Origin of the sequence: Streptomyces pseudovenezuelae (assembly GCF_029892565.1) — a bacterium.
GTDB classification, from domain to species: Bacteria; Actinomycetota; Actinomycetes; order Streptomycetales; family Streptomycetaceae; genus Streptomyces; species Streptomyces pseudovenezuelae_A.
In genome coordinates this window covers 509,915-625,257 of record NZ_JARXVH010000003.1, presented here as the reverse complement: position 1 = coordinate 625,257, position 115,343 = coordinate 509,915, and the positions used below count along the sequence as shown (strand labels likewise).

Sequence of the window (115,343 nt, the reverse complement as noted above, 5' to 3'; positions counted from 1 at the left end):
GGCTCGCTCCCGGTCACCGCGTGGGTCGACAACGACCACGAGGCCGCCGTCCTCGGCATCCTCGACCACCTCGCCGCCGCCGGCGCCCGCCGCATCGGCCTGCTGACCGGCACGACCACGGACACGTACACCCGCCTGTCGACCACGGCGTACCTGCGCTGGTGCGAACGCGTCGGCCAGGACCCGGTGTACGAGGAGTACCCGGCGCACGACCCGTGCGCGGGCGCCGTCGCCGCCGACCGGCTGCTCGCCCGCCCGGACCGTCCCGACGCCGTCTACGGCCTGTTCGACCCCAACGGCACCGATCTGCTCGCCGCGGCCCGCCGCTACGGCCTGCGCGTACCGGACGACCTGCTTCTGGTCTGCTGCAGCGAGTCCACCGTGTACGCCAACACCGAGCCACCCGTCACCACGCTCTCGCTGAAGCCGCGTCGCATCGGCACCGCCGTGGTGCAGCTGCTCATCGACGCGATCGAGGGGGTCGATTCGGACCAACCGGTCGAGCAGGTGATACCGACGGAGCTGATCGTGCGCACCTCGTCCCAACGCCGTCCGCCGCGCACGACGGTCAGCCCGCCGAGGTCACCCGAGAAGGGGTAGGCCGACCATCACCCTGGGTGGTCCAAGCCCTGCCCAATCGGGGCGAAAGCCGCGGTGAACTGGACTCTTGCTCCGATTCACCACCCCTGGGTCATCACATGGCGCGATCGGCATTCCTATGATGGGCCCACGACACCGCGGGCCGCTGCGACCAGGCAGTCCGAAGCGGTTCAGATGCGGCGTGATGGTGGAGGGGTCTGATGACTCAGGGGGCCGGTCAGGGACCCGAGGCGGAGCGGGCGGCGACGCTGCGCGACTTCCGGGTGCCGGCGTACGTCCACGAGACCGGTCCGTACGGCGACACCACGCACCCGGGTGACGTCGCCGTACCCGTCGAGGAGGCGGCCGACCACCCCGAGGGGTACACGCCGACCCGGCGGGACCTGCCCGTCATCAACCGCGGTGACACGCTTCAAGTGCCCGCCGACCCCGCCTCCCTGGCCGCCCCGGACCGGGAGGAAGGCGCCGCCGGTCCGCTCTTCGTCGTCGGTGACGTGCACGGCTACCTCGACGAACTGCTGGCCGCACTCCAGGAGCGAGGTCTGATCGATTCCGCGGGCAACTGGAGCGCCGGCACCGCCCGGTTGTGGTTCCTCGGCGACTTCACCGACCGCGGGCCCGACGGCATCGGTGTCATCGACCTCGTGATGCGGCTGTCCGCCGAGGCGGCCGCGGCCGGCGGCTACTGCAAGGCCCTCATGGGCAACCACGAGTTGCTGCTGCTCGGCGCCAAGCGGTTCTCCGACACCCCCGTCAACTCCGGTGCGGGCACCGCCACCTTCCAGGCGGCCTGGCTGCTCAACGGCGGCCAGAAGACCGACATGGACCGCCTCCAGGACCACCACTTGCAGTGGATGGCCCGCCTCGACGCCGTCGAGGAGGTGGACGGCTATCTGCTCGTCCACTCCGACACCACCGCCTACCTCGACTACGGCGACTCGATCGAGGCGGTCAACGACACCGTCCGCGAGACCCTCACCCGCAACGACGCGGACGAATGCTGGGACCTGTTCCGCAAGTTCACCAAGCGCTTCTCCTTCCGCGACGAGGGCGGCGCGGACGCCGTGCGCTCCCTGCTGGACATGTACGGCGGCACCCGCATCGTGCACGGGCACAGCCCCATTCCCTATCTGCTGGGCGAAGTGGGCTCCGAGGAGAGCGAAGAGGATCCCCGTCCGCTGGTCGAGGGACCGCACATCTACGCCGACGGCCTGGCCATCGCGATGGACGGCGGGGTGACCATGGCCGGAAAACTGCTGGTCCAGCAACTGCCGCTGGAAAACTAGACGTTCACAGGGCAGGTATCCCCCCGCGCGGCGACCGCGATTAACAGCGCAGGCCAGGGCCCAATTTCTGGAAACCCCCTGTCACCCTGTGCCGTCACCGCTCTACCATCGGCTTATCCGTAGCAGGCTCCCCTCCGTTTCTGCCCGACGGCTCGTTGGCATGCGAGCCCCAAGCCCTACGGAGCATCGGGGGATGCACATGAACAGCGTTCCGCAGCACCTGCACAGCGAGGACCGCCAGGAGTACGAGCGGATCCTCGACGAGGCGCTGCGCTCCGCCCCTACCCGCCCGGAACTGGCCGCTGTCGGACAGCGGCTGAACCCCGAACAGCTGCGCACCATGGCGCTGAACGCCACCGCCCTCATCACGGTGGCCGCCGCGACCGAGTACCAGCACTACGTGAAGGTCCGCGAGGAACTGCGCCAGCCGGCGTCGTCCACCCCGTCGTCCGTCCGCGAGACCGGCTCGGCCGAGTCGGGCGTGGGCGCGATGGGGCTCGCCACCACCCTGGGAGAGGCAGCCGAAGGGGCGGGCGCCGTCGCCGTCGCCGCGGTCCTCACTCCCGTCCTCGCCGGCACGGCCGCGGCGATCTTCCTGCTCGTGGGCTACATCCTCAAGATGCTCGACCCCGAGCCGGCCTTCGCCCAGACCATGATCACCGCCGGATGGGTGTTCGGCGCCATGACCGCGGCCGCGATCCTCGTCGCCGCCGTCGGGCTGCTGCTCACCGCACTGCGCAACAGGCCCTCGCTCGAGACCGGCCTCTACGGAGAACTCGGCGAGGAGGTGGCCCGAGCCAGGGAAGCCTGGCGCGAGGCACTCCTGGAGCGCGGCATCCTGCCCTTCCTGCGAGACGCGCTGGCCGACCCCGGCTCCGCCGTGGCCCTGCACCCCACGGCACCGTCGGCGCCGACCAACCGCATCCCGCACCTCGGCTACAACAGCCCGGGCTTCAGCAGCCCGGACGACGGTCCGGCCGCCGGCCCACGCCCGAGCTTCACGAGCCCGGACTACACCAGCCCGGACTTCGGAGGCCCGGAACACCAGCCGGAGTAACCCTCGGCTTGCGCCCTCCGCCTCGGACGACCCCCTCGGGGGAGCGCAAGCCGAACACCCGGCCTGTCGGCCGAATGACCGACAGCCGCGCGGGAGAACCACAGGCACGGTCGACGCGACCGTCGCTCACGCCGTGGTAGGAACAGGCGGTGGCCGATACACGGATCACTGTGGTGATCGCCGACGACCAGCAGCTGGTGCGCACCGGATTCAGTCTGATCCTGGGGGCGCAGCCGGGCATCGACGTCGTCGGGGAAGCCGCCGACGGTGTCGAGTGCGTCGAACTGGCACGCCGGCTGCGCCCGGACGTCGTGCTGACCGACATTCGCATGCCCCGCCTGGACGGCCTGGACGTGGTCCGGCAGTTGGCGGGGCCGGGAGTGGTCGATCCGATGAACGTCGTACTGATCACCACCTTCGACCAGGACGACTACGTACGGACCGGCCTGCGGAACGGGGCGTGCGGGTTTCTGCTCAAGGACGCCTCGCCGGGGCTGTTGGTGGAGGCGGTGCAGGCGGCGGCCCGGGGGACGCGCTGGTGTCGCCCGCGGTGACGGTGCGGCTGCTGCGCCGGCTGGAGGAGACCGAGCGGGGTTCGGCGTCGGGGGACGCGGGGGTCGGTGGGCTCAGTGAGCGTGAGCTGGACATCGTGCGGCTGGTGGCGGTGGGGCGGACCAATCAGGAGATCGGCGACGCGCTGTTTCTGTCGCTGTCGACGGTGAAGACGTATCTGGCGCGGATCCAGGCCAAGCTCGACGCCCGCAACCGGGTGGAGGTCGCCGCGTGGGCGTGGGAGCACGGCGCGGTGCACCGGCCCCGGTGACGCCCGCCCGTCAACGCCCGGGCCGGTCGGCCTGGAGGGTGGTGTCGGCTGGCACGGCCAGGGGGAAGGCGGCCTGGACCTGCCAGCCGCCGTGGGGGAGCGCGCCGGTGCCGAGGGTGCCGTCGAGGGCCTCGACGCGTTCGCGCAGGCCCAGCAGGCCGAAGCCGCCGCGACCGCCGGCGGGTACGGCGGCCTTGTGGCGGGGCGCGGTGTTGGTGACCGTCACCTCAAGCCAGGCACGGTCGACGTCCAGGTGGACGGTGGTGCGGGCGCCGGAGGCGTGGCGGCGGACGTTGGTGAGGGCCTCCTGGACCAGCCGCTGCACGGAGAGTTCGACCTCGGGGCTGAGGCGGGCGGTGCGGGCCGCCGCCGTGACCTCCAGTTGGGCGGGTGTGGCGTCGCCGGAGGCGGTGGAGTGGGCGGAGACCAGGTCGGCCAGCTCGGTGAGCAGGTCGCCGGGGCGCAGGGCGGTGTGGTTGTCCTCGCGCAGGACGCGTACCAGGCGGCGCATCGACTCCAGGGTCTCCGTGCCGGACCGGGCGATCTCGCGCAGGATGGGCTCCACCTTGTCGGGGGCGGTGGCCTTGATGGTCAGCGCGGCGTTGGCCTGCACGATGATGCCGGTCATGTGATGGGCGATCAGGTCGTGCAGATCACGGGCGAGGGCCAGGCGTTCGGCCTGGCGCACGTCGTGCACGGCGCGTTCCCTGCGGACCTCCAGGGAGCGGACGGCACAGCCGATGACGACGCAGATCGCCACGGCGATGGTCAGGACGTAGCCGCCGGCGGCGAACGCCCCTCGTGATCCGCTGCGCAGCGGCACCGCGAGGATCACGGCGATCACCGCGAGGGTGTACGCGGTCGCGAGACCCGGCCGCCAGGCGTACCCGGTGGTGTGCACGACGAGGACGAGCAGCCCGGCCGTCTCCAGCGCCCCCCACCACCCCAGGTCGGAGGGTTCGAACATGGTCCAGACGGTCATCGCGACGGAGATCGTCACCGCGCCGACGACCCGCTTGACCAGTCCGGCCGAGCGCGGCCGGCCGAGGGCGAGCAGCCCGACCAGCGGGCCGGTGACGAACACGGGCAGCCAGGTCGTGGGCGATCCGTACGGATCGGGGCTCCTGCTGAGCAGGGCGAGGTCCGCGGCCCAGGTGAGGATGAACGCGATCAGGCTGCTGATCTTGAGCAGCCGACCGGCGGCCGGGTTGAGCAGGAGTTTCCAGTCCACGCGGTTCAGCGTAGGAGCGCAGGCCTGAATCGGTGTCGGCCGAATGACCGACAGGCCGGTGCGCGTCACGACCGAACGGTCGACACGCCACGGCCCGACCCGGCGGAAACCTGGTGACCACGGCGGCCGGTGACCCGTCCCCCGAGGCCCGGCCGCCGGCCAACGCGCCGACAGCCGCCGACAGATGGCTGCCGGACCGCCGCCAGACCCTCGTCAGACGGAGAGTTCACACCCTCATGGCCACCTTCCTGCACCGGATCGGCCGGGCCGCCTTCGAGCGGCGCCGGCTGGTCGTCCTTCTGTGGGCGCTCGTCCTGGGCGTCATGGGCGCCGCCGCCGCCAACAGCTCGGGCCCGCAGAGCTCCAGCTTCACCCTGCCCGGTACGGAGGCCCAGCGGGCGTACGACCTGCTGGCGGAGAAGTTCCCGGCCTCCAACGCGCAAGGCGCCTCCGCCCGTGTCGTCATGCGGGCCCCCGACGGCGAGAAGATCGGCGCCGCCGAGAACAGGAAGGACCTCGAAGCGACCCTGGCCGAGGTGAAGGACTCTTCCGGGCACATAGACCAGGTCACCGACCCCTTCACGGCGAAGACGGTCAGCGCGGACGGCACCACCGCGTATGCGCAGGTCACCTACTCCGTCAAGGACACGGGTCTGACCGACCACGACCACACCGGCCTGGACAAGGCACTGGACTTCGGCCGTGATCACGGGCTGACGGTAGAGGCGTCCGGAAACGCGCTGACGGCCCCCGAGGCCGGCATGGCGGCCGAGGTCATCGGCTTCGCGTTGGCCGCCGTCATCCTCTTCCTCACCTTCGGCTCGCTGGTCACCGCCGGCCTCCCCCTGGTCACCGCGGTGGTCGGGGTCGGGGTGACCATGACGGCCGTCACGGCGCTCAGCGGACCGCTCAACCTCAACAGCAGCTCCCCGGCTCTGGCCACGATGCTGGGCATCGCCGTCGGCATCGACTACGCCCTGTTCATCGTCTCCCGCTACCGCGCCGAGCGAGCGGCCGGCCATGATGCGAAGGAAGCCGCCGCCCGCGCCAACGGCACCGCCGGATCGGCCGTCGTCTTCGCCGGTCTGACCGTGGTGATCGCCCTGGGGGGCCTGGCCGTGGTGAACCTGCCCGTCCTGACCACGATGGGTCTGTGCGCCGCCGGTGCCGTGGTCGTCGCCGTCCTCGTCGCCATCACCCTGATCCCGGCGCTGCTGGGCTTCGCCGGCGAACGGGTCACCGACAAGGCGCGCAAGCGATTCCCCTTCCGATTCCGAGCGGCCAAGGCGCGATCCGAGGCTCGATCCGTCTCGGGCCGTCCGGGACTGGCACAGCGGTGGATCACCTGCGTACTGCGCAGGCCGGCGCGCATCCTGGTCCTGGCGGTGATCGCCCTCGGTGTGGTCGCCCTGCCCGCCACGAAGCTCGAACTCGGGCTGCCGGACGACGGTTCCAAGGCCGCCTCCTCCACCCAGCGCAAGGCCTACGACATGCTGTCGCAGTCCTTCGGGCCCGGCTTCAACGGCCCGCTCACGGTGACCGTCGACAACAGCGACCCCGCCGTCGCGCACACCGGTTCCGAGGAGATGGGCAAGTCCCTCGCCGGACTGCGTGACGTTGCCGCGGTGTCCCCGGCCGCCTTCAACCCGGCGGGCGACGCCGCCATCATCTCGGTCGTCCCCAAGAGCGCGCCGAGCAGCGACGCCACCAAGGAACTCGTCGGCGACATCCGCTCCCTGGCCGACAAGGTCGGAGCGGAGACGGACGCCCGCTCCCTGGTGACCGGGACGACGGCCCTCAACATCGACGTCTCCGACAAGTTCAGCGCCGCGATCGTGCCGTACCTGGCGCTCGTCGTCGGCCTGGCGATCCTGGTGCTGATCCTGGTCTTCCGGTCGATCCTGGTGCCGGTCAAGGCCGCCCTCGGCTTCCTCCTCTCCGTCCTGGCCTCCCTCGGTGCCATCGTCGCGGTCTTCCAGTGGGGCTGGCTGAAGGACCTGATCGGTCTGCAGCAGACCGGCCCGATCATGAGCCTGATGCCCATCCTGCTGGTCGGCATCGTCTTCGGTCTGGCCATGGACTACCAGGTCTTCCTCGTCACCCGGATCCGCGAGGCATACGTCCATGGCGCCGACGCCCGCACAGCGGTCGAGGCCGGCTTCAAGCACAGCGCCGGCGTCGTCACCGTCGCGGCGATCATCATGGTCACCGTCTTCTCCGGCTTCGTCGGCGGCGACGACGCCATGATCAAGTCACTCGGCCTCGGACTCGCGATCGCCGTCGTCTTCGACGCCTTCATCGTCCGCATGACGATCGTCCCCGCCGCCCTCGCCCTCCTCGGCGAACGCGCCTGGTCCCTGCCCACCTGGATCGACCGCGTCCTGCCCAACGTGGACATCGAAGGGGAGAAGCTGACGCAGACCGGTCCTGCGGTGCCCTCCGGGGAGCGACCGAAGGACAGCCCGGCGCACGACTTCAGCGGGCAGCGCTGAGGTAGGTAGCGCTGAGGCAGGTAGGCGAGGTCGGGCAACGCTGAAGCAGGTACCGAGGGGGCAGGCCGGGCGGTCCGCCCCCTCGTCACCCTTTGGCCGTCAGGACTCAGCCCTGAGCCCTCAGCCCTGACTCCCCAACTCTCAGCCTCAGTCGGCGATCGGCAGGTACACCCGGTTACCCGCCGCCGCGAACTCCTTCGACTTCTGGGCCATGCCCTCCTCGACCTCGGCCCTGGTGCCGCCGTGTTCGCGGCGGATGTCGTGGGAGATCTTCATCGAGCAGAACTTCGGCCCGCACATCGAGCAGAAGTGGGCCGTCTTGGCCGGCTCCGCCGGGAGCGTCTCGTCGTGGAACTCCCGTGCGGTGACCGGGTCCAGGGCGAGGTTGAACTGGTCCTCCCACCGGAACTCGAAGCGGGCGTCGGACAGCGCGTCGTCCCAGTCCTGCGCGCCGGTGTGTCCCTTGGCGACGTCGGCGGCATGGGCGGCGATCTTGTAGGTGATGACGCCGGTCTTGACGTCGTCACGGTTGGGCAGGCCCAGATGCTCCTTGGGCGTTACGTAGCAGAGCATGGCCGTACCCCACCAAGCGATCATCGCGGCACCGATGCCGGAGGTGATGTGGTCGTACGCGGGCGCGACGTCCGTCGTCAGCGGGCCGAGCGTATAGAACGGAGCTTCATCGCAGATCTCCTGCTGAAGTTCGATGTTCTCCTTGATCTTGTGCATCGGGACGTGTCCCGGGCCCTCGATCATGGTCTGTACGTTGAAACGCTTCGCGATCGTGTTGAGTTCCCCGAGCGTGCGCAACTCCGCGAACTGCGCTTCGTCGTTGGCGTCCGCGATCGAGCCGGGCCGCAGGCCGTCGCCCAGCGAGTACGTGACGTCGTAGGCGGCGAGGATCTCGCACAGCTCCTCGAAGTTCTCGTACAGGAAGGACTCCTTGTGGTGCGCGAGGCACCACGCGGCCATGATCGAGCCGCCGCGCGAGACGATGCCGGTCTTGCGGTTGGCGGTGAGCGGGACGAACGGCAGCCGCACGCCCGCGTGGACCGTCATGTAGTCCACGCCCTGCTCGGCCTGCTCGACGACCGTGTCCTTGTAGATCTCCCAGGTCAGCTCCTCGGCCCGGCCGTCGACCTTCTCCAGCGCCTGGTAGAGCGGCACCGTGCCGATGGGGACGGGGGAGTTGCGCAGCACCCACTCGCGGGTGGTGTGGATGTTGCGGCCGGTGGACAGGTCCATGACCGTGTCGGCGCCCCAGCGGGTCGCCCAGGTCATCTTCTCGACCTCCTCCTCGATGGAGGAAGTGACCGCGGAGTTGCCGATGTTGGCGTTGACCTTCACCAGGAACCGTTTGCCGATGATCATCGGCTCGATCTCCGGGTGGTTGACGTTGGCCGGCAGCACCGCGCGGCCCGCCGCGATCTCCTCGCGGACCACCTCGGGCTCGACCTTCTCCCGGATGGCCACGTACTCCATCTCGGGTGTGATCTCGCCCCGTCGCGCGTAGGCGAGTTGTGTGACCGCGCTGCCGTCCCGGCTGCGGCGCGGCTGGCGCGGTCGCCCGGGGAAGACCGCGTCGAGGTTGCGCAGACCGCCCCGTGGCGAGGTGTGCTTGATCCCGTCGTCCTCGGGACGGACGGGACGACCCGCGTACTCCTCGGTGTCGCCGCGGGCGATGACCCAGTTCTCCCGCAGCGGCGCCAGGCCTCGGCGGACGTCGGTGTCGACGAACGGATCGGTGTACGGGCCGGAGGTGTCGTACAGGGTGACCGACTGCCCGTTGGTGAGGTGCACCTGACGGACCGGCACGCGCAGATCGGGGCGCGAGCCCTCGACGTACCCCTTGTGCCAGCCGATGGACTTCCCGGCCTCCGCGGACTTCTGGCCCTCGACGGGCGGTTCGTCCTGGCTGGAGACAGGCGTACGTGCGTCCTTGATGGTCATGAGACCTACTCCCTACGCCGGCATTACCCGGTAACAGGTTCAGCGGTCGACGCAGCGGCTTCCGTCTGTCGACGCTTCGTGTGAAACATCACTCGACTCGAATGACGTTCCACGTGAAACATCGCTGGGACGAAGGTCAGCGCCCTCTCAGCCCGGTGCTCCGAGCTCCCGCGTGTGCAAAGGTGCCTCCACGCTAGCGTCAATTCGGGCGCGGTGAACAGAGGGCCTCTGTCGTTCTTGCGATGATCGGGCGGTGACCACCACGAATCAGCCTCCGTACCCGCCCCCGGACCCGCGCCGCGGCCCGGGCCCCGGTCATGGCCCCGGCGGTGGCCGTGGATACGGCGATGGCAACGGCCGTGGATACGGCGGTGGTTTCGACGCCAATTCCGGTGACGACTTCAGTGAAGGTGCTGGTGGCGGCTTCGGCGGGGGGCACGGCCACGGGCCCAACTCGGGCGATGGGCGCGGTGAGCGGCCCCACCTGGACGGCGGGCGCGGTCAGCAACCCCACTTGGACGGCGGGCACGAGCCCGGGCGCGGGCATGGCTCGGGGGACGGCCACGGTCACGATCCCGGTGACGGACACGGACACGGACATGGGCCTGATCCCGGTGACGGACACGGACATGGGCCTGCTCCCGGCGATGGACACGGGCACGGATCCGGCTCCGGCGGTGGTCACGGACACAGTCACAGTCACGGCCCCGCGGCCCCCGTCTCCAAGCACCTGCGCAAGGTCATCGCCGCGATCCTGATCCCGTTCACCGCGGCCGTGGTGGTCGGGCTGGTCGTGCTGTGGCCCGGCGGAGCCCCGGCGCACGAGCGCACCGGCGTGGGCTTCGACCGGCAGACCCAGCAGGCGACGGTCACCAAGGTCCAGAGCGTGAGCTGCAAGTCGGTGAACGCCTCGGCCGGGTCGTCGACCGGGGACACCTCCACCGCCGAGGGCAGCTCCGCCCAGCAGGAGGAGAACGGCACCTGCAAGAAGGCGACCATCCGCGTCGACACCGGCAACGACAAGGGCCGTACGTTCACCGAGATCGTGCAGCCGGACCAGTCGCGGCAGTTGCACGAGGCCGAGAAGGTCGTCGTCGCCTACGAGCCCTCGGCGCCCAAGGACCTGCAGTACTCGGTCACCGACGTGAACCGCCGGATCCCGATGGGCGTGCTCGCCGGCATCTTCGCGCTCGCCGTCGTGGTGGTGGGCCGACTGCGGGGCGTCATGGCCCTGGTCGCGCTGGCGATCAGCTTCATGATCCTCAACTTCTTCATCCTGCCCGCGATCCTGCAGGGCTCGAACCCGCTGCTCGTGGCGGTGATCGGGGCCAGCGCCATCATGCTGATCGCCCTGTACATGTGTCACGGTCTGTCCGCCCGAACATCCGTGGCGGTACTGGGCACGCTGATCTCACTGGTGCTGATCGGCGTCCTCGGCTCGCAGTTCATCGGCTGGGCCGCGCTCACCGGCAACACCGACGACAACACCGGGCTGATCCATGGCCTGTATCCGTCGATCGACATGAGCGGTCTGCTGCTCGCCGGCGTCATCATCGGCTCGCTCGGTGTCCTCGACGACGTGACGGTCACCCAGACCTCGGCGGTCTGGGAGCTGCACGAGGCCAACCCCTCGATGGGCTGGCGCGGGCTGTACCGGGCCGGCATCCGCATCGGCCGCGACCACATCGCGTCCGTGGTCAACACGCTCGTCCTCGCCTACGCGGGCGCCGCACTGCCGCTGTTGCTGCTCTTCTCCATCGCGCAGAGCAGCGTCGGGTCGGTCGCCAACAGCGAGTTGGTGGCGGAGGAGATCGTCCGCACCCTGGTCGGCTCGATCGGCCTGGTCGCCTCGGTGCCGGTCACCACGCTCCTCGCGGCTCTGGTGGTCTCGGCGGACCGCCCGACGCAGGAGACGGCCGCAGCGACGGCTACCGCGGCGCCCACGGGTCCGTCCTCGGCCTCGAGTTCGACGATCACCGACACCGCACCCATCCAGACCCGCACAGGACACGGTCGGCGCCGTAAGCGCTGAGCGGCGGACGGCTGGTGCTGGGGCCCGGCAGTGCGGTAGTGCGGCAGTAGGGCAGCGCGGGAGCACGTCAGAGAAGAAGCGTTACTGCACAACCCCGCAACGCCTGCTCAAGCATCCCGCCTGCCGCCCGGACCCACACCGAATTCCGACCTACCCCGACCCCCCGACCCCGTCAGCCCGCGCTCTGCTCCTCCGCCAGGATCCGGTCCAGCGCCTCGTCGAGATGGGCGTCGAAGTCGGCGAGCGAACCCTCCTGGCCGAGCGGCACCAGCTTGTCGGTGCGGTCGAGGAAGGCGATGACCGGCGCCGTCGACGACCGGAACAGTGCGTGGTCGCCGCCGACCTGAAGCCGGATCAGCAGCTCGCCCAGGGAGTCGGGGTCGGCGGGCGCGACCCGTACGTCCCCCTCGCCGGTCGGCCGGCCCACCCCGTCGATCAGCAGCTCGCGGCCGAAAGCCCACGTCACCGGGGCGTCGCCCGGCAAATGGAAGGTCAGCCGCACGGCATAGGGATCACAGGACTCGTAACTCAGCTCCACCGGGATACGGAAGGAGAGCTCCTCGGAGACGAGGAAGCTCATCATGACCTCTGCCTGTACGGACTCGCGCATCGCCTACCCCGTCATATGCAACCGATTGGCCAGTAATGATCGCTCTGACACTGCTGGCATCTTGCTTAAAGTAGGCGACAGATCACAAGGAGTGAGTTTTCAGATACTGATAGAGATCGCGAGCGACCCCAGCATCCGCCCGACTTCGCTCTGCAGTTGCCGGGCCGCGGCCGCCAGCCGATCGGCCTGATGCGAGGGCAGGGAAATGGCCATCGTGGCCGCCGTCGCACCCACGGTGATCGGGATCGCCGCGCAGACTGTCCCCAGCGCGTACTCCTGCCGCTCGACGACCGGTTCCATCCTCCGCGTCCGTTCGAGCCGCCTCAGCAGGGTGTGGTCGTCACGCACCGTGTACGGGGTGATCGACTGGACGGGGTAGCGCCCGAGGTGGTCGCGGCGGGCGTCCTCGTCCAGTTGGGACAGCAGGCACTGCCCGATCGCGTGCGCGTGCGCGGTCTCGCGGAAGTCGGCCCACTCCTCGACCGCCGGGTTGCCCGGGGTGTCGGACACGCACACGACCTCGATCTCGCCGTCCCGGTACACGGCGTAGTACACGGGCACGCCGATCGCGTCCCGCCAGTGGGCCAGCGCGTCGACGATCGTGCTGCGACGTTTCTGCTGGGCCGCGCTGCTGCTCAGCCGCTCGGCGGCGTCGCCGAGGAAGAACAGCCCCTTGTCGCGACGCAGATAGCCCTCATGCACGAGGGTGCGCAGCAGGTGATACGCCGTCGGGAGAGCCAGACCCGTCTCACGGGCCAGTTGCTTGGCGGGGGCTCCGTGCGGGTGCTCTGCGACGCATTCCAGGAGCCGCATCGCCCGCTGGACGGACCCGATGAGGGTGGCGGCGGACTGGGGGTGTGCGTGCGGGTGCGCTGCCTCGGGGGCCGGGGGCGATTGAGGCGGGCGGTGGGTCGTCGGCCGGGGCGGTGTAGTGGGTTGCGTCGGGCGGGGCGGCACTGTCGCTCGGGTCGGGCCCGGCCGTACCGGAGGCTGCGTCGCGGGCACCGGTGCCCGCTCATCAGTCACGCGCTCGGGCGCCAGAGGCGTCGTGGCGGGCGGTGGAGGTGCCGACGTACGCCCAGCCGCCGGAGGACTCGTCGTACCGTCGGCCGGCGTCGGCGTCGCCGCACGTTCCTGTGTCGACGGGCCCGGCTGCTCAGGTGGTCGGATGGGGATCGGGCGTCCCGGCGGCGGGGCCGCCGGTGCGGGTGTGGCTGAGGGTGTGTGGGGGGCTGTGGTTGCGGTGCCGGTGCCTACCGTGGCCAAGGATCACTCCCGGAGCGCGAGGGGGCAGCCCGTGCGGGGGAACACGGGTGGGGGTGTACGCCGCTCGCGGGGTCGTCCCCGCGTCGAATTCCGGACTCTAACCGTCCGTCACCGCGCGCGGACGGCCCGCCGGAAAACTTCCCTCGCGCGAGGGAACCGGTGATTCCTGTTACCGATCACCGGCGTCCCACGGGCCTCACCAGTCGCTGCGCGACGACGAGCTCGACGTGAACTTCCGTACGACGTAGATCAGTCCGCCGACCAGTGCCACGAAGACCAGCGCCTTGAAGAGCAGCCCGATGACGAAGCCGACGACGCTCGCTATCAGCCCGCCGAACACGACCAGGGCGATGACCGGCACCGCGATCCACTTCACCCACCAGGGCAGTCCCGAGAAGATCTCTCCCATAGCTGTCGTCCTTACCTCTCCGCCCGTCGCTGGTGCCGGGTCCTGTCGATGACCCGGGCTTGTGACGCCGGATCCTTCTGTTGTCCTGCCTGTTGTCCTGCATTCGATGCTAGGGCCGACAGGGGGCCTGGCGGGGGCCCCGCATCCCTTGTCCTCCCCTGATCGATCCCCTAGGGAACCCCGAGGTCGGGCCTCAGCTCTCGGGCGGAGAGAACACCACGAGGACCCGCAGATCCTCACTGATGTGGTGGAACTTGTGGGCCACGCCCGCGGGCACGTAGACCACGCTGCCGCGCGCCACCTGGGTCGTCTCCATGCCGACCGTGATCGCGGCCCGGCCGCTGACCACGAAGTACACCTCGTCCTGCTGGTGCGGCCGCTGCGGGTCCTGGTCGCCCGCGTCGAGCGCGTAGAGGCCGACCGACATGTTCCGTTCGCGCAGAAACTGGAGGTAGGCGCCGTCGTTGGCGGCGCGTTCCGCCTCCAGTTCGTCCAACCGGAATGCCTTCATCGCCCTTGTCGCCCTCGTCCCACTGCTCGTTTTCGATCTCGTCTGCCACGATCAGACACATGAAGAATTTCGTAGTCAAGACGATCGCCAACGCGGGCGCCCTGGCGGTCGCCGTCTGGCTGCTCGACAAGATCACCCTGACCGGTGACAGCACGGGCAAGAAGGTCTGGACCCTGCTCCTCGTCGCCCTGGTCTTCGGGGTGGTGAACTTCCTGGTCAAGCCGATCCTTCAGGTGCTGACCTTCCCGCTGTTCATCCTGACGCTGGGCCTGTTCACCCTGGTCATCAACGCGCTGATGCTGCTGCTCACCTCGTGGCTGGCCGACAAGCTGGACCTGAGCTTCCATGTCGACGGCTTCTGGACCGCGGTCCTGGGCGGCCTGATCATCTCCGTCGTCTCCTGGGCGCTCAACGTCGTCCTGCCCGACGGGGACTGAGCACGCGATGACGTATCGCGTCTGTTTCGTCTGTACCGGCAACATCTGCCGGTCCCCGATGGCCGAGTCCGTCTTCCGCGCCCGCACAGCGGAGGCCGGTCTCGAGGACCTGGTCGAGGTCGACAGCGCCGGCACCGGCGGCTGGCACGAGGGCGACGGCGCCGACCCGCGCACAGTCTCCGTCCTGGCGGAGCACGGCTACGAGGGCGGGCACACGGCCCGGCAGTTCCAGACGTCCTGGTTCGCCCGCCTCGACCTGGTCGTCGCCCTCGACGCCGGCCATCTCAGGTCCCTGCGCCGCCTCGCGCCGACTCCGGAGGACGCAGCGAAAGTGCGCCTGCTGCGCTCCTACGACCCCGCCGCGGGCGACGACCTCGACGTACCGGACCCGTACTACGGGGGCCTGGACGGCTTCGAGGAGTGCCTTGAGATGGTGGAGACGGCGAGCGAGGGCCTGCTCGCCGCGGTGCGCGAACAGGTGGAGGGACGGGCGGCATGAGTGATTCCGCTACGCCGGTGAACGGCGACGGTGACGGCACGCGCGCGGTGCGGGCGGGGCTGCCCGAACCGGTCAAGCACGAACCGACCCTGCCCGGGCCGGTGTTCGCCGCCCACTTCCATCTGCCGGGCGAGCCGACCGGGCCGTACACCTACGGCCGCGACGAGAACCCCACCTGGACGCTGCTGGAGCGGGCCATCGAGGAGCTGGAGGCGCCTGGGCAGGACGACGTCGAGACGCTCGTCTTCGCCTCCGGGATGGCCGCCATCTCGTCGGTGCTCTTCTCCCAGCTGAGCGCCGGCGACACGGCCGTCCTGCCGAACGACGGCTACCAGGCACTGCCTTTGGTGCGCGCGCAGTTGGAGGCGTACGGCATCGAGGTGCGCACGGCGCCGACCGGGGGCGACGCCCAACTGGACCTGCTGGACGGCGCCAAGCTGCTGTGGATCGAGACGCCGTCGAACCCGGGGCTGGACGTGTGCGACATCCGGCGGCTCGTCGAGGCGGCACACGCGCGTGGCGCCCTGGTCGCCGTCGACAACACCCTCGCCACGCCGCTGGGACAGCGCCCGCTGGAGCTCGGCGCCGACTTCTCCGTGGCCAGCGGCACCAAGCAGCTCAGCGGGCACGGTGACGTGCTTCTCGGGTACGTCGTCGGGCGCAACGCCGAGGCGATTACCGCCGTACGCCGTTGGCGGAAGATCGTCGGCGCGATTCCGGGCCCCATGGAAGCCTGGCTCGCACACCGTTCGATCGCCACCCTCCAGCTGCGCGTCGACCGGCAGTGCGCGACGGCCCTCATGGTCGCCCAGGCGCTGCGGGAGCGGCCCGAGGTGACCGGGCTGCGCTATCCGGGGCTGCCCGACGATCCCGCGCACGAGATCGCCGCGCGGCAGATGCGTCGCTACGGGTGCGTGGTCTCCTTCACGCTGCCCACGCGCACGCGTGCCGACCGTTTTCTCGACGCGCTGCGGCTCGTGGACGACGCGACGAGCTTCGGCGGGGTGCGGTCGACGGCCGAGCGGCGCGGACGCTGGGGCGGGGACGCGGTGCCGGAGGGCTTCATCCGGTTGTCGGTCGGTGCCGAGGATCCCGAGGATCTGGTGGCGGACGTGCTCCGTGCGCTGGAGGAGTCGGCGAGGTGACCGGTTTACGGTCGTCCGGTCGGCGGCCGCCTACGCACAACGGACGGTCCGAGCCTCCCCCCTCGTGGCTCGGACCGTCCCCGGTTCCGCGCGCGAAGAACCGCGCGACCAAGGCTAGTTGACTCTGTGTCAGTGTCCAATCACAGTAGCGACAGAGACCTATCGACTTATTTATAGTTGGGCCCTGCCGGGGCCGGGAGTGGGGCAGGGAAAGGGGGGTGCGTGCCATGGATCTGGCCTTGCTGCGCACTTTTGTGACCGTGCACCGGGCCGGCTCCTTCACTCGGGCCGCCGCGCTGCTCGGTCTGTCGCAGCCGGCCGTGACGTCCCAGATCCGCACGCTGGAGCGGCAGTTGGGCCGACCCCTGTTCCTGCGGCAGGCCCGTGGGGTGACGCCGACGAGCATCGGCGACGAACTCGCGCACAAGGCCGCCCCGCACCTCGACGCCCTCGTGGAGATCACCGAGACCGGCCTCGACGAAGACTCCTCCCTGCGCACCCTGCACCTCGCCGGTCCCCCGGAGTTCACCGCCGAGCGCGCGCTGCCCGCCCTCACCGAGCTGACCGGCGAGGACAGCCAGGGCTTCGCGCTGCGCACCTCGTTCGGGAATGCCGAGGAGACCCTGGAAGGTCTCGCAGCCGGGCATCATGATCTGGCCATCAGTACGGCCCGTCCCCGGGGTGCGCTGCTCACGGCGACTCCGCTCTGCGACGAGGAGCACGTCCTGGTCGCCGCCCCGCGCCGGGCCGAGCGGATACCCGGCAAGCCGCGCCGAAAGGGGGCGCCGGCGCTGGAGAACGTCCCCGTGATCGAGGTGCACGAGTCGCTTCCCTTCGTCTCCCGTTACTGGGCCGCCGTCTTCGACTCCCGTCCGGTCACTCCGGGCACGGTCATCGTGCCCGATCTGCGGGCGGTCCTCGCCTGTGCCGTCGCGGGCGCGGGACTCGCGGTGCTGCCCCGCTATCTGTGCGCCGCCGCCCTGGAGCGCGGTGACGTCCTGGCCCTGCACGATCCCGCGGTGCCGCCCCTGCGGACGTACTTCTTGGTGGTCCGCACCGGCACGTTGGCCATGCCACATATCGCGCGGGCACACGACTGGTTGCTGCGGTCCGCGGCCGACTGGTGCTGACCAGGCCTTTTGTCGCGACCACGCGGCGAACTCGGCCGGTGACGTCCCGCGATGTTTCACGTGGAACCAGTCGGGCCACATTTCTCCCATGACCGTCCGACCCGTGGTCAAGCGCACCGCCCGTGCCGTTCTGCTCGACGGTGACTACCTGATCCTCATCAAGCGCACCAAGCCAGGCGTCGATCCCTACTGGGTCACCCCCGGTGGCGGAGTCGAGTCCGAGGACTCGACCGTCGTCGACGCCCTCCATCGCGAAGTGGACGAGGAACTCGGCGCCAAGATCACCGATGTGGTGCCCTGCTTCGTGGACACCGTCGAACACATCGGCAAGGACGCCGCCACGACCGGCGTGAAGGTGCAGCACTTCTTCGTCTGCCGCCTGGAGTCCATGGACACGTCTCTGCGCCATGGCCCCGAAGTCGACGAGCCCGCCGGGGAGTACGAGATCGTCCGGGTGCCGTTCACCCGGGTCGGCATCGCCTCCGTCCATCTCGTACCGCTGTCGCTACGGCACTACCTGGACGGGAACATCGAGGGCGTACGCGCGATGCACGCGCCCGACCTCGGCTGATCCCGGCGTCGCGTCAGTCTCCGGCGCCGACGAGTTCCTCCACCGAGTCGTGCCGTATGCGCTCCGACGGGATGCCGACATTCCTGAGGGCGTCGACACCGTTGCGGATCATGCCGGGCGGCCCGGAGAGATAGGCGTCGTACCCGCTCCACGGCCCGTACTGGCGGATGGCGTCGGGCAGTTGGAGGTGCGCGTGCTGGTCGATGATCGCGCGGACCGAGAGCCACGGGTGGGTCTGCTGGAGCCTGAGCATCGTGTCGATGTCGTACAGGTCGTGGTCGGTGCGGGCGCCGTAGAACACCTCGACGGGACGCCGCTCGCCGTGTTCGGCGACGTCCTCGACCAGCGCCCTGATGGGCGCGATGCCGGTGCCGCCGCCGAGGCAGAGCAGGCCGCTGTCGGTCGTGTGGTCGACGGTCATCGAGCCGGCCGGCGGGCCGAGACGGAGGATGTCGCCGGGCCGGGAGCGGTGCACGAGCGCGTTGGAGACCCAGCCCGCCGGGACGGCCTTCACGTGGAACGTCAGCAGACCGTCGTGGCGGGGCGCCGAGGCGAAGGAGTAGTGCCGCCAGATCCGCGGCCACCACGGTGTCTCCACACTCGCGTACTGGCCGGCGAGAAAGGGATAGGGCTGGTTCGGGCGGACCGTGAGGACGGCGACGTCCCGGGTTCTCAGGTCGTGCGCCACGATCTCGGCGTACCACCAGGCCGGGGCGCGCAGTTCGTCCGCGGCGGCGGCGTCGATCATGACCTGCGAGATCGTCGTGTACGTCCGGACCCAGGCCGCCTCCATCTCCGGGTGCCAGACGCCCGACGCGTACTTGCTCAGCGCGCCGATGAGGCACTCGCCGACGGCCGCGTAGTGCTCGGGGCGCGTGCCGTACTTGCGGTGGCCGCGGCCCAGGTTCTGCAGATAGTCGACGAGGACGGGGGTGTTGTCGACGTGCTCGGCCGCGGTGAGCAGCGCCTTGAGCAGCCGGTCCCGCTGGGTGTCCATCGCCGCCGGGAACAGCGACCGAAGGTCGGGGTGGCGGACGAAGAGCAGCGCGTAGAAGTACGAGGTGACCTTGTCGGCGACCGGCGCGACCTCCGCCATCGTCCGGCGGATGAGGACGGCGTCCGGCGAGGCCTGCTCGGCGCGGGCCGGGACGGCCGTCTGCGGGGCGGCGGGGGCGGGCGGCGGGGCGGAGGAGGTGGAGCGCTGGGCAGGGACGTACGGGTCGGTTGCGGGGGCCGTCACGACCGGTTGCCCGGCGTTCTCCCTCTGCTGATCCGTCTCCGTGTCCGCGGTGGTCCTGCCCACCGGCCGCATCCCGGCGAGGCGGTTGCCCTCGGAGGCCTCGCGCTCACTGCCCGGGGTTGTCTCCGGCTGCGTGTGCGGCGTGAACCAGCCGGCCCCGCCGCCGGACGTGCCGTTGTCGGCCGACGTGGTGGTCGGAGCGTCCATGGTGTGCCTCGCCTCGAACATCTTTCGGTCGGTCTGCGCACCTCCTCGTTCGGAAGATGCCTGCTTCCCCCGCAGACGGCTTGCTTTCCCCGTTTCGCCCAGCGGCCAATACAGCCACATTCAAACCGTATTCACGTTCCGTACGGACAAGTAAGCCGAGAGTGTGACATTGGCCGCAGTGTCCTCTCCAGCCCCCGGCTCTCCGACCTCGCACAGGGCGTGTGCGCCTCGCCCCGGAAAGCGAACCGGAGTCGACCATACCGGCCGCCGCGTCGATCACAAGTCCCGCCTTCCACCACCACGAATGGAGCGGGGCGAACCATCAATTCCTTCAATTACCGGGCGTGCCGCACCAATTCATAGGCTTCCCACAGATCCAGGCCCATGTACGAGTGTGTCGCGAGACCGACCAGGTGAAGGTCCGCATTGACCGCCACGGAAGTCGGCACCGCGCCGAAGAGGTCCTTGTCCGAGAACGAGTCGCCATACGCGACACAGTCGGCGGACGTCACTCCGAACTCCTCACACAGTCGCCTGGCGATCTCCACTTTGGCCGCGGCATTGAGCACCCCGGCAGGGTCCACGGGCTCAGTGAACGGCACGGCGGGAAACAGGGATCCATGGGCCGCATGTGCACCCCAGCCGGTGAGCCGCTCCACGAAGAAGGAAGGGGAGAGCGAGACGACGGCGCAGTAGTCGCCTTCCTGCCGGATCGCCGCCCAGACCTCCCGAATGCGGCCCAGCCACGGTGCTCCCTCGAAGGCCGACGCCACATGGGCCTCGGTGAGATCCGCCCAGAGCTCACGTACTCGCGCCGCGTACTCCGGCGGACCGATCAGTCCCGCCGAGATCGCCTTGTCCAGAGCCACGGTCTCGGCTTCCAGCCCCAACTGCCGTGAGATCTCCACGGGCGCCGAGGTGTCGTACAGCAACGTGCCGTCGAGATCGAAGAGATGAAGTCTCGCCATGGTCATCGAGACTAGTGCGGCCACTGGACGGCTCGTCGTCGGCGGTGTTTCACGTGAAACACCGGCCGCTGTCGGCTCTGTGTACGGCTGCCCACGACATGGCCAAAAGCTCGTGTGTCCGCCTGCGAAGAGCCGGAAAGCGGTGGACGGCGAGGCCACCCGTCAGACAGCCTGACCTGCGTGCCGACTCCTTCTCTCGCCGCTCTTCCGATCCGCCGTCTGACGCTTCGCGATCTCACCGCCTGCGCCGACTTGTCCGAGGACCGGGGGTGGCAGCGCGAAGAACACAAGTGGGGCCTCCTCCTCGCATCCGGGAAGGGCTACGGGATCGACGACCCCGACGGCGGTCTCGTCAGCGCCTGTGTCGTCAGCGAGTACGGACCGCAGGACCGCCCCGGCCTGGGAGCCATCGGCATGGTGCTGGTCGCCGAACGGCATGCCCGTCGGGGCGTGGGACGCCGGCTTATGCGACACGTCGTCTCGGCAATGGGCACCACTCCACTGACCCTGCACGCGACCCCGTACGGCCGCCCGCTCTACGAGGAACTCGGCTTCAAGGTCATCGGCCGGGCGGAGATGCTGCTCGGGCACTTCACGCCCGGCGGTCCGGAACCGAAGGTCGCCACACGCGCGGCCACCGCGGAAGACCTCACCTCGATCCTCCGGCTCGACGAGGAGGTGTTCGGCCTGGACCGCACGCACATCATCACCCGCCTCCCCGCCTTCGCCGACCAGTTGCGGGTCGCCGAGCGGGACGGCCGGCTCATCGGCTACGCGGCGGCCTGGCCCAACATGGAGACCCATGTCGTCGGCCCGCTGATCGCCCAGGACACCGAGACCGCCCAGGCGCTGCTCACCTCTCTCGCCGTCCGCACCGGCCGACCCCTGCGCACCGACATCGACGTACGCCACGAGGAGTTGCTGGCGTGGGCGAAGGAACGCGGTCTGGTCTCCGTCGCCGAGAACGCGGTCATGACCTACGGCGTCCCGGAACTCCCCGGGGACTGGACCAGGCGCTTCGCCCCGCTGACGGTGGCCGCCGGCTGAGGCACGTCGGTCACCGCCGTGCGTAGGCTGCGGGCATGGGAGATCTTGAAATACGGCCCGCCACGGCGGACGACGTGCCCGTGATCGTCGCGATGCTCGCCGACGACCCGCTCGGCGCCCAGCGCGAGTCTCCGGACGATCTGGCCCCTTACCTGGCCGCTCGGGAACGCCTCGCGGCCGACCCGAACCAGCATCTGGTCGTCGCCGTTCGCGAGGACCGGGTCGTCGGCACGCTGCAGCTCACGGTCATCCCCGGTCTGTCCCGGCGCGGTGCCACCAGGTCCATCATCGAAGGTGTCCGCATCCATGCCGATGAGCGCGGCAGCGGCCTGGGCACGCAGCTCATCGAGTGGGCGGTCGACGAATCCCGGCGCCAGAACTGCCAGTTGGTCCAGCTGACCTCCGACGTCACACGCACCGACGCCCACCGCTTCTACGAGCGGCTCGGATTCACGGCCTCACACGTGGGCTTCAAGCTTCAGCTGTGAACCCCCGTGGGCGTCTTGTTTCACGTGAAACAAGACGCCCATCGCGCCACGCCCGGCTATCCGATGCCTCGCCATCCGTCCGGGTCGACTCCACCCGGCACAGAAGCCCCCTCGTCGTACGGCTGACGCGTGAACACGAAGGACCCGAGGTCCAGATGGCTCACGGTCCCGTCGGGCCGTCGTACGGCCTTCAGGAGCTCTCCGGCGTAGTAGCCCTCCCGTCCGGTCCAGGTGCCGTCGGCGTTGGCCCGGAAGCGAGACCGGCGGCCACTGCCGGCCAGGGGCTCCAGCGAGACCCCTCCGTCGGCCGTCAGCCGGAGGGCGTACGCGTGAGTCCCCCAGTACCACGGCCCCGCCAACTCCAGTACGGACGCGTCCACTTCGGGCAGCGGCCGCCACGGGGCGGGGATGCGGGGCTCGGACTCGGCGACGATGCGCACGAGGTCGGCACCGACGGAGGACACGAGGGGACCGGAGGTGCAGTTGGTCAGCACCACCGCCGCGACGTCGTCCTCGACACTGATGCTGAGGTTCGCCAGAAAGCCCGGCAGCGAACCGGAATGGCCCACCAGCAGCCGACCGTGACGCTGCTGGATCTGCAGCCCGAGTCCGTACGAGACGCCGTCCGCGACGTCCGCGGCCTCGCCCGGCGCCGCCGGCACGCGCATCTCCCGTACGCTCTCGGCGCTCAAGACACGGTCGTCCCCTTGCGCCAGGAAGGTCGCGAACCGCGCCAAGTCACCGGTGGTGGACCAGAGTTGACCGGCGGGAGCCATGCGTCCGAGGTCCTCGGAGGGCTCCGGCAGCATGACATCGGCCCAGGGATGCACGGCCCAGCCACCCGCGTGGGGCGCCTTCGGACGGCCGCTCGTGCGGTCCAGGCCCAGGGGTTCGAGCACTTCCCGCCGAAGCACCTCCTCCCACGGAGCCCCGCGCAGCTTCTCGACGAGCGCGCCCAGCACGGTGTAGCCCGGGTTGGAGTAGTGGAAGCGGCGGCCCACCGGGTGCAGGAGTGGCTGTTCGCCCAGGACGTCGGCGAGTTCGGGGCGCAGCGAGCCCGGAGTGCGCTCCCACCAGGGAGCGGGCGACTCGGCGGCCAACCCGCCCGTGTGGGCGAGGAGGTCAGCGACGGTGGCCTCCCCCACGCCCGTGCCCGGCAGATGCCTCTCCACCGGGTCACCGAGGTCGAGCGCGCCCTCGTCCCGCAGCCGCAGTACCAGAACGGCGGTGAAGGTCTTGGTGATCGACCCGATCCGGTACTGCACGTTCTCGTCCGGCCCGTGCCCGTCCACCGAGGTCCGCGCCCCGTGCCACACGGCCCGCCCGTCCCGTACCACCGCCGCGACCAGCGACGGCGCACGCCCTTCGGCCTGGGCCACGGCGATCCGATGCAGCAGCGCCCGCCGCGTACCGGGGAGCAGCTCTTCCTGAGGTGTCGTCATTCCCCCAGTCCACCCCGCGAGCTGCCCGGGCGTCGAACGCATTTGTCCTGGGGTCGCGGGAACGTACGGGGTTCCATGATCTACCCGATTCCCCGCCTCAACCTGTCGGGTAGGACATCTGAAAGGCGAGGCGCTCATCGGCCTGGTCGCCGATGCGAGTGAGCACACTGTCCAGGTCGAGGAACTCCTCCCAGACCGGTCTTCCGCTCGCCGCTGCGAGTCGGGCGACGACAAGGTCTTCGAGTTCGGGGACCCGCTTGTTCTTCCAGATCTTGTCGGCCAGGCTGACCAGGAGGTCTTCCGTCCCAGCCGCTTCGCTGGTCCAGGCGGCGTGTGTCGCGGCGAAGCGTGCCATGCCGGAATCGACGCCCTGGGCCATGAGCAGCTCTCGGCCGGCTTCTTCGTGCTGCCCACCGGGAGCGGACAACTCGGCGGGGTGCAGAGTCTTGCCGATGTCGTGGGTGGCGGCTCCGAAGAGAACGGCCTCCGGGCTGATGCCCAGATCGAGGTTGCGTGCGGCGATCCAGTCGAGGAGTTGCCCCGCAACGTCGTGGACTGCTCGCAGATGGGCGACCAGGCGCGGCGGAGCGCCGGCACGGTGGAGCAGTTCGGCTGCTTCGATCGGCAGGGGACGAAGCGAGGTCCTGCCGGTGTCCTGGAGGGCGATCGCCAGTACGCGCGAGGTCGTCACCGCGACAGGGTAGTCGTCGCAGTCGTTGTCGAGATCAGGTCTGCGCCATGTCCACGAACCGCGAGTAGTGGCCCTGGAAGGCGACGGTGATCGTCGCCGTGGGGCCGTTACGGTGCTTGCCCACGATGATGTCCGCCTCGCCAGCGCGCGGTGACTCCTTCTCATAGGCGTCCTCGCGGTGCAGCAGGATCACCATGTCGGCGTCCTGCTCGATGGAGCCGGACTCACGCAGGTCGGACACCATCGGCTTCTTGTCCGTGCGCTGCTCGGGACCACGGTTCAGCTGCGAGAGCGCGATCACCGGAACTTCGAGCTCCTTGGCCAGGAGCTTGAGGTTACGGGACATGTCCGAAACCTCCTGCTGACGGCTCTCGGAGCGCTTGGAGCCACCGGCCTGCATCAGCTGCAGATAGTCGATGATCACCAGCTTGATGTCGTTGCGCTGCTTGAGCCGACGGCACTTCGCGCGGATCTCCATCATCGACAGGTTCGGGGAGTCGTCGATGAAGAGCGGTGCCGACGACACTTCGGGCATCCGACGCGCCAGCCGGGTCCAGTCCTCGTCGGTCATGGTGCCGGAGCGCATGTGGTGAAGGGCGACGCGGGCCTCCGCGGAGAGCAGACGCATCGCGATCTCGTTGCGCCCCATTTCCAGGGAGAAGATGACGCTCGGCAGGTTGTGCTTGATCGACGCCGCCCGCGCGAAGTCCAGCGCGAGCGTGGACTTACCCATGGCGGGTCGGGCCGCGATGACGATCATCTGGCCCGGGTGCAGACCGTTGGTGAGCGAGTCGAGGTCCGTGAAGCCGGTCGGCACGCCGGTCATCTCGCCGCTGCGCGAGCCGATCGCCTCGATCTCGTCGAGCGCGCCCTCCATGATGTCGCCGAGCGGGAGGTAGTCCTCGCTGGTCCGCTGCTCGGTGACCGCGTAGATCTCGGCCTGCGCACGGTTGACGATCTCGTCGACGTCGTCGTCGGCCGCGTAACCCATCTGAGTGATACGGGTTCCGGCCTCGACCAGGCGGCGCAGCACCGCCCGCTCGTGGACGATCTCCGCGTAGTACTCCGCGTTGGCCGCCGTCGGCACCGTCTGGACGAGCGTGTGCAGATAAGAGGCGCCGCCGACCTTGTTGATCTCGCCGCGCTTGGTCAGCTCGGCGGCGATCGTGATGGGGTCGGCCGGCTCGCCCTTCGCGTAGACGTCCAGGATCGCCTGGAAGATCGTCTCGTGTGCGGGCTTGTAGAAGTCGTGGCCTTTGAGCACCTCGACTACGTCGGCGATGGCGTCCTTGGACAGGAGCATGCCACCGAGCACCGACTGCTCGGCGTCGAGATCCTGCGGTGGCACGCGTTCGAAGGACGTCCCGCCGCTCTCCCACTGGCCGTTCTCCCGGCCGCGGTCGTGCTGCTCGTCGCGCCCGCGGCCGCCTTCGCCGCGCCGGCGGGCAGGCAGACGATCACTCGGACCGCTGTCGGCCCACGGATCGTCCAAGGGCTCGGAAATGCTCACCGAGACACCTCCTCCCGTCCGCCGAGAGCGGACCTAGCCGTGCCTCTCTTTTCTACGGCACGGCACTGACAAACAAGACGCCCAACTCCGGTTCTGGCGCGTCGGTTTTGTGATGGTTTCCCAGCCGACGAACGGAGCGGGCGCCGCACCACCGTAGGCCTGTGGGCACCGTCAGCCAATCTGGTTATCCACAGGCCATGTGGACGACGGCCCGGATGCTGTGGAGAACTCCACGAAACCTGTGCACGACCCGGTGGACAGCCCTGTGAACAAGCTCCCGCCCCCGTACAGACACCTGCCCTGAACTGCGACTTTCCCGTCCACCGGCTGTGCAGAAGAAAAACTTTTCCAGTTGGACCAAGATCGCTTCGAACGGTGCACGAAAGAGCACGGGCCGCGAAGGGTAGTAAGGGTCTCAGATACATTGCATCTCTTACCTGTGGACGATTACATTAGTGCTCATGACACAGGCTCCCGCGACCTCCAAGGCCGACCGGCGACAGCACGATCGAGAGATCGTCGCACTGGCCGTCCCGGCCTTCGGCGCACTCGTCGCCGAGCCCCTCTTCGTCATGGCCGACAGCGCGATCGTGGGCCATCTCGGCACAGCCCAACTCGCGGGACTCGGCGTCGCCTCGGCCCTCCTCATGACAGCGGTCAGCGTCTTCGTCTTCCTCGCCTACGCCACCACGGCGGCCGTCGCCCGACGCGTCGGCGCCGGCGACCTCCAGGCCGCCATCCGTCAGGGCATGGACGGAATCTGGCTGGCGCTCCTTCTCGGAGCCGCCGTCATCGCCGTCGCCCTTCCCACCGCACCGGCCCTCATCGAACTCTTCGGCGCCTCGGACACCGCCGCCCCCTACGCGACCACCTACCTCCGCATCTCCGCCCTGGGCATCCCCGCGATGCTCGTCGTCCTCGCCGCGACCGGCGTACTGCGCGGCCTCCAGGACACGAAGACACCGCTCTACGTCGCCGTCGCCGGCTTCGTCGCCAACGCCGCCCTCAACGTCGGCCTCGTCTACGGTGCCGACCTCGGCATCGCGGGCTCCGCCTGGGGCACCGTCATCGCCCAGTGGGGTATGGCCGCCGTCTACCTGATCGTGGTCGTCCGCGGGGCGCGTCGACACGGCGCCTCGCTGCGTCCCGACACCGCCGGAATCAGAGCCTCGGCCCAGGCCGGTGCACCCCTGCTCGTGCGCACGCTGTCGCTGCGGGCAATCCTGATGATCGCCACCGCCATCGCCGCCCGGCTCGGTGATGCCGACATCGCGGCCCACCAGATCATCCTGTCGCTGTGGAGCCTGCTCGCCTTCGCTCTCGACGCCATCGCCATCGCCGGTCAGGCCATCATCGGGCGCTATCTCGGAGCCGGAGACACGGAGGGCGCCCGCGCCGCCTGCCGCCGCATGGTCCAGTGGGGCATCGCCACCGGGGTCGTACTCGGCCTGCTGGTGTTGGTCACCCGACCGGTGTTCCTGTCCCTGTTCACCGGCGACTCCTCGGTCAAGGACACCGCACTGCCCGCCCTGCTGATCGTGGCCGCCTCACAACCGATCAGCGGCATCGTCTTCGTCCTCGACGGAGTCCTGATGGGCGCGGGCGACGGACCCTACCTGGCGTGGGCGATGCTGATCACCCTGGCGGTCTTCACACCGGTCGCCCTGCTCGTTCCGGTGCTCGGCGGCGGGCTCACCGCTCTCTGGGCGGCCATGACGCTGATGATGACGGTGCGGATGCTGACCCTGTGGCTGCGCACCCGCTCCGGTCGTTGGCTCGTCACTGGCGCGACGCGCTGACCGTTTCACGTGAAACCGTGGGTTCGAGGCCGACAGTTTCACGTGAAACACGTTGTTTCACGTGAAACACAGGCACGAAGAAGGGGCCGCACCCGGCAGGTGCGGCCCCTTCTCTCAGCTGTTCAGGCCGAGTGCGGCGATCAGGCCGCGATGACCTCGATGTTGACCTTGGCGGCAACCTCGGGGTGCAGACGAACGGTCGTCTCGTGGGCGCCCAGCGTCTTGATGGGCGAACCCAGCTCGACACGACGCTTGTCGACCTTCGGGCCACCGGCAGCCTCGATCGCCGAAGCGACGTCAGCCGGGGTGACGGAACCGAAGAGACGACCGGCGTCGCCGGAGCGCACGGCCAGACGGACCTTCACACCCTCGAGCTGGGCCTTGACGCTGTTGGCCTGCTCGATGGTCTGGATCTCGTGGATCTTGCGAGCGCGACGGATCTGCTCGACGTCCTTCTCGCCACCCTTGGTCCAGCGGATAGCGAACTTCCGCGGGATCAGGTAGTTGCGAGCGTAACCGTCCTTGACGTCGACGACGTCGCCCGCGGCACCGAGGCCGGAGACCTCGTGGGTGAGGATGATCTTCATTTGTCGGTCACCCTTCCCTTAGCGCGCGGTGGAGGTGTAGGGCAGCAGCGCCATCTCACGGCTGTTCTTGACAGCCGTGGCGACGTCACGCTGGTGCTGCGTGCAGTTGCCGGTCACGCGGCGGGCACGGATCTTGCCGCGGTCGGAAATGAACTTCCGCAGCATGTTCGTGTCCTTGTAGTCCACGTACGTGACCTTGTCCTTGCAGAAAGCGCAGACCTTCTTCTTAGGCTTGCGCACAGGCGGCTTCGCCATGGTGTTTCTCCTGTGTGATCAAGAAGTTTGGGTACGACCCGCCCCTCGGCCCAAGGGCCTAGAAGGGGGGCTCGTCCGAGTAGCCGCCGCCACCGCTGCTGCTGCCGCCGCCGCCGGAGTTTCCACCCCAGCCGCCGCCACCGCCGCTGCCCGCGCCGCCGCCCTGGTTGCCACCGGCGGGAGCGCCGGTTGCCCACGGGTCGTCGGCAGGAGCGCCGCCGGCCGGCTGACCGCCGCCGGAGTTTCCACCCCAGCCGCCGCCACCCTGGCCGCCACCGCCACCGCCGCCGAACCCGCCGCCCTGGCCACTGCGAGCGCCACCGGCGGTCTTGGTGACCTTGGCCGTGGCACTGCGCAGGCTGGCGCCGACTTCCTCGACGTCCAGCTCGTAGACCGTGCGCTTGACGCCCTCACGGTCCTCGTAGGACCGCTGCTTCAGCCGGCCCTGCACGATGACGCGCATGCCTCGCTGGAGCGACTCCGCGACGTTCTCCGCCGCCTGACGCCAGACCGAGCAGGTCAGGAACAGGCTCTCGCCGTCCTTCCACTCGTTCGTCTGACGGTCGAAGGTGCGGGGAGTGGACGCGACACGGAACTTCGCGACCGCCGCACCGGACGGGGTGAAACGCAGCTCGGGGTCATCGACAAGATTGCCGACGACCGTGATGACGGTCTCGCCTGCCATGGGGGAACCTCTCGGCGGGTTTGCTGCTGGCTGCTTGGTGCTGCTACTCGAATCCCGAGATCAGCTGAGCAGGATGCTCAGTGGGTCTCGGGGCGGAGGACCTTGGTCCGGAGGACCGACTCGTTCAGGTTCATCTGGCGGTCGAGCTCCTTGACGACCGCAGGCTCGGCCTGCAGGTCGATGACCGAGTAGATGCCCTCGGGCTTCTTCTTGATCTCGTACGAGAGACGACGACGGCCCCAGGTGTCGACCTTCTCGACCTTGCCGTTGCCCTCACGGACGACGGAGAGGAAGTTCTCGATCAGGGGGGCGACAGCGCGCTCCTCCAGATCGGGGTCGAGGATGACCATCACCTCGTAGTGACGCATGTGGAACCCACCTCCTTCGGACTCAGCGGCCACGGTCGTTCCGTGGCAGGAGGGTTGTGATGCGTACGCAACGGTATCGGCCACCACTGACAATCGGGGGCTCCTTGTCGGAGACACCGCCGCGACAAGGGCAGACACCGTGCAGACGGTACAGAGTACCCGCACACCGGCTTCCGGTTGAAATCCGGCCCGGGGGACCGTCAGTCTGTACACATCGGGTGTGTATGGCGCTACGGTGCGCCGTCTTCCGCAGGAGGTGCCCTATGGCACAGGCATTGCGACCCAACACCGTCGGCGGTCTTTTCGCCACGGACGGCAAGCCCCACCCGCTCCAGGACACCTTGCTCGCGGTGACCCTGGTGCTCGGCATCACGGCTTTCGTCTCGTCGATGTTCCACAATCTGCACCTGCTCAGCTCCTGGGCCGGCCTGATCGGCCTCGCCACCGGGGCGTACGGCCAGTGGATCTCGGAGACGACACGCGAACGCTTCGGACTCATCCTGGGTCTCGGCGCCGCGGGGGTCGGCTTCTTCCTCGGCATGGCGCACGGCGGCCTCTTCGGCGGGGTCATCGGCGGCTGACGCCAAGGGGACCGGTTCCTCAACACCGTACAAAGCACCGCGGAACGCGTCGGCGGCCCACAGGCCGGGGCGCAGGTTCCGTACGCCCAGTCGGGGCGCTCGAAAGGCGCAGTAGGCTTCGGCGCGAGAGCCGGAGCCCCTGTACCCATGGGGACACACCAGCCCGAGGAGCGCCCCGAATGAGCCTGACCCTGAGGACGATCAGCCGCGAGCAGCATCTGGCGTACATCCAGACTCTGCCGTCGGCAAGCCACATGCAGGTCCCTGCATGGGCTGACGTCAAGGCGGAGTGGCGCTCCGAGAGCCTCGGTTGGTTCGACGACCGCACCGGCGAGCTGGTGGGCGCGGGTCTCGTCCTCTACCGGCAGTTGCCCAAGATCAAGCGCTACCTCGCGTATCTTCCCGAGGGCCCGGTCATCAACTGGTTCACGCCGAATCTCACCGAGTGGCTCGAACCGATGCTCGCGCACCTCAAGCAACAGGGCGCCTTCTCCGTGAAGATGGGCCCGCCGGTCATCATCCGGCGCTGGGAGGCCACCTCCATCAAGGCGGGCATCCAGAACCCGGACGTGAAGCGGCTGCGCGACATCGAGGCCGACTTCATCGAACCGCGCGCCTTCGAAGTGGCCGACAAGCTGCGCCGCATGGGCTGGCAGCAGGGCGAGGATGGCGGCGCCGGCTTCGGCGACGTCCAGCCTCGCTACGTCTACCAGGTGCCGCTGGCGAACCGCTCCCTCGAAGAGGTCCACAAGAACTTCAACCAGTTGTGGCGCCGCAACATCAAGAAGGCCGAGAAGGCGGGTGTCGAGGTCGTCCAGGGCGGCTACCACGACCTTGAGGAATGGCAGCGGCTGTACGAGATCACGGCCGTGCGCGACCACTTCAGGCCCCGCCCGCTCTCCTACTTCCAGCGCATGTGGACGGCTCTCAACTCCGAGGACCCCAACCGCATGCGGCTGTACTTCGCCCGGCACGACGGCGTGAACCTGTCGGCGGCGACGATGCTGATCGTCGGCGGGCACGTCTGGTACTCCTACGGCGCCTCCGACAACATCGGCCGTGAGGTCCGGCCCTCGAACGCGATGCAGTGGCGGATGCTGCGCGACGCCTACGCGCTCGGCGCGACCGTCTACGACCTGCGCGGCATCTCCGACTCGCTGGACGAGACCGACCACCTCTTCGGCCTGATCCAGTTCAAGGTGGGCACGGGCGGACAGGCCGCCGAATACCTGGGCGAGTGGGACTTCCCGCTGAACAAACTGCTCCACAAGGCCCTCGACATCTACATGTCGCGCCGCTGACGTCACGTTCAGTGATTCCATACCTCTGATACACCGCAGACACCAGAAAGGTTCCAGGTCCGGCCATGGCGCTCACCCTCTACGTCGACACCGCGCGCTGGCGGGCGCATCACAAGCACGTGCAGGAGCAGTTCCCAGGGCTCGTCCCGGTCTGCAAGGGCAACGGCTACGGCTTCGGGCACGAGCGACTGGCGGAGGAGGCCACGCGTCTGGGCTCGGACGTCCTCGCCGTCGGGACGACGTACGAGGCCGCGCGGATCAAGGACTGGTTCGGCGGTGACCTGCTGGTGCTGACGCCGTACCGGCGGGGCGAGGAGCCCGTTCCGCTGCCTGACCGGGTGATCCGCTCGGTGTCGTCGGTGGACGGCGTGTACGGCCTGGTGGGGGCCCGTGTGGTCATCGAGGTGATGTCCTCGATGAAGCGGCACGGCATCAGTGAGCAGGACCTGCCGATGCTGCACTCCGCCATAGAGAACGTCCGCCTGGAGGGCTTCGCCATCCACCTGCCGCTGGACCGTACCGACGGCTCGGACGCCGTCGAGGAGGTCATCGGCTGGATGGACCGGCTGCGTGCGGCCCGGCTGCCGCTGCACACGATGTTCGTCAGCCACCTCAAGGCCGAGGATCTCGCCCGGCTGCAGCAGCAGTTCCCGCAGACCCGCTTCCGCGCGCGTATCGGCACGCGGCTGTGGCTGGGGGACCACGAGGCCACCGAGTACCGCGGGGCGGTCCTGGACGTCACCCGCGTCACCAAGGGCGACCGGTTCGGCTACCGGCAGCAGAAGGCGGCCTCGGACGGCTTCCTGGTGGTCGTGGCGGGCGGTACGTCGCACGGGGTGGGTCTGGAGGCCCCGAAGGCGCTGCACGGCGTCATGCCGCGCGCCAAGGGCGTCGCCCGGGCCGGCCTGGCGACGGTCAACCGGAACCTTTCTCCGTTCGTCTGGGACGCCAAGCAGCGCTGGTTCGCCGAGCCTCCGCACATGCAGGTCTCGATTTTGTTCGTGCCGTCAGAAGCTGCCGAGCCGACGGTCGGCGACGAACTCGTGGCCCATCTGCGGCACACCACCACGCAGTTCGACCGGATCGTCGACCGCTGAGCCAGGCCGTCTCCGCCGCACACATGGGCTAGGCCCTCCGGCACACGAAAGGCCGGGTACGGAACCTCCGTACCCGGCCTTCTGCTTGCTCGCCCAGACTGTTTGTTCGCTCAGAGCGAACGGTCCGTGGAAGACTCCGTTCCGCCGCTGCCCCACTCCACCTGCGGACCCTCGAAGTAGGCGGCGTGCCGCGGCGGATGGGCCGCCGGACCGAGGACGAAGACGTCCTCCGCGCCGTCGAGCACACCCCCCGAGGGATCGTCGTCGCCCGACCTGCGCACGGGGTCCCGCTCGGGCATGAGGATGTCGCGCACCACCATGCCGCAGAAGTACAGCGTCCCCAGCAGGTGCACGGCGATGGCCCAGTGGTAGCCGTCCTGCGGCAGACCCTTGTGGGCGTCCCCGCTGGTCGTATAGGCGAGGTACATCCAGATGCCCAGGAAGTACGCGACCTCGCAGGCCTGCCAGATCAGGAAGTCCCGCCACTTCGGGCGCGCCAGGACGGCCAACGGCACCAGCCACAGCACGTACTGCGGCGAGTAGACCTTGTTGGTGAGGATGAACGCCGCGACGATCAGGAAGGCCAGCTGGGCGAAGCGCGGTCGGCGGGGTGCGGTCAGGGTGAGGGCCGCGATGCCCACGCAGGACAGCAACACCAGCAGCGTGGCGAGGGTGTTGACGGTGTCGGTGCTGAGCGGGTCGGACGAGTTCTGGGCCATGATCAGCCAGAAGGACCCGAAGTCCACGCCCCGTTCCTGGCTGAACCTGTAGAACTGCGCCCAGCCGTCCCAGGCGAAGTACATCACCGGCAGGTTCACGACGAGCCAGGCGACGGCCGCTCCGCCCAGCGCCTTGCCGAAGTCCCGCCACTTGCCGGCGCGCCAGCACAGCAGGAACAGCGGGCCCAGGAGAAAGACGGGATACAGCTTGGCGGCCGTGGCGAGCCCCAGGAGGACTCCGAAAGCGAGCGAGCGGCCACGGGACCACATCAGCATCGCCGCGGCCGTCAGAGCGACCGCCAGCAGGTCCCAGTTGATAGTGGCGGTCAGCGCGAAGGCCGGCGCCAGAGCGATCAGCAGACCGTCCCAGGGTCGCCGCCGGTGCGTACGGGCCACGCAGACGGCGATGACGGCCGCGCACACCATCAGCATCCCGGCGTTGACCATCCAGTACCACTGTTCCTGGTCCTGGATGGTGCCGCTGCCCGGCGTGAGCCAGGAGGCCACCTCCATGAACACGCCGGTCAGCACCGGGTATTCGAGGTACGGCATGTCGCCGGAGAGCTTGTCGAAGTACGGCACGAGCCCGTCGGCGAAACCGCGTCCCTGGTACAGGTGCGGGATGTCCGAGTAGCACGCCTTCGTGTACTGGGAGCTGGCGCCGAAGAACCAGGCGCCGTTGTAGCAGGGGGCCTTCTGGATCAGGCCGAGGGCGAACATGCCGATCGCCACGAGCGCGACGACCCGGACGGGAGTCCACCAGGACGTCCCGAGCAGGGCACGCCGCCCGAGGGGACCGCCGATCAACTCACTGCCGGACCGGGCGACCTCGTCCTCCGTGGTGGGCCGCACCGTGTCTGACTCGTGCTCGCTCGCTTGCGTCGATTCTGCGCTGGGCATGGCGCACATCCTGCCGTACGTGCCTGGCAATAAGCCGAGGGCCGCCACATCCAGTGGATGTGACGGCCCCTGTTTCACGTGAAACATGTACATGTTTCACGTGAAACACCCGTGCTGGGCGTTTTGGCGGCTAGCCGTTCGGGCCTCCGAAGATGCCTCCGTTGTCCGCGCCTCTACTGGTACCGGTCCCTGTCGACTCCGAGGGCGATGGTGACAAGGACTCGCCCCCGTCCGTGCCACCGTCGTCGGTGCCACCGTCGTCCGAGCACTGCCAACTGAACTGACAGGACTCGCTGACCGTGGGCGTCGGACTCGTCACCGTCTCACTCGGTGTCGGTGTCGGCGTCGGACTTTCTTCCTCGGTCTCGGTGGGCGTCGGAGTGGGCGTCGGGCTCGGCTCCTCGTTGACGATCTCACCGATGGGCTCGGGCGTCGGGAAGTCCTCCGCCTTCTCGCCCTTCAGCGCCTCTTCCATGTAGTCGTGCCAGATCTCGGACGGGAACGAGGCACCGTGGATCTTCTTCTGGCCACCCGTTCCGTACATCTCCAGGAAGGTGCGGTTCTTCTTGGACTCGTCGTCGTCGTACCGGAACATCGTGATCGACGTGGACAGCTGCGGCGTGTAGCCCACGAACCAGGCGGACTTGTTGCCGTCGGTGGTACCGGTCTTGCCGGCCACCTCCCGGTCCGACAGTTGGGCGTTGGTGCCCGTGCCCTTGTCGACCACGGTCTTCAGCACGTCGGTGACGTTGTCGGCGACCGCCCGAGTGAACACCTGCTTGGGCTTGTCCTTGTGGGTGTAGACCAGGCCGTCCTTGCTGGTGACCTTCTGGACCGAGAACGGGTCACGCTGCTCACCACTGGCGGCGAAGGTCCCGTACGCGCCCGCCATGCGGATCGCGCTCGGGTCGGAGATGCCGATGGAGAAGGACGGGAAGCTGGTGCCGGCGAGGCTGTCCGACTTCAGACCGGCGTCCACGGCCGCTTCCTTCACCTTGTCCAGACCGACATCCATGCCGAGCTGTACGAAGGCGGAGTTCACCGACTCGCGCATCGCCTCGCGGAGGTCGATGTCGTAGTCGGGCGCACTGCCGTACGACTCGTTGCCGTCATTGGTCTGCAGCCACTCCTGGCCCTTCTCGTTCTTCCAGACCGTGCCGTCGTAGTCCTTGATCTTGAGCTTGTTCTTACCGCTGAACAGGCTCTTCGGGGACACCTGGGTGCGTTCGTCCTGTGCCTGCTCCGCACCGAGGCTCTTATCGCGAACGCCCCACTTCATCGCCGCCGCGAGGACGAACGGCTTGAAGGTCGAACCGACCTGGGCACCGGTCACATCCGCGTTGTTGGTGAAGTGCTTGGTCGCGTCCTCACCGCCGTAGATGGCCCTGATGGCCCCGGTGTTCGGGTCCACGGAAGCGCCGCCGAACTGGACGTGCGTGTCCGTGTCCGGGCGTTCCTTGGGCTTGATGTTGGTCTTCTGGACGTTCTTGACGGAGGTCTCGAGCTCCTTGACCTTCTTCTTGTCGAAGGTCGTGTAGATCGAGTAACCGCCCTTCTGCAGGTCGTCGGCGCTGATGGTCGTGTTGTTGATCAGGTACGCCTTGGAGAGGTCGACGAGGTAGCCGACCTGACCACTGAGCGCGGCGTTCGACCGCGGGTTCTGCACCTTGGGCAGCGTGGTGTATTTCGCCCGCTCCGTGGCGGCCAGATGGCCGTATTCGACCATCTTGTCCAGGGTGTCCTGCATCTGGACCAGGGCACGCTTGCTGTTGGCCTGGGGAGTGGCACCCACCGGGTCGATGGACGTCGAGCCGGCCGGGTCGTAGTACGTGGCGCCCTTCAGCATCGCCGACAGGAAGGCGCACTCGCCCGGGTTGAGATCGACGGCGTCCTTGTTGAAGTACGCGCGGGCTGCCGCCTGGATTCCGTAGGCACTACGCCCGTAGTACGCGGAGTTCAGGTAGCCGGCCATGATCTGGTCCTTCTTGACCGTGGTGCCCACCTTGATCGAGACGAAGATCTCCTTGAACTTCCGGGAGACGGTCTGCGACTGGTCGTCCAGCATCGCGTTCTTCACGTACTGCTGGGTGATGGTGGAGCCACCCTGCGTCTCACCGCCCCTGGCCATGTTGAACACGGCGCGGGCGATGCCCTTGGGGTCGATGCCGCTGTCGGTGTAGAAGGTCTTGTTCTCCTGCGAGATGACGGCGTACCGCATCGCTTCGGGGATCTGCGAGAGGTTGACGATCTGACGGTTGGTCTCACCACCCGTCGCGACCATCTCGCTGCCGTCGGCCCAGTAGTAGACGTTGTTCTGTGCCTCGGCTGTCTTGGCGATGTCCGGGACGCCCACAAGGGCGTAGGCGACGCCCGCGACCGCGACCAGGCTGCCGAAGAAGCCGATGAACATGCCGGCCACGAGCTTCCACGACGGCACCCAGCGTGCGGCACCGTACTTGCCCGCGCGTGGATAGTCGATCAGCCTCTTCTTGGCGGGTACGGCGCGGCCCCTGCCGCGCCCGGGTCCGTTCGGGCCACCGGGGCCTCGGCCGGGTTCGGGCGCCCTGCGACGACCGCCCCCACTTCTCTGTGCCGCGCGGCGGGCCTCGGCTCGGCCGCCGTAGGACGGCTCCTCGCCTCCCGAACCGTATGAATCAGACCCGTACGCGTCGGCAGGAGATCCGGTGGCGCCTCGCGGTGCCGCACGGCGGCCGGAGGACGAGCCGGACTGGCCGCGTCGGGATTCGGCACGTCCGCCTCCCTGCGGCTGCGGCGGTTTGCGACGGTGCTCGCTCATCGAACGACTACTCCTCGGGCAGGCGCACCCGTGCGCGCCTGGAAACGGCGGCTGGTTTCCGGTCCCCCCGAAGTACGGATGTGGTCGATCCCCCATTCACCCGTACTGCACCGAGCACGATGACGCCCCCTCGCGTCACTCGGTTCCCGGTGGTGTCCATGGCGCACAGACTACGCACCGTCAAAACCCACCTAGCCCCGAAGTTCACCCCAAATCAGGCAACTTGCCTCGGATGAATAAGTGATGTGATCCCGTTCACCGTCTCCCCACTTGTCGCATCCGGAAGGCCGTTCTATCGTCATGATGTATCGAGTCGATACATCGGAGCGACATAAGACGAGGAGGCGAGCGGATGAGCCGGCGTGCCGGGATCCTTGAGTTCGCCGTCCTCGGCCTGCTCCGCGAGTCGCCGATGCACGGCTATGAGCTGCGCAAACGACTCAACACATCGCTGGGCGTCTTCCGGGCGTTCAGCTACGGGACGCTCTATCCCTGCCTCAAGACGCTGGTCGCGAGCGGCTGGTTGATCGAGGAACCGGGGAACGCCCCCGACGACGCTCTCGCAGCTCCACTCACAGGGCGTCGCGCCAAGATCGTCTATCGGTTGACGGCGGAAGGTAAGGAGCACTTCGAGGAGCTGCTCTCGCAGACCGGCCCCGACGCGTACGAGGACGAGACCTTCGCCGCCCGATTCGCTTTCTTCGGGCAGACGTCCCGCGACGTACGCATGCGCGTGCTGGAGGGCCGCCGCAGTCGGCTGGAGGAACGCCTCGAGAAGATGAGCGCCTCCCTGGCACGCACGCGAGAGCGCCTCGACGACTACACGCTTGAGCTCCAGCGCCACGGGATGGAGTCCGTGGAGCGCGAAGTGCGCTGGCTGAACGAGCTCATCGAAAGTGAGCGGGCAGGCCGGGCCCTGAAGGGCCCCGGCCATGGAGAACCCGCTCACGACACCACAGAGGGAGCGCCGGGCGTCCTGCCCCGGACCGGGGACACCCCCGGTCCGGATACGCCCGGCGACACCACCACGTGAGGCCCCTGCCAGGGCCTCACTCGTACACACAGGGAGCAACCGGAATGGGTTCGGTTCGCGTAGCCATCGTCGGCGTGGGCAACTGCGCCGCGTCGCTGGTACAGGGAGTCGAGTACTACAAGGACGCCGACCCGGCGTCCAAGGTGCCCGGCCTGATGCATGTCCAGTTCGGCGAGTACCACGTCGGTGACGTCGAGTTCGTCGCCGCCTTCGACGTCGACGCGAAGAAGGTCGGCCTCGACCTCTCGGACGCCATCGGTGCCAGCGAGAACAACACCATCAAGATCTGCGACGTCCCGAACAAGGGCATCACGGTCCAGCGCGGCCACACCTTCGACGGTCTCGGCAAGTACTACCGAGAGACCATCGAGGAGTCCGCCGAGGCGCCGGTCGATGTCGTCCAGATCCTCAGGGACAAGCAGGTCGACGTCCTGATCTGCTACCTGCCCGTCGGCTCCGAGGACGCGGCGAAGTTCTACGCCCAGTGCGCCATCGACGCCAAGGTCGCCTTCGTCAACGCCCTTCCTGTCTTCATCGCCGGCACCAAGGAGTGGGCGGACAAGTTCACCGAGGCGGGCGTCCCGATCGTCGGTGACGACATCAAGTCCCAGGTGGGCGCGACCATCACGCACCGTGTGATGGCGAAGCTGTTCGAGGACCGCGGTGTCCGCCTTGAGCGCACGATGCAGCTCAACGTCGGCGGCAACATGGACTTCAAGAACATGCTGGAGCGCGACCGCCTCGAGTCCAAGAAGATCTCGAAGACGCAGGCCGTCACCTCGCAGATCCCCGACCGCGACATGGGCGCGAAGAACGTCCACATCGGTCCCTCGGACTACGTGGCCTGGCTCGACGACCGCAAGTGGGCGTACGTCCGCCTCGAGGGCCGTGCCTTCGGTGACGTCCCGCTGAACCTGGAGTACAAGCTCGAGGTCTGGGACTCCCCGAACTCCGCGGGTGTCATCATCGACGCCCTGCGCGCCGCGAAGATCGCCAAAGACCGCGGCATCGGCGGCCCGATCCTGTCGGCGTCGAGCTACTTCATGAAGTCCCCGCCGGTGCAGTACTTCGACGACGAGGCCTACGACAACGTCGAGAAGTTCATCAAGGGCGAGGTCGAGCGCTGAGCACCACCGGCGCGCAGCACTGAGAACGCTCCTGCCAGGGCTGAGAGGGTCCCCGGGTCATCGACCCGGGGACCCTCCCCGTATGTGAGGCTGTGCCCATGGCTGTCGTCCGTGACCTGCGCGCTCTCCTGCGCCTCGGGAACTTCCGGCGCCTGCTCGCCGTACGCCTCCTCTCCCAAGGCGCCGACGGCGTCTACCAGGTGGCGCTCGCCGCCTACGTCGTCTTCTCCCCGGAGAAACAGACCTCGGCCACCGCGATCGCCTCCGCCATGGCGGTCCTGCTGCTCCCGTACTCCGTCGTGGGCCCCTTCGCCGGCGTCCTGCTGGACCGCTGGCGCCGCCGCCAGGTTTTTCTGTACGGCAATCTCCTGCGCGCCCTGATGGCGACGGCGACGGCCGTCCTGATCCTGGGCCATGTCCCGGACTGGCTCTTCTACGTCTCCGCCCTGTGTGTCACCGCCGTCAACCGCTTCGTGCTCGCGGGCCTGTCCGCGGCGCTGCCGCGCGTGGTGGACACCGAGTGTCTCGTGATGGCCAACTCCCTTTCCCCGACCGCCGGCACGCTCGCCGCGACCGCCGGCGGCGGTCTCGCCTTCGTCGTACGGCTGGTGGTCGCGGACTCCGACGCGGCGGTGGTGTTGCTGGGCGCCGCCCTGTACCTGTGCGCGGCTCTCGCGTCGCTGCGCCTCGCGCCCGAACTGCTGGGACCGGACCGCGAGTTGGTGCAGCCCCGGCTGACGACGGCCCTCTCGGGCACCGCTCGCGACCTGGCGGCAGCCGTACGGCATCTCGCCGCACCACCGCGCCGGGAGGCCGCTTGGGCGCTCATCACGATGACGCTGATGCGCTTCTGCTACGGCGCCCTGCTCGTCATGGTCCTGATGCTCTGCCGCTACGCCTTCTCCTCGAACGCGGACGACGGACTCGCCCTGCTGGGGCTGGCGTTGGGGATCTCCGGGGCAGGATTCTTCGTCGCGGCCGTGGTGACTCCCTGGGCGGCGGGACGCCTCGGCCCCGGCCCCTGGATCGCCGTCTGCGCCGCGGCCGCCGCGGTCCTGGAGCCCGCCCTGGGCCTCCCGTTCGCCACCGCCCCCATGCTGGTCGCGGCGTTCGTCCTGGGCCTCACCACCCAGGGCGCGAAGATCGCGACGGACACGATCGTGCAGTCCTCGGTGGAGGACGGATTCCGCGGGCGCGTCTTCTCCGTCTACGACGTGCTGTTCAACATCGCCTTCGTCGGGGCGGCGGCAGTGGCCGCTCTGATGCTGCCGCCTGACGGCCGCTCGGTGACGCTGGTGCTCACAATCGCCCTTGCCTACGGGGTAATTGCTGGGGCTATGGCCCGCTTTGAGCGCCAGTAAGTGTCACATCAAAGAAACAGAGTCCCACTGGGCTACAGACATGTCAGCGGCGGCCGGTAATTTACGTCCGTCTTACTCGCGTCTTACACGCGACACGCATCCATGTTTGAGGGGGACCCCAAGTGACAACTCCGCCGCCCCAGGGCCAGAACCCGTTCGCACAGGCACAGCAGCCTGCCGGCCAGCCCCAGGGCCAGGCTCCTTACCCGCCGCAGCCCGGTTACCCGCAGCAGCCTGGCCAGCCCGGGTTCCCCCCGCAGGGAGCCACCCCGTTCGCCCCGGCCCCGCCGCAGCAGGGTCGCAAGCTCAGCTTCAAGACGATCAAGAACATCGTCATCGTCCTCATCGTGGCGGGCGTCGCCATCGGCGGCTACATAACCAGCCGCGACGACGCCGACACGGCGAAGGTCGGTGACTGCATGCACCGCGGCAGCACGAACGACAGCGACCCGGACCTCGAGGTCGTCGGCTGCAGCGATGCGAAGGCCCAGTACGTGGTACTGGCCAAGATCAAGGGCGACTACTCGGCCGCGACGGCGGAGAGCAAGTGTGAGGAGCAGGCCAAGGACTTCCAGTACTCGTACACGGAGTCCGGCGACGGCACCAACTTCCTGCTCTGCCTGAAGGACAAGTAAGGCCGGAAGTGAAGACCGGACAGTAGGCGCTACGTCTGAGAGGCAGAGGCCACGCGGACGTAGCGGAGATGCCGAAGGGGCGATGTTTCACGTGAAACATCGCCCCTTGGCGCGTCCGTCTCGATGCGTCCGTCATCCGGGGTCATGTTTCACGTGAAACATGACCCCGCTTCACAACCTCAGTCCTGCTCCGCCCACCACTCCTTGAGCGCGGCCACCGCGGCATCGTGTCCCATCGGCCCGTTCTCCAGCCGGAGCTCCAGCATCTGCTTGTAGGCACGACCGACAGCTGGGCCGGGGCCGACCCCGAGGATCTCCATGATCTGGTTGCCGTCGAGGTCCGGACGGATCGAGTCGAGCTCCTCCTGCTCCTGCAACTGGGCGATCCGTTCCTCCAGACCGTCGTACGCCCGTGAGAGCGCCGCGGCCTTCCGCTTGTTCCGCGTCGTGCAGTCCGAGCGGGTCAGCTTGTGGAGTCGGTCGAGGAGCGGGCCCGCGTCGCGGACGTAGCGGCGGACCGCCGAGTCCGTCCACTCGCCGGTGCCGTATCCGTGGAAGCGCAGGTGGAGTTCGACCAGATGTGAGACGTCCTTCACCAGTTCGTTCGAGTACTTGAGCGCCGTCATGCGCTTCTTCGTCATCTTCGCGCCGACCACCTCGTGGTGGTGGAACGAGACCCGGCCGTCCTCCTCGAAGCGGCGCGTGCGCGGCTTGCCGATGTCGTGGAGGAGTGCGGCCAGCCGGAGGGTGAGGTCGGGACCGTCCTCCTCCAGCTCGATCGCCTGCTCCAGGACGATCAGGGTGTGGTCGTAGACGTCCTTGTGCCGGTGGTGCTCGTCGCGCTCCAGGCGCAGGGCCGGCAGCTCCGGCAGGACGTGGTCGGCGATGCCGGAGTCGACGAGCAGGGTCAGCCCCTTGCGTGGGTGCGCCGACAGGATGAGCTTGTTCAGCTCGTCCCGCACCCGCTCCGCCGAGACGATCTCGATCCGCCCGGCCATGTCCTTCATGGCCGCGACGACCTCAGGAGCCACCTCGAAGTCGAGCTGGGCGGCGAAGCGCGCCGCGCGCATCATCCGCAACGGATCGTCGGAGAAGGACGCCTCGGGAGTGCCCGGGGTCCGCAGAACCCGTGCCGCGAGGTCGTCGAGCCCACCGTGCGGATCGATGAACTTCCTCTCCGGGAGCGCGACGGCCATCGCGTTGACGGTGAAGTCCCGCCGGACGAGGTCCTCCTCGATGGAGTCGCCGTAGGACACCTCGGGCTTGCGGGAGGTTCGGTCGTAGGCCTCCGACCGGTAGGTGGTCACCTCGATCTGGTAGCCGTCCTTCTGCGCACCGACCGTGCCGAAGGCGATACCGACCTCCCACACCGCGTCCGCCCATGGCCGGACGATCTTGAGGACGTCCTCGGGGCGGGCGTCGGTCGTGAAGTCGAGGTCGTTGCCGAGCCGGCCGAGCAACGCGTCCCGGACCGAGCCGCCTACCAGGGCGAGTGAGAACCCGGCCTCCTGGAAACGGCGGGCGAGGTCTTCGGCGACAGGGGCGACCCGGAGCGATTCACTCGCCGCGCGGTGCGGCACCTGACTGAGGGCGCTGGGGGTGTCTTCGTTGGCGTTCGGCACAACAGAAGAGGGTACGTGGCCCGGACGGCCCCAGGCGTCTCCATTAAATGTCCACAAAGAGCTCCGCCGGACGTGCGCGGTCGCAGGTATTCCATACCTGCATATACAGGACACCTGGCCCGGTCCCCCGATCTTGTGGACCAGTCCGCGGCACTTCCCCTCCGCGCGCATCGTTACCATGCGTGGACGCACATTCCGACGACCACTGACGACGACGAGGGACGGGCGAACGCGTGGCCGAGGCGGCAGACTTCCCGGGGACGAGTCCCTCACCTGCCCGCCGGTGGCTGCGGCGCACCGGAGCACTGCTCGCCGGTGCGCCTCTGCTGGCCGGTCTGTTCCAGCTGCCCGCCGCCGCGCCTGCCCAGGCGGCCGACTCGGGTTCGGTGTCCGTGGCCCTGGACTCGCTCAGCCCCAGCGCCCCGACGGACGGCGACACGGTGACCGTGACGGGCACGGTGACCAACAACGGCAAGCAGGCGGTCACCGACGCGCACGTGGGCCTGCGCCTGGGATCGCCGCTGAACACACGGTCGGCCATCGAGAGCGCCGCCAACGACAGCGACGACGTCCAGGGGGCGAACGGCTCGGAGGTCGGCGGCAAGTACGTCGAGGAGTTCTCGAAGCTCACTCCCGGCGTCGCCGAACACTTCAGCATCTCCGTGCCGGTCGACAAGCTGGACCTCGGCGACGACGGCGTCTACCCGCTCGCCGTTGCGCTGTCCGGCCAGACGTCCGCGCAGCCCTGGGACCAGGTCCTCGGCATCCAGCGGACCTTCCTGCCGTGGCAGCCCGAAGAGGCCGGCACGACGACGAAGACCACGTTCCTGTGGCCGCTGATCTCCACCGTGCACATGACTGCGGAGACGGGATCGAACGAGCAGCAGACCCCGGTCTTCCTCAACGACGACCTCGCCAAGGAGATCTCCGCCGGCGGGCGCCTGGAGCAGATGCTGTCCCTGGGCAAGAACCTCGACGTCACCTGGGTGATCGATCCGGACCTGCTGGCCTCGATCGACGCCATGACGGGCAGCTACCGGATCCGGTCCGACGACGGCACCACCACCACGGCCGGCATCCACCAGGCGGTCGCCAAGGCGTTTCTCGACGAGCTGCAGAACGCGGTGGCGGAGAAGGACGTCGTCGCGCTGCCCTTCGCCGACCCCGACCTGGCCTCCCTCGCCCACAACGGCACGAGCGTCACCGGTTCGCTGAACCACCTCAACGAGGCAACCGATGTCGCCGCCACCACGGTGGACACGGTGCTGCACGTGACGCCGAGCACCGACTTCGCGTGGCCCGTGGACGGTGCGGTCGACCCGTCGATCGTCAAGGTCGCCACCTCTGCGGGGGCCGACAAGGTGATCGCGCGCAGCGACAGCCTCCAGGAGACCGGCGGCCTGTCCTACACGCCCTCCGCGGCCCGCCCGATCGGCGGCGGCACCACGGCGGTCGTCGCGGACGCCCGGTTGTCGACGGCGTTCCAGGGCGACCTGACGAAGGCCTCCGGCGCCACGCTCGCCGTACAGGAGTTCCTCGCGCAGAGCCTGTCGCTCAACCTCCAGACGGACCAGCAGCGCAGCATCGTCGTCGCCCCGCAGCGCATGCCGACGGCCCGCCAGGCCCAGGCGATGGCCGCCGCGCTGACGGCCCTCCAGGGCGGGAACTGGTCCGAGTCCCAGGAGCTCACGGCGGCCGCGAAGGCCAAGCCCGACTCCGGCGCCACGACAAGGGTTCCGGCGGCCTCCGCATACCCCTCCGCACTGCGCAAGCAGGAACTGCCGCGGTCGGCCTTCGAGCAGATCGCGAGGACGCAGAGCAGCCTCGACAGCTTCAAGGTGGTCCTCACCGACCAGTCCCGTGTGGTGACCCCCTTCGGGCGGGCCATGAACCGCGAGATGGCCACGTCGTGGCGTGGCCGGGCGAACGCCGCCGCGAGCTTCCGCACCGGTGTGGAGGCGTATCTCGACGACATCACCGGCCAGGTCAGACTGATCGACAAGTCCGACACCAAGCTGTCCGGGCGCAGCGCCACGATCCCCGTGACCGTGCAGAACAACCTGGTGCAGGGCGTGGACCACCTGGTGCTGCGCCTGACATCGAAGAACCCGACGCGTCTGCAGATCGGCGGGCACGACTACTTCGAGCAGCGCGTCGCGGTCTCCGGCGGTCACAGCCAGACGGTGAAGTTCACCACCTCGGCCAAGGCCAACGGCCAGGCCACGGTAACCGCCCAGCTGTACACGGAGGACGGCCAGCCGTACGGCGCCCCGGTCAACTTCGACGTCAAGGTCACCGAGTTCACGGCCACCGTGATGCTGGTCATCGGCGGCGGCTTCCTCCTGCTCGTCCTCGCCGGTTTCCGGATGTACACCCAGCGCAAGCGGGCGGCCGCCCGCGAGGCCGAGGACGACGGTCCCGACGAGGCGGGGGATCCCACCGACGGCCCGGAGAACCCCGAGGGCCCTTCGGACCGTCTCACGGAAGAGTCCGGCACCGGACCCCGGGCAGACGACCCGGAGCAGCCGAGTGACCCGACACCGGACACCACAGCGGAAAGCGCGGACCCGTCCAGCACTGGTGAGAGAGTGGACCGTTGAGGATGTCGTGGCCATGGGCCCGGGACAATGAGGTGGGGTAACCATGAACGCGCCGTACGACGGTGACCGCGGCCAGGGCGCGGGCAGCTCGGGCCACCCCGAGGACCCTCCGCCCGAGCCCGGCCAGGTACCGCCGCAGCCCCCCGCCGACATGTACCTCCAGGACGCCTACGACCAGGACCCCTACCGGGCCCAGGACCTCACCGCCCAGGACCCGGTGGCCGAGGCGCTCTACGACCGCGCCGCGCACCCCCCGCCGCCCCCGGGCACGTACCAGCCTCAGCAGCCTCTGTACGCCCAGCCGCCCCAGTCCCCGTACGCCCCCGACCCCCGCATGTGGGCCCAGCCGCCGGTGCCCGAGCCGGACGGAGCGACCCAGTACCTGCCGTACGGCGACGATCCCCGGACCACCCAGTACGTCGGTGTCGACGACCTGGTGACCCAGGCCGGTGAGGAGCGCCACGAACCGGACGCCTTCGCGCACCTCTTCCGGGACCAGGAGCAGGGAGGCGGTTTCCCCGCGTCGGGTCCCCCGTCGGTTCCCGGTCCGGCGGCGGCCCCTGGCGGGACCGAACCGGTGCCCGCGTACGAAGCTCCGCCGCTCGTGGACGACCGGACCATGAACCTCGCCGCCGCGTCCGTCGCGACCGCGCCTCCGGCCGCGAAGAAGGGCGGCGGCGGCCGGGCCACGGGCCTGCTGAAGTCCAGCGCCGTCATGGCCGCGGGCACGATGGTCTCCCGCCTCACCGGCTTCGTCCGCTCCGCGCTGATCGTCTCCGCGCTGGGCGTCGGCCTGCTCGGCGATACCTTCCAGGTCGCCTACCAGCTGCCGACGATGATCTACATCCTGACCGTCGGCGGCGGCCTCAACTCCGTCTTCGTGCCCCAGCTCGTCCGGGCCATGAAGGAGGACGAGGACGGCGGTGAGGCGTTCGCCAACCGGCTGCTGACCCTCGTCATGGTGGCGCTGGGCGCGCTCACCGCGCTCGCGATCCTCGCCGCGCCGTACCTGATCCGTCTGCTGTCCGACTCCGTCGCCAGCGACCCGGCGGCCAACGAGGTCGGCGTCACCTTCGTCCGCTACTTCCTGCCCTCGATCTTCTTCATGGGCATCCACGTCGTGATGGGCCAGATCCTCAACGCACGCGGCAAGTTCGGCGCGATGATGTGGACCCCGGTCCTGAACAACATCGTCATCATCGTGACGCTCGGCATGTTCATCTGGGTGTACGGCACCTCCGCGAACTCCGGCATGAAGGTCACGAACATCCCACCGGAGGCCCAGCGGCTCCTCGGCGTCGGTGTGCTGCTCGGCCTCGTCGTCCAGGCGCTCGCGATGATCCCGTATCTGCGGGAGACCGGGTTCCGGATGCGGCTGCGGTTCGACTGGAAGGGCCACGGGCTCGGCAAGGCCGCGACGCTCGCCAAGTGGACCGTCCTCTTCGTCCTCGCCAACCAGGCCGGCGCGCTCGTCGTCACCCAGCTGTCCACCTCGGCCGGCAAGGCCTCGCCCGTCGACGGCACCGGCTTCGCCGCCTACGCCAACGCCCAGTTGATCTGGGGCCTGCCGCAGGCGATCATCACCGTCTCCTTGATGGCCGCGCTGCTGCCGCGCATCTCGCGCTCGGCCGCCGAGGGCGACGGCGGCGCCGTCCGCGACGACATCTCCCAGGGGTTGCGCACCACCGCCGTGGCGATCGTGCCCATCGCCTTCGGTCTCCTCGCTCTCGGCATCCCGATGTGCACGCTGATCTTCGGCTCCTCGGGCACCAGCGAGGCCACGAACATGGGCTTCATGCTGATGGCCTTCGCCCTCGGTCTGATCCCGTACTCGGTGCAGTACGTCGTCCTGCGCGCCTTCTACGCCTACGAGGACACCCGGACGCCCTTCTACAACACGGTCATCGTGGCGGCGGTCAACGCCGGGGCCTCGGTGGCCTGTTACTTCGTCCTGCCGGCCCGCTGGGCCGTGGTGGGCATGGCCGCCTCGTACGGTCTCGCCTACGCCATCGGCGTCGGTGTCGCCTGGAACCGGCTGCGCAAGCGGCTCGACGGCGACCTGGACGGCACCCGCGTCCTGCGGACGTACGCGCGGCTCTGCATCGCCTCGTTGCCCGCGGCGCTGCTCAGCGGCGCGGCCTGCTACGGGATCGGTCATACGCTCGGCCAGGGCGTCGTCGGGTCCTTCGCGGCGCTGTTGGCCGGTGGGGCGGTCCTGCTCGGGATCTTCTTCGTCGCGGCCCGGCGCATGCGAATCGAGGAGTTGAACTCGCTGGTAGGCATGGTCCGTGGACGTCTGGGTCGCTGAGGCGGGGGTACGCGCACAACCATCGTCCGCCACCGTGTGTCGTGCATAGCGGCGGACTGTGGGCACAATTGGGTTCGGCGTCGGACAGCGCGCACGGAAGTGGGTCGGCGCGCGATGAGTGGGGAGGCAGGGACGACGGTGGCGGAACGGAGCACGGCTGCCGTCGACGTGGCAGACAACAGTGGCGACGAGCCGCTGACCGCCGAGGCGGACCAGTCCACGGCCGACGGCGTGGCCCAGAACCGGGAGCGGGACACGGAGAACGACGAGGCACAGGGGAGTGGCGGGACCGAGAGTCCCGAGAAGGCCTCACCGCCCGAGCTGCACAGCGGCCACAAGCTCGCCAAGCGGTATCGGCTCGAGGAATGCGTCACCCGTCTGGACGGATTCAGCAGTTGGCGCGCCGTGGACGAGAAACTGCGCCGCGCCGTAGGCGTCCACCTCCTGCCCGCGGACCATGCGCGGGCACGTTCGGTCCTGGCAGCGGCCCGCTCCTCGGCACTGCTCGGCGACCCGCGCTTCGTCCAGGTCCTCGACGCCGTCGAGGAGGACGACCTCGTCTACGTCGTCCACGAGTGGCTGCCCGACGCGGTCGAGCTGACCTCGTTGCTCGCCCCGGGTCCACTGGAGCCGCACGACGCGTACCAGATGGTCAGTCAGATCGCCTCGGCGATGGCCGCCGCGCACCGCGAGGGCCTGGCGCATCTGCGGCTCAACCCGAACGCCGTGCTGCGCACCTCCAGCGGTCAGTGGCGTATCCGCGGCCTCGCCGTGAACGCCGCGCTGCGCGGCATCACTTCCGAGACCCCGCAGCGCACCGACACGGAGTCCGTCGGCGCCCTCCTGTACGCGGCGCTCACCCAGCGCTGGCCGTACGAGGACGACGCGTACGGTCTGGCCGGGTTGCCCAAGGACGTCGGCCTTATCGCGCCCGACCAGGTGCGTGCCCACGTCCACCGGGGCCTGTCCGAGCTCTCCATGCGGGCGCTCGCCAACGACGGGGCGACGGCGTCCCGTCACGAGGCGCCGTGCACGACGCCGGAGGAACTGGTCAAGGCGGTCGGCGAGATGCCGCGCATCAGGCCGCCGGAGCCCGCGTTCACGGCTCCGCCGGAGTATCAGCGCACGACGTACCAGCAGGGCTCGTACGGCCGCCCCGCACCGCACCCCGGCTCCACCCAGCAGATGCCCTCGCCGCCGGCCCCGCTGCAGAGCCGCACCGGCAAGGCCCTCAAGTGGGCCGTCTCGGCCCTCCTGATCGCCGCCCTGGGCCTCGGCAGCTGGCAGCTCGCGGACGCCCTCATGGACAAGGGCAACAAGTCCGACGACACGAACCAGACGCAGACGACGGACGGCAACGACAAGAACTCGCAGAAGACGATCAGCAAGCCGATCGCCATCAGCGGCGCTCAGGACTTCGACCCGTTCGGCGACGGGTCCGAGAAGCCGGCCGACATAGGCAAGACCTACGACAACAGCCCGTCGACCTACTGGGAGACGAACTTCTACAAGGGCGCCACCTTCGGCAACCTCAAGTCGGGCCTCGGTGTCATCCTTGATCTCGGCAAGGTCCAGCAGGTCGGCAAGGTGACCGTTACCTTCATGGGGGACACGTCCGTCGAACTGCGCGCCGCATCCGGTGACGCAGGCTCGGAGCCGACGTCCTTCGACTCCTACAAGAAGGTCGCCGGCGGTTCGGGTACGAGCGTCACCCTCAAGCCCGACGAGACCCTCAAGTCCCGCTACCTGCTGGTCTGGTTGACCAAGCTGCCGCTGACGGAAGACGGCACCTACCGCGGTCGGGTGGCGGACATCAAGGTCACCAGCTGAGGCTGACGGCAAGGCGGAGGGGGTCAGATGGCGGAAGGCGCCGGATACGCGGGAGCGAGTGACCAGGAGTTGCTCGCCCGCCACGTGGAGGGCGACCCCGACGCCTTCGGTGAGCTCGTACGGCGGCATCGTGATCGGCTCTGGGCCGTCGCCCTGCGGACGCTGGGCGACCGCGAGGAGGCCGCTGACGCCGTGCAGGACGCCCTCGTCTCCGCCTACCGGGCCGCCCACACCTTCCGCGGCCAGTCGGCCGTCACGACGTGGCTGCACCGGATCACGGTGAACGCCTGTCTCGACCGGGCCCGCAAGGCGGCCTCACGGAAAACCTCTCCGGTCGACGACAACGAGCGGCTCGAGCAGCTCCTGGAACCGCACGAGTCGGCGGAGGCGCCGGCCGAGCGCAACGACCTGCACCGCCAGCTCCTGCAAGCCCTCGGCACGCTGCCGCCCGATCAGCGCGCGGCCCTCGTCCTGGTGGACATGCAGGGATACCCCGTCGCCGAAGCCGCCCGCATGCTCGACGTCCCCACCGGGACCGTGAAGAGCCGCTGTGCGCGCGGCAGAGCCAGACTGCTCCCCCTCCTCACCCACCTGCGGCCGGAAAACGCAGGTGAAGGAAAGGAAGGAGGCCGGGGGCGGAACCGGACGCAGGGGACATCCGTCCCACCGGCAGCGGGACCGCCAAGCACCGGTCCACGCGACACAGGACCAAGCGATCCAGCTGCAGTGAAGGGCGGAGGTGGGCGAGCGTGACATCCACGACGGACATGGCCGGACACCCGGACGTCGCCGAGATCTCCGACCTCACCGAGGGCCTGCTCCTACCGTCCCGGTCCGCCGAGGTACGACGGCATCTGGACGAGTGCGAGCTCTGCGCGGACGTGTACGTATCCCTGGAGGAGATCCGGGGTCTGCTCGGCGCGGTGCCGGGCGCGCAGCGGATGCCCGACGATGTCGCGGGACGGATCGACGCGGCCCTCGCCGCCGAGGCGCTGCTGGACGCGACGACGTCTGACCACGCAGACACTCCTGTGCTCGTGAGTGCGTCTTCGTCTCTGTCCGCCCGGGGCGACAACGACAGCGCGCATGTTTCACGTGAAACATCGGCAACGGCAGACCGGCCGTCCGGCCATGCGCGGGTCACGACGACCGGGCCGGGCCGCAAGGACCGGAAGCCCGGCGGGCGTCGTAGGGTCGCCGTCCTCGGAAGCGTCTTCGCGGTTGCCGCTCTCGGGTTCGGTGGCGTCATGGTCGCCACGCACAACGACGGCAAGCCCTCCGACGCGGAGGCGAACGGCCGGCAGTCCACTGTGGCAGACACCTTCTCCGAGGGCGGGCTTCAGAAGCAGGTGGCCGATCTCCTCGGAAAGAAGGACCGCTCGGGGAGCAGCTCCGGCGCTTCGCACAGCTTCGGGATCCAGGGAGATCCTGGCACCGACACCGTCTCGCCCAAGATCTTCAATGCACCCAACGTGCCCGACTGCATCCAGAAGGGCATCGGCCGGACCGACCCGGCCCTCGCCACGCAGAAAGGCACCTACAAGGGGACACCCGTCCTCTTGGTGGTCCTGACCGACGCCTCCGACAGCGCCAAGGTGACCGCGTACATCATGGACGCGACCTGCGCGACCAAGGCGCCGTCCACCGAGGCGAAGGTCCTGCTGACGAAGTCCTACGCCCAGCCCTGAGCGCCCGCGCTTCGTCCTCGTGCCGCGTGATACTCCGTACCGTGTCCCCGCCCACTGTGACTGCTCCCGTGTGCCCGGACACAGTGGGAATGCGCGCCCCTTAGGATCCGTTGGGTGGGGTGAGAGTTCTGAAAGGAGCTCCCACCGGTCTGACGATGCAGTCCAGAGACGAGGAATCCAGTCGTGAGCGACGTCCGTAACGTGATCATCATCGGCTCCGGGCCCGCCGGCTACACGGCGGCGCTCTACACCGCGCGCGCGTCGTTGAAGCCGCTGGTCTTCGAGGGCGCCGTCACCGCCGGCGGCGCGCTGATGAACACCACCGACGTGGAGAACTTCCCGGGGTTCCGGGACGGCATCATGGGCCCAGACCTCATGGACAACATGCGCGCCCAGGCCGAGCGCTTCGGCGCCGAGCTCGTTCCGGACGACATCGTCTCCGTCGACCTGACCGGCGACATCAAGACCGTGACCGACACCGCGGGCATCGTCCACAAGGCGAAGGCCGTCATCGTCACCACCGGCTCCCAGCACCGCAAGCTCGGTCTGCCCAAGGAGGACGTGCTCTCCGGACGCGGAGTCTCCTGGTGTGCCACCTGTGACGGCTTCTTCTTCAAGGACCAGGACATCGCCGTGATCGGTGGCGGTGACACCGCGATGGAGGAGGCGACCTTCCTCTCCCGCTTCGCCAAGTCCGTGACGATCGTCCACCGCCGGGACACCCTGCGCGCCTCCAAGGCGATGCAGGAGCGCGCCTTCGCCGACCCGAAGATCAAGTTCGTCTGGGACAGCGAGGTCGCGGAGATCCAGGGCGACCAGAAGCTCGCGAGTCTGAAGCTGCGCAACCTCAAGACCGGCGAGCTCTCCGACCTGGCGGTCACGGGCCTGTTCATCGCGATCGGCCACGACCCGCGCACCGAGCTCTTCAAGGGTCAGCTGGATCTGGACGAGGAGGGCTACCTCAAGGTCGACGCCCCCTCGACCCACACCAACCTGACGGGTGTCTTCGGCGCCGGCGACGTCGTCGACCACACCTACCGGCAGGCGATCACCGCGGCCGGCACAGGCTGCGCGTCCGCCCTCGACGCCGAGCGTTTCCTCGCCGCCCTGGCGGACGAGGAGAACGCCGAGCCCGAGAAGACCGCTGTCTGACCTCCGTCCGCCCCACCGCACCAACCAGTTAAGGAGCCCGCCGTGGCCGGCACCCTCAAGCACGTGACCGACGATTCCTTCGAGCAGGACGTCCTCAAGAGCGACAAGCCCGTCCTCGTGGACTTCTGGGCCGCCTGGTGCGGTCCGTGCCGCCAGATCGCTCCGTCCCTCGAGGCGATCGCCGCCGAGTACGGCGACAAGATCGAGATCGTCAAGCTGAACATCGACGAGAACCCGGGTACGGCAGCCAAGTACGGCGTCATGTCCATCCCGACGCTGAACGTCTACCAGAACGGCGAGGTCGCCAAGACCATCGTCGGTGCGAAGCCGAAGGCCGCGATCGTCCGCGACCTCGAGGACTTCATTGCCGAGTGATGTTTCACGTGAAACACGAATGGGCCGACCCACAAGGGTCGGCCCATTCGCATGAGCGGGGGCTCATTCGCTTTAGAGCGGACGCAACACCGGTTCCTTCTGCACGGCTCCCAACAGCCGGTCCAACGCCATCTCCACGTCTTCCTTCCAGGAGAGCGTCGTCCGTAGCTCCAGCCGCAGCCGCGGATAAGTCGGGTGCTGGCGAACGGTCTTGAAGCCGACGGCCAAGAGGTGATCGGCGGGCAGCACGCAACCAGGCTCTTTCCAGCGCGCGTCGCCGAAGGCCTCGATCGCCTTGAAGCCTCGGCGCAGCACATCCTTGGCGACCGTCTGAACCATCACGCGGCCGAGTCCCTGTCCCTGGTAGCCGGGCGCGATGAAGCCGGTCATCAGCTGGACGGCGTCCGGAGACACAGGGCTCGTGGGGAACGCCGTCGCCCGTGGAACATAGGCCGGAGGGGCGTAGAGCACGAAGCCCGCCGGTACGTCATCGACGTAGACCACCCGGCCGCAGGATCCCCAGTCCAGCAGGACGGCGGAGATCCACCCTTCCTTCTCCAGTGCGGCCGTGCCGCCCCTTACCGCGGCTTCGCCGCTGACTGGGTCCAACTCCCAGAAGACGCACGCCCTGCAACGCTGGGGAAGGTCCGAGAGGTTGTCCAGCGTGAGCGGTACGAGCCGGCGCCCCATGAAGGCTGTTCCTCGCTTCCTTCGCCCGCGGCGCCGCGGGCGGCCGTCAGAGCGCTGTGTTCCCTGAGCAGGCTGCCGACGAAGCCACCGACCGCGCCCAGTCCCAGGGCTGCGCCCACCAGTCCGGTGCGGCTCATCGTTCGCATGGCCCTGCCTCCCCAAGAGGTGCTGCCAGGTGGATGTGCCATACCCGAACGCATCGTATCCACGATGCGATTCCATCGATACTGCCTGAAAGCAAAGAGCGGGCCGTGTTCCGGTACACACCGGACACGACCCGCTCCGGTGGCCGGTCGAGCGAAACCGCCCGGCCGGCCACCGAGGATCTCAGTCCTCGGTCTCCTCGGAATCGCCGTCCAGAAGGCTCTTCTGCAGGACCGGTCCCTCACCCGGGGCGAGGGAGCTGAGGATGCGCTCAAGGTCCTCCATGGAGGCGAACTCGACGGTGATCTTGCCCTTCTTCTGCCCCAGGTCGACCTTCACCCGTGTCTCGAAGCGGTCCGAGAGACGCCCCGCGAGATCGGTGAGTGCCGGGGAGACCAGGGCGCCGGCCCGCGGTCCCTTGGAGCGCTGAGCCGACTGCGGACGCGACCCCATGAGGGTCACGATCTCCTCAACCGCCCGCACCGAGAGTCCCTCGGCCACGATGCGGTGCGCCAGCCGGTCCTGCTCCTCCGAGTCGTCCACGGAGAGCAGCGCCCGTGCGTGGCCCGCAGAGAGGACTCCTGCCGCGACCCGGCGCTGAACGGCCGGCGACAGCTTCAGCAGACGCAGGGTGTTGGAGACCTGCGGGCGGGAGCGACCGATGCGGTCCGCCAGCTGGTCGTGCGTGCAGTTGAAGTCCTTCAGCAACTGGTCGTAGGCGGCTGCCTCTTCCAGCGGGTTCAGCTGTGCGCGGTGCAGGTTCTCCAGGAGGGCGTCCAGGAGAAGCTTCTCGTCGTCCGTGGCCCGCACGATCGCCGGGATCGCCTCGAGCCCCGCCTCACGGCAGGCCCGCCACCGCCGCTCACCCATGATGAGCTCGTAGTGGGCGGAACCCGTCTGCCGTACGACGACCGGCTGGAGGAGGCCGACCTCCTTGATGGAGGTGACGAGTTCCTGCAGCGCGTCCTCATCGAAGACCTCACGCGGCTGGCGCGGGTTCGGCGTGATGGAGTCGATGGGGAGTTCCGCGAAGTACGCACCGATGGGAGGCGCCGGCGTCTCCACGCCGTTCAGGAACGACTCCTCGGTTTCATGTGAAACAGGCGGCAGCATGGCCACCTTCGCCGCGGCCACACCGCGGTCGGTCGTCAGCACCGGCACCGACGTCGGCGACGCGGAACCGGCGCCTCCCATCGCGGCGGGGGCCGGCGTCTTCTCCGTCGGGGCAGCGGGGATCAGTGCGCCGAGACCACGGCCCAAACCCCTCCGTCGCTCACTCACTGAATGCCCTCCACCATGCTCGGGTTGCTCTGGGCGCCGATGTGGGCCTGCGTCGGGTCATAGCTGACGCCGACACCCTTCAGCGCGAGTTCTCGTGCCGCCTCAAGATAAGACAGGGCACCGCTGGACCCCGGATCGTACGTCAGCACCGTCTGCCCGTAGCTCGGTGCCTCGGAGATCCGGACCGAGCGGGGAATGCTCGTCCTCAACACCTCGTCGCCGAAGTGGCTGCGCACCTCGTCGGCGACCTGGGACGCCAGACGCGTCCGGCCGTCGTACATGGTGAGCAGGATCGTCGATACATGCAGGTTGGGGTTGAGGTGGCCCCGCACCAGGTCGACGTTCCGCAGCAGCTGGCCCAGTCCCTCCAGCGCGTAGTACTCGCACTGGATCGGGATGAGGACCTCCGCACCGGCAACCAGCGCATTGACCGTCAGCAGGCCGAGCGAGGGCGGGCAGTCGATGAGGATGTAGTCGAGGGGCTGCTCGTAGGCCTGGATGGCCCGCTGCAGCCTGCTCTCCCGGGCCACCAGGGACACCAGCTCGATCTCCGCACCGGCGAGATCGATCGTGGCGGGGGCGCAGAAGAGACCCTCGACGTCAGGTACAGGCTGAACGACTTCTGCCAGGGGCCTGCTCTCGACCAGGACGTCGTAGATGGATGGGACTTCGGCATGGTGGTCGATCCCCAGCGCAGTGGATGCGTTGCCCTGAGGGTCGAGGTCGATCACCAGGACTCGGCCACCGTGCAGGGCAAGGGAGGCGGCAAGATTGACGGTCGTCGTCGTCTTGCCCACGCCACCCTTCTGGTTGGCGACCACCATGACGCGCGTCTGCTCGGGACGTGGGAGCCCCTCGCCGGCACGGCCGAGAGCCTCTACCGCCAATTGGGCAGCACGACCGATCGGAGTGTCGTCCATCGGAGGCGGTGTTTCACGTGAAACATCCTCCCCCATCGACTCGGTACGGGGACCGGGGACCGGATCGGTCATCGGTCCCGCGATGTTGGCGTCGGACCGCAAGGATTCACTCTCCTCGACTTCAGGCTCGCAATGAACAGAGCCTCCCATGTCTTCGGGGTCGTGAACCAGTGAGGCCTGGTGTTCTGTGGAGAAATCCACCTCTGTGGACAACTCCGTGCCCCTCAAGGGGGACGGAGCGTCATCGGAAGCGCCTTCTCTCAGCGAACCTAGGGGTTTTCGGTCGCGCGGTTCCGCGGCGCGGCCCCGGCTGATGATGCCGTGCAACAAGGAGCGACGTTTCACGTGAAACACGATGCACAGCAGTGGTGACCCAAACTGTCGCGACACTCCGGCATGCGTAGGTTTGACAGCTTGTGTGGAGTACGTCTCGTCGTCAGGACGGATCAGCGACGGCGACGTACCCGTCCGGTCCGGGCCGCCTTCGCCTTCTTGGCCGCGAAGCGCACCCCACCGGGGCTCTCCCCGACCTCGACCCGCACCACCGTGGACAGCGGATCCACGACGCCGTCGCCCACATGGAGGACCGACGTCCTCACCGCACCGAGCTTGCTCAGCGCCGTGGCCGCCGCCTTCAGCTCCTCCTCGGCGGTGTCGCCCTTGAGGGCGAGCATCTCGCCGTACGGACGAAGGAGCGGGATCCCCCAGGCGGCCAGCCGGTCCAGCGGTGCCACGGCCCGGGCCGTCACCACGTGCACAGGCGGCAGCTTGCCCATGACCTCCTCGGCCCGGCCCCGCATGACCGTCACATGGTCCAGGCCCAGCAGTTCGACGACCTCGGTGAGGAAGTTCGTCCGCCGCAGCAGGGGCTCCAGCAGCGTGATCTTCAGGTCCTCCCGGACCAGCGCCAGGGGAATGCCCGGCAGGCCGGCCCCGGAGCCGACATCGCACACCGTCACGCCCTCGGGCACCACCTCCGAGAGCACCGCACAGTTCAACAGGTGCCGCTCCCACAGCCGGGGCACCTCACGCGGACCGATCAGACCGCGCTGCACGCCCGCCTCGGCGAGCAGCTCCGCGTACCGGACCGCATCCGAGAACCGATCGCCGAACACCTCACGCGCCTGCTCGGGCGCAGGGGGGAGTTCCGCTGCCTCCGTCACGGGGACCGTCCTTCCGTACCGCATCAGCGCACCGAGCGCCGACCACCAGAACTATCAGGCTGACAAACTTCGGCCCCGTCTGCGCTACAGACGGGGCCGGAGGACCGTACGGACCGATCAGGCGGGAAGTACGACGACGAAGCGCTGCGGCTCCTCGCCCTCGGACTCGCTGCGCAGGCCCGCGGCCTTGACCGCGTCGTGCACGACCTTGCGCTCGAACGGCGTCATCGGGTTGAGCTTCACCGGCTCGCCGGTGTTCTTCACGTCGGAGGCGGCCTTGGCGCCCAGCTCGGAGAGCTCCTCACGCTTCTTGGCGCGGTAGCCGGCGACATCCAGCATCAGCCGACTACGGTCCCCGGTCTCCCGGTGCACGGCGAGGCGCGTGAGCTCCTGGAGCGCCTCCAGCACCTCACCGTCACGGCCGACCAGCTTGTTCAGGTCTCGGCCGCCCGAGTCGCTGATGATCGAGACAGCGGCGCGGTCGGCCTCGACGTCCATGTCGATGTCACCGTCGAGGTCGGCGATGTCCAGCAGACCCTCGAGGTAGTCCGCCGCGATCTCGCCCTCCTGCTCCAGGCGGGACAGGGTGTCTACACCCTCGGCGGGAGCGGAGGTGGTGCCTTCCGTCACGGGATGGGCTCCTTCTTACTTCTTGGAGGGGGACTTGGGGCGCTGCGGACCGCCCTTGCGCTGCCCGGACTGGGCCTTGCTGCGACCACTCGCGCCGGACTTCGACGCGGGCTTGTCGGCAGGCTTGTCGGCGGGCTTGGCGTCCTGTGGCTCGTCGGACTTCTCCAGCGACGTCGGCGAAGTGGACTCGGTGGACTCGCCGGCCGTCCTGGGGCCGCCCTGGCGCTGGGACTTCGTCTGACGCTTGGGCTGCTGGCGCTTGGGAGTGCCGCCGGTGATGGGCGTGCCGTCCTCGGTCAGCGTGGCGGCCTCGGCCTCGCCCTTCGCCACGGTGCCGTCCACCGCGGCCGCAAGGCCCGCCTTGTTCAGGGAGTTGATGAACTTGCGCTCGAACTCGTTGCGGTCCCGGCCCTTGGCGACGATCGCCTTGACGATGGTCTTCTCGCTCCGCTTGCGCGTCTTGCCGTGGTGCGTGACGTGCTTGGTCAGGCGCTCCAGGTAGGCGGCCTGGGCCTTGGAACCCGGCGTCGGGTTGTTGCGGATGACGTACATCTGCTGGCCCATGGTCCACACGTTGGTGGTCAGCCAGTAGACGAGGACACCGACGGGGAAGTTGATGCCGAAGACGGCGAACATGACCGGGAAGACGTACATCAGCATCTTCTGCTGCTGCATGAACGGCGTCTTCACCGTGGTGTCGACGTTCTTCGTCATCAGCTGGCGCTGCGTGTAGAACTGCGACGCCGACATCATCACGATCATGATCGCGGTGACGACGCGGACATCGGTCAGCGTGGCACCGAGGGCCTCGACCTTGCTGCTGCCGTCCGTGAACTTGGCGGCGAGCGGGGCGCCGACGATGTGCGCCTTACGCGCGCTGGCGAGCAGCGAGTCGTTGATGACGCCGATCGTCGAGCCCGTCGCGATGCCGTTGAGCACGTGGTACAGGGCGAAGAAGAACGGGGACTGCGCCAGGATGGGAAGGCACGAGGAGAGCGGGTTGGTACCCGTCTCCTTGTACAGCTTCATCATCTCTTCGGACTGGCGCTGCTTGTCGTTCTTGTAGCGCTCCTGGATCTTCTTCATCTCGGGCTGCAGCGTCTGCATGGCCCGGGTCGCCTTGATCTGCTTCACGAAGAGCGGGATCAGGCAGATGCGGATCAGGATCACGAGAGACACGATCGACAGGCCCCAGGCCCAGCCCGTATCGGGACCGAAGATCTTCCCGTAGACGGAGTGGAACTGGACGATGACCCAGGAAACGGGTGTCGTGATGAAGCTGAAAAGACTGGCAATCGTGTCCACTAATCATGCTCCTTGGACATGGGACGGGGTCTCGGCGGCCGGGCTCGAAGGAGTATGTCCCTCGATGGCCTGTTCGGCGGCGGAGGTCCCGCCCTTGCGTGCACGCCAGGCGCCGCGCAGCAGTTCGTGCCACCGCGGGCGCTTGCGGGGCGGCACATGGTCCACACCGCCGAGCGACCACGGATTGCACCGCAGGATGCGCCAGGCGGTGAGTGCCGTGCCCTTGATCGCACCGTGCCGATCGATGGCTGTATAGCCGTAGTGGGAGCACGACGGGTAGTACTTGCACACCGGGCCGAGCAGTGGACTGATCGTCCACTGGTACAGCTTGATCAGTGCAAGCAGTGGGTACTTCATCGCGCGCCCCCTCCCAGCAGTCGCTCCAGGGCGGCATCCAGGTCTCGGGCCAGCTGTGCATGGTCGGCGTCACCCGCACCGGGCAGCGCTCGTACGACTACCAGGCTACCGGGGGGCAGCAGGGCGACTCGATCGCGCATCAGGTGACGCAGTCTCCGCTTCACCTTGTTGCGTACCACCGCACCGCCCACGGCCTTGCTCACGACGAAACCCGCACGCGTCGGGGGAGCGCTCTCCCCTGGCGCGTGCGGGTCCGTGGCACCGCTACGAAGATGGACGACTAGGGACGGGCGTCCGGCCCGGCGCCCTCGTCGTACCGCGGTCGCGAAGTCTTCGCGCCGCCTCAGCCGATGCTCGGTAGGCAGCACGACGTCATGACCTGATCGGGATCAGGCGGACAGGCTGGCGCGACCCTTGCCACGACGGTTCGCGAGAATCGCGCGACCGGCACGGGTACGCATCCGCAGGCGGAAGCCGTGGGTCTTGGCACGACGACGGTTGTTCGGCTGGAAGGTGCGCTTGCTCACTCGGGGGCTCCAGAAATCAATCGGTGTTGGCGGGTGCCGTCCTGGCTGTCACCGTGCGCCCACGAGGAAGCTCGCGTCACGCCCGATTGCACCGCTTCCCGATCACCTTCAGCGATCTGTGCCCATCGGAGGCAGGCGGCAGCAGCCATCGACAACTCGACCTGGTTACGGTACGCGCGGCTGAGCCATCCGGTCAAACCAGGGGTCACCAGGAGACACTATCCACAGCCTGGGGACAACAACTTGAACCGCACCCGTCGCCCTGACTACCGTGGCTGGACTCCGATTCGTTCCCTTGTCCCCACCGCCACCCCATTTACCACCCGATCCGTCCCGCAACCACACGTTCGTGGGACCCACGAGAGAGCGTGCCCTGTGGCTGACGTGCCTGCCGATCTTGCCGCAGTGTGGCCACGAGTACTGGAGCAGCTCCTCGGTGAGGGGCGTGCGCAGGGGGTCGAGGCGAAGGACGAGCACTGGATCCGGCGCTGCCAGCCCCTTGCGCTGGTGGCCGACACCGCCCTGCTCGCCGTACCGAACGAGTTTGCGAAGGGGGTCCTCGAAGGCCGGCTGGCCCCCATCGTCGCCGACACACTGAGCCGCGAATGCGGCCGCCCGATCCGGATCGCGATCACCGTCGACGACTCCGCGGGCGAACCTCCGGGACCGCCGGCGCCACCGTCCCGCCCCCAGCAGCGCTACGAGGAGCCCGAACACTCCTCCGGCCAGTACGAGGGCTACGGCCGCCACCGCGCCGACGACCGCCGCTCCGGCCGCCCCGACCAGCTGCCCGGCGCTCCGAGCGACCAGCTGCCCCCCTCACGCCAGGACCAGCTGCCGACGGCCCGCCCCGCCTACCCCTCCGAGTACCAGCGCCCCGAGCCCGGCGCCTGGCCGCGCCCGCCCCAGGACGAGTACAGCTGGCAGCAGCCGCGACTCGGCTTCCCGGAGCGCGACCCCTATGCCTCGCCCTCCCAGGACGGCTACGGCCAGCAGCAGGAGCCGTACAACCCGCAGGACTCGTACGCACCGCCGTCCCAGGACTACCGCCCGCAGTCGATGGAGCGCCCGCCGTACGACGGTCAGCGCTCCGAGTACGACCAGCCGCGCCCCGACTACGACGCGCCCCGGTCCGACTACGACCAGCGCGACGCCCGCCGGGAGCGGTCCGAGCCGCCGTCCAACTCCGGGCACGTCCACCGCGGCGGCTCCATGGGCTCCGGCGCTCCGGGCCCGCTGGCCGCGCAGCCCGCGCCCGCGACCCGCCCCGGCGAGCCGACCGCGCGCCTGAATCCGAAGTACCTCTTCGACACGTTCGTCATCGGCGCCTCCAACCGCTTCGCGCACGCGGCCGCGGTGGCCGTCGCCGAGGCGCCGGCGAAGGCGTACAACCCCCTGTTCATCTATGGGGAGTCGGGGCTCGGCAAGACGCACCTGCTGCACGCGATCGGGCACTACGCGCGGAGCCTCTACCCGGGCACGCGTGTGCGGTACGTGAGCTCGGAGGAGTTCACCAACGAGTTCATCAACTCCATCCGCGACGGCAAGGGCGACAGCTTCCGCAAGCGGTACCGCGAGATGGACATCCTTCTTGTCGACGACATCCAGTTCCTGGCGGACAAGGAGTCGACGCAGGAGGAGTTCTTCCACACCTTCAACACGCTCCACAACGCGAACAAGCAGATCGTGCTCTCCAGCGACCGGCCGCCCAAGCAGCTGGTGACGCTGGAGGACCGGCTGCGGAACCGTTTCGAGTGGGGTCTGATCACCGACGTCCAGCCGCCCGAGCTGGAGACGCGTATCGCGATCCTCCGTAAGAAGGCGGTGCAGGAGCAGCTCAACGCCCCGCCGGAGGTCCTGGAGTTCATCGCGTCCCGCATCTCGCGCAACATCCGCGAGCTGGAGGGCGCGCTGATCCGGGTGACGGCGTTCGCGTCGCTCAACCGGCAGCCGGTGGACCTGGGCCTGACGGAGATCGTCCTCAAGGACCTGATCCCCGGCGGCGACGACTCGGCCCCCGAGATCACCTCGACGGCCATCATGAGCGCGACCGCCGACTACTTCGGGCTCACCGTCGAGGACCTGTGCGGCACCTCGCGCGGGCGCGCCCTGGTGACGGCACGGCAGATCGCCATGTACCTGTGCCGCGAGCTGACCGACCTGTCGCTGCCGAAGATCGGCGCGCTGTTCGGCGGGCGCGACCACACCACCGTCATGCACGCGGACCGGAAGATCCGCAATCTGATGGCCGAGCGGCGGTCCATCTACAACCAGGTGACCGAGCTGACGAACCGCATCAAGAACGGCTGACAGCCGCGCGGACAGCTCGCTGAGGGCGCCCCGGGACGAGTTCCCGAGGGCGCCCTTCTTCGTGTCGCGGCAACCCGCTGTTCGAATAGGGGCCGGGTTACGGCCTTCCTCCACAGATTCGGCGACTTTCTGGCGTCCACACCCTGGGGACCGGGAAGTTGTCCAGATCGTGTCCACAGGCGCCGTTGCCGAAAGACCGTCAGCCCAGGTCAGGTGCCTGTGGATTAGTGGACGAACGATCTCCACAGACTGTGGACAGCCGAATGATCCACAAGCTGTGCATGAAGTTGTCCACCGACAACCCACAGGCCAGGGCCGGTTGTCCCCAGCGATCCCCAGCTTCTCCACACCCCTGTCCACTGTTCGGCAACGCGACGCGCCAGATCACCGGGTCGAGTGAAAGGCGTCACACGAAGGTGCCGGGTTGGGCTGTGGGAAACGTGGGTAAAGCTGGGGACGGCGCTGGGGAGAACTGCCCCTCGGCTGTGCATGGAGTGTGCAGAACTTTCCGTTCTCCACAGAAGCGCCCGGTTGTCCACCGCCTCCGCCCACAGGGCCAGTGGACAAAATTCCCACTCTGAGCTGGGAAAACGAGGTTATCCACGGTATCCACAGCCCCTACTACTACTAGCAACTAGAGAGAGCTGGGAAACCGTTTCGAAGTGGGCCCTGTGCACAACTCGCCGTCCGGCTCCCGGCTGCCCCTCGTCACGACTTGACCCCGAGAGGCACCTACTGTCAGTGGGGTGCGTCAGACTGTTCCCCGGTGTCCTTCCCTTCACAGGGGCTGACAACACCGACACAGACGACGAAGCCAGGCAGGCCGAGAAGCGCCGGCAACAGCAGGAGGCGGCAACAGTGAAGATCCGGGTGGAACGCGACGTACTCGCGGAGGCAGTGGCCTGGGCGGCACGCAGCCTCCCGGCCCGTCCGCCGGCGCCTGTCCTCGCCGGCCTTCTGCTGAAGGCCGAGGAAGGCCAGCTGAGCCTGTCGAGCTTCGACTACGAGGTCTCCGCACGCGTGTCGGTGGAGACCGAGGTCGAGGAAGAGGGCACGGTCCTGGTCTCCGGCCGCCTGCTCGCGGACATCTGCCGCGCGCTCCCCAACCGCCCGGTGGAGATTTCCACAGACGGTGTACGGGCGACGGTGGTCTGCGGCTCCTCCCGCTTCACGCTCCACACACTGCCTGTGGAGGAGTACCCGGCGCTGCCGCAGATGCCGAACGCGACTGGCACGGTCCCCGGCGAGGTCTTCGCGGCCGCCGCCGCCCAGGTGGCCATCGCCGCCGGGCGCGACGACACGTTGCCCGTGCTCACCGGTGTGCGCATCGAGATCGAGGGCGACACGGTCACGCTGGCCTCCACCGACCGCTACCGCTTCGCGGTCCGCGAGTTCCTGTGGAAGCCGGAGAACCCGGAGGCGTCCGCGGTCGCCCTGGTGCCCGCCAAGACGCTCCTGGACACCGCCAAGGCCCTCACGAGCGGCGACAGCGTGATCCTGGCGCTGTCCGGTTCCGGGGCGGGCGAGGGCCTCATCGGCTTCGAGGGCGCGGGCCGCCGTACGACGACCCGGCTCCTGGAGGGCGACCTCCCGAAGTACCGCTCGCTGTTCCCGACGGAGTTCAACTCCATCGCGGTGATCGAGACCGCCCCCTTCGTGGAGGCCGTCAAGCGCGTGGCCCTGGTCGCCGAGCGCAACACCCCGGTGCGGCTCAGCTTCGAGCAGGGCGTGCTGATCCTGGAGGCCGGCTCCAGCGACGACGCACAGGCTGTGGAAAGGGTCGACGCCCAGCTGGAGGGCGACGACGTGTCGATCGCCTTCAACCCGACGTTCCTGCTGGACGGCCTGAGCGCCATCGACTCCCCGGTCGCCCAGCTGTCGTTCACGACGTCCACGAAGCCCGCGCTGCTCAGCGGCAAGCCGGCGCTGGACGCCGAGGCGGACGAGGCCTACAAGTACCTGATCATGCCGGTGCGGCTGAGCGGCTGACCGCCCTCGGCAGAAAGCCCCAGGTGAGGGTGTACGTCTGAGCGCGTATGCCCACAGGTGTGCGCGAGCGTCCGGGTCTAGGCTCGGACGCAGGTACGAAAGTGCCCCACACGCCACACCGCAACCTAAGGAACAACTGATGGAGCTCGGTCTCGTCGGCCTCGGCAAGATGGGCGGCAACATGCGCGAGCGGATCCGCCGCGCAGGTCACACCGTCATCGGATTCGACCGCAACCCGGATCTCGCCGATGTCCACAGCCTGGAAGAGCTTGTGGGCAAGCTCGAGGGCCCGCGCGTGGTCTGGGTGATGGTCCCGGCCGGTGCCCCCACCCAGTCGACCGTGGACGAGCTGGCCGAGCTCCTGGAGCCGGGCGACGTCGTCGTGGACGGCGGCAACTCCCGCTGGACGGACGACGAGAAGCACGCCGAGGAACTGGCCGCCAAGGGCATCGGATTCGTCGACTGCGGCGTCTCAGGCGGCGTCTGGGGCCTGGAGAACGGCTATGCGCTGATGTACGGCGGCGACGCGGAGAACGTCGCCAAGGTGCAGCCGGTCTTCGACGCCCTCAAGCCCGAGGGCACGTTCGGCTCGGTGCACGCCGGCAAGGTGGGCGCCGGGCACTTCGCCAAGATGGTCCACAACGGTATCGAGTACGCCATGATGCAGGCCTACGCCGAGGGCTGGGAGCTGCTGGAGAAGGTCGACTCCGTCACGGACGTGCGCGAGGTCTTCCGCTCCTGGCAGGAGGGCACGGTGATCCGTTCCTGGCTGTTGGACCTCGCCGTGAACGCGCTCGACGGCGACGAGCACCTCGACAAGCTCAAGGGCTACGCACAGGACTCCGGCGAGGGCCGCTGGACCGTGGAGGCCGCCATCGACAACGCGGTGCCGCTGCCGACGATCACCGCGTCGCTGTTCGCGCGGTTCGCCTCCCGCCAGGACGACTCGCCCCAGATGAAGATGATCGCGGCGCTGCGCAACCAGTTCGGCGGCCACGCGGTCGAGACGAAGTAATCCACAGGGCTGCCCGGCAGTCCACAACCCGGGGGAGGTCGGCGAACGACCATGCACGTCACGCATCTGTCGCTGGCCGACTTCCGCTCGTACGCCGGGGTCGACGTTCCGCTCGACCCCGGCGTCACCGCGTTCGTGGGCCCCAACGGGCAGGGCAAGACGAACCTCGTCGAGGCCGTCGGCTACCTCGCCACCCTCGGCAGCCACCGCGTCGCCTCCGACGCCCCCCTGGTGCGCATGGGCGCCGAGCGCGCGGTCATCCGGGCGCAGGTCAAGCAGGGCGAGCGGCAGCAGCTGATCGAGCTGGAGCTGAACCCCGGCCGGGCCAACCGTGCTCGTATCAACAGGTCTTCGCAGGTCAGACCGCGTGACGTGCTCGGCATCGTGCGGACCGTGCTGTTCGCGCCGGAGGACCTCGCCCTGGTGAAGGGCGACCCCGGTGAGCGGCGCCGCTTTCTCGACGAACTGATCACCGCCCGCTCCCCGCGCATGGCCGGCGTCCGCTCCGACTACGAGCGTGTTCTCAAGCAGCGCAACACGCTCCTCAAGAGCGCGGCCCTGGCCCGGCGGCACGGCGGCCGCTCCATGGACCTGTCGACGCTCGACGTCTGGGACCAGCATCTCGCGCGCGTGGGCGCCGAGTTGCTCGCCCAGCGCCTGGACCTGGTCGCCGCGGTCCAGCCGCTGACCGACAAGGCGTACGAGCAACTGGCGCCCGGCGGCGGCCCGATCGTCCTGGAGTACAAGCCGTCAGCGCCCGGTGAGGCACACACGCGCGAGGACCTTTACGAGCAGCTCATGGGGGCGCTCGCGGAGGCGCGCAAGCAGGAGATCGAGCGGGGCATCACCCTCGTAGGACCCCATCGGGACGATCTGGTGCTCAAACTCGGTCAGTTGCCGGCCAAGGGGTACGCCTCGCACGGTGAGTCCTGGTCCTATGCGCTGGCGCTGCGGCTGGCGTCGTACGACCTGTTGCGGGCCGAGGGCAACGAGCCGGTGCTGGTGCTCGACGACGTGTTCGCCGAGTTGGACACCCGGCGGCGCGAGCGGCTGGCGGAGCTGGTCGCGCCCGGGGAGCAGGTCCTGGTGACGGCCGCGGTCGACGACGACGTACCGCACGTACTGGCGGGGACGCGGTTCTCCGTGGCGGACGGGGCGGTGGAGCGCGTATGACGGACGAAGAGCCCGTCGTCCCCGAGAAGGCCCCGGAGCCGTCCGGCGTCGACCTCGCGCGCGTGGCGCTCAGGGCGGCCAAGGAACAGGCACGCGCGCGTGGGGACGCGGCGCGGCAGAAGAAGCAGGCGCGGCGCGGGGGCCTGCGCTCCGGCGCGCGCGCCGACGGGCGCGACCCCATGGCGTTCGGTGCGGCGATCAACCGGCTGATCACCGAACGCGGTTGGGAGGCCCCGGCCGCGGTGGGCGGGGTGATGGGGCGCTGGCCGCAGATCGTCGGCGAGGACGTGGCCAACCACTGCGTGCCGGAGCGGTACGACGAGGACGAGCAGGTGCTGGTCGTGCGCTGCGACTCCACGGCCTGGGCGACGAATCTGCGCCTGCTGGCACCCACCCTGGTGGCCCGGCTGAACGAGGATCTGGGCCATGGCACGGTGAAGGTGATCAAGGTGCTCGGGCCCAGTGGGCCCGCCCGCAACTACGGTCCGCTGCGTGCTCCGGGCAGCAAGGGGCCCGGCGACACCTATGGGTGACTGACATCACATATGTGGGTGCGCGGCGGTCGAGTCGCGCAACGGCACGCGGTTGCGAATCGCGATCTGACTCCCAAGTAGCCAAGGGTTGACAGCCGGAAGCGCTGAGTGCCGCTGTGAGCCTCTTGGAGCCCCGCTCCGTATATGGGGACCCGGAAGACGCCGGTTGAGGGCGGCACATGAGGACTCAGGTACCGGCAAACCCCCATCACTGTCGGTGCTACCGGTAGACTGGGAGCTAATCCCGCCCCACTGATGGGGACCGCCCGGGAAACGCTGAGCAACGCTGATCAAGGCTTACCAACGCAACATGCCGCAGCCGCTCCGGCAACCCGCCGACGAGCCTGGCTCGTGCTGTGCCAGAAAGGGCGCTTCGTGGCCGATTCCGGCAACCCCAACGAGAACATCCCGTCCATCGACGCCGGCGAGAACGGCGCGGTGACCTCGTCGAACGGCGAGGTCACCGCCGCGTACGACGCCAGCGCCATCACCGTCCTCGAGGGTCTGGACGCGGTCCGCAAGCGACCCGGTATGTACATCGGTTCGACCGGTGAGCGAGGTCTGCACCACCTCGTGCAGGAAGTCGTCGACAACTCCGTCGACGAGGCTCTGGCCGGCCACGCGGACACCATCGACGTCACGATCCTTCACGACGGCGGCGTGCGCGTCATCGACAACGGCCGAGGCATCCCGGTGGGCATCGTCCCGTCCGAGGGCAAGCCCGCCGTCGAGGTCGTGCTGACGGTGCTGCACGCGGGCGGCAAGTTCGGGGGCGGCGGCTACGCGGTCTCCGGTGGTCTGCACGGCGTGGGCGTCTCCGTTGTGAACGCGCTGTCCAGCAAGGTCGCCGTCGAGATCAGGACCGACGGACACCGCTGGACCCAGGACTACAAGCTGGGCGTGCCGACGGCCCCGCTCGTGCAGCACGAGACCACGGACGAGACCGGTACGTCGGTCACCTTCTGGGCCGACCCGGACGTCTTCGAGACCACCGAGTACTCCTTCGAGACGCTCTCGCGGCGCTTCCAGGAGATGGCGTTCCTCAACAAGGGTTTGACGATCAAACTCACTGACGAGCGCGAGGTGGCGAAGGCCACGGTCGGTGCCGACGAGGCGGGTGCGGACGAGAAGGACGAGGTCAAGTCCGTCACGTACCACTACGAGGGCGGCATCGTCGACTACGTGAAGTACCTCAACTCCCGCAAGGGAGAAGTGGTGCATCCGACCATCATCGACCTGGAGGCGGAGGACAAGGACAAGAGCCTGTCCCTCGAGGTCGCGATGCAGTGGAACAGTGGTTACAGCGAGGGTGTGTACTCCTTCGCCAACATCATCCACACGCACGAGGGCGGTACGCACGAAGAGGGCTTCCGGGCCGCGCTGACGTCGCTGATCAACAAGTACGCGCGCGACAAGAAGCTGCTCCGGGAGAAGGACGACAACCTCACGGGCGACGACATCCGCGAGGGTCTGACCGCGATCATCTCGGTGAAGCTGGCCGAGCCGCAGTTCGAGGGCCAGACCAAGACCAAGCTCGGCAACACCGAGGCGAAGACCTTCGTACAGAAGGCGGTCTACGAGCACCTCAACGACTGGCTCGACCGCAACCCGAACGAGGCCGCGGACATCATCCGCAAGGGCATCCAGGCCGCCACCGCGCGCGTGGCCGCCCGCAAGGCCCGCGACCTCACCCGTCGCAAGGGCCTGCTGGAGACCGCGTCCCTGCCGGGCAAGCTGTCCGACTGCCAGTCGAACGACCCCACCAAGTGCGAGATCTTCATCGTCGAGGGTGACTCCGCCGGCGGCTCGGCCAAGTCCGGCCGGAACCCGCAGTACCAGGCGATCCTCCCGATCCGAGGCAAGATCCTCAACGTCGAGAAGGCCAGGATCGACAAGATCCTGCAGAACCAGGAGATCCAGGCGCTGATCTCCGCCTTCGGTACCGGAGTCCACGAGGACTTCGACATCGCGAGGCTGCGCTATCACAAGATCATCCTGATGGCGGACGCCGACGTCGACGGTCAGCACATCAGCACGCTGCTGCTGACCTTCCTGTTCCGCTTCATGCGGCCGCTGGTCGAGGCCGGGCACGTGTTCCTGTCGCGCCCCCCGCTGTACAAGATCAAGTGGGGCCGTGACGACTTCGAGTACGCGTACTCGGACCGTGAGCGCGACGCGCTGATCGAGCTGGGCCGGCAGAACGGCAAGCGGATCAAGGAAGACTCGATCCAGCGCTTCAAGGGTCTCGGCGAGATGAACGCCGAGGAGCTGCGCATCACCACGATGGACCAGGAGCACCGCGTCCTCGGCCAGGTCACCCTGGACGACGCCGCACAGGCCGACGACCTGTTCTCGGTCCTCATGGGCGAGGACGTCGAGGCGCGCCGCCAGTTCATCCAGCGCAACGCCAAGGACGTCCGCTTCCTCGACATCTGAGTCGGTCTCAGCTGACCGCATCAGGAAGGATCCTCACCAGCAATGACCGACGAGAACACTCCCAGCACTCCTGAAGAGGGCGTCATCGCCCAGCGCGTCGAGCCCGTCGGGCTCGAGACGGAGATGCAGCGCTCGTACCTCGACTACGCGATGTCCGTCATCGTGTCGCGAGCCCTGCCCGACGTCCGTGACGGCCTCAAGCCCGTCCACCGCCGCGTCCTGTACGCGATGTACGACGGCGGCTACCGGCCCGAGAAGGGCTTCTACAAGTGCGCCCGCGTCGTCGGCGACGTCATGGGCAACTACCACCCGCACGGCGACTCCTCGATCTACGACGCGCTGGTCCGCCTCGCGCAGCCGTGGTCGATGCGGATGCCGCTGGTGGACTCCAACGGCAACTTCGGCTCTCCGGGCAACGACCCCGCCGCCGCCATGCGCTACACCGAGTGCAAGATGGCGCCGCTGTCGATGGAGATGGTCCGTGACATCGACGAGGAGACCGTCGACTTCACGGACAACTACGACGGCCGCTCCCAGGAGCCGACCGTCCTGCCGGCCCGCTTCCCGAACCTGCTGATCAACGGCTCGGCGGGCATCGCGGTCGGCATGGCCACCAACATCCCGCCGCACAACCTCCGTGAGGTCGCGGCGGGCGCCCAGTGGTGCCTGGAGAACCCGGAGGCCTCGCAGGAGGAGCTCCTGGACGCGCTGATCGAGCGCATCAAGGGCCCGGACTTCCCGACCGGCGCGCTCGCCGTCGGCCGTAAGGGCATCGAAGAGGCGTACCGCACCGGCCGCGGCTCGATCACCATGCGCGCGGTCGTCGAGGTCGAGGAGATCCAGAACCGCCAGTGCCTGGTGGTCACCGAACTCCCCTACCAGACCAACCCCGACAACCTCGCGCAGAAGATCGCCGACCTGGTGAAGGACGGCAAGGTCGGCGGCATCGCCGACGTCCGCGACGAGACGTCGTCCCGTACCGGCCAGCGCCTGGTCATCGTCCTGAAGCGGGACGCGGTCGCCAAGGTCGTACTGAACAACCTCTACAAGCACACGGATCTGCAGTCGAACTTCAGCGCCAACATGCTGGCCCTGGTCGACGGTGTGCCGCGGACGCTGTCACTGGACGCGTTCATCCGCCACTGGGTGGCGCACCAGATCGAGGTCATCGTCCGCCGGACGAAGTTCCGGCTGCGCAAGGCCGAGGAGCGGGCGCACATCCTGCGCGGCCTCCTGAAGGCCCTGGACGCCATTGACGAGGTCATCGCGCTGATCCGGCGCAGTGACACCGTGGACATCGCGCGCACGGGCCTGATGGGCCTCCTGGAGATCGACGAGATCCAGGCGAACGCCATCCTGGAGATGCAGCTGCGTCGACTGGCCGCCCTTGAGCGCCAGAAGATCGTCCAGGAGCACGACGAACTCCAGGCGAAGATCGCCGAGTACAACGCGATCCTGGCCTCGCCGGTCCGTCAGCGCGGCATCGTCAGCGAGGAACTCGCCGCGATCGTCGAGAAGTTCGGCGACGACCGCAAGACGATGCTCGTGCCCTTCGACGGCGACATGTCCATCGAGGACCTCATCGCCGAAGAGGACATCGTCGTCACCATCTCGCGCGGCGGCTACGTCAAGCGCACGAAGACGGACGACTACCGCTCCCAGAAGCGCGGCGGCAAGGGCGTGCGCGGCGCGAAGCTGAAGGAAGACGACATCGTCGACCACTTTTTCGTGTCGACGACGCACCACTGGCTGCTGTTCTTCACCAACAAGGGCCGGGTGTACCGCGCGAAGGCGTACGAGCTGCCGGACGCCGGCCGTGACGCGCGCGGACAGCACGTCGCGAACCTGCTGGCCTTCCAGCCGGACGAGTCGATCGCCGAGATCCTCGCGATCCGCGACTACGAGGCGGCGCCGTACCTGGTGCTGGCCACGAAGGGTGGTCTGGTCAAGAAGACGCCTCTGAAGGATTACGATTCGCCCCGTTCCGGCGGCGTGATCGCGATCAACCTGCGGGAGCGCGAGGACGGTTCCGACGACGAACTGATCGGAGCCGAGCTCGTTTCATCCGACAGTGATCTGCTTCTGATCAGCAAGAAGGCACAGTCGATCAGGTTCACCGCCTCGGACGAGACTCTGCGCCCCATGGGCCGCGCTACCTCGGGTGTCAAGGGCATGAGTTTCCGCCCCGGCGATGAACTTCTGTCGATGAATGTTGTTCGACCCGGTACGTTCGTGTTCACTGCCACAGACGGCGGGTACGCGAAGCGGACCGCTGTCGACGAGTACCGCGTCCAAGGTCGCGGTGGCCTGGGTATCAAGGCCGCCAAGATCGTCGAGGACCGCGGCTCTCTCGTCGGCGCGCTGGTGGTCGAGGAGCTCGACGAGATCCTCGCCATCTCGCTGTCGGGCGGTGTGATTCGTACGCGAGTCAACGAGGTCAGGGAGACGGGCCGTGACACCATGGGCGTCCAACTGATCAACCTGGGCAAGCGCGATGCCGTCGTCGGTATCGCTCGTAACGCCGAGGCGGGGCGCGAGGCGGAGGAAGTCGACGGCGAGGTCGCCGTGGACGAGACCGCCGAGGGTGCCGCGACCACCGGCACGGACGAGGGCGAGTCGCCCTCGGCCGAGTAGCACGAGGAGAGAGACATCGTGAGCGGAGCCACGGGCGCCGGGTCGGCCGGTACCCCCAGGGGTACCGAAACTGACGGAGGCGGCCGTGGCTCCGCCGCGCAGGTGACGGACTCGCATACGACCCAGCTCAAAGCGATCAAGCCACCCGCCAACGAGCCGCGCTCGCCCGACACTCATGGATCCCAGGGGGGAACTGTGACGGACACCCGAGGCCCGCAGACCCAGCAGCACGCGGCTGGGACGGGTCCGGCAGCCCCGGGCGCGCAGCCGCAGGCAGCGGCCCCGCCCGCGCCGCCGCAGCAACAGCCGGCCTCCCCGCTCCCCGGTGAGCGGCAGCCGCAGCAGCCCACCGGGCCGTACCACCCGCCGCAGGCCTACCAGAACCCGGCGGCCCCGACACAGGCCCCCGCTCCGGCAGGCGCCGTACGTCGGCCGCGCACCGGGGCACGCACCACGCCGCGGATCCGCAAGGCACGCCTGCGCGTGGCGAAGGCCGACCCGTGGTCGGTGATGAAGGTCAGCTTCCTGCTCTCCATCGCCCTGGGCATCTGCACGATCGTCGCGTCCGCCGTCCTGTGGATGGTCATGGACGCGATGGGCGTCTTCTCGACGGTCGGCGGCACCATCTCCGAGGCGACCGGCTCGAACGAGTCGAACGGCTTCGACCTGCAGTCGTTCCTGTCCCTCCCGCACGTCCTGATGTTCGCGTCGGTCATCGCGGTCATCGACGTCGTCCTCGCGACGGCTCTCGCGACCCTCGGCGCGTTCATCTACAACCTCTCCGCGGGCTTCGTCGGCGGCATCGAGCTGACGCTCGCCGAGGACGAGTGACTTGGCCGTCCGCAGGGGTTCAAACCTCCGCGGACGGTCCGGCGACTATCGATTTTGGGACTGCCCACGTCGTGCGCTAATCTTCAGGGGTCAGCGCGCGGGACACACACCGCAGAGCGCGGCGGGGCTATAGCTCAGTTGGTTAGAGCGCATCCCTGATAAGGATGAGGCCACAGGTTCAAATCCTGTTAGCCCCACCAGCACGAAGACCCCCAACCGGTCATGGTTGGGGGTCTTTGACGTTCTCGGCTGACGTCTACGGCTGATATTTACGTCTGACTGCTCTACGGCTGACATCAAGCCCGGCACCCGCGACGGCGGTCACCGGCGGGCGGCGGCCTCGATGTCCGCGATCAGTTGGTGCATGCGCCGGGCGTGAGTGAAGTCCGGGACCTCGTGGGTGCCGTTGGCCAGGTCCTCGGCGAGAGCCGCGTACACGGCTGCGACGTTGGCGGCGGGTCCGGGCGGGACGATGGACAGGTCGGTGTTCTGCCGGGCGGGCACGGTCAGGGGGTTCACCCACCCGGGTCGCGGCTCCGTCGCCTCCGGCGAGGGGCAACTCGGTGCTCTGGATGTTGCCGTCGGCGGACGGACTGGTCAGCAGGAGGTCGCCGGAGGTGCCGTTGATCTCCCAGCGCAGGCTCCCCGCGCGGGATCGGCCGCCGCTGTAGAACACCGAGGCGGGCGTCGTGAAGGGCCTCGCCCGCTGGACCGACCGGCACGTGGACGTGATCCGTGCCGCCCGCGCGGACTACGACCGCCGGACGGACGCCACGGCCTGACGCCAGGGCCCGGCGGGGAACGGCAAGACCCCCGACCGCATGCGGTCAGGGGTCTCCTGTGTGGGCGTTTGGGTACGCAAGTTCGCCAATTACGCCGGTGATGTGGGGCCGGGCGGTCACTCAGAGCTGGAGGGGAGCGGTGTCCTCGGGGGAGTCGGAGGTCGCCTCGGTGGACATTGCGTCCGTGTCGGTCGCCGTGTCCGTGTCGGCGTCCGCGGGCGAGCGGTGGCGGCAGCTGGGGGACTTGCCGTGGGCCTCGGCGCGGATGCGCTGCTTCATCGTGGGGGGCAGGGACCTGGTGAAGGACCAGGGCTCGTGGGCCGTGGCCGGCGTCATCGTGTGCGCGCTGCTGTTGCTGGTCGTCCCGGTCTGGGGTACGGCCGCGGCGGCGGTCGTCGTGATGAGTCCGAGCGTCGTGCACAGCGCCAGGAAGGCGATGACGATGGCGGTCCACAGCTTCGTGACCTGGTTCTGGGCCATGGCCCCTCACTTTCGGGTTGGGCGATTTGCGTACTTTCCTCATGATGTGTATGGCGGTCGCGAAGTGGTGGACCGACGCCCGTGGCGCGTCGATCTTCTGATGAACACCACCCGGATGGCCGCAAGTAGCCTGAAAAGGGGTCGATGGGGCCCAAAGTGACCGGCTGTGGAGGTGTGATCACCCTCCGATCGGAGCGGTCGACTCCGGTTCTACTGCGGTGTGTGGGAGGGGAGTTGAGGGGGCCCACGCAGGTCACCGATCGATATCGGGCGGTGTGTATAGTCGGGCGCCAGAGGTCCCCTACGTCAAAGAAAGACGAGGTCGCGCGGTGAAGAAGCTTCTCCTGGTCGCACTGGCCGCCATCGGCGGGCTCCTCGTGTACCGCCAGATCCAGGCGGATCGCGCCGAGCAGGACCTGTGGACGGAGGCAACTGACTCCGTGCCCACGGGTTCCTGAGCACCGACATCCGATACTGAAAACCCCGGCCGCCTGGCGGTCGGGGTTTTGCGTTGTCCGGTGAGCCTCGGACGGTGTCGGAGGTCGAAGGCGTCGTCGTTTCGGGGTCGGAGCAGGGCGTTTCGGACGCTCGTACGGAATGCGCGGATGACGCGCGGCCGTGCGGGGCAGGATGGGCCACGGCCTTGCGGGTCCGGGTGACGACGTGACGACTAGGGGTGACGCGGGATGGGGCGGCGTACGGCGTGGTGGCGTGCCAGGGCACGGCGCGGTCGTCCGTCGGCACGCACGCGCGTGGCGGTCGCCGTAACGCTGCTGTGCACGGCCGCGGCACTCACGTCCTGGCCGGCGGGGACCGCGACGGCGGCCGGCACAGCGGACCCGGACGTCACCTCCCCCTCGGCCACCACCTCTGCCACGGGCCAAGCCTCCCCCTCGAACTACGCCTTCGCACCGGGCGCCCTGCCCGTCGACGGGGCGTCGGGCACCACGGACGCAGCCCTCGTCGAGCCCGGCAAGACGTACCGCAGCTCCCTCCCCGAGAGCGGGAAGGTCTACTACCGCCTCGACCTCGACGACTCCTCGAACGCGTACGTCTCCGTCACCGCCGCCCCGCCCACCGGCGGCGAACTCGCCGTCACCTCCGGCATCAAGGTGTGGATGGAGAACGCCGACGGCCGCTCCTGCTCCTTCGAGACCGCCACCTTCGGCGCGTCCCGCAGCCCGCACCCCATCACCACCTGGGGCGCCCGTACGACATCCCCGCGCGCCCCGGTCTGCGAAGGGTCCGGTGCGTACTACGTCGTCGTCGAACGTTCCGGTACGACGGACACCTCGCCCGGCGCCTGGGACCTGGAGCTCACCGCCACGACCGAACCGCGCCTGAAGGCGGCCGGCGCGACGAGCGCGCCCGAGGCATGGGACTCCGCCTCGCCGAGCCTGCCGGTGGGCCAGGCCGAGGAGCGCCGGGGAGGTGCCGGATTCGCACAGTCGGCAGCCGTCGGACAGGGCGTGTGGCACACCGACATCGAGCCCGGGCAGACGCTCTTCTACGAAGTCCCGGTCGGCTGGGGCCAACAGCTCTCCGCCGCCGCCGAACTGGGCAGCTCCGACGGCGCCACAGGCCTCGCGCCCGGCGCGCTGGACCTCGCTCTCTACAACCCCGTGCGCGCGGACGTCGAGGATGCGAGCGTCAGCTACGACGGCCGCCAGAAGACCGCCTCCCTCGACGCGGTGCCGCCGGTCGACTACGTCAACCGCTACTCGTTCTCCGACCGAGTGAACGGCATGCGCTTCGCCGGCTCGTACTACCTGGTGGTGCACCTCGCCGAGGGCGTCGCCGACAAATTCGGCGACGGGCCGTTCGGGCTGAGCCTGCGGATCGGGGTGAAGGGCGGGGCACAGAGCGGGCCCGGATACGCGGGGCAGTCCGTGCCGCGGAACACGTTCGAGGTCGCGGGGCAGGGCGGGGGCGCGGCCGCGGACGGCGGGGCCGGGGGAGGCGGCGGCACCGCGATGACGGCTCTCGCCGTGGGCGGTATCGGCGGCGGTACGGCGGTGTTGGTGGGGTTGGGAGTGTGGACCGTCGTGGCTCGGCGCAAGGCCGGGGTCTTGTGACGGCGACGGTGACGGTGACCGGAGTGGCGGTCGGGGCCTGGTGACGGGGATCGGCGGGGGCGGGCTCGTCCGGTCGGCGGTTCAGATCTGGGTCAGGGCCCAGAAGCCGACCGCGTAGCAGGTCAGCGCCAGCAGCAGGAGCGGGATCGCGACCTTGGCGGGTGGGCCGGCGCGGCGTGCGGCGCGGGTGGCGCGGTGGCTCCGGCGCGAAGTTTTCTGCGCGGGAGGTGGAACCTGCGGGACTTGGGCGGTGTACGAAGCAGTAGAGGGTTCAGCACGCTGGAGCCGCGCCGATTCCGGTTCCGACGCCGGTGCCGGGGGCCGGCCGGGGTGCTCGTGCCAGGGTGCGGGCGGCTGGGGGGAGGAGAGCACGTGCGTGGGGTCGTGGGGGGAGACGTGGGCGGGCTGGTTCGGTTGGTGTGGCTGGTGTTGGGCGCCCTGGTGGGGATGCGCCTGCGGAGTAGGAGTGGCCGGTCCGGAGGCAGCGATGTGGGGGGAGGAGCCGGTGGCCTGCGGAGGCGGCAGGTGGAAGCTGCCCGTGTCCGACATGCTGGGCGGCTGGGAGGAGGGCGGGGTGGGCGGGGCGGAATCAGAGGGCGACGAGGTGTCGGACGGCGGCTGGGAGCCGGTGCTCTGACGAGGGTCCAGCGGATGGGACGCCATCCTGCTTCGGCTGGTTGTGGAATCGCCGGGCCGATACGGCGCTTGACGGCCTCCTCCGCCTGCGGAGTCGGCGGCGACGCCGGTGCCCGTGCGGGGGCCTCTGCCCGAGCCCACCCCCGTGCCGGTTCCCGTCCCGGTGCCCGTGTCCACCCCCGCCGCAGCCTTGAGCGGTCCCTCCGGTACGAACCCCGTTGGGAGTGGCCCGATTTGGTCGAAGATCTCGATCAGTTCGTCGTCGGGGCCGGGCTCCGGGAGGAGTTCGGAGGCGGCGGCGAGGGCCTTGCGCGCCCCCGTGGCCGTGCGGAACCGCGCGACCGGGTCGGGTTGCAGCAAGGTGGCGACGACCTGCCAGAGCGGCTCGGGGACGCTCTTGGGGGCGCTCGGCGTCCCGTACTCCGCGAAGTACTGGACGAGGGCCTTGGCGTCCGGCTTGGCGCCCTCCAGGAGATACAGCGCGACCAGGCCGACGGCGAACAGGTCGGCGGGGAAGTCCGGTTCGGAGCCCATCATCTGCTCGGGCGCGAGATAACCGGGCGTTCCCACCACGAGGTTGGTCTCCGTCAGGCGCGGCTCGCCCAGCCGCATGGCGATGCCGAAGTCGGACAGCCGTAGGCGCGGTCGGGCGGTGCCGGTGGCTTCGAGCAGCACGTTGGCGGGCTTGATGTCGCGGTGTACGACGCCTTCGGCGTGCACGGCGGCCAGACCTGACAGGAGCTGGTCGATCAGCGTGCACACGAAGGCGGGCGGCAGGGGGCCGTAGTCCCCCACCAGGTGGACCAGCGAGCCGCCGGCGACCAGGTCCATGGTGAACAGGACCTTGTCGTCGTCGGCGGCCCAGCTGGCCGGTGCGAGCACATGGGGGTGATCGATACGCAGGGCCTGCTCGCGCACGAAGCGCAACAGGGAGTGCGCGTCGCGCTGTTGGAGCACCTTGGCGGCCACGTAGCGGCGGCGGCGGTGGTCCCAGGCACGCCAGACGGCGCCGACCCCACCGCGTCCGATCGGGTCGACCAGTTCGTACCGTCCGGCGAAGACCTCACCCATGGCTGCGCGTCGCTCCTCCCCCTGCGGCTACCCCCCTTGCTTCCCCCTCACCTCCCCTTCAATGAGCGATACGACTCCCTCTCACGCGGTTTCTCGGTCGGCGTCGGTCGGCGATGGTCGACGGTGGTCAGCGATGGTCGGTGTCGGCCAGTGATGGCCGGTGATGAGTGACACGACCCTCTCGTGCCCCGCGCCCCCGCGGCCTGCGCCCCCGTGGCCTGTGACTCCATGTTCCGAGCCTCCCCCGTGTGTCCGGAGCCCCCGTGCCCCGAACTCCCGTGGCCCGACCCCCCGTAGTCCGAGCCCCGCGCCTCGTGTCCTCCTCGGCCGATGCCGCCGGCCCGGCTGCCGAACCCCCTTCGGCTACCGGGCCTCCGGGTCAGCTCTGGTGGGACTGGTAGTGCGCGACCGCGTCCGAGGTGCGGCCGGCGCCGTAGACCCGGAGGAACTCTGCCAGTTCCGGGTGGGTCGGGGCGAGGGTGTCGGCGGCATCGATGATGTCGCCGGCGGCGGCCACCGAGCGGAGCAGCGACTGGATCTCGCGGACCACCCGCTTGACCGTCGGTGCGCCCGAACTGCTCGTCGTGGTCGTGGTGTTGCTGAGCACCGAGCCCCCCTGGGACTTCTTGATCTCCTCCATGCGTTCGGTGGCCTCGGCGGCGCTGACGCTGCCGTCCGCGACCTGCCCCGCCAGGTCCTGCAGCAGCTGAACCCGCTGTACGACGGCCGGGTTGCCGATCTTCGCCCGCTGACCGCTCATCAGCTGGGACAGCATCGGCGCGGACAGGCCCAGTACCCCCGCGAGCCTGGCCTGGTTGAGGCCGAGATCTTCTATGAGCTTACGGAAGAGCGCCCCCAGCGGCTCCCCGTACCAGTTCCGCTGCAGTTCCCGCGCTCTTGCGGTCGCTTCCTGCTGTGCGGCGTCCATTGCGTCTCCCCATCGCTTCCCCAAGTACGGTGGTTCGCTGTCGCGAACCACGCCGAGCATCTTACGGAGAGTGGTCGCCAGCGGGGACCCCCAATCTTTTTGCGAGATACGGGGGGTGACCCGGTACTCTGGTCTGCGGCGCCGACCGGTGTGTGTTTCCTCCGGCGGGCGCCTCCCTTTCGGGGCCTTAGCTCAGTTGGTAGAGCGCTGTCTTTGCATGGCAGATGTCAGGGGTTCGACTCCCCTAGGCTCCACACCGAGAACCCCCGTCCTACCTGCGGAAACGCGGTTGGGCGGGGGTTCTCTCATGTGCGGGGACCGAACGCTGCGTAGGGGCCGACACCGGTGTCGGGGCCGGTCGCGGACGAGAGTGCGCGGTCCGTCCTGACCGTCGGCGGCATGGTGATCGGGGTAGGGGGCGGTAGGACGTCGGTGGTGCGGAGATGGACCGGGGAGGTGGTCGGCCGGTGCCAAGCCATGGCCATGGCTCGGTGGGAGAGTCGACGGTCAGGCAGGCCGGCGGCGCGGTGCTCAGGCGGTACCGGCGTGGATTCCGGTCTCCGCAGGCTCCGCGGTCTCCTCGGTGTCCTGCGGCGCGATCGCGGCGGACGGGTCCGTGGCGCCCTCCGGGCGGAGGCGGGCGATGGTGGCCGGGTGGGCAATGGACGGCAGGATGTGACGCCACATCACGGCGACCCGGACGTGCAGGTCGGCCCGTCGGCCGACGGCCTCGGAGACCAACTGGACGCCGGTGAACGCGGCCACGACGAACTCGGCGGTCTCCCGGGGCTCGACCCGCGGCAGCACCTCGCCCTGCTCCTGTCCCTCGGCCAGCAGCCGGGTGGTGAGGTCGAACCAGTCGCCCCACGGGTGCGTGCCGCCGAAGTACACGCCCTCGATGGACAGTCGCGTACCGGCCCGGGCGAGGGCGTCGTGGCGCAGCACGTGGGCGAACCGGTGGGTGCTGTCGATGACCGACTGCAGGGGCGAGAGCTGCGGCTCCACGTTCACCAGCAGGGTCTGCTCGTCCATGACCGCCTGGGCTAGGGACTCCTTGGACGGGAAGTGGAAGTACATCGCGCCCTTGGTGACGTTCGCCCGGCGCAGGATCTCCGACGTGGCCGCCCGCTCGTAGCCGAACTCGGCGAACACGCTCGCCGCGGCCTCCACGATCGAGCGCCGGGTCTGCACCGCGCGGGCCTGCTTGGCCATGCCGTTCCCTTCGAGGCGTACGTTCCGTGCCGGCGGCGCCTCGTCGAACCGCCGTCTGACAGGTGTGGCGAGCACTCTACCCGACCACACGGTCTGTTTCCTCAGGTCCTGCGAGGTGACCGTGCCAGGGATGAGGGCTTCCGTACGCCCTTGTTCTCCATGCATATGCCATGCGCTACATGGCGGTCGCCCTGGTTCGACGAGGCAAAGAAACCGCTCAGCCCGTTTTTTATCGAGCTTCCCCTGAAGATGACGAAGGGCCCCCGGCAACTGCGCCGGGGGCCCCAGGTCAGGGTCGATCGAACGTCTACCGGCCCTCGTCACGGTGGGCGGCCTCTTCCTCGGCCTCCTTGACCTGGACCTCGGGGTCGAGGCCCGCCTCGCCGATGCTGCCGTCCACCGACGTCAGCCGGCCGGTCTCGGGGACCTCGGTCGCCGCGGGCGGCTCGACCAGCCAGTCCGGGTTGGCCTGCTTGTCCCACCACTTCCAGGCGGCGAAGGCGCCACCCGCGAGCGCGCCGACCACCAGCAGGGTCTTCGCGGCACGACCGGCCCGCGCCCGCCGCTGGTGCTTGCGGGCCAGCTTCTGGATCTCCTTCGGCGAGACCTGTCCGCGCAACGCGGCCAGCGCGGCCGCTCCTCGCGCGGTGGCCTCCTCGCGGACGGGCCCGGCGGCGGCGACCGCCTGCTCGATCTTCGGCCGCGAGTACTCGGCGGCCTGGCGAGCGGCCTGGCGGGTACGGATGGCGGCGTCGTGGGCGGCCTGGTCGACCTTCGGCGGCACATGCGTACGCGCCTGCTCCAGGCGCGGCGCGAGATGGGCGTCGTACTGGACGCGGGCCTGGTCTGCGGCGGACGAGACCTTCGGCGCGAGCCGAACGCGGGCCTCCTGTGCGTAGTGCGCGGCCCTGTCCTTGGCCGTGTCGGCGTAGGGCGCCACCACTTCCGCGGCGTGCAGCACGCTGCCCTTCGCCGAACCGGTCGCGGCGCGCACGCTGTCGATGCGGGTCACGGGTTCCTCCTCCTCGGTGGCGTACGTAATTCGACTTTCCACCCTTTTACGGATCATGCCTGCCAGCACACCCCGGGGCATGTTGGCCAAGTCCAATAGAGGATGAATGCGGTGCAACGGGAGCTTGTCGTCGACAATGCCACGGATCGACGGGGAGCGCGCCCGCCCCGGGGGCACTCGGCCGATTTCCGCGAGCAGGGCACGGGGCGTGGGAGGATCGGGGCGGCACAAGGAAGACAACGGAAGGCAGATCGTGGCCGAGCAGCTCTACGCCACCCTGAAGACCAACCACGGCGACATCGAAGTCCGGCTCCTGCCGAACCACGCCCCCAAGACGGTCCGGAACTTCGTGGAGCTCGCCCAGGGCCAGCGTGAGTGGACCAACCCCGAGACCGGCGAGAAGTCCTCGGACAAGCTCTACGACGGCACGATCCTCCACCGGGTGATCAGCGGTTTCATGATCCAGGGCGGCGACCCGCTGGGCAACGGCACCGGTGGACCCGGCTACCAGTTCGAGGACGAGTTCCACCCGGACCTCTCCTTCAACAAGCCGTACGTGCTGGCCATGGCCAACGCGGGCCCGGCCACCAACGGCTCCCAGTTCTTCATCACCCTCGCCCCCACGACCTGGTTGAACCGCAAGCACAGCATCTTCGGCGAGGTCACAGACCCGGCCAGTCAGAAGGTCGTCGACGCCGTCGCCGCCCTGAAGACCAACCCGCGCACCGACCGCCCGGTCGACGACGTCGTCATCGAGACCGTCGTCGTCGAGACCCGCGAGAGCTGACTCCCGTCAGGCCCCCTGACAGGGGGCCTGTGCGGACCGCTGTCAGGACGGGAACCCCGCAGGGCAGGAACCAAACGCCCCGCCCATCCGTAAAGATGGGCGGGGCGGTGCGTTTTGCGCACGCCCTCGCACGCGACGAGCCGCACGACCACATACGCGATGACCTATGCGACGACCTGGGGGATGTCATGGACGACCAAGCGGCAGACAGCTCGCAGGACGCCCAGCGCCTGCCCGGCTGCTACCGCCACCCGGACCGCGAGACCGGCGTCCGCTGCACCCGCTGCGACAAGCCGATCTGCCCCGAGTGCATGGTCGACGCGTCCGTCGGCTTCCAGTGCCCCGAGTGCGCCCGCGGCGACTCCGGCACCGGTCACGCGCCCGCCGCGAGCCGCCCCCGCACCCTCGCCGGCGGCACCGTCGCCGCCGATCCGCGGCTGGTCACCAAGATCCTGGTCGGCGTGAACCTCGCGGTCTTCCTCGTCCAGCTCTCGGTCGGCAACAGCTTCGACACCCGCTTCGAGCTCCTCGGCCAGGCCTACGTCCCGGGCCTCGGCTCCGTCGAGGGGATCGCCGAGGGCCAGTGGTACCGGATGCTGACCGCGATGTTCCTGCACGGCAGCTACATCCACATCCTCTTCAACATGCTGAGCCTGTGGTGGATCGGCGGTCCACTGGAAGCGGCCCTCGGCCGCGCCCGCTATCTCGCCCTCTACTTCGTCTCCGGACTGGCGGGCAGTGCGCTCACCTACCTGATCGCCGCCCCCAACCAGCCTTCGCTGGGAGCCTCGGGTGCGATCTTCGGTCTCTTCGGCGCGACCGCCATCCTGATGCGCCGGCTCAACTACGACATGCGCCCGATCATCGCCCTGCTGGTGATCAACCTCATCTTCACCTTCGGCTGGAGCAACATCGCCTGGCAGGCCCACATCGGCGGCCTCGTCGCCGGCGTCCTCACCGGCTACGCGATGGTCCACGCCCCGCGCGAACGCCGGGACCTGGTGCAGTACGGCGCCTGCGCGCTGGTCCTGGTCGTCGTGGTCGCCATGACCCTGATCAGGACCGCACAGCTCACCTGATACCGAACCGTTGTCCACAGCGTGTGGCGGATCTAGTGCACACGGTGGGGGGACGGTGTCGCCCCCTGTCACCGACCGGCATTCGTGCAGGTCAGGCAGGGGGCGAACGTGTTTTCGGTTGCCGGTAGGTCTGTCACACCGGCGTCAACACCCGATGGGTTATCCACAGATCGTCTTTCTTTTCCCCATGTGGACAACGGCTGTGGATAACTCAGCGGATAGCCGTGGGCAGAGCTGCGTTCACCGTGTGGTGGCCGCTACTTCCACTGCGTGGAGACACCGAATCCGGCGGCGATGAAGCCGAAGCCCACCACGATGTTCCAGTTGTCCAGGCTGTTGATGGGCATCGAGCCGTCGGACACATAGAAGACGACGATCCAGGCCAGCCCGATGAGGAACATGGCCAGCATCACGGGTGCCACCCATGCACGGCTGTTCAGTTTGATGGCGGTCGCCTGCTTCGCCGGTGGCGGCGTGTAGTCGGCCTTCTTGCGGATACGTGACTTCGGCACGAGGGTCTCTCCTGTCGATGCGCTGCGTGGCCGCGCAGGTAACTGGATCGGGCTCCGGGGCAGCGTACAAGGGGACTCATAGTGCTCCCCGGGCGTCCGTTAGCGTAGTGCTTCCGCGGCGCCGAAGGAGATAAGGGTACGTTGACCAATTCTGCCGACTCCCCCGGTACGGGTACAACGGGTTCCGGCCCCGAACCCGCGCGTCGTCGGCTGCGGCCGATGCGGGTGCTCACGGTGGCCGTCTTCGCCCTCGCCGGTCTCATCTTCTTCACCAGCTTCAACACGGCCAAGGGCACCAACATCCGTACGGACGCGTCCTTGCTGAAGCTCTCCGACCTCATCCAGGAGCGCAGTCACAAGAACAAGGGTCTGGACGAGTCGAACGGGTCCCTGCGCGACGACGTCGAATCGCTCGCTGAAGGCGACGACGGCAGCACCAAGGCGGAGGACGACAAGCTCGCCGGCCTGGAGAAGAGCGCGGGCACGCAGAAGGTGACGGGCAAGGCGATGACCGTCACGCTGAACGACGCGCCGCCGGACGCCACCGCCAAGCTCCCCGGCTATCCCGAGCCGCAGCCCGACTACCTGGTCATCCACCAGCAGGACCTGCAGGCCGTGGTGAACGCGCTGTGGCAGGGCGGCGCCCAGGGCATCAAGGTCATGGACCAGCGGCTGATCTCCACCAGCGCCGTGCGCTGCGTGGGCAACACCCTGATCCTCCAGGGCCGGGTCTACTCACCGCCGTACAAGATCACGGCGGTCGGGGACCTGGACAAGCTGAACCAGGCGCTCTCCGCGTCGAAGGCGATCCAGAACTACATGGTCTACGTGAATGTCTACGGCCTCGGCTGGAAAGTCACCGAGGACGGGACGGTGACTCTGCCCGGCTACTCGGGCACAGTGGATCTGCACTACGCCGAGCCCGTGGGGTGAACTGAGCCGTTCAGGAGCTGCCGGTGCGCGTTGTCGTCAGGACCGTCAGCGAACTGTGCATCACGGTCGGCGCGCTGATCGTCCTCTTCGTCGTCTACGTACTGTTCTGGACCGGGGTCCGGGCGGACGGCGCGATGAACCACCAGATCGACGTTCTCCAGGGCCAGTGGGCGCAGCAGACGGCGCAGCCCAGGACCACGGCGGCGGCCCCCGCCCCCTCCGGGCCCGCGAGTCCCAAAGCGCCGGCTGCCTACCGCCCCGGCAAGCCCTTCGCGATCATGTACATCCCGCGGCTTGGTTTCACGTGGAACAAGCCCGTGTTGGAAGACACCGCGGTGAACACCCTCAAGAAGGGCCTCGGTCACTACCGGGGCACGGCCCAGCTCGGGCAGGAGGGGAACTTCGCGGTCGCCGGGCATCGGCGGACATACGGGGATCCCTTCAAGGACTTCCCCAAGCTGCGCGCGGGCGACGCGGTGGTGCTGACCGACGGGACCACATGGTTCACCTATCGGATCGACAAAGGGCCCTACAAAACCGTCCCCACGGACGTTGAGGTGATCGACCCTGTCCCACGTAAGTCGGGGTATACGCGTGAAGGCCGGTATCTGACGTTGACCACGTGCGATCCGGAGTGGGGGCACAGCCACCGGCTGATCGTGTGGGCGCACCTGGACTCCACGCAGCCGGTGGAGGCCGGGAGACCACAGGCTCTACGCCGTTAGTCTGGTGCGGTACGGCGTGAGTCTGGTGCCGTGGTGGAACGGAAGGGACGGCATGTACGGCTGGATCTGGCGGCATCTGCCGGGCAACGCGTGGGTGAAGGCGCTGATCTCACTCGTGCTGGCGATGGTCGTGGTCTACGTCCTGTTCCAGTACGTCTTCCCGTGGGCCGAACCGCTGCTTCCCTTCAACGATGTGACGGTGGACAACCAGTGACAGCGCGGATTCTCGTCGTCGACAACTACGACAGCTTCGTCTTCAACCTGGTCCAGTACCTGTACCAGCTGGGCGCCGAGTGCGAGGTGCTGCGCAACGACGAGGTGTCGACCGCGCACGCCCAGGACGGCTTCCACGGCGTGCTCCTGTCGCCGGGGCCCGGCACGCCCGAGGAGGCCGGGGTCTGCGTCGAGATGGTCCGCCACTGCGCGTCGACCGGGGTCCCCGTCTTCGGGGTCTGCCTGGGCATGCAGTCGATGCAGGTGGCGTACGGCGGGGTCGTGGACCGCGCGCCGGAGCTGCTGCACGGCAAGACGTCGCTGGTCGAGCACGGCGGCAAGGGCGTCTTCGCGGGCCTGCCGACGCCGTTCACGGCGACCCGGTACCACTCGCTGGCCGCTGAGCCGGCGACGGTGCCGGCCGAGCTGGAAGTCACGGCGCGCACCCACGACGGCATCGTCATGGGGCTGCGGCACCGTGAACTCCCGGTCGAGGGCGTGCAGTTCCACCCCGAGTCGGTGCTCACCGAGCACGGCCACCTGATGCTGGCCAACTGGCTGGTGGAGTGCGGCGACGAGGGCGCGGTGGCCAGGTCGGCGGGGCTCGCCCCGGTGGTGGGCAGGGCCTCGGCGTGACCGCGCTGCGCCCCGAGCGCGAGTCAGGCGCCTCGTACGGGCAGGAGTCGTACGAGGCGTCCGCGGCGTTGGGGGACTGGGCCGTGGGTCGGCAGGCGTACGAGCCGCCGATCGACGAGGAGACGGTGGCGCTGCGGATACCCGAACCGCCGCCGGGCGGATTCATATCGCCGTCTGCCGCCTCAGCGACCACTTCTGCCACAGGAACCACCCCGGGGGGCCGGGCGGCCCGCAGGAAGGCCGCCAAGGGTCGTCATGGGGGCCACGGGGGCCATGGAGGCCACGGGCGTCACGGGGGTTCGCCCTCGGCGTCGGAGTCGGCGGGGATCGCGGGGACCGCCGAGGGGAGTTCGGGGGCGCCGCTCTCCCGGATGGAGGCCCGCCGGCAGGCCAAGGCCCGTAAGCCCGGGGCGGCCGTGATGGCCAGCCGGGCGATCGGTGAGGTGTTCATCACCACCGGTGTGCTGATGCTGCTGTTCGTCAGCTACCAGCTGTGGTGGACGAACGTCCGGGCGCACGCGCAGGCGGACAAGGAGACGAGCACGCTCCAGAACGACTGGGCGAGCGGCAAGCGGGCGCCGGGCAGTTTCGAGCCGGGCCAGGGCTTCGCGATCCTCCACATCCCCGAACTGGACGTCGTGGTGCCGATCGCCGAGGGCGTCAGCAACAAGAAGGTGCTCGACAAGGGCATGGTCGGTCACTACAGCGAGGGCAGCCTGAAGACGGCGATGCCGTCCGCGAAGACCGGCAACTTCTCGCTCGCGGGTCACCGCAACACGCACGGCGAGCCGTTCCGGTACATCAACCGGTTGAAGGCGGGTGACGAGGTCGTCGTCGAGACGCAGGACGACTACTACGTCTACAAGATCGCGTCGATGCTGCCGGTGACGGCGCCGAGCAACACGAGCGTGATCGCTCCGGTCCCCAAGGGGTCGGGTTTCACGGCACCCGGCCGCTACATCACCCTGACCACCTGTACGCCGGAGTTCACCAGCAAGTACCGGTTGATCGTCTGGGGCAAGATGGTCGAGGAACGGCCGCGCAGCAAGGGGAAGCCGGATGCGCTCGTCGAGTAGGGGCGGATGAACGTGGCAGCGACCACCGACGGCACACAGCACGAAGAGCACACGGACACGCCCGCGCCGGCCGAGGCCCGCCGCGGTCCCGGCCCGATCGCGACGGCGGTCAGCGTCTTCGGTGAACTCCTCATCACGGGCGGCCTGGTGCTCGGCCTGTTCGTCGTCTACTCCCTGTGGTGGACCAACGTCGTCGCCGACCGCAAGGCCGACAAGGAGGCCGACAAGGTCCGCGACGACTGGTCCCAGCAGCTCACCGGCCCCGGCGCCCTGAACACCAAGAACGGCATCGGCTTCCTGCACGTCCCCGCCATGAAGAACGGCGAGGTCCTGGTCGAGAAGGGCACCTCGACGAAGATCCTCAACAACGGCGTGGCCGGCTACTACACGGACCCTGCGAAGGCGACCCTCCCCACGTCGAACAAAAAGGGCAACTTCACCCTCGCCGCCCACCGCGACGGCCACGGCGCGAAGTTCCACAACATCGACAAGCTGAGCAAGGGCGACCCGATCGTCTTCGAGACGAAAGACAAGTGGTACGTCTACAAGGTCTACTCCGTCCTTGCGGAGACCTCGAAGTACAACGTCCAGGTCCTGTCGCAGATCCCGAAGGAGTCCGGCAAGAAGAAAGCCGGGCACTACATCACGCTGACGACGTGCACGCCGGTCTACACCTCGCGCTACCGCTACGTGGTCTGGGGCGAGCTGGTCCGGGTGGAGAAGGTGGACAACGAGCGGACGTTGCCGAAGGAACTTCGCTGACCCGTAGTCACTTGCGCCGACGGTTCTCCAGCCGCTGCAGCCGCGCGTGGTGCTGCTGAAGCCGCCTCTCGATCCGCAGGACACCTGCGCGGAGGGCGACCAGCTCCCTGCGGTGTTCTCCTGACGTCTCGATCAGGGCGTTGAACATGGGGACGACGGTCTTGCCGAGTACGTGGCTGATGCGTTGGTCGATGCGGTCGTCGAGGGAGACGACATCAGTGGGCGCCGAGTTATCCACAGGCTGTGTGCGTGCCAGGTACTCCATGTCCAGGAGGTACACACGCACCTGACGTGCGACTTCGCTGTACCGGAGAAGCATGGCGAGGTTGAGGACTGCGCGGCGGGAGAAGAGAGCCAGGGAGCGCGTGCGGGACGGAATTCCACTGAGGGCCTTGAAGGACCTCAGTTCCTCGCCCGTCAACAGGCGGTAGCCGTTGGCTTCCAACTCGGCTCGGTGGTCCTTGACGAGTGACTTGACGGCTTCGAGACCTACCCCGAAGTACGTCGCCACCATCGCCGTCGTCACATGCATCCCGTCCGGCAGCAGTGACAGCGCTTTGACCCTGTCGAGTACGTCGGTGCGTTCCAGGACGCTGCCTCGCAGAGTTCGAGATTCCAGCAGCACCGATTCGTCGATCATCTTCTGCCCTTCCGCTCGTGGCACGGCCGTATGGCCGGGGCGGAGCTCGGACACACGCCCGATCAGATCAACGAGTTGTCATATGCGGGGGACACGCGGCGCTGCAGCCTCAGGCAACAGAAGGGCCCCTACCGGATTTCCCGGCAGGGGCCCACTGGTGTTCCGAGCAGTGCCAACCGCTAGCCGCTTGTGCCGCCGAAGAAGTTGGTGCCGCCGTCGTTGCCGCCGTTGTTGCCGTTGTTGCCGACGGTGGTCAGGTTGACCTTGCTGCCCTTGTCGACTGTGTTGCCCTGTCCTGGGTCCGACCCGATGACGATCGCGTTGTCGTCGTTCGAGCCATTGATGTCGCCGAGCTGGAGGCCGGCATTCTGCAGTGCCTGGCGGGCGGTCGCGAGGGTCTGGCCCTGGATCTGCGGGATCTGGACCTGTTCCTGCTGCTTGGCCTTGCCGATCTTGATGGTGACCGTCGAGTTCTTGTCGACCTGGCTGCCCACCTGCGGATCGGTCGAGATGGCCTTGCCGACCTGGTTGTTGTCGTCGGTCTCCTCGTCGACACAGTTGCCGACCAGGTTGCTGGCCGTCATCTGGGCCTTGGCCGCGTCACAGCTCTGGCCGACCACGTCGGGCACCGTGGACTTCGCCTCCGCCTTGGCGATCGTCAAGGTGATCGTGGAGCCCTTCTCCACTTCCTTGCCGAGCTTCGGATCCTGGGCCAGGACCGTGTTCGGGTCCTCCGTGGAGATCTGCGTCTTGGTCTTGACGACGAACTTGTAGTCGTCGCCCTCCAGGATGTCCGTGGCCTCGTCGAGGCTCTTGCCGAGGACACTCGGTACGGCGACCTTCGGGGCGCCGGTCGACACCACGAGGTTGACCGCGGTGCCCTTCTTGATGTTGGCGCCGCTCGCCGGGTCCGAGGAACAGACGGTGCCCTTGGCCTGGTCGGCGCAGGGCTTCTTGGTGACCGTCCCGAGCTTGAGTTCGCTGTTGGTCAGCTGTTTCGCGGCGTCATTCTGGGACAGGCTGACGAGGTTCGGCACGGCCACGTCGTCGTTTCCGACGCCTCCGCCGCCGAACGCCCACTTGCCGATCAGGATCGCCCCGACCAGCACCAGCACGCCCGCCACGACCAGCAGGATCGTCGAGGTGTTCGACTTCTTCTGGCGGCGTCGGTCCGGGCGGTCGTCGTAGCCGTAGCCGCCGTCGTCCGGGTTCATCGGCGGCAGCATCGACGTGGCGCCGGCGTCCGCGGAACGCAGGGCCGTCGTCGGCTGGTCGTCGCCGTAACCGCCGTAGCCCACCGAACCCATCGCCGCCGTGGCCGCGACCGGCTGGCCGTCGAGGCAGGCCTCGATGTCCATGCGCATCTCGTCGGCCGACTGGTAGCGGTAGTTCGGGTCCTTGACCAGTGCCTTGAGGACGATCGCGTCCATCTCGGGCGTGATCTCGGGGTCGAAGACCGACGGCGGCTGCGGCTCCTCGCGCACGTGCTGGTACGCGACGGCGACCGGGGAGTCGCCCACGAACGGCGGCCGGACCGTCAGAAGTTCGTAGAGCAGACAGCCCGTGGAGTAGAGGTCCGAGCGGGCGTCGACCTGCTCGCCCTTGGCCTGCTCCGGCGAGAGGTACTGCGCCGTACCTATGACCGCGGACGTCTGCGTCATCGTCATGCCGGAATCGCCCATCGCGCGGGCGATGCCGAAGTCCATGACCTTGACCTGGCCGTTGCGCGTGAGCATGACGTTGGCGGGCTTGATGTCGCGGTGGACGATGCCGGCGCGGTGGGAGTACTCCAGGGCCTGGAGGATCCCGATGGTCATCTCCAGGGTGCGCTCGGGCAGCAGCCTGCGGCCCGAGTGCAGCAGCTCGCGCAGCGTGGACCCGTCGACGTACTCCATCACGATGTACGGGATCGAGACCCCGTCGATGTAGTCCTCGCCCGTGTCGTAGACCGCGACGATCGCGGGATGGTTGAGCGAGGCGGCCGACTGGGCCTCCCGGCGGAAGCGGGCCTGGAAGGACGGGTCGCGCGCGAGGTCGGCGCGTAGCGTCTTCACCGCCACGGTGCGGCCGAGACGGGTGTCATGCGCGAGGTAGACCTCCGCCATGCCACCACGACCGAGCACCTGGCCCAGCTCGTACCGGCCGCCTAGGCGACGCGGCTCTTCCATAGTTCCCTACCAGCCCTCTCCGTCGGTCCCGACCGGCACGGCTGTGCGGTCGGAGGCTGCCGTCCGGGCCTACCGTACCCGGCTGGCTTTGTGTGACCTGGCCAAGCCCGTCACCCGATACAGGACCGGTATCGCAACGTGCACCGATGTGAAGGGGACGTGATCGGGGTCACTTCTTGGAGTTGATGACCGCCTCCATCACACTCTTCGCGATCGGCGCCGCGAGGCCGCCGCCGGAGATGTCGTCACGGACGGCCTTGTCGTCCTCGATCACGACCGCGACGGCGACCGGCGTGCTGCCGTCGCCGAGCTTGGCGTAGGAGAGGAACCACGCGTAGGGGTTCTCGCTGTTCTCCACGCCGTGCTGGGCGGTACCGGTCTTGCCGCCCACCGTCACGCCGTTGCCGATCTGCGCGTTCTTGCCGGTGCCGTCCTTGACGACCGTCTCCATCATCGACTGCAGGATCTGCGCGTTCTCCGACGACAGGGGCTGGCTCAGCTCCTCGGGGTCGGTCTGCGCGATGGTGTCGAGGTTGGAGGACTGCAGCTTGTCCACCATGTACGGCTTCATCAGCTTGCCGTCGTTAGCGACCGCGGAGGCGACCATGGCCATCTGCAGCGGGGTCGCGGCGGTGTTGAACTGGCCGATGGAGGACAGCGCGGTCTGCGAGGAGTTCATGTCGTCGGAGAAGACCGAGGCGCTGGAGCGGATCGGCGTGAACTGCTCCTGGTCGAAGCCGAACTTCTTCGCCTCGGCCAGCATCTTGTCGTTGCCGAGGTCGGAGCCGATCTTGCCGAAGACGGTGTTGCAGGAGAACTGCAGCGCTACCCGCATCGTCGCGTTCTTGCAGGGGATGTTCCCCTCGTTCTTCAGCTCGGTCGTGGTGCCCTTCATGATGTAGGGCAGCGGCGAGTCGGTCTTCTCCTCGGCCGTCTTGTACAGGCCGTTCTGCAGCGCGGCGGCCGCGGTGACCACCTTGAAGGTGGAGCCCGGCGGGTAGGTCTCACGCAGCGCGCGGTTGAGCATCGGGTCGTCGGTGTTGTTCTTCTTCTGGAGCTTGGTCCAGTTCTTGGAGTCCACGTCGGTGGAGTTCCCGGCGAACGAGGACGGGTCGTAGGAGGGGTACGAGGCCAGCGCCAGGATCTTGCCGGTGGCCGGGTCGATCGCGGCGACCGCGCCCTTGCCGCCCTGCTTCTCCAGGCCGTTGTAGGCGGCCTTCTGGGCTGCCGCGTTCAGCGTGGTGACGACGTTGCCGCCCTGCTTCTCCTTGCCCGTGATCATGTCCAGGGTGTTGCGGAAGAAGAGCCGGTCGTCGTCGCCGGTGAGGATGCCGTCCTCGATGGACTCCAGCTGGTTGGCGCCGAAGGCCTGGGAGGCGTACCCGGTGACCGGCGCCCACATGGCGCCGTTCTTGTAAGTGCGCTTGTACTCCAGGTCGTTGAGCCCGCTCTTGCTCGTCTTGGTGGAGCCGGTGATCGGGTTGCCGTCGACGATGATGTCGCCGCGCGGGGTGGAGTAGCGCGCGATGGTGACGCGGCGGTTGCTCGGGTCGTCCTTGAGGCTGTCCGCCTGGACGTACTGGAGCCAGTTGTCGCGGACGAGCAGCGCGAGGACCAGAAGGCCGCAGAAGATCGCGATCCGGCGCAGGGGCTTGTTCATGACGGGCGGACCACCTGGGTCATCTCGGCGTCGGGGTTGCCGGCGGGTGCGGGCGCCGGGCGGCGGGCGGTGTCGCTGATGCGGATGAGGATGCCGATCAGCGCCCAGTTGGCGATGACGGAGGAACCGCCGTAGGCCAGGAAGGGCATCGTCATACCGGTCAGCGGGATCAGGCCCATCACGCCGCCGGCGACGACGAAGACCTGGAGGGCGAAGGCGCCGGACAGGCCCACGGCGAGCAGCTTGCCGAACGGGTCACGGGCGGCGAGGGCGGTGCGCACGCCGCGCTCCACGACCAGGCCGTAGATCAGCAGGATCGCCATGATGCCGGCCAGGCCCAGCTCCTCGCCGAAGGTGGCGAGGATGAAGTCGGAGTTGGCGGCGAAGCGGATCAGCTCGGAGTGGCCCTGGCCCCAGCCGGTGCCGAGGGTGCCGCCGGACCCGAAGGCCCACAGCGCCTGCATGGCCTGCTCGGAGTGGACGATGCCGTCGCTGCTGCCGTTGCGGCTGAGCGTGTACTCGCGCATCGGGTCGAGCCAGGCCTGGACACGGGTCTGGACGTGCGGCTCGAAGCTGGCCACACCGACGGCGCCGGCCGCGGACATCAGCAGACCGAAGACGATCCAGCTGGTCCGCTCGGTGGCGACGTACAGCATGATGACGAACATTCCGAAGAACAGCAGCGACGTACCGAGGTCGGTCTCGAACACCAGGATGAGGATCGAGATCATCCAGACGACGATGATCGGGCCGAGGTCGCGGCCGCGCGGCAGGTACAGGCCCATGAAGCGGCGGCTGGCGAGGGCGAGGGCGTCGCGCTTGACCATCAGATAGCCGGCGAAGAAGATCGCCAGCACGATCTTGGCGAACTCGCCGGGCTGGATGGTGAAGCTGCCGACCTGGATCCAGATCTTGGCGCCGTAGGTGATGTTCGCGCCGAGGCCCGGGACCAGCGGGAGGAGCAGCAGGACCAGCGCGCCGACCATGGAAATGTAGGTGTAGCGCTGCAGGACGCGGTGGTCCTTGAGGAAGACCAGGACGACGGCGAACAGCGCGATGCCGAGCGCGGTGTAGATCAGCTGGTTGGTGGCCTTGCCGCCCGCGACGCCGATCGACTGCAGCAGCTTGGACTGGTCAAGCCGCCAGATGGCGACGAGTCCGAGTCCGTTGAGCAGCGTGGCCAGGGGCAGCAGCAGCGGGTCCGCGTACGGGGCGAACTTCCGTACGACGAGATGCGCGACGCCGGCCAGCAGGCCCAGGCCCAGGCCGTAGCTGAGCAGGCCCGCAGGCACCTGGTCGTCGATGGCCAGACCGACGTTGGCGTAGGCGAAGACCGGGATGACGACGGCGAACACGAGCATGGCGAGCTCGGTGTTGCGTCGGCTCGGTGCGCCGATCGCGCCGATCGTGGACGTGTGGTGCGTCGGTTGGTTGGTTGTACTGCTCATCGTGTGACGGGGCCTCTCACGGCTTGCCCTACTGCTTACCGCACAGCGAGACGACCTTCTGCTCCTCCTCCGAGAGGCTGGGGCCGGGGCTGGGGGTCGGGGCGGTCGCTGATGTGGACGGGTTCGGTGAGGTCGAGGGGCTCGGCGTGGCCTTGGACGTGAGTGAGGTGTTTGTGGTTCCCGTGGTCCCACCCGCCTCGCCCGTACCGGTCTTCGAGCTGTTCTCGCTCTCGGCGGCCTCGCGATCGGACTCCTTCTTGCAGGCGGAGGCCTGCACGGAGAGCTCGGTGACCTTCGACTGGGCGTCCTTCAGCCCGCCCTCGGCGATCGTGGCCTTGACCTGCTTCTGCTGGTAGGGCGGCAGGTACTTGAGTTCGATCTCGGGGTGGTCCTTCTGCACCTTCGAGAGCGAGACCCAGGCCAGGTCCTGGCTGATGCCCCGGTACAGCGCGACGTGTTCGCCCTTGGTGCCGACGTAGTACTGGTTCTGCGTCCAGCGGTAACCGCCGTACAGGCCGCCGCCGATCACGGCGAGCGCGAGCACGCTGTAGAAGGATCTCTTGAGCCACTTGCGGCCCTTGCCGGGCTTGACGAAGTCCTCGTCGGAGTAGTCGCCGAAGGCGCCCGCCGGGGCGTAGCCGGTGGTGTCGCCGGAGCCGGGCGGGCCGAACTCGCCGCCCCCGCCCTGGCCGTGACCCTGGCGGCCGAGCCCGGAGGCGCGGCCGGCCGGGGTCTGCATGATGCCGTTGTCGTGCTGCTGGTGCTGATGCTGGTTCTCGGCGACCGCGCCGACCACGACCGGGGTGTCGGAGAGCTGCCCGGCGAGGGTGTCCCCGGTGTCGAGGTCGAGGACGTCGGCGATGATCACCGTGATGTTGTCGGGGCCGCCGCCGCGCAGCGCGAGCTGGATCAGCTCCTGCACGGTCTCCTGGGGGCCCTGGTAGCTGGCGAGGGTGTCCTCCAGGGTCTGGTGGGACACCACCCCGGACAGCCCGTCGGAGCAGATCAAGTAGCGGTCGCCGGCCCGGACTTCACGGATGGAGAGGTCGGGCTCGACATGGTCGCCACTGCCCAGCGCGCGCATCAGCAGGGAGCGCTGCGGGTGGGTGGTGGCCTCCTCCTCGGTGATCCGGCCCTCGTCGACCAGCCGCTGCACCCAGGTGTGGTCCTGCGTGATCTGGGTCAACACGCCGTCGCGCAGCAGGTACGCGCGCGAGTCGCCGACGTGCACGAGGCCGAGCCGCTGGCCGGTCCACAGCAGGGCGGTGAGCGTGGTGCCCATGCCCTCCAGCTGCGGGTCCTCCTCGACCATCATGCGCAGTTGGTCGTTGGCCCGCTGCACCGCCGTACCGAGGGAGGTGAGGATGTCGGAGCCGGGCACGTCGTCGTCGAGCGCCACGATGACGGAGATCGCCTCGGAGGAGGCGACCTCACCGGCGGCCGCACCGCCCATGCCGTCGGCGATCGCGAGCAGGCGCGGACCGGCGTATCCGGAGTCCTCGTTGCCCTCCCGGATCATGCCTTTGTGCGATCCGGCGGCGAAGCGCAGTGACAGACTCATGCGCACCTCGCCCGTCGGCTCCGGGTACATCCGCACGGTGCCCACCCTCCGGTCGGGAGCGCGCCGGGGCCCGTGATGGGGACCGCCGCTGCGTGCTCGCTCCGCTCGCTCATTGTCGTATCTACTTCCGCAGCTCGATGACGGTCTTGCCGATGCGGATCGGCGCGCCCAGCGGAATCGGCGTGGGGGTCGTCAGCCGGCTCCGGTCGAGATACGTGCCGTTGGTGGAGCCCAGGTCCTCGACGATCCACTGGCCGTCGCGGTCCGGGTAGATCCTGGCATGGCGGCTGGAGGCGTAGTCGTCGTCCAGCACGATCGTGCTGTCGTGCGCCCGGCCCAGGGTGATGGTCTGGCCCTGCAGCGCGACGGTGGTGCCGGTGAGGATGCCCTCGCTCACCACGAGCTTGCTCGGTGCGTTACGTCGCTGGCGGCCGCCTGCCTGCTGACGCTGGGGTGGGGGCGCGGCCTGCTGGCGGGCGGGCTGCTGCTGGCGCCCGGCCTCCCGGCGCGACCCGCGCTGGGTGACTCGCGTCCCGAACAGGTCGCTGCGGATGACCTGTACGGCCACGATCACGAACAGCCATAGAACGGCCAGAAAACCTAGCCGCATGACCGTCAGGGTCAGCTCTGACATTGCCCCCGCTTCACCCTTCGGCTTGCCGGTAAACGATGGTGGTCTGGCCCACGACGATCCGCGAGCCGTCGCGGAGCGTAGCGCGGGTGGTGTGCTGCCCGTCCACCACGATGCCGTTGGTGGACCCGAGATCCTGGACAGTCGAGGGCGATCCGGTCCGGATCTCACAGTGCCGGCGGGATACGCCGGGGTCGTCGATCCGCACGTCGGCTTCGGTGCTGCGGCCCAGCACCAGCGTCGCGCGGGAGATCTGATGGCGGGCGCCGTTGATCTCGATCCAGTGGCGGGTACGGGAGCCGGGCGCCGGGGCGCCGACCGGGCCGCCTCCCGCGCGCGGGGCCTGCTGCGGGGAGCCGTACCCACCGGGGCGCGCGGCGCCGGGCGGCGGTGCGGCCGGCATGGGCGGGGCGGCCGCGGGTGCGGCGGCCGGCGGGTAGCCGTAGCCGCCGCCGGGCCGGCCGGCCGCCGGCGGAGCCGCCGGAGCGGCACTCCCGGGGGCCTGCTGGTTGGTGGAGGAGGCGAGCGTACGGCTGCGCACCCGGTACAGACCGGTGTCGAGGTCGTCGGCCTTCTCCAGGTTGACCTTGATCGGCCCCATGAAGGCGTATCGCTGCTGCTTGGCGTAGTCGCGCACCATGCCGGCGAGCTCGTCGCCGAGCTGGCCGGAGTAGGGGCTGAGCCGCTCGAAGTCCGGCGTGCTCAGCTCCACGATGAAGTCGTTGGGTACCACGGTCCGGTCGCGGTTCCAGATGGTCGCGTTGTTGTCGCACTCGCGCTGCAGCGCGCCCGCGATCTCCACCGGCTGGACCTCGGACTTGAACACCTTGGCGAAGGTGCCGTTGACCAGACCTTCGAGGCGTTGCTCGAACTTCTTCAGGACTCCCATGGGGCACCTCCTCCGTCTCTGCCGTCCTGGGCACTGCGTACTTGGTACTGCTTACTGATCGTATCCACGCGCCGCTGAATCGGCTGGTTCCCCCTGTCGGCCCTGTCGACGGATGTCGACGCCTGCGAAGTTCCCTGCGGAGCCCACTTTCGAACTCCTGCGGTGCACTCCCCTGGCGAACTCCTCCCGCGCACTCCTCCGTCGCATCCTCTGGCAAGGATCGTAGAGGCGGCCGCAGACCAGTGTCCCGCACCTGACTGTGCGTCCGGCCCGGCTCCTGGTGAGACGGGCCGGACCGGTACGAGGTTGATACGTGAACCGCTGCACATTGATACGGAGCCAGGGAACTTTTGGATCATTCGCCGGCCGCCCCGTCCGGTGGCGGTCCGGCGGCGCTTCGACGACTGCCCTGGTCGTCAGCTGCCCCCGGATAAGGGATGTGAACCCACCCCGACCCCCGTGCTAATCTTCTGCATGTCGGAAGGCGCCAGCCCCTTGGGGGAACAAGCCCGAGGACACACCCAATGCGCGGGTGGCGGAATAGGCAGACGCGCTGGATTCAGGTTCCAGTGCCCGAAAGGGCGTGGGGGTTCAACTCCCCCCTCGCGCACCAGTCGAAGGCCCCCAAGTCTCAGGACTTGGGGGCCTTCGCGTTGTCCCGGGGCGGTGTGAGCCGTATTACCTGGTGAGGACAATCACACGGCTTCGCCACCGCCCCACGGGCGCTACGCGGCGAGGCGTTCGGCGACCGCCTTGGCCTTGGTGGCCGCCTCCTCCAGGGCGCGCTCGCGCGAGGCCTCGTAGAGGGGGACCAGTTCGGCCATCGCCGGGTTGTGCGGGGCCATGGTCAGCTCCGGAACGATGAATTCGACGTCCAGGGCGAGGGCTCCGCTGAGGACCGCCGAGAGGTAGTTCTGTACGTACTCGTTCTCCTCGCGCGGGGTGCCGGGGGCGTAGGAGCCGCCGCGGCTGGCGACCACGGTGACCGGGGTGCCGGCGATCTTCGAGTCCTCGGTGCCTGCGGTGCGGCCCATCAGGATCACGTTGTCCAGCCAGGCCTTGAGGGTCGAGGGGATCGCGAAGTTGTACATCGGGGCGCCGATCAGCAAGGCGTCCGCCTTCTCCAGCTCCTCTATGAGCCGCAGCCGCGCGGCGAACGCGGCGGCCTGCTCGGGGGTGTGCGTGGCCGGATCCGCGAAGCCGGCGGTGTGGGAGTCGGCGGTGATGTGCGGCGCGGGGTCCACGGAGAGGTCGCGGTGGATCACCGTGCCCTCCGGGTGCTGCTCCTCCCAGGCCTCGCGGAAGGCCTCCGTGACGGCTCGGGAGGCGGAGGCGCCGGCCGGGAACACGGAGGAGTCGATGTGCAGAAGCGTGGGCATGGAGATCTCCCGTAAGTGAGTGAGGATTCGTACTGGACTATAGATAACACAGGTACTTACTTTTTTTCATCCCCTCATGGTGAGGCAGTACCCTTGGGCGCATGGCGGTCGAGCAGGGTCACGATGTGGGCGCGTGCAAGCGGGTCGACGGCGGCATCACGCGCGTCTTCCAGCTGCTCGGAAAGCGCTGGACCGGCCCGATCGTGGCCGTCCTGACCGGCGGGCCGGCGTACTTCACCGACCTGCGCCGCGCCGTCCCCGGCATCAGCGAGCGCATGCTCTCCGACCGGCTCACCGAACTCGGCGCGGCCGGCCTGCTGGTGCGCGAGGTGGACGAGGGGCCGCCGCTGCGCGTCTCCTACCGGCTGACGGCGGCGGGGGCCGCGCTGGAACCCGCGCTCTGGGAGCTCAAGGAGTGGGCGAAGGTGCACCTGCCGGAGGGCGCACAGCCGCCGGAGTGCTGACCGGGTGTCCGGTTTTCCACAGGCGCGGAGTTGTCCACAGGGTCTGACGCGTTTCGGCCACCGGCTGTACGGTCTGCACGAGTTGATGTTCGTGTGCGTGCGGGGGAGGCGGTCGGTGTGACCGAAAACGGAGCGGTGACGGCAGACACGGCGGGAGCCGAGGCCGCGAGGCCGGCGGTCGCCGCGGAGTCGGCGGCTGCGGTGGATCCGGTGGCTGCGGTGAATCCGGTGGTCGTCGCGGCGCGCAGGCTGCCGCGGGTGCCGGGGTTCGCCCACGGGCCCGCCGAGGGGTCGCCCAAGGACGAGGGCAAGGCGCTGCGCAGGCTGGTCCCGCGCGGCTCGCACGCGGCGTTCGACCTGGACGGCTCCCGGCCCACCGCGGTCGCCGCCGTCGAGGAGTCCAACCGCGGCCGCATCCCCGGGCTCACGCCGATACGGGCGGGCCGGATGGCGGCGACACCCTTCGCCTTCCTGCGCGGCTCGGCCGGCCTCATGGCCTACGACCTCGCGCGTACGCCCATGACGAGGATCCGCGCCCAGATCTGCGGGGACGCCCACGCCGCCAACTTCGGCCTGTACGGGGACGCGCGCGGCGACCTGGTCATCGACCTGAACGACTTCGACGAGACGGTCGACGGCCCCTGGGAATGGGACCTCAAGCGGCTCGCCGCCTCCCTGGTGCTCGCGGGCCGGGAGGCCGGCGCCGACGAGGACACCTGCCGCAAGGCGGCCCACGGCGCGGTCGGCGCCTACCGCCGCACCATGCGGCTGCTGGCCAGGCTCCCGGTGCTGGACGCGTGGAACGCCATCGCGGACGAGGAGCTCGTCTCCCACACCGACGCCCACGACCTGGTCGGCACCCTGGAGCGGGTCTCCGAGAAGGCGCGGGGCAACACCAGCGGACGGTTCGCGGCGAAGTCGACGGAGCGCACCGAGGACGGCGGCCGCCGCTTCGTGGAGGCCCCGCCCGTACTGCGGCGCGTGCCCGACGAGGAGGCCGCCGCGGTCGCCTCGTCCCTGGAGCACTACCTGACGACACTCTCCGAGGACCGCCTCCCGCTGCTGTCCCGGCACGCGGTGCACGACGTCGCCTTCCGGGTCGTCGGCACCGGCAGCGTGGGCGCGCGCTCGTACGTCGTGCTCCTCCTGGACCACCGCGGCGAACCGCTCGTGCTCCAGGTGAAGGAGGCCCGCCCGTCCGTGCTGGTGCCGCACCTGGTGGCGGCCGGCTTCGAGACACCCACCGTCGACCACGAGGGCCGGCGCGTGGTCCTCGGCCAGAAGCGCATGCAGGTCGTCAGCGACATCCTGCTGGGCTGGACGACGGTCGACGGACTGCCCTTCCAGGTACGGCAGTTCCGCAACCGCAAGGGCAGCGTCGACCCCGCCGCGCTCGCCGCCGACCAGATCGACGACTACGGCCGCATGACCGGCGCCCTGCTGGCCCGCGCCCACTCCCACAGCGCCGACCCGCGCCTGATCTCCGGGTACTGCGGCAAGAGCGAGGAGCTGGACGAGGCACTGGCCGCCTTCGCCGTCGCCTACGCCGACCGCACGGAGGCCGACCACGCCGACCTGGTCGCCGCGGTGCGGGCGGGAAGGGTGCCGGCGGAGATGGGGGTCTGAGGGCAGTGACGTACGTGAGGAGCGTTCTGTGAAGTACGTCGACCTCGACGGGCGGGACGGTGAGGCGACCGGGATCGTCGACCCGCGGCCCTATCTGGCGCGGTTGCCGGCGCTCGCCGGCCAACTGCCGCCCGGGGCACGTGCGTTCGCCACCGACCCCGGGCACTACGACCTCGCCGGCCGACGGTGTGTGAAGGATCTCAAGCCGCAGGCGGTGCGCAGGACCGGCGACGACGAGATCGAGATCCGCTTCGGCCACAACTGCCGGCAGCACGAGGAGGACCTCCTGGTGCGGTACGCGGGCGTCTCGCGCTTCCAGGTGGACGTCCTGGGCTTCTGCGACGTCTCGGCCCTGGGCGACGTGATCCTCGACGAACTCCTCCCGTACCCCGAGGGCTGCACCCACGAGATCGCCTGCCGCCCCGGCACACTGGTCGTCGCCTGCCGTGACCTGTCGGCGGAGTGAGTGGAGGCGGGGTGCTCGGGGGCGGGGGCCGGGAGTGGTGGCGTGACCTGAGAGGGGGAGGGAGGGGAGGGGGAAGGGGGCCCCGGAACGGTGGTGGTGAGTGAGGCCCGTGACCGGCGGTGGGCGGCCGCTGCGGGGCCCGGCGGCCGGTGCCGGGCGCCGGCTGAAAGGGCCTCTGGCGGTGGGGCGCCGTGGCCGGCTCGTGCGTGGCCTACGCTGAGCGGGTGACGAGCCCAGACGCTGAGCAGGGTGCCGGTGCCGCCGGTGAGGCGCAGGCGGTGCCCGAGGACGGCACGCCGCGCCCCGAGGAGCGGCTGGAGCGGGCCGTGCGGGCCGCCGAACAGGCATTGATCGAGTACGAGATCGCGGTCGAGACCTTCCGTATCGAGGTCGAGAACTTCTCCCGGCTGCACCACCAGAAGCTCGGGCCGATGTACACCCGCCTCGACGAGCTGGACGCGGAGATCGCCGAGGCCAGGGCCGCCCGCACCGGCGATCCCGAGGATCTGCGCAAGGCGGACGAGGCGCGGGCCCGGGTGATGCCGATGCCCGGCGTCGAGGAGCTGTTCAACGGCTGGATGGACGGGGACGGGCTGTTCCCCGAGGCCGCCGCGATGCTCACGGACCAGCCGGTGCGTCCCCCGCAGCGGGTGCGCCCCAGCGACGAGGCCCGCAAGCTCTACCGCGAGCTGGCCCGCAAGGCCCACCCCGACCTGTCGACGGACGAGACGGAGCGGGCCCGGCGCGAGGAGTTCATCACCCGGGTCAACGGCGCCTACGCGCGCGGCGACGAGATGCTGCTGCGCGAGCTGGCCGAGGAGTGGGCCAAGGGACCGGAGCCCGAGCAGCGCGGCCCGAGCCCCAGCGAGGAGCTGTACGCCCGCCTCGAATGGCTCGCCCGCCGCAAGGAACTGCTCGCGCTGGTGGCCAAGGAGCTGGAGGACGGCCCGATCGGCTCGATGCTGCGAATGGCGCCCGACGATCCGGACCACCTGCTGGACGAGATCGCCGAGCAGCTCCTGGCGCAGGTCGCGGAGCGCGAGCGGGAACTGGCCGAGCTGGTCGAGTAGGCGGTCGGCGGCCGAGCGGCCGAGGTGCCGGGCGGGGCCCCAGTGGGCCGGTGTCCTGATCGGGTGGCCCTGCGTTCTGATCGGGTGGCCCGGCCTCGTGCCGGTCGTGTCAGGTAGCGTCGGGGCATGCAATTTGGTTCTGGTGTGCCCACGGTCGAGGTCGGGGATCTCAAGGACGGCGACTTCCTGCTGGACGTCCGTGAGGACGACGAGTGGGAGGCGGGGCACGCGGAAGGTGCCCTGCACATCCCCCTCAGTGACTTCGTGGCCCGGTACGGCGAGCTGACCGAGGCCGCGCCGCAGGACGGCCGGGTCAATGTGATCTGCCGGTCCGGCGGGCGTTCGGCGCAGGTCACGACGTATCTGGTCCAGCAGGGCATCGACGCCGTGAACGTGGACGGCGGTATGCAGGTGTGGGCCGCGGCGGGCCGACCCGTCGTGACGGACGAGGGCGGGACCGGGTTCGTCCTCTAGGCGTCCCCCTGGAAGGACCGTCAGCTGAGCGGGTGGGCCGCCAGCAGGTCGCCCAGGGCCTCCTCGTGCGCCGATGCGGGACCGAGTGACAGTTCCAGGTGCTTGGCCCAGGCGTGGTACCGGTGCAACGGGTACTCGACGTCGGCCCCGAAGCCACCGTGCAGATGCTGTGCCGTCTGCACGATCCGTCGTACGCCCTCCGAGGCCCAGATCTTGGCGACGGCGACGTCACCGGAGACCGGCAGCGTGCCCGGTGCCCCCGAGGCGACCCGCCAGGCGGCCTGCCACAGCGTTGCCTCCATCGCCCGCAGATCGATGTAGCGGTCGGCGGCCTGCACGGCCACCGCCTGGAAGGTGGCGACCGGGAACCCGAACTGCTCCCGCTTGCCGGTGTACTCGCTGGTCATGCGCAGCACCCGCTCGCCGAGCCCGAGGGCCAGCGCACACGTCCCGGTCGTCAACAGTTCGCGCAGCCACTCCCAGGCGCCGTCGGCGTCGATGACGTCACGGGCGGCGATCCGGACGGATTCCAGGCGCAGTTCGCCGAGCCGCTCGCCGTTGGTGGAGAACTGCTCGCCGATGCCGACGCCCTCGTGGACGCGGGGGACCACCGCGAGCAGCGGCCGGTCGCCGGCCGTGTGCGCGGGTACGAGGATGTGGTCGGCGACCTGGGCCCACGGCACCGCCGTCTGCACCCCGTCGAGGATCCAGGCGTCGCCGTCCTGCCGTGCGGTCACGGCGAGTTCGGCCCCGTCGTGGCCGGTACGTCCGCTGGAGGCGACGGTCAGCACCAGCTCGCCGCGGCCCGCGGGCGCGAGCAGGGCCGACTTCAACTCCTCGCCGCCGTAGGCCTGTACGGCCGCCGCGGCCGCGCCGCTCTCCAGCAACGGCACCCGGGCCAGTACCTTCGCCGACTCGCGCAGCACCTGGCACAGCGCGATCGCGTCCAGGCCCGCGCCGCCGTACTCCGCGTCCAGCAGCAGGCTCAGCAGGTCCGCCTCGGCGAGCGTGGCCCACAGCGCGCGGTCGAAGTCGTCGGCTACGGCGCCCGCGACGAGCGCGGGACTGGGCACCGCGTCGGGGGCGACCCCGGCGAACACGCCCCGCGCCGCCTCTGCCGCCGCCTGCTGCTCCTCGGTGAAGGTGAAGTCCACGGTCCTGTCCTCTCGGCGGCTCCGTTGATCTGACGGTGCGTCAAGATAGAACAGGTTCTAGAAGAAGGGAATGACCGGGAGGGGAGGGCCCCGTTACGCCCGGCTGATCCTGGGCCGCTTACCCACTGCCTGCCTGCCCACTGCTCGCCCGCCCGCCGACCGATCGTCCGGTTTGTCCTGAACCTGTCGGAGGCCTCGCGCCGTAAGGTGTCAACCGCTGTGGATAACCTGCTGGCGGCCCCTGTGGACGACCGGCACGATCACGCGCCTGACGGGGGCTGTGCCGCGCGGGCGGGCCTGAGTACCGTTCGCGTGCGAGTGCGGTGGGGCGGCGCGCGCAGGTGACAGGGCGCCCTCGGCCGGGTGGCCGGAAGACGGACCGGATCGGGAAACGGGGTGGAATGGACGCGTACGACACAGACTCGGACGCCCGGCGGGAGCCGGACGGGCCGGGCGGGCCGGACGACGTCCCCGGGGCGGCCGAGGTGGAGGCTCCCGGGGCCGGCGCGGCAGGTGTGCCGAGTGCGGCGGTGCCGACCCCGGCAGCGCCGACCTCAGCCGCACCCCCTGCCGCTGTACCCCCTGCAGCCATGCCGCCCACCGAGCCCCGTACCGGCGTAGCCGCGCTCTCCCCCGGCTATCAGGTCGCCGCAGCCCTCGCGCTCGCCGTCGTCGGTGTGACCGTCTGCGTGCATCTCGCGCTGGTCTTTCTGCATGTCGCGCCGTCGAACACGGTCACCAAGCAGCACGGCAACGCGATAGACGACTGGGTGTACCCGGAGTTCGAGCAGAACTGGAAGCTCTTCGCGCCCAATCCGCTGCAGCAGAACATCGCCGTCCAGGTCCGTGCCGAGGTGCACACCGATGACGGCGAGGTGAACACCACCGGCTGGTACGACCTGTCCGCGGAGGACGGCCGGGCCATAGACGGGAATCTGCTGCCCAGCCACACCGACCAGAACGAACTGCGCCGGGCCTGGGACTTCTTCGCCTCCACCCACGACGGCGAGAACCGTCCCTCCGGTCTGCGCGGCGCCCTGTCCGAGACGTATCTGCGGCGCATCGTGGTGCTGCGGCTGGATCGCGAGGACGTGACCGCGCGGGGCGGTGTCGTCGAGAACGTGCAGGTCAGGGCCCGTACCACCAACGTGCCCGCGCCGAAGTGGAGTGACGAGAAGATCTCGGACAAGCCGATGTACCGCGTGCTGCCCTGGTGGACGGTCACCGCCGCCGACAGCGACGGAGGCGCCGAGTGAACCGCTTCGCCCTGTCGGTCTCCGCGGCCATCGCCCGGATCACCGAGTCGGCGCTCGGCCCCTACCAGGCCGCCGTGGTCCGTATCGGTTTCAGCGCGACCTGGCTGCTGTTCCTGCTGCGCGAGTTCCCGCACCGCCAGGAGCTGTACGGTCCCGACAGCCCCTGGAGCTGGGACCTCGCCCAGCAGCTGATCACCAACAACCACGCCTTCACGGCCCTGATCTGGTCGGACGGCCAGGCCTGGTTCGAGATCGTCTACGCGCTCGCCGTGCTGACCAGTGCGCTGCTGCTGCTGGGCTGGCGCACCCGCACGATGTCCGTGCTGTTCATGCTCGGCGTGCTCTCGCTGCAGAACCGCAGCGTCTTCATGGGCGACGGCGGCGACAACGTCCTGCACCTGATGTCGATCTACCTCGTCTTCACGCGCTGCGGCCAGGTGTGGTCGCTGGACGCGCGGCGGGCGCGGCGCGCGGACGAGGCACGCGCGCGTGGCGAGCGGGTCACGGACCGGACCGGTCCCGTCCTGTGGGCGGTGCTCGGCTTCGCGCTGGTCGCGGTGACCGCCGGCGGGCGCCTCGACGGCGTCGACCCGACCGTGCCGGTGATCCTGTGGGGCGTGTGGTCGGCGCTGGGCGTGTGGTGGGCCGTCGAGCGGCTGGCGAAGAGCGGCGAGCCGCGGATCCTGCTGGACGTGGTCGGCAACATCGTGCACAACGCCGGTCTGTTCGTGATCATGGCCGAGGCCTGTCTGATCTACGCGACGGCCGGCTGGTACAAGATCCAGGGCTCGCGCTGGCAGGACGGCACCGCCGTCTACTACCCGCTCCACCTGGACTACTTCTCGCCCTGGCCCGCCCTCGCCGACCTGCTCTCCTCCAGCGGCACGATGGTGATGCTCGTGACGTACGGGACCGTGATCGTGCAGGTCGCGTTCCCGTTCACGCTGTTCAACCGGCGGGTCAAGAACGTCCTGCTGGCCGCGATGATGTTCGAGCACGCCGTGATCGCCGTGGTCCTCGGGCTGCCGTTCTTCTCGCTGGCGATGATCGCGGCGGACGCGGTCTTCCTGCCGACGTCGTTCCTGCGCCGCACGGGCGGCTGGGCGGCACGCGCGCGTGAACGCGTCCTTGCCCGTGCCCGCCGTTCCCGTACGCCGCTGCCGGCGCCCCGCACCCCGGAGAACCCCGAGCACGCGCCCGTAGGCTTCACGCCATGACCGCCCCGGACTCCGACCCCTCCTCCGACCCGGCATCCGCTCCCCTGGACACCTGGCACCGGCTCGCCGGCACCTGCGTCCTGCTCGACGGCTTCCACGCCCTCAAGCACGCGGTGCGCTTCGGGGCCGACATCCCGGTGGCGGTCGCCGTGGACCGAGCGGCGGTGCTCGCCCTCGCCGACGACCTGGCCCCGGACATCCGGGACACGCTGGCCGGACTCCTGACGGAGGTGGCGCCGGGGACGTACGCGAACCTGGTGCCGCGCCCGCATCCGACAGAGGTCGCCGCGTTGGCCGTACGACCGTCTCGCGAGGCCGCGCTGGAGAAGCTGGCGCACGTGCCGCGCACCACGCCCGTCGTGGTCCTCGACAACCCGCGCAACCTCGGCAACGCGGGCGCCGTCATCCGCCTGGCCGCCGGTTTCGGCGCCACCGGCGTGGTCACCACCGGCACGCTCGACCCCTGGCACCCCACGGTGGTGCGCGCCGGCGCGGGCCTGCACTTCGCGACCACCGTGGAGCGCCTGGCGGTGGACGAGTTGCCGACGGGCCCGCTGTTCGCCCTGGACCCGGAGGGCGACGACATCCGGGGGATCAAGCTCCCGGACGACGCCGTTCTGGCCTTCGGCTCCGAACGCGCCGGGCTGTCGCCCGAACTACGCGCACGTGCCGACCACTTGCTGTCCCTGCCGATGCGCCCCCAGGTCTCCAGCTACAACTTGGCGACGAGCGTGGCAATGACGCTGTACCACTGGAGCACGGCCACAGGGTCACCCCTTTAACGGCAACGCCCCCGTTTTTAGGGGCGCGGGGAACTGCGCGACAAGCCACAACGGACCGTCAGCCGCGCAGAAATCCCACCCACCGAGCTCTTAGGCGTCCCGACGCACTTCGATCACCCGGAACCGATTGGCAACGAACGCCCCGTCCGCCAACGCCGCGTTCGCCGCCGGGTTCCCACCCGACCCGTGGAAGTCGGAGAACGCAGCCGTCTGATTGACGTACACCCCACCCGTCAAGTTCAGCGACAACTGCGCCGCCTCCTCAAGACAGACCTCTTCAACCGCAGCCTCAACCCCGGCGTCAGTCGTGTACGCCCCCACCGTCATCGCACCCTTCTCACGAATCGTCCGCCCCAGCAGCTCCACCGCATCGGCGGCCGAGTCGACGGCGACGGCGAAGGAGACGGGACCGAAGCACTCGTTCATGTACGCGGCCTCGTCGTCCGCCCCCTCCCAATATTTCCGTGCACCGTCCAGCTTCACGATCACCGGCGTACGAACCACCGCGTCCGGGAACTCGGGGTTGGTGATCTCCCGTGAGGCGAGAGCGACTTCGCCCAGCCCAGCGGCAGCGTCGACGCGGGCCTTCACGTCCGGGTTGACGATCGCGCCGAGCAGTCCGTTGGCGCGCGTGTCGTCACCGAGCAGGCCGTCGACGGAGCGGGCGAGGTCGGCGACGACCTCGTCGAAGGTCTTGTGGCCCTGGTCGGTGCCGATGCCGTCCCGGGGGATCAGCAGGTTCTGCGGGGTGGTGCACATCTGGCCGCTGTAGAGGGAGAGGGAGAAGGCCAGGTTGGCGAGCATGCCCTTGTAGTTGGCGGCCGACTCCACGAGGACCGTGTTGACGCCGGCCTTCTCCGTGTAGACCTGCGCCTGGCGGGCGTTGGTCTCCAGCCAGTCGCCGAACGCCGTGGAACCGGTGTAGTCGATGATCCGGATCTCCGGGCGGGTGGCCAGCGTCTTGGCGATGCCCTCGCCGGGGCGCTCGGCGGCCAGCGCCACCAGGTTCGGGTCGAAGCCGGCCTCGGCGAGCACCTGGCGCGCGATCTGAACGGTGAGCGCGAGCGGCAGCACCGCGCGCGGGTGGGGCTTGACCAGGACCGCGTTGCCGGTGGCCAGGGAGGCGAACAGGCCCGGGTAGCCGTTCCACGTCGGGAAGGTGTTGCAGCCGATCATCAGGGCGATCCCGCGCGGGACCGGCGTGAACTCCTTGGTCATGACCAGCGGGTCGCGCTTGCCCTGCGGCTTGGTCCACTGGGCCGTGTCGGGCGTGCGGACCTGCTCCGCGTACGCGTACGCCACCGCCTCCAGGGCGCGGTCCTGCGCGTGCGGGCCGCCCGCCTGGAACGCCATCATGAAGGCCTGGCCGCTGGTGTGCATGACCGCGTGCGCGAACTCGTGCGTCCGGTCGGCGATCCGCTTGAGGATCTCCAGGCTCACCACCGCGCGGACTTCCGCGCCCGCGTCCCGCCAGGCGCGCTGGCCCGCCTTCATGGCGGGCAGCAGTACGTCGATGTCCGCGTGCGGGTACTCGACGCCCAGCTCGATGCCGTACGGCGAGACCTCGCCGCCCGTCCAGCCGTCCGTGCCCGGCTGGTCCAGGTCGAGGCGGGTGCCCAGGAGGGCGTCGAACGCGGCCTTGCCCGCCGCCATGTCCAGGCTGCCGTTCTCCCCGTAGGCCTTGGGGTGTTCGGGGTGCGGGGACCAGTACGCGCGGGTGCGGATCGCTTCCAGGGCCTGGTCGAGCGTGGGCCGGTGCTTGGCGATCAGTTCGTGCGCGGTCGGTTCGGCAGCCATGGGGGGACCAACTCCTCGTCTTGCGAACACTGTGACTTTTGGGCGGGACTCTTTGGCGGGCTCATGACCTGGGCAGAAACAGGGGGCGGAAACAGCCGGTCAGAGTTAGAGTAACCGAACGATCGGTCGGGACAAGGGGGTCCGCCGCATCTGTGGAAAACCCCGTGCGGGAGGATCGCGCACATGACAGCACTGGACCTCAGCAGCCCCGTGGCCGTCGTCGGTACCGGCACCATGGGCCAGGGCATCGCCCAGGTCGCGCTGGTCGCCGGCCACCACGTGCGGTTGTACGACACCCTCCCCGGGCGCGCCCTGGAGGCGGCCGAAGCGATCGTCGCCCGACTCGACCGGCTCGTCGCGAAGGACCGGCTCTCCGCCGCCGACCGCGACGCGGCCCGCGACCGGCTGCTGCCCGCCGCCGACCTCGCCGACCTCGCGGACTGCACGCTGGTCGTCGAGGCGGTGCTGGAGCGGCTGGACGTCAAGCAGGAGCTGCTGCGGGCGCTGGAGGACCTGGTCGACGAGGACTGTCTGCTCGCCACCAACACCTCGTCCCTGTCCGTCACCGCCATCGGCGGCGCCCTGCGCAACCCCGGCCGCCTCGTCGGCCTGCACTTCTTCAACCCCGCCCCGCTGCTGCCGCTGGTCGAGGTCGTCTCCGGCTTCGCCACCGACGTCACGTCGGCCACGCGCGCGTACGAGATGGCCCGCGCGTGGGGCAAGACACCGGTCGCCTGCGCCGACACCCCCGGCTTCATCGTCAACCGCCTCGCCCGGCCCTTCTACGCCGAGGCGTTCGCGGTCTACGAGGCCCAGGGCGCTGACCCCGCCACCATCGACGCCGTGCTGCGCGAGTCGGGCGGCTTCCGGATGGGCGCGTTCGAGCTGACCGACCTCATCGGGCAGGACGTCAACGAGTCGGTGACGCGCTCCGTGTGGGAGGCCTTCTTCCGGGACGTGCGCTTCACGCCCTCGCTCGCCCAGCGGCGCCTGGTGGAGTCCGGCCGGCTCGGCCGCAAGAGCGGACAGGGCTGGTACGACCACGCCGAGGACGCCGAGGACGCCGAGCCGCACACCGCGGAGCAGCAGCGGGCGCCCGCCTACGTCGTCGTGGAGGGCGACCTGGGCCCGGCCGCCGAGCTGCTCCCGCTGCTGCGCGAGGCGGGCATCCAGGTCCGCGAGGACGAGGAGGACCACGGCACCCGCCTGGTGCTGCCCGGCGGCGGCCAACTGGCGCTCGCCGACGGCCAGACCTCCGTGGAGTTCCGCGACGTCGTCTACTTCGACCTCGCCCTCGACTACCGCAAGGCCACCCGCATCGCCCTGTCCGCCTCCCAGGACACCTCGCCGCAGACCCTCGTCGAGGCCACCGGCCTCTTCCAGGCGCTCGGCAAGGACGTCAGCCACATCGGGGACATCCCCGGCATGATCGTCGCCCGCACGGTCGCCCGGATCGTCGACCTGGCGCACGACGCCGTCGCCAAGGGCGTGGCCACAGAGGAGGACATCGACACCGCGATGCGCCTCGGGGTCAACTACCCCCTGGGCCCGTTCGAATGGAGCCGCAGGCTCGGCCGCAACTGGGCCTACGCCCTCCTCGACGACCTGCACATGCGCGACCCCTCCGGACGCTACGCGCCGTCCCTCGCGCTCTACCGACACGCGTACGCCACCGACAAGCGGGAGGGCAGCACGTCATGACCACCGCCAAGCGCGACACGTACACCCCGGAGACGCTGCTGTCCGTCGCCGTCCAGGTCTTCAACGAGCGCGGCTACGACGGCACCTCCATGGAGCACCTCTCCAAGGCGGCCGGCATCTCCAAGTCGTCGATCTACCACCACGTGGCCGGCAAGGAGGAGCTGCTGCGCCGGGCCGTGAGCCGGGCCCTGGACGGCCTCTTCGAGATCCTCGACGAGGAGCCCGCGCGCGTGGGCAGCGCCGAAGGGCGACTGGAGTACGTCGTACGGCGGATGGTCGAGGTGCTGATCACCGAGCTGCCCTACGTGACGCTGCTGCTGCGGGTGCGCGGCAACACGGACACCGAGCGGTGGGCCCTGGACCGGCGCCGGGATTTCGACCACCGGGTCGCCGACCTGCTGCGGGCGGCGGCCGACGTCGGCGAGGTGCGCGGCGACGTGGAGGTGCGGCTCGCGACCCGGCTGGTCTTCGGGATGATCAACTCGATCGTCGAGTGGTACCGCCCCGACGGGCGCGGCATGAACGAACGCGAGGTCGCCGACGCGGTCGTACGGCTGGTCTTCTCGGGGCTGCGCAAGCAGGACTGAGCGAGACCGCGGGGAGGTCCGAGCGGAGAGAGGCCTGATCCGAGGGCGGGACGGCTCAGCTCTGCGGCTCCAGGTCCTCCTCCTCGAACACCAGGAGTGTGCGGGTGCTGAGCACCTCCGGCATGGCCTGCAGCCGGGTGAGCACCAGTTCGCGCAGGGCCTTGTTGTCGGGCGTGTGCACCAGCAGCAGCACGTCGAAGTCCCCGCCCACCAGCGCGATGTGGGAGGCCCCGGGCAGCTGTCTGAGCTGCTCGCGCACCGTCCGCCAGGAGTTCTGGACGATCTTCAGGGTGATGTACGCCGAGGTGCCCTGACCGGCGCGTTCGTGGTCCACGCGGGCGCCGAACCCACGGATGACGCCGTCCTCGATGAGGCGGTTGATACGCGCGTAGGCGTTGGCGCGGGACACGTGCACCCGTTCGGCGACGGACCGTATCGACGCGCGGCCGTCCGCCTGGAGCATCTGCAGGATGTCCAGGTCGATCGCGTCGAGGGGGCGCGCGGGCGGCTGGGGCCCGCTGCCCTCCGGTCCTTCGGCCATTTGTTCAGGTGCCATGTCCCCCCGCCTCCCTAGCATGGACGTACTGCGTTCATTTCAGGTTGTGCAGAACCGTTTGTCCACAGCCTGGAGGTGCCTGTAGCCAAAATGTGCCGACGACCGAACAATCGGTAGGTGAGGCGCATCACTCTCGTGACGCGTCCACAGTCGCTCGCACGAGGAGGTGCCGTCATGACGGTCATGGAGCAGCGGGGCGCGTACCGGCCCGCGCCGCCGCCCGCCTGGCAGCCCCGCACGGACCCCGCGCCGCTGCTGCCCGACGCGCACCCGTTCCGCGTTCTCGGCACCGAGGCCGCCGCGCAGGCCGACCCGGCCCTGCTGCGCCGGCTGTACGCCGAGCTGGTCCGCGGGCGCAGATACAACACACAGGCCACCGCCCTCACCAAGCAGGGCCGCCTCGCCGTCTACCCCTCCAGCACCGGCCAGGAGGCCTGCGAGGTCGCCGCCGCGCTCGTCCTGGAGGAGCACGACTGGCTCTTCCCCAGCTACCGCGACACCCTCGCCGCCGTCGCCCGCGGCCTGGACCCCGTCCAGGCGCTCACCCTGCTGCGCGGCGACTGGCACACCGGCTACGACCCGCGCGAGCACCGCATCGCGCCCCTGAGCACCCCGCTCGCCACCCAGCTGCCGCACGCCGTCGGCCTCGCGCACGCCGCCCGCCTCAAGGGCGACGACGTGGTCGCGCTCGCCATGGTCGGTGACGGCGGCACCAGCGAGGGCGACTTCCACGAGGCGCTGAACTTCGCCGCCGTCTGGCAGGCCCCGGTCGTCTTCCTGGTCCAGAACAACGGCTTCGCCATCTCCGTCCCGCTCGCCAAGCAGACCGCGGCCCCCTCGCTGGCCCACAAGGCGGTCGGCTACGGCATGCCGGGCCGGCTGGTCGACGGCAACGACGCGGCGGCCGTGCACGCGGTCCTCGCCGACGCCGTACGGCAGGCACGCGCGGGTGGCGGTCCGACGCTCGTCGAGGCGGTCACGTACCGCATCGAGGCCCACACCAACGCCGACGACGCGACCCGCTACCGCGGCGACACCGAGGTCGAGGCCTGGCGCGCGCACGACCCGATCGCGCTCCTGGAGCACGAGCTGACCGAGCGCGGCCTGATCGACGAGGCCGGTGTCCAGGCCGCGCGGGACGCCGCCGAGACCATGGCCGCCGACCTGCGCGAGCGCATGAACCAGGACCCGGCGCTCGACCCCATGGACCTGTTCGCCCACGTCTACGCCGAACCCACCCCGCAACTGCGCGAGCAGCGCGAGCAGTTGGCGGCGGAGCTGGCGGCCGAGCGGGAAGGGGCGCACTGATGACCACCGTCGCCCTCAAGCCGGCCACCATGGCGCAGGCCCTCACGCGCGCGCTCCGCGATGCCATGGCCGCCGACCCGGCCGTGCACGTCCTCGGTGAGGACGTCGGCACGCTCGGCGGCGTCTTCCGGGTCACCGACGGGCTCGCCAAGGAGTTCGGCGAGGACCGGTGCACGGACACCCCGCTGGCCGAGGCGGGCATCCTCGGCGCGGCCGTCGGCATGGCCATGTACGGGCTGCGGCCGGTCGTGGAGATGCAGTTCGACGCGTTCGCCTACCCGGCGTTCGAGCAGCTCATCAGCCACGTCTCGCGGATGCGCAACCGCACGCGCGGGGCGATGCCCCTGCCGATCACCGTCCGCATCCCCTACGGCGGCGGCATCGGCGGCGTCGAGCACCACAGCGACTCCTCCGAGGCGTACTACATGGCGACCCCGGGCCTGCACGTCGTCACGCCCGCGACCGTCGCCGACGCCTACGGACTGCTGCGCGCCGCGATCGCCTCCGACGACCCGGTCGTGTTCATGGAGCCCAAGCGCCTGTACTGGTCGAAGGACTCCTGGAACCCCGAGGAGCCATCACCCGTCGAGCCGATCGGCCGCGCGGTCGTGCGCCGCCCGGGCACCAGCGCCACGCTCATCACCTACGGCCCGTCCCTGCCCGTCTGCCTCGACGCCGCCGAGGCGGCGCGGGCCGAGGGCTGGGACCTCGAAGTCGTCGACCTGCGCTCCCTGGTGCCGTTCGACGACGAGACGGTGTGCGCCTCGGTACGGCGGACCGGGCGCGCGGTCGTCGTGCACGAGTCGGGCGGATACGGCGGTCCCGGCGGGGAGATCGCGGCCCGCGTCACCGAGCGCTGCTTCCACCACCTGGAGGCACCGGTGCTGCGCGTGGCCGGGTTCGACATCCCGTATCCGCCGCCGATGCTGGAGCGGCACCATCTGCCCGGCGTGGACCGGATCCTGGACGCCGTGGCCCGTCTGCAGTGGGAGGCCGAGGGCTGATGGCACAGGTGCTGGAGTTCAAACTGCCCGACCTCGGCGAAGGGCTCACCGAGGCGGAGATCGTGCGCTGGCTGGTCCAGGTCGGCGACGTCGTCGCCATCGACCAGCCGGTCGTCGAGGTCGAGACGGCCAAGGCGATGGTCGAGGTGCCCTGTCCCTACGGCGGCGTCGTCACGGCCCGCTTCGGCGAGGAGGGCGCGGAACTGCCCGTGGGGGCGCCGCTGTTGACGGTGGCGGTCGGCGGGGAGGTGGCCTCCGGCGGTTCGGCTGACGACTCGGGCGGCTCTGCGGAGGACGCGGGCGATTCTGCGGAGGGCTCGGGGAACGTCCTTGTGGGGTACGGCACTTCGGAGGCACCTGCGCGGCGACGGCGGGTTCGGCCCGCGGGGCCGACGGTTGCTGCGGGGCCGGTGGCTTCGACGGCTCCTGCGGTGGCGACCGCTTCGACGGCGCCGGCTCGCAATGGTGCGGTCGCACCGGCCCTGATCGACGGCACCGTCTCGACCACCGAGGGGACACCTGGCCGGACTGCCGATGGGCCCGTACCGGTCATCTCGCCTCTCGTGCGGCGGCTTGCCCGTCAGAACGGTCTGGATCTGCGGCAGATGACGGGGTCCGGCCCCGACGGACTGATCCTGCGGGCGGACGTGGAGCAGGCGATGCGTGCCGTCGTCGCGCCGAGCGAGGCCACCGGCTCCGCCGCCCCTGCGCTCGCCGCGCCCACCGCCACACCCACCCCGTCGGCCGCCACGCGCACGGGCATTCGCGTGCCCCTCAAGGGAGTTCGCGGAGCCGTCGCCGACAAGCTCTCCCGCAGTCGGCGCGAGATCCCGGACGCGACCTGCTGGGTGGATGCCGACGCGACGGAGTTCATGCGCGCGCGGGCCGCGATGAACGCCTCTGGCGGGCCGAAGATCTCCGTCCTCGCCCTGCTGGCCCGCGTCTGCACGGCCGCCCTCGCCCGCTTCCCCGAGCTCAACTCCACGGTCGACATGGAGGCCAGGGAGATCGTCCGGCTGGAACAGGTGCACCTCGGCTTCGCCGCGCAGACCGAGCGGGGTCTGGTCGTACCGGTCGTGCGGGACGCGCACGGGCGGGGCGCCGAGTCGCTGAGCGCGGAGTTCGGCCGACTGACCGAGGCGGCCCGGGCCGGCACGCTCACGCCCGGGGAACTCACGGGCGGGACCTTCACGTTGAACAACTACGGAGTGTTCGGCGTCGACGGTTCCACGCCGATCATCAACCACCCCGAGGCCGCGATGCTCGGCGTCGGCCGCATCGTCCCCAAGCCGTGGGTGCACGAGGGCGAGCTGGCGGTGCGCCAGGTCGTCCAGCTCTCCCTCACCTTCGACCACCGCGTCTGCGACGGCGGCACGGCGGGCGGTTTCCTGCGGTACGTGGCGGACTGCGTGGAACAACCGGCGGTGCTGCTGCGGACGCTGTGAGCGGTGGTCCATGGTGTCGGTGCAGGTGCGTGGCCCCCGCCCGCCCCGCCCTTCCCGTCCCGCACCCGGTGATTGCGTCGGCGCCCATGCGTTCCCTGTGATCGTGACGGCACGCATACTCGGGGGGTGACCTCGTACGAGCCTCCGGGTGGTCCCGGTGTCGAGCCGGCCTACGACGCCGTCGTGCTCGCCGGGGGTGCCGCTCGGCGGCTCGGCGGTGCCGACAAGCCCGGGGTGCGGGTCGGTGGGCGGGCGCTGCTCGACCGCGTGCTCGCCGCGTGTGCCGACGCGCGCACCACCGTGGTCGTCGCCGATGTCCGCCCCACCGCCCGGCCCGTGGTGTGGGCGCGTGAGGAGCCGCCCGGCGGGGGCCCCGTCGCCGCGCTCGCCGCCGGTCTCGCGCACACCACGGCGGAACATGTCGTCGTCCTCTCCGCCGACCTCCCGTTTCTCGAACCGACGACGGTACGGCGGCTGCTGGCGGCCCTGCGGGCGAGCGGAACGGAGGGCGTCCTCCTCACCGACACCGACGGTCGCGACCAACCCCTCGTCGCCGCGTACCGCGCAGACGCCCTGCACCGCGAGCTCGCCGCGCCGACGGGCGCCGACGCGAAGGGGACCGGCACTCCTGCCGCTCCCCTCACCGGCCTCCCCCTCCGCCGCCTGACCGCCGGTCTCCACCTCACCCGCGTCCCCGACCCCGTCGCCTCGTTCGACTGCGACACCTGGGACGACATCGCC

General features: G+C 69.2%; 104 protein-coding genes, 3 tRNA genes and 1 pseudogene (2 of these 108 running past the window's edge). 63 read left to right on the top strand and 45 right to left on the bottom strand.

The window, feature by feature from the left end; translation table 11 throughout:
• The 4 genes and pseudogenes from M2283_RS11830 to M2283_RS11815 form a co-directional block, all read left to right on the top strand.
• A protein-coding gene (locus tag M2283_RS11830) for a LacI family DNA-binding transcriptional regulator (protein WP_280876087.1) crosses the window boundary here: on the top strand, positions 1 to 600 show its 3' portion. The gene continues 513 nt to the left of window position 1, outside the view; 600 of the gene's 1,113 nt are visible here — the last part of the coding sequence; its start codon lies beyond the left edge, outside the window; the stop codon is at positions 598 to 600.
• 200 nt (positions 601 to 800) lie between these two features.
• Positions 801 to 1,886, top strand: a complete 1,086-nt coding sequence (locus tag M2283_RS11825) for a metallophosphoesterase (RefSeq protein WP_280876086.1) — start codon at positions 801 to 803, stop codon at positions 1,884 to 1,886.
• 193 nt (positions 1,887 to 2,079) lie between these two features.
• The gene (locus tag M2283_RS11820; protein WP_280876085.1) at positions 2,080 to 2,943 is read left to right on the top strand and encodes a hypothetical protein; all 864 of its coding nucleotides are present in this window, start codon (positions 2,080 to 2,082) and stop codon (positions 2,941 to 2,943) included.
• A 149-nt stretch (positions 2,944 to 3,092) separates the two neighbouring features.
• Positions 3,093 to 3,766 (top strand): annotated as a pseudogene (locus M2283_RS11815) (response regulator).
• A 10-nt stretch (positions 3,767 to 3,776) separates the two neighbouring features.
• Here the strand turns inward: M2283_RS11815 and M2283_RS11810 are convergent.
• Complete coding sequence (locus tag M2283_RS11810) at positions 3,777 to 4,997, bottom strand: sensor histidine kinase (RefSeq protein ID WP_280876084.1); 1,221 nt, start codon at positions 4,995 to 4,997, stop codon at positions 3,777 to 3,779.
• A 236-nt stretch (positions 4,998 to 5,233) separates the two neighbouring features.
• Between M2283_RS11810 and M2283_RS11805 the strand changes: the two genes are divergently transcribed.
• Positions 5,234 to 7,489 (top strand): MMPL family transporter, encoded by a 2,256-nt coding sequence (locus tag M2283_RS11805; RefSeq protein ID WP_280876269.1) that lies wholly within the window; start codon positions 5,234 to 5,236, stop codon positions 7,487 to 7,489.
• A 147-nt stretch (positions 7,490 to 7,636) separates the two neighbouring features.
• On the opposite strand, the gene thiC is transcribed toward M2283_RS11805, so the two are convergent.
• Positions 7,637 to 9,439, bottom strand: coding sequence for a phosphomethylpyrimidine synthase ThiC (gene thiC / locus M2283_RS11800; RefSeq protein WP_280876083.1), 1,803 nt, complete (start codon positions 9,437 to 9,439; stop codon positions 7,637 to 7,639).
• Positions 9,440 to 9,953: 514 nt separating this feature from the next.
• On the opposite strand from thiC, the gene M2283_RS11795 reads away from it, so the two are divergent.
• A complete protein-coding gene (locus M2283_RS11795) occupies positions 9,954 to 11,471 on the top strand; it encodes a YibE/F family protein (protein WP_280876268.1) in 1,518 nt (505 codons plus the stop codon).
• A 172-nt stretch (positions 11,472 to 11,643) separates the two neighbouring features.
• Here M2283_RS11795 and M2283_RS11790 read toward each other — a convergent pair whose 3' ends face one another.
• From M2283_RS11790 to M2283_RS11775, 4 genes are all read right to left on the bottom strand, one after another.
• Positions 11,644 to 12,081 (bottom strand): SsgA family sporulation/cell division regulator, encoded by a 438-nt coding sequence (locus tag M2283_RS11790; protein ID WP_280876082.1) that lies wholly within the window; start codon positions 12,079 to 12,081, stop codon positions 11,644 to 11,646.
• 99 nt (positions 12,082 to 12,180) lie between these two features.
• The gene (locus tag M2283_RS11785) at positions 12,181 to 12,894 is read right to left on the bottom strand and encodes an IclR family transcriptional regulator (protein ID WP_432423055.1); all 714 of its coding nucleotides are present in this window, start codon (positions 12,892 to 12,894) and stop codon (positions 12,181 to 12,183) included.
• A 649-nt stretch (positions 12,895 to 13,543) separates the two neighbouring features.
• Positions 13,544 to 13,756 carry a DUF5326 family protein gene (locus M2283_RS11780; protein WP_058924335.1) on the bottom strand — a complete coding sequence of 71 codons (213 nt, stop codon included), beginning with the start codon at positions 13,754 to 13,756 and terminating at the stop codon, positions 13,544 to 13,546.
• A 193-nt stretch (positions 13,757 to 13,949) separates the two neighbouring features.
• Positions 13,950 to 14,267, bottom strand: a complete 318-nt coding sequence (locus tag M2283_RS11775; RefSeq protein ID WP_123999009.1) for a cupin domain-containing protein — start codon at positions 14,265 to 14,267, stop codon at positions 13,950 to 13,952.
• 59 nt (positions 14,268 to 14,326) lie between these two features.
• On the opposite strand from M2283_RS11775, the gene M2283_RS11770 reads away from it, so the two are divergent.
• The 5 genes from M2283_RS11770 to M2283_RS11750 all read left to right on the top strand — a co-directional run bounded on the left by M2283_RS11770 (position 14,327) and on the right by M2283_RS11750 (position 18,049).
• A complete protein-coding gene (locus M2283_RS11770) occupies positions 14,327 to 14,704 on the top strand; it encodes a phage holin family protein (RefSeq protein WP_280876081.1) in 378 nt (125 codons plus the stop codon).
• Positions 14,705 to 14,711: 7 nt separating this feature from the next.
• On the top strand, positions 14,712 to 15,203 hold the full coding sequence (locus tag M2283_RS11765; protein ID WP_280876080.1) for a low molecular weight protein-tyrosine-phosphatase: 492 nt from the start codon (positions 14,712 to 14,714) through the stop codon (positions 15,201 to 15,203).
• On the top strand, positions 15,200 to 16,348 hold the full coding sequence (locus M2283_RS11760; protein ID WP_280876079.1) for a cystathionine gamma-lyase: 1,149 nt from the start codon (positions 15,200 to 15,202) through the stop codon (positions 16,346 to 16,348). Before M2283_RS11765 ends, M2283_RS11760 begins: the two co-directional genes overlap by 4 nt.
• 227 nt (positions 16,349 to 16,575) lie before the next feature.
• Complete coding sequence (locus tag M2283_RS11755) at positions 16,576 to 17,478, top strand: LysR family transcriptional regulator (protein WP_280876078.1); 903 nt, start codon at positions 16,576 to 16,578, stop codon at positions 17,476 to 17,478.
• Positions 17,479 to 17,566: 88 nt separating this feature from the next.
• A complete protein-coding gene (locus M2283_RS11750; protein WP_280876077.1) occupies positions 17,567 to 18,049 on the top strand; it encodes an NUDIX hydrolase in 483 nt (160 codons plus the stop codon).
• Between the two features lie 13 nt (positions 18,050 to 18,062).
• On the opposite strand, the gene M2283_RS11745 is transcribed toward M2283_RS11750, so the two are convergent.
• Together M2283_RS11745 and M2283_RS11740 are read right to left on the bottom strand one after the other, a co-directional pair.
• On the bottom strand, positions 18,063 to 19,517 hold the full coding sequence (locus M2283_RS11745) for a globin domain-containing protein (RefSeq protein WP_432423054.1): 1,455 nt from the start codon (positions 19,515 to 19,517) through the stop codon (positions 18,063 to 18,065).
• 314 nt (positions 19,518 to 19,831) lie between these two features.
• Positions 19,832 to 20,464 carry an HAD family hydrolase gene (locus M2283_RS11740; RefSeq protein ID WP_280876075.1) on the bottom strand — a complete coding sequence of 211 codons (633 nt, stop codon included), beginning with the start codon at positions 20,462 to 20,464 and terminating at the stop codon, positions 19,832 to 19,834.
• A gap of 180 nt (positions 20,465 to 20,644) precedes the next feature.
• Here M2283_RS11740 and M2283_RS11735 point away from each other — a divergent pair, with 180 nt between their 5' ends.
• Entirely contained in the window at positions 20,645 to 21,511 is an 867-nt protein-coding gene (locus M2283_RS11735) for a GNAT family N-acetyltransferase (protein ID WP_280876074.1), read from the top strand.
• Between the two features lie 35 nt (positions 21,512 to 21,546).
• The gene (locus M2283_RS11730) at positions 21,547 to 21,999 is read left to right on the top strand and encodes a GNAT family N-acetyltransferase (protein ID WP_280876073.1); all 453 of its coding nucleotides are present in this window, start codon (positions 21,547 to 21,549) and stop codon (positions 21,997 to 21,999) included.
• Between the two features lie 56 nt (positions 22,000 to 22,055).
• Here the strand turns inward: M2283_RS11730 and M2283_RS11725 are convergent, their stop codons facing one another.
• From M2283_RS11725 to dnaB, 3 genes are all read right to left on the bottom strand, one after another.
• Positions 22,056 to 23,441 carry a serine hydrolase domain-containing protein gene (locus M2283_RS11725; RefSeq protein WP_280876072.1) on the bottom strand — a complete coding sequence of 462 codons (1,386 nt, stop codon included), beginning with the start codon at positions 23,439 to 23,441 and terminating at the stop codon, positions 22,056 to 22,058.
• A gap of 97 nt (positions 23,442 to 23,538) precedes the next feature.
• Positions 23,539 to 24,132 carry an HD domain-containing protein gene (locus M2283_RS11720; RefSeq protein WP_280876071.1) on the bottom strand — a complete coding sequence of 198 codons (594 nt, stop codon included), beginning with the start codon at positions 24,130 to 24,132 and terminating at the stop codon, positions 23,539 to 23,541.
• Between the two features lie 34 nt (positions 24,133 to 24,166).
• Positions 24,167 to 25,642 carry a replicative DNA helicase gene (dnaB, locus tag M2283_RS11715; protein WP_280876070.1) on the bottom strand — a complete coding sequence of 492 codons (1,476 nt, stop codon included), beginning with the start codon at positions 25,640 to 25,642 and terminating at the stop codon, positions 24,167 to 24,169.
• A gap of 461 nt (positions 25,643 to 26,103) precedes the next feature.
• Here dnaB and M2283_RS11710 point away from each other — a divergent pair, with 461 nt between their 5' ends.
• On the top strand, positions 26,104 to 27,441 hold the full coding sequence (locus tag M2283_RS11710; RefSeq protein WP_280876069.1) for an MATE family efflux transporter: 1,338 nt from the start codon (positions 26,104 to 26,106) through the stop codon (positions 27,439 to 27,441).
• Positions 27,442 to 27,581: 140 nt separating this feature from the next.
• Here M2283_RS11710 and rplI read toward each other — a convergent pair whose 3' ends face one another.
• From rplI to rpsF, 4 genes are all read right to left on the bottom strand, one after another.
• The gene (rplI, locus tag M2283_RS11705; RefSeq protein WP_123998990.1) at positions 27,582 to 28,028 is read right to left on the bottom strand and encodes a 50S ribosomal protein L9; all 447 of its coding nucleotides are present in this window, start codon (positions 28,026 to 28,028) and stop codon (positions 27,582 to 27,584) included.
• 18 nt (positions 28,029 to 28,046) lie between these two features.
• Positions 28,047 to 28,283, bottom strand: coding sequence for a 30S ribosomal protein S18 (rpsR, locus tag M2283_RS11700; RefSeq protein ID WP_003949403.1), 237 nt, complete (start codon positions 28,281 to 28,283; stop codon positions 28,047 to 28,049).
• A 58-nt stretch (positions 28,284 to 28,341) separates the two neighbouring features.
• Positions 28,342 to 28,968, bottom strand: coding sequence for a single-stranded DNA-binding protein (locus M2283_RS11695; protein ID WP_280876068.1), 627 nt, complete (start codon positions 28,966 to 28,968; stop codon positions 28,342 to 28,344).
• A 77-nt stretch (positions 28,969 to 29,045) separates the two neighbouring features.
• Positions 29,046 to 29,336, bottom strand: coding sequence for a 30S ribosomal protein S6 (gene rpsF, locus M2283_RS11690; RefSeq protein ID WP_005482942.1), 291 nt, complete (start codon positions 29,334 to 29,336; stop codon positions 29,046 to 29,048).
• A 263-nt stretch (positions 29,337 to 29,599) separates the two neighbouring features.
• On the opposite strand from rpsF, the gene M2283_RS11685 reads away from it, so the two are divergent.
• The 3 genes from M2283_RS11685 (at position 29,600) to M2283_RS11675 (ending at position 32,315) form a co-directional block, all read left to right on the top strand.
• Positions 29,600 to 29,917: a hypothetical protein gene (locus tag M2283_RS11685; RefSeq protein ID WP_123998988.1), complete on the top strand. Its 318-nt coding sequence runs from the start codon at positions 29,600 to 29,602 to the stop codon at positions 29,915 to 29,917.
• 179 nt (positions 29,918 to 30,096) lie between these two features.
• On the top strand, positions 30,097 to 31,218 hold the full coding sequence (gene femX / locus M2283_RS11680; RefSeq protein WP_280876067.1) for a peptidoglycan bridge formation glycyltransferase FemX: 1,122 nt from the start codon (positions 30,097 to 30,099) through the stop codon (positions 31,216 to 31,218).
• Between the two features lie 65 nt (positions 31,219 to 31,283).
• Positions 31,284 to 32,315, top strand: a complete 1,032-nt coding sequence (locus tag M2283_RS11675) for an alanine racemase (protein WP_280876066.1) — start codon at positions 31,284 to 31,286, stop codon at positions 32,313 to 32,315.
• 110 nt (positions 32,316 to 32,425) lie between these two features.
• Here the strand turns inward: M2283_RS11675 and M2283_RS11670 are convergent, their stop codons facing one another.
• Positions 32,426 to 33,934: a glycosyltransferase family 87 protein gene (locus tag M2283_RS11670; protein ID WP_280876065.1), complete on the bottom strand. Its 1,509-nt coding sequence runs from the start codon at positions 33,932 to 33,934 to the stop codon at positions 32,426 to 32,428.
• A 130-nt stretch (positions 33,935 to 34,064) separates the two neighbouring features.
• Positions 34,065 to 36,731, bottom strand: coding sequence for a transglycosylase domain-containing protein (locus tag M2283_RS11665; RefSeq protein ID WP_280876064.1), 2,667 nt, complete (start codon positions 36,729 to 36,731; stop codon positions 34,065 to 34,067).
• Between the two features lie 352 nt (positions 36,732 to 37,083).
• Here M2283_RS11665 and M2283_RS11660 point away from each other — a divergent pair, with 352 nt between their 5' ends.
• The 4 genes from M2283_RS11660 (at position 37,084) to M2283_RS11645 (ending at position 40,887) form a co-directional block, all read left to right on the top strand.
• The gene (locus tag M2283_RS11660; RefSeq protein ID WP_280876063.1) at positions 37,084 to 37,764 is read left to right on the top strand and encodes a PadR family transcriptional regulator; all 681 of its coding nucleotides are present in this window, start codon (positions 37,084 to 37,086) and stop codon (positions 37,762 to 37,764) included.
• Positions 37,765 to 37,808: 44 nt separating this feature from the next.
• Complete coding sequence (locus M2283_RS11655) at positions 37,809 to 38,891, top strand: inositol-3-phosphate synthase (RefSeq protein ID WP_280876062.1); 1,083 nt, start codon at positions 37,809 to 37,811, stop codon at positions 38,889 to 38,891.
• A gap of 98 nt (positions 38,892 to 38,989) precedes the next feature.
• Positions 38,990 to 40,252, top strand: a complete 1,263-nt coding sequence (locus M2283_RS11650) for an MFS transporter (protein ID WP_280876061.1) — start codon at positions 38,990 to 38,992, stop codon at positions 40,250 to 40,252.
• Between the two features lie 122 nt (positions 40,253 to 40,374).
• Positions 40,375 to 40,887, top strand: coding sequence for an LppU/SCO3897 family protein (locus M2283_RS11645; RefSeq protein WP_280876060.1), 513 nt, complete (start codon positions 40,375 to 40,377; stop codon positions 40,885 to 40,887).
• A gap of 179 nt (positions 40,888 to 41,066) precedes the next feature.
• Here M2283_RS11645 and M2283_RS11640 read toward each other — a convergent pair whose 3' ends face one another.
• Complete coding sequence (locus M2283_RS11640) at positions 41,067 to 42,509, bottom strand: CCA tRNA nucleotidyltransferase (RefSeq protein WP_280876059.1); 1,443 nt, start codon at positions 42,507 to 42,509, stop codon at positions 41,067 to 41,069.
• Between the two features lie 233 nt (positions 42,510 to 42,742).
• On the opposite strand from M2283_RS11640, the gene M2283_RS11635 reads away from it, so the two are divergent.
• The 7 genes from M2283_RS11635 (at position 42,743) to trxA (ending at position 52,462) form a co-directional block, all read left to right on the top strand.
• A complete protein-coding gene (locus M2283_RS11635; protein WP_280876058.1) occupies positions 42,743 to 45,109 on the top strand; it encodes a DUF6049 family protein in 2,367 nt (788 codons plus the stop codon).
• Positions 45,110 to 45,152: 43 nt separating this feature from the next.
• The gene (murJ, locus tag M2283_RS11630) at positions 45,153 to 47,417 is read left to right on the top strand and encodes a murein biosynthesis integral membrane protein MurJ (RefSeq protein WP_280876057.1); all 2,265 of its coding nucleotides are present in this window, start codon (positions 45,153 to 45,155) and stop codon (positions 47,415 to 47,417) included.
• Positions 47,418 to 47,555: 138 nt separating this feature from the next.
• Entirely contained in the window at positions 47,556 to 49,247 is a 1,692-nt protein-coding gene (locus M2283_RS11625) for a protein kinase family protein (RefSeq protein ID WP_280876056.1), read from the top strand.
• Positions 49,248 to 49,274: 27 nt separating this feature from the next.
• A complete protein-coding gene (gene sigM / locus M2283_RS11620; protein WP_280876055.1) occupies positions 49,275 to 50,000 on the top strand; it encodes an RNA polymerase sigma factor SigM in 726 nt (241 codons plus the stop codon).
• The gene (locus tag M2283_RS11615; protein WP_280876054.1) at positions 49,997 to 50,935 is read left to right on the top strand and encodes a hypothetical protein; all 939 of its coding nucleotides are present in this window, start codon (positions 49,997 to 49,999) and stop codon (positions 50,933 to 50,935) included. The genes sigM and M2283_RS11615 overlap by 4 nt, the downstream gene beginning before the upstream one ends.
• Positions 50,936 to 51,118: 183 nt before the next feature.
• Positions 51,119 to 52,087, top strand: a complete 969-nt coding sequence (gene trxB, locus M2283_RS11610) for a thioredoxin-disulfide reductase (RefSeq protein WP_280876053.1) — start codon at positions 51,119 to 51,121, stop codon at positions 52,085 to 52,087.
• A gap of 42 nt (positions 52,088 to 52,129) precedes the next feature.
• On the top strand, positions 52,130 to 52,462 hold the full coding sequence (trxA, locus tag M2283_RS11605; RefSeq protein ID WP_123998972.1) for a thioredoxin: 333 nt from the start codon (positions 52,130 to 52,132) through the stop codon (positions 52,460 to 52,462).
• Between the two features lie 72 nt (positions 52,463 to 52,534).
• Here trxA and M2283_RS11600 read toward each other — a convergent pair whose 3' ends face one another.
• The 9 genes from M2283_RS11600 to rpmH form a co-directional block, all read right to left on the bottom strand.
• A complete protein-coding gene (locus tag M2283_RS11600) occupies positions 52,535 to 53,152 on the bottom strand; it encodes a GNAT family N-acetyltransferase (RefSeq protein WP_280876052.1) in 618 nt (205 codons plus the stop codon).
• Positions 53,153 to 53,479: 327 nt separating this feature from the next.
• Positions 53,480 to 54,577, bottom strand: a complete 1,098-nt coding sequence (locus M2283_RS11595) for a ParB/RepB/Spo0J family partition protein (RefSeq protein ID WP_280876051.1) — start codon at positions 54,575 to 54,577, stop codon at positions 53,480 to 53,482.
• Entirely contained in the window at positions 54,574 to 55,647 is a 1,074-nt protein-coding gene (locus M2283_RS11590; RefSeq protein WP_280876266.1) for a ParA family protein, read from the bottom strand. Before M2283_RS11590 ends, M2283_RS11595 begins: the two co-directional genes overlap by 4 nt.
• Before the next feature lie 296 nt (positions 55,648 to 55,943).
• Positions 55,944 to 56,660, bottom strand: coding sequence for a 16S rRNA (guanine(527)-N(7))-methyltransferase RsmG (gene rsmG, locus M2283_RS11585; RefSeq protein WP_280876050.1), 717 nt, complete (start codon positions 56,658 to 56,660; stop codon positions 55,944 to 55,946).
• A gap of 117 nt (positions 56,661 to 56,777) precedes the next feature.
• Entirely contained in the window at positions 56,778 to 57,290 is a 513-nt protein-coding gene (locus M2283_RS11580; RefSeq protein ID WP_280876049.1) for a protein jag, read from the bottom strand.
• A gap of 15 nt (positions 57,291 to 57,305) precedes the next feature.
• On the bottom strand, positions 57,306 to 58,595 hold the full coding sequence (yidC, locus tag M2283_RS11575; protein WP_280876048.1) for a membrane protein insertase YidC: 1,290 nt from the start codon (positions 58,593 to 58,595) through the stop codon (positions 57,306 to 57,308).
• Positions 58,596 to 58,598: 3 nt separating this feature from the next.
• The gene (yidD, locus tag M2283_RS11570) at positions 58,599 to 58,952 is read right to left on the bottom strand and encodes a membrane protein insertion efficiency factor YidD (protein WP_280876047.1); all 354 of its coding nucleotides are present in this window, start codon (positions 58,950 to 58,952) and stop codon (positions 58,599 to 58,601) included.
• Positions 58,949 to 59,320 carry a ribonuclease P protein component gene (rnpA, locus tag M2283_RS11565; RefSeq protein ID WP_280876046.1) on the bottom strand — a complete coding sequence of 124 codons (372 nt, stop codon included), beginning with the start codon at positions 59,318 to 59,320 and terminating at the stop codon, positions 58,949 to 58,951. Before rnpA ends, yidD begins: the two co-directional genes overlap by 4 nt.
• A gap of 21 nt (positions 59,321 to 59,341) precedes the next feature.
• The gene (gene rpmH, locus M2283_RS11560; protein ID WP_006381191.1) at positions 59,342 to 59,479 is read right to left on the bottom strand and encodes a 50S ribosomal protein L34; all 138 of its coding nucleotides are present in this window, start codon (positions 59,477 to 59,479) and stop codon (positions 59,342 to 59,344) included.
• A 375-nt stretch (positions 59,480 to 59,854) separates the two neighbouring features.
• On the opposite strand from rpmH, the gene dnaA reads away from it, so the two are divergent.
• The 9 genes from dnaA to M2283_RS11515 all read left to right on the top strand — a co-directional run bounded on the left by dnaA (position 59,855) and on the right by M2283_RS11515 (position 72,600).
• Complete coding sequence (gene dnaA, locus M2283_RS11555) at positions 59,855 to 61,789, top strand: chromosomal replication initiator protein DnaA (RefSeq protein ID WP_280876045.1); 1,935 nt, start codon at positions 59,855 to 59,857, stop codon at positions 61,787 to 61,789.
• Positions 61,790 to 62,647: 858 nt separating this feature from the next.
• On the top strand, positions 62,648 to 63,778 hold the full coding sequence (gene dnaN / locus M2283_RS11550; RefSeq protein WP_280876043.1) for a DNA polymerase III subunit beta: 1,131 nt from the start codon (positions 62,648 to 62,650) through the stop codon (positions 63,776 to 63,778).
• Between the two features lie 139 nt (positions 63,779 to 63,917).
• Positions 63,918 to 64,793, top strand: coding sequence for a phosphogluconate dehydrogenase (NAD(+)-dependent, decarboxylating) (gnd, locus tag M2283_RS11545; RefSeq protein ID WP_280876042.1), 876 nt, complete (start codon positions 63,918 to 63,920; stop codon positions 64,791 to 64,793).
• A 51-nt stretch (positions 64,794 to 64,844) separates the two neighbouring features.
• Entirely contained in the window at positions 64,845 to 65,966 is a 1,122-nt protein-coding gene (recF, locus tag M2283_RS11540; protein ID WP_280876041.1) for a DNA replication/repair protein RecF, read from the top strand.
• Positions 65,963 to 66,499, top strand: a complete 537-nt coding sequence (locus M2283_RS11535) for a DUF721 domain-containing protein (RefSeq protein ID WP_280876040.1) — start codon at positions 65,963 to 65,965, stop codon at positions 66,497 to 66,499. The genes recF and M2283_RS11535 overlap by 4 nt, the downstream gene beginning before the upstream one ends.
• Positions 66,500 to 66,874: 375 nt before the next feature.
• Complete coding sequence (gene gyrB / locus M2283_RS11530; protein WP_280876039.1) at positions 66,875 to 68,935, top strand: DNA topoisomerase (ATP-hydrolyzing) subunit B; 2,061 nt, start codon at positions 66,875 to 66,877, stop codon at positions 68,933 to 68,935.
• A 42-nt stretch (positions 68,936 to 68,977) separates the two neighbouring features.
• On the top strand, positions 68,978 to 71,569 hold the full coding sequence (gyrA, locus tag M2283_RS11525) for a DNA gyrase subunit A (RefSeq protein ID WP_280876038.1): 2,592 nt from the start codon (positions 68,978 to 68,980) through the stop codon (positions 71,567 to 71,569).
• An 18-nt stretch (positions 71,570 to 71,587) separates the two neighbouring features.
• Positions 71,588 to 72,400 carry a DUF3566 domain-containing protein gene (locus tag M2283_RS11520; protein ID WP_280876037.1) on the top strand — a complete coding sequence of 271 codons (813 nt, stop codon included), beginning with the start codon at positions 71,588 to 71,590 and terminating at the stop codon, positions 72,398 to 72,400.
• Positions 72,401 to 72,523: 123 nt separating this feature from the next.
• Positions 72,524 to 72,600 (top strand) — tRNA-Ile (locus M2283_RS11515).
• A gap of 121 nt (positions 72,601 to 72,721) precedes the next feature.
• On the opposite strand, the gene M2283_RS11510 is transcribed toward M2283_RS11515, so the two are convergent.
• Together M2283_RS11510 and M2283_RS11505 are read right to left on the bottom strand one after the other, a co-directional pair.
• Positions 72,722 to 72,919 (bottom strand): hypothetical protein, encoded by a 198-nt coding sequence (locus tag M2283_RS11510; protein ID WP_280876036.1) that lies wholly within the window; start codon positions 72,917 to 72,919, stop codon positions 72,722 to 72,724.
• 383 nt (positions 72,920 to 73,302) lie between these two features.
• Complete coding sequence (locus M2283_RS11505; RefSeq protein WP_280876035.1) at positions 73,303 to 73,662, bottom strand: DUF6344 domain-containing protein; 360 nt, start codon at positions 73,660 to 73,662, stop codon at positions 73,303 to 73,305.
• A gap of 329 nt (positions 73,663 to 73,991) precedes the next feature.
• Between M2283_RS11505 and M2283_RS11500 the strand changes: the two genes are divergently transcribed.
• Both M2283_RS11500 and M2283_RS11495 read left to right on the top strand, forming a co-directional pair.
• Entirely contained in the window at positions 73,992 to 74,120 is a 129-nt protein-coding gene (locus tag M2283_RS11500; RefSeq protein ID WP_003999697.1) for a DLW-39 family protein, read from the top strand.
• A 294-nt stretch (positions 74,121 to 74,414) separates the two neighbouring features.
• Positions 74,415 to 75,737 carry a hypothetical protein gene (locus M2283_RS11495; protein ID WP_280876034.1) on the top strand — a complete coding sequence of 441 codons (1,323 nt, stop codon included), beginning with the start codon at positions 74,415 to 74,417 and terminating at the stop codon, positions 75,735 to 75,737.
• 81 nt (positions 75,738 to 75,818) lie between these two features.
• Here the strand turns inward: M2283_RS11495 and M2283_RS11490 are convergent, their stop codons facing one another.
• Positions 75,819 to 77,444 (bottom strand): serine/threonine-protein kinase, encoded by a 1,626-nt coding sequence (locus M2283_RS11490; RefSeq protein WP_280876033.1) that lies wholly within the window; start codon positions 77,442 to 77,444, stop codon positions 75,819 to 75,821.
• Positions 77,445 to 77,823: 379 nt separating this feature from the next.
• Positions 77,824 to 78,372, bottom strand: a complete 549-nt coding sequence (locus M2283_RS11485) for a helix-turn-helix domain-containing protein (protein WP_280876032.1) — start codon at positions 78,370 to 78,372, stop codon at positions 77,824 to 77,826.
• 181 nt (positions 78,373 to 78,553) lie between these two features.
• Here M2283_RS11485 and M2283_RS11480 point away from each other — a divergent pair.
• Positions 78,554 to 78,626 (top strand) — tRNA-Ala (locus M2283_RS11480).
• A gap of 277 nt (positions 78,627 to 78,903) precedes the next feature.
• Here the strand turns inward: M2283_RS11480 and M2283_RS11475 are convergent.
• Both M2283_RS11475 and M2283_RS11470 read right to left on the bottom strand, forming a co-directional pair.
• Complete coding sequence (locus tag M2283_RS11475; protein ID WP_432423053.1) at positions 78,904 to 79,584, bottom strand: ScbR family autoregulator-binding transcription factor; 681 nt, start codon at positions 79,582 to 79,584, stop codon at positions 78,904 to 78,906.
• Between the two features lie 307 nt (positions 79,585 to 79,891).
• A complete protein-coding gene (locus tag M2283_RS11470; RefSeq protein WP_280876031.1) occupies positions 79,892 to 80,596 on the bottom strand; it encodes a DUF5324 family protein in 705 nt (234 codons plus the stop codon).
• Between the two features lie 253 nt (positions 80,597 to 80,849).
• On the opposite strand from M2283_RS11470, the gene M2283_RS11465 reads away from it, so the two are divergent.
• The gene (locus tag M2283_RS11465; protein ID WP_280876030.1) at positions 80,850 to 81,383 is read left to right on the top strand and encodes a peptidylprolyl isomerase; all 534 of its coding nucleotides are present in this window, start codon (positions 80,850 to 80,852) and stop codon (positions 81,381 to 81,383) included.
• A gap of 188 nt (positions 81,384 to 81,571) precedes the next feature.
• A complete protein-coding gene (locus tag M2283_RS11460; RefSeq protein ID WP_280876029.1) occupies positions 81,572 to 82,462 on the top strand; it encodes a rhomboid family intramembrane serine protease in 891 nt (296 codons plus the stop codon).
• Positions 82,463 to 82,719: 257 nt separating this feature from the next.
• Here the strand turns inward: M2283_RS11460 and crgA are convergent, their stop codons facing one another.
• Positions 82,720 to 82,974, bottom strand: coding sequence for a cell division protein CrgA (gene crgA, locus M2283_RS11455; RefSeq protein ID WP_280876028.1), 255 nt, complete (start codon positions 82,972 to 82,974; stop codon positions 82,720 to 82,722).
• A gap of 141 nt (positions 82,975 to 83,115) precedes the next feature.
• On the opposite strand from crgA, the gene M2283_RS11450 reads away from it, so the two are divergent.
• From M2283_RS11450 to M2283_RS11425, 6 genes are read left to right on the top strand one after another with little or no spacing between them, the layout of a single operon-like run.
• Positions 83,116 to 83,907, top strand: a complete 792-nt coding sequence (locus M2283_RS11450; protein ID WP_280876027.1) for a DUF881 domain-containing protein — start codon at positions 83,116 to 83,118, stop codon at positions 83,905 to 83,907.
• Between the two features lie 23 nt (positions 83,908 to 83,930).
• Positions 83,931 to 84,632 (top strand): class E sortase, encoded by a 702-nt coding sequence (locus tag M2283_RS11445; protein ID WP_280876026.1) that lies wholly within the window; start codon positions 83,931 to 83,933, stop codon positions 84,630 to 84,632.
• Between the two features lie 16 nt (positions 84,633 to 84,648).
• Positions 84,649 to 84,846, top strand: coding sequence for a hypothetical protein (locus M2283_RS11440; RefSeq protein ID WP_185146162.1), 198 nt, complete (start codon positions 84,649 to 84,651; stop codon positions 84,844 to 84,846).
• Positions 84,843 to 85,481 carry an aminodeoxychorismate/anthranilate synthase component II gene (locus tag M2283_RS11435; protein ID WP_280876025.1) on the top strand — a complete coding sequence of 213 codons (639 nt, stop codon included), beginning with the start codon at positions 84,843 to 84,845 and terminating at the stop codon, positions 85,479 to 85,481. Before M2283_RS11440 ends, M2283_RS11435 begins: the two co-directional genes overlap by 4 nt.
• Positions 85,478 to 86,557 carry a class E sortase gene (locus M2283_RS11430; protein WP_280876024.1) on the top strand — a complete coding sequence of 360 codons (1,080 nt, stop codon included), beginning with the start codon at positions 85,478 to 85,480 and terminating at the stop codon, positions 86,555 to 86,557. The genes M2283_RS11435 and M2283_RS11430 overlap by 4 nt, the downstream gene beginning before the upstream one ends.
• Positions 86,558 to 86,563: 6 nt before the next feature.
• Positions 86,564 to 87,319, top strand: a complete 756-nt coding sequence (locus M2283_RS11425) for a class E sortase (protein WP_280876023.1) — start codon at positions 86,564 to 86,566, stop codon at positions 87,317 to 87,319.
• Between the two features lie 7 nt (positions 87,320 to 87,326).
• On the opposite strand, the gene M2283_RS11420 is transcribed toward M2283_RS11425, so the two are convergent.
• The 7 genes from M2283_RS11420 to M2283_RS11390 form a co-directional block, all read right to left on the bottom strand.
• Positions 87,327 to 87,959 (bottom strand): restriction endonuclease, encoded by a 633-nt coding sequence (locus tag M2283_RS11420; RefSeq protein ID WP_280876022.1) that lies wholly within the window; start codon positions 87,957 to 87,959, stop codon positions 87,327 to 87,329.
• Positions 87,960 to 88,138: 179 nt separating this feature from the next.
• A complete protein-coding gene (gene pknB / locus M2283_RS11415) occupies positions 88,139 to 90,127 on the bottom strand; it encodes a Stk1 family PASTA domain-containing Ser/Thr kinase (protein ID WP_280876021.1) in 1,989 nt (662 codons plus the stop codon).
• Positions 90,128 to 90,296: 169 nt separating this feature from the next.
• Positions 90,297 to 91,787 carry a peptidoglycan D,D-transpeptidase FtsI family protein gene (locus M2283_RS11410; protein WP_280876020.1) on the bottom strand — a complete coding sequence of 497 codons (1,491 nt, stop codon included), beginning with the start codon at positions 91,785 to 91,787 and terminating at the stop codon, positions 90,297 to 90,299.
• The gene (locus M2283_RS11405; RefSeq protein WP_280876019.1) at positions 91,784 to 93,235 is read right to left on the bottom strand and encodes an FtsW/RodA/SpoVE family cell cycle protein; all 1,452 of its coding nucleotides are present in this window, start codon (positions 93,233 to 93,235) and stop codon (positions 91,784 to 91,786) included. Before M2283_RS11405 ends, M2283_RS11410 begins: the two co-directional genes overlap by 4 nt.
• Before the next feature lie 28 nt (positions 93,236 to 93,263).
• On the bottom strand, positions 93,264 to 94,826 hold the full coding sequence (locus tag M2283_RS11400; RefSeq protein ID WP_280876265.1) for a Stp1/IreP family PP2C-type Ser/Thr phosphatase: 1,563 nt from the start codon (positions 94,824 to 94,826) through the stop codon (positions 93,264 to 93,266).
• Between the two features lie 91 nt (positions 94,827 to 94,917).
• On the bottom strand, positions 94,918 to 95,430 hold the full coding sequence (locus M2283_RS11395) for an FHA domain-containing protein FhaB/FipA (protein ID WP_280876018.1): 513 nt from the start codon (positions 95,428 to 95,430) through the stop codon (positions 94,918 to 94,920).
• A 10-nt stretch (positions 95,431 to 95,440) separates the two neighbouring features.
• On the bottom strand, positions 95,441 to 96,316 hold the full coding sequence (locus M2283_RS11390; RefSeq protein WP_280876017.1) for a DUF3662 and FHA domain-containing protein: 876 nt from the start codon (positions 96,314 to 96,316) through the stop codon (positions 95,441 to 95,443).
• Positions 96,317 to 96,842: 526 nt separating this feature from the next.
• On the opposite strand from M2283_RS11390, the gene M2283_RS11385 reads away from it, so the two are divergent.
• Positions 96,843 to 96,929 (top strand) — tRNA-Leu (locus M2283_RS11385).
• A 112-nt stretch (positions 96,930 to 97,041) separates the two neighbouring features.
• Here M2283_RS11385 and M2283_RS11380 read toward each other — a convergent pair.
• The gene (locus M2283_RS11380) at positions 97,042 to 97,695 is read right to left on the bottom strand and encodes an FMN-dependent NADH-azoreductase (protein WP_280876016.1); all 654 of its coding nucleotides are present in this window, start codon (positions 97,693 to 97,695) and stop codon (positions 97,042 to 97,044) included.
• A gap of 101 nt (positions 97,696 to 97,796) precedes the next feature.
• On the opposite strand from M2283_RS11380, the gene M2283_RS11375 reads away from it, so the two are divergent.
• The 5 genes from M2283_RS11375 (at position 97,797) to M2283_RS11355 (ending at position 101,795) form a co-directional block, all read left to right on the top strand.
• Complete coding sequence (locus tag M2283_RS11375) at positions 97,797 to 98,159, top strand: winged helix-turn-helix transcriptional regulator (protein WP_280876015.1); 363 nt, start codon at positions 97,797 to 97,799, stop codon at positions 98,157 to 98,159.
• Positions 98,160 to 98,360: 201 nt separating this feature from the next.
• On the top strand, positions 98,361 to 99,785 hold the full coding sequence (locus M2283_RS11370; protein WP_280876264.1) for a DUF2252 domain-containing protein: 1,425 nt from the start codon (positions 98,361 to 98,363) through the stop codon (positions 99,783 to 99,785).
• 28 nt (positions 99,786 to 99,813) lie between these two features.
• Complete coding sequence (locus M2283_RS11365) at positions 99,814 to 100,251, top strand: hypothetical protein (RefSeq protein ID WP_280876014.1); 438 nt, start codon at positions 99,814 to 99,816, stop codon at positions 100,249 to 100,251.
• A gap of 224 nt (positions 100,252 to 100,475) precedes the next feature.
• Positions 100,476 to 101,321: a J domain-containing protein gene (locus M2283_RS11360; protein ID WP_432423052.1), complete on the top strand. Its 846-nt coding sequence runs from the start codon at positions 100,476 to 100,478 to the stop codon at positions 101,319 to 101,321.
• Positions 101,322 to 101,465: 144 nt separating this feature from the next.
• Entirely contained in the window at positions 101,466 to 101,795 is a 330-nt protein-coding gene (locus M2283_RS11355) for a rhodanese-like domain-containing protein (RefSeq protein ID WP_280876262.1), read from the top strand.
• A 20-nt stretch (positions 101,796 to 101,815) separates the two neighbouring features.
• Here the strand turns inward: M2283_RS11355 and M2283_RS11350 are convergent, their stop codons facing one another.
• Positions 101,816 to 102,949: an acyl-CoA dehydrogenase family protein gene (locus tag M2283_RS11350; RefSeq protein WP_280876013.1), complete on the bottom strand. Its 1,134-nt coding sequence runs from the start codon at positions 102,947 to 102,949 to the stop codon at positions 101,816 to 101,818.
• A gap of 401 nt (positions 102,950 to 103,350) precedes the next feature.
• Between M2283_RS11350 and M2283_RS11345 the strand changes: the two genes are divergently transcribed.
• The 3 genes from M2283_RS11345 to M2283_RS11335 are packed head-to-tail and all read left to right on the top strand — an operon-like array spanning position 103,351 to position 106,204.
• Entirely contained in the window at positions 103,351 to 104,205 is an 855-nt protein-coding gene (locus M2283_RS11345) for a DUF5819 family protein (RefSeq protein ID WP_280876012.1), read from the top strand.
• Positions 104,202 to 105,422, top strand: a complete 1,221-nt coding sequence (locus tag M2283_RS11340) for an HTTM domain-containing protein (protein WP_280876011.1) — start codon at positions 104,202 to 104,204, stop codon at positions 105,420 to 105,422. Before M2283_RS11345 ends, M2283_RS11340 begins: the two co-directional genes overlap by 4 nt.
• Positions 105,419 to 106,204: a TrmH family RNA methyltransferase gene (locus M2283_RS11335; protein ID WP_280876010.1), complete on the top strand. Its 786-nt coding sequence runs from the start codon at positions 105,419 to 105,421 to the stop codon at positions 106,202 to 106,204. The genes M2283_RS11340 and M2283_RS11335 overlap by 4 nt, the downstream gene beginning before the upstream one ends.
• A 90-nt stretch (positions 106,205 to 106,294) precedes the next feature.
• On the opposite strand, the gene paaN is transcribed toward M2283_RS11335, so the two are convergent.
• Positions 106,295 to 108,001 (bottom strand): phenylacetic acid degradation protein PaaN, encoded by a 1,707-nt coding sequence (gene paaN / locus M2283_RS11330; RefSeq protein WP_280876009.1) that lies wholly within the window; start codon positions 107,999 to 108,001, stop codon positions 106,295 to 106,297.
• 183 nt (positions 108,002 to 108,184) lie between these two features.
• Here paaN and M2283_RS11325 point away from each other — a divergent pair, with 183 nt between their 5' ends.
• On the top strand, positions 108,185 to 109,702 hold the full coding sequence (locus M2283_RS11325; protein WP_280876008.1) for a 3-hydroxyacyl-CoA dehydrogenase: 1,518 nt from the start codon (positions 108,185 to 108,187) through the stop codon (positions 109,700 to 109,702).
• On the top strand, positions 109,699 to 110,289 hold the full coding sequence (locus tag M2283_RS11320) for a TetR/AcrR family transcriptional regulator (protein ID WP_280876007.1): 591 nt from the start codon (positions 109,699 to 109,701) through the stop codon (positions 110,287 to 110,289). Before M2283_RS11325 ends, M2283_RS11320 begins: the two co-directional genes overlap by 4 nt.
• 55 nt (positions 110,290 to 110,344) lie before the next feature.
• On the opposite strand, the gene M2283_RS11315 is transcribed toward M2283_RS11320, so the two are convergent.
• Positions 110,345 to 110,830, bottom strand: coding sequence for an Lrp/AsnC family transcriptional regulator (locus M2283_RS11315; RefSeq protein WP_280876261.1), 486 nt, complete (start codon positions 110,828 to 110,830; stop codon positions 110,345 to 110,347).
• Positions 110,831 to 111,019: 189 nt separating this feature from the next.
• Here M2283_RS11315 and pdhA point away from each other — a divergent pair, with 189 nt between their 5' ends.
• The 4 genes from pdhA to M2283_RS11295 all read left to right on the top strand — a co-directional run.
• Entirely contained in the window at positions 111,020 to 112,153 is a 1,134-nt protein-coding gene (gene pdhA / locus M2283_RS11310; protein ID WP_280876006.1) for a pyruvate dehydrogenase (acetyl-transferring) E1 component subunit alpha, read from the top strand.
• The gene (locus M2283_RS11305; protein WP_280876005.1) at positions 112,153 to 113,157 is read left to right on the top strand and encodes an alpha-ketoacid dehydrogenase subunit beta; all 1,005 of its coding nucleotides are present in this window, start codon (positions 112,153 to 112,155) and stop codon (positions 113,155 to 113,157) included. Before pdhA ends, M2283_RS11305 begins: the two co-directional genes overlap by 1 nt.
• Positions 113,157 to 114,602, top strand: a complete 1,446-nt coding sequence (locus M2283_RS11300; RefSeq protein WP_280876004.1) for a dihydrolipoamide acetyltransferase family protein — start codon at positions 113,157 to 113,159, stop codon at positions 114,600 to 114,602. Before M2283_RS11305 ends, M2283_RS11300 begins: the two co-directional genes overlap by 1 nt.
• 126 nt (positions 114,603 to 114,728) lie before the next feature.
• Positions 114,729 to 115,343, top strand: the 5' portion of a protein-coding gene (locus tag M2283_RS11295) for an NTP transferase domain-containing protein (protein WP_280876003.1). Its footprint extends 306 nt past the window's final position; the window shows 615 of its 921 coding nt (coding positions 1–615); the start codon lies at positions 114,729 to 114,731; the stop codon falls past the right edge of the window.

Coding starts and splice junctions, on each gene's coding strand:
- gnd (WP_280876042.1), top strand. CDS start 63,918: ATGGAGCTCGGTCTCGTCGGCCTCGGCAAGATGGGCGGCAACATGCGC.
- rpsF (WP_005482942.1), bottom strand. CDS start 29,336: ATGCGTCACTACGAGGTGATGGTCATCCTCGACCCCGATCTGGAGGAG.
- M2283_RS11730 (WP_280876073.1), top strand. CDS start 21,547: ATGGGAGATCTTGAAATACGGCCCGCCACGGCGGACGACGTGCCCGTG.
- M2283_RS11305 (WP_280876005.1), top strand. CDS start 112,153: ATGACCACCGTCGCCCTCAAGCCGGCCACCATGGCGCAGGCCCTCACG.
- M2283_RS11505 (WP_280876035.1), bottom strand. CDS start 73,662: ATGGCCCAGAACCAGGTCACGAAGCTGTGGACCGCCATCGTCATCGCC.
- M2283_RS11805 (WP_280876269.1), top strand. CDS start 5,234: ATGGCCACCTTCCTGCACCGGATCGGCCGGGCCGCCTTCGAGCGGCGC.
- rplI (WP_123998990.1), bottom strand. CDS start 28,028: ATGAAGATCATCCTCACCCACGAGGTCTCCGGCCTCGGTGCCGCGGGC.
- murJ (WP_280876057.1), top strand. CDS start 45,153: ATGAACGCGCCGTACGACGGTGACCGCGGCCAGGGCGCGGGCAGCTCG.
- M2283_RS11710 (WP_280876069.1), top strand. CDS start 26,104: ATGACACAGGCTCCCGCGACCTCCAAGGCCGACCGGCGACAGCACGAT.
- M2283_RS11590 (WP_280876266.1), bottom strand. CDS start 55,647: ATGGGAGGCTCTGTTCATTGCGAGCCTGAAGTCGAGGAGAGTGAATCC.
- rpsR (WP_003949403.1), bottom strand. CDS start 28,283: ATGGCGAAGCCGCCTGTGCGCAAGCCTAAGAAGAAGGTCTGCGCTTTC.
- M2283_RS11420 (WP_280876022.1), bottom strand. CDS start 87,959: ATGATCGACGAATCGGTGCTGCTGGAATCTCGAACTCTGCGAGGCAGC.
- gyrA (WP_280876038.1), top strand. CDS start 68,978: ATGACCGACGAGAACACTCCCAGCACTCCTGAAGAGGGCGTCATCGCC.
- M2283_RS11390 (WP_280876017.1), bottom strand. CDS start 96,316: ATGGGAGTCCTGAAGAAGTTCGAGCAACGCCTCGAAGGTCTGGTCAAC.
- femX (WP_280876067.1), top strand. CDS start 30,097: ATGAGCCTGACCCTGAGGACGATCAGCCGCGAGCAGCATCTGGCGTAC.
- M2283_RS11300 (WP_280876004.1), top strand. CDS start 113,157: ATGGCACAGGTGCTGGAGTTCAAACTGCCCGACCTCGGCGAAGGGCTC.
- M2283_RS11790 (WP_280876082.1), bottom strand. CDS start 12,081: ATGCGCGAGTCCGTACAGGCAGAGGTCATGATGAGCTTCCTCGTCTCC.
- M2283_RS11460 (WP_280876029.1), top strand. CDS start 81,572: ATGGACGACCAAGCGGCAGACAGCTCGCAGGACGCCCAGCGCCTGCCC.
- M2283_RS11600 (WP_280876052.1), bottom strand. CDS start 53,152: ATGGGGCGCCGGCTCGTACCGCTCACGCTGGACAACCTCTCGGACCTT.
- M2283_RS11315 (WP_280876261.1), bottom strand. CDS start 110,830: ATGGCCGAAGGACCGGAGGGCAGCGGGCCCCAGCCGCCCGCGCGCCCC.
- M2283_RS11485 (WP_280876032.1), bottom strand. CDS start 78,372: ATGGACGCCGCACAGCAGGAAGCGACCGCAAGAGCGCGGGAACTGCAG.
- M2283_RS11675 (WP_280876066.1), top strand. CDS start 31,284: ATGGCGCTCACCCTCTACGTCGACACCGCGCGCTGGCGGGCGCATCAC.
- M2283_RS11665 (WP_280876064.1), bottom strand. CDS start 36,731: ATGAGCGAGCACCGTCGCAAACCGCCGCAGCCGCAGGGAGGCGGACGT.
- M2283_RS11780 (WP_058924335.1), bottom strand. CDS start 13,756: ATGGGAGAGATCTTCTCGGGACTGCCCTGGTGGGTGAAGTGGATCGCG.
- M2283_RS11740 (WP_280876075.1), bottom strand. CDS start 20,464: ATGGCGAGACTTCATCTCTTCGATCTCGACGGCACGTTGCTGTACGAC.
- paaN (WP_280876009.1), bottom strand. CDS start 108,001: ATGGCTGCCGAACCGACCGCGCACGAACTGATCGCCAAGCACCGGCCC.
- M2283_RS11765 (WP_280876080.1), top strand. CDS start 14,712: ATGACGTATCGCGTCTGTTTCGTCTGTACCGGCAACATCTGCCGGTCC.
- M2283_RS11475 (WP_432423053.1), bottom strand. CDS start 79,584: ATGGCCAAGCAGGCCCGCGCGGTGCAGACCCGGCGCTCGATCGTGGAG.
- M2283_RS11775 (WP_123999009.1), bottom strand. CDS start 14,267: ATGAAGGCATTCCGGTTGGACGAACTGGAGGCGGAACGCGCCGCCAAC.
- pdhA (WP_280876006.1), top strand. CDS start 111,020: ATGACGGTCATGGAGCAGCGGGGCGCGTACCGGCCCGCGCCGCCGCCC.
- M2283_RS11820 (WP_280876085.1), top strand. CDS start 2,080: ATGCACATGAACAGCGTTCCGCAGCACCTGCACAGCGAGGACCGCCAG.
- M2283_RS11650 (WP_280876061.1), top strand. CDS start 38,990: ATGGCTGTCGTCCGTGACCTGCGCGCTCTCCTGCGCCTCGGGAACTTC.
- M2283_RS11660 (WP_280876063.1), top strand. CDS start 37,084: ATGAGCCGGCGTGCCGGGATCCTTGAGTTCGCCGTCCTCGGCCTGCTC.
- M2283_RS11380 (WP_280876016.1), bottom strand. CDS start 97,695: ATGCCCACGCTTCTGCACATCGACTCCTCCGTGTTCCCGGCCGGCGCC.
- M2283_RS11685 (WP_123998988.1), top strand. CDS start 29,600: ATGGCACAGGCATTGCGACCCAACACCGTCGGCGGTCTTTTCGCCACG.
- M2283_RS11410 (WP_280876020.1), bottom strand. CDS start 91,787: ATGAACAAGCCCCTGCGCCGGATCGCGATCTTCTGCGGCCTTCTGGTC.
- yidD (WP_280876047.1), bottom strand. CDS start 58,952: ATGAAGTACCCACTGCTTGCACTGATCAAGCTGTACCAGTGGACGATC.
- M2283_RS11745 (WP_432423054.1), bottom strand. CDS start 19,517: ATGTTCGAGGCGAGGCACACCATGGACGCTCCGACCACCACGTCGGCC.
- thiC (WP_280876083.1), bottom strand. CDS start 9,439: ATGACCATCAAGGACGCACGTACGCCTGTCTCCAGCCAGGACGAACCG.
- recF (WP_280876041.1), top strand. CDS start 64,845: ATGCACGTCACGCATCTGTCGCTGGCCGACTTCCGCTCGTACGCCGGG.
- M2283_RS11535 (WP_280876040.1), top strand. CDS start 65,963: ATGACGGACGAAGAGCCCGTCGTCCCCGAGAAGGCCCCGGAGCCGTCC.
- M2283_RS11770 (WP_280876081.1), top strand. CDS start 14,327: ATGAAGAATTTCGTAGTCAAGACGATCGCCAACGCGGGCGCCCTGGCG.
- M2283_RS11320 (WP_280876007.1), top strand. CDS start 109,699: ATGACCACCGCCAAGCGCGACACGTACACCCCGGAGACGCTGCTGTCC.
- M2283_RS11345 (WP_280876012.1), top strand. CDS start 103,351: ATGGACGCGTACGACACAGACTCGGACGCCCGGCGGGAGCCGGACGGG.
- M2283_RS11655 (WP_280876062.1), top strand. CDS start 37,809: ATGGGTTCGGTTCGCGTAGCCATCGTCGGCGTGGGCAACTGCGCCGCG.
- pknB (WP_280876021.1), bottom strand. CDS start 90,127: ATGGAAGAGCCGCGTCGCCTAGGCGGCCGGTACGAGCTGGGCCAGGTG.
- M2283_RS11425 (WP_280876023.1), top strand. CDS start 86,564: ATGAACGTGGCAGCGACCACCGACGGCACACAGCACGAAGAGCACACG.
- M2283_RS11750 (WP_280876077.1), top strand. CDS start 17,567: ATGACCGTCCGACCCGTGGTCAAGCGCACCGCCCGTGCCGTTCTGCTC.
- M2283_RS11825 (WP_280876086.1), top strand. CDS start 801: ATGACTCAGGGGGCCGGTCAGGGACCCGAGGCGGAGCGGGCGGCGACG.
- sigM (WP_280876055.1), top strand. CDS start 49,275: ATGGCGGAAGGCGCCGGATACGCGGGAGCGAGTGACCAGGAGTTGCTC.
- M2283_RS11325 (WP_280876008.1), top strand. CDS start 108,185: ATGACAGCACTGGACCTCAGCAGCCCCGTGGCCGTCGTCGGTACCGGC.
- M2283_RS11760 (WP_280876079.1), top strand. CDS start 15,200: ATGAGTGATTCCGCTACGCCGGTGAACGGCGACGGTGACGGCACGCGC.
- M2283_RS11670 (WP_280876065.1), bottom strand. CDS start 33,934: ATGCCCAGCGCAGAATCGACGCAAGCGAGCGAGCACGAGTCAGACACG.
- M2283_RS11395 (WP_280876018.1), bottom strand. CDS start 95,430: ATGTCAGAGCTGACCCTGACGGTCATGCGGCTAGGTTTTCTGGCCGTT.
- M2283_RS11405 (WP_280876019.1), bottom strand. CDS start 93,235: ATGAGCAGTACAACCAACCAACCGACGCACCACACGTCCACGATCGGC.
- M2283_RS11755 (WP_280876078.1), top strand. CDS start 16,576: ATGGATCTGGCCTTGCTGCGCACTTTTGTGACCGTGCACCGGGCCGGC.
- M2283_RS11695 (WP_280876068.1), bottom strand. CDS start 28,968: ATGGCAGGCGAGACCGTCATCACGGTCGTCGGCAATCTTGTCGATGAC.
- M2283_RS11400 (WP_280876265.1), bottom strand. CDS start 94,826: ATGTACCCGGAGCCGACGGGCGAGGTGCGCATGAGTCTGTCACTGCGC.
- M2283_RS11375 (WP_280876015.1), top strand. CDS start 97,797: ATGGCGGTCGAGCAGGGTCACGATGTGGGCGCGTGCAAGCGGGTCGAC.
- M2283_RS11785 (WP_432423055.1), bottom strand. CDS start 12,894: ATGCGGCTCCTGGAATGCGTCGCAGAGCACCCGCACGGAGCCCCCGCC.
- M2283_RS11725 (WP_280876072.1), bottom strand. CDS start 23,441: ATGACGACACCTCAGGAAGAGCTGCTCCCCGGTACGCGGCGGGCGCTG.
- M2283_RS11335 (WP_280876010.1), top strand. CDS start 105,419: ATGACCGCCCCGGACTCCGACCCCTCCTCCGACCCGGCATCCGCTCCC.
- M2283_RS11490 (WP_280876033.1), bottom strand. CDS start 77,444: ATGGGTGAGGTCTTCGCCGGACGGTACGAACTGGTCGACCCGATCGGA.